General features: G+C 63.2%; 88 protein-coding genes and 2 pseudogenes. 37 read left to right on the top strand and 53 right to left on the bottom strand.

From position 1 onward, the window contains the following. Positions 1-200: 200 nt before the first annotated feature. The 3 genes from AX729_RS03130 to AX729_RS03120 all read right to left on the bottom strand — a co-directional run bounded on the left by AX729_RS03130 (position 201) and on the right by AX729_RS03120 (position 3,853). The gene (locus tag AX729_RS03130) at positions 201-1,958 is read right to left on the bottom strand and encodes an NAD+ synthase (RefSeq protein WP_061020430.1); all 1,758 of its coding nucleotides are present in this window, start codon (positions 1,956-1,958) and stop codon (positions 201-203) included. Positions 1,959-2,106: 148 nt separating this feature from the next. Continuing rightward, a complete protein-coding gene (locus AX729_RS03125; RefSeq protein WP_061020429.1) occupies positions 2,107-2,460 on the bottom strand; it encodes a diacylglycerol kinase in 354 nt (117 codons plus the stop codon). A 4-nt stretch (positions 2,461-2,464) separates the two neighbouring features. Further along, on the bottom strand, positions 2,465-3,853 hold the full coding sequence (locus AX729_RS03120) for a class II 3-deoxy-7-phosphoheptulonate synthase (RefSeq protein WP_061020428.1): 1,389 nt from the start codon (positions 3,851-3,853) through the stop codon (positions 2,465-2,467). A 181-nt stretch (positions 3,854-4,034) separates the two neighbouring features. Between AX729_RS03120 and AX729_RS03115 the strand changes: the two genes are divergently transcribed. After that, a complete protein-coding gene (locus AX729_RS03115; protein WP_061020427.1) occupies positions 4,035-4,931 on the top strand; it encodes an alpha/beta hydrolase family protein in 897 nt (298 codons plus the stop codon). Positions 4,932-4,938: 7 nt separating this feature from the next. Here the strand turns inward: AX729_RS03115 and AX729_RS03110 are convergent, their stop codons facing one another. Both AX729_RS03110 and AX729_RS40340 read right to left on the bottom strand, forming a co-directional pair. After that, complete coding sequence (locus AX729_RS03110; RefSeq protein WP_061020449.1) at positions 4,939-5,202, bottom strand: hypothetical protein; 264 nt, start codon at positions 5,200-5,202, stop codon at positions 4,939-4,941. A gap of 152 nt (positions 5,203-5,354) precedes the next feature. Further along, positions 5,355-6,068: a LuxR C-terminal-related transcriptional regulator gene (locus tag AX729_RS40340; protein ID WP_245325044.1), complete on the bottom strand. Its 714-nt coding sequence runs from the start codon at positions 6,066-6,068 to the stop codon at positions 5,355-5,357. 444 nt (positions 6,069-6,512) lie between these two features. Here AX729_RS40340 and AX729_RS03100 point away from each other — a divergent pair, with 444 nt between their 5' ends. The 5 genes from AX729_RS03100 to AX729_RS03080 are packed head-to-tail and all read left to right on the top strand — an operon-like array spanning position 6,513 to position 10,956. Then, a complete protein-coding gene (locus tag AX729_RS03100; RefSeq protein WP_061020448.1) occupies positions 6,513-7,745 on the top strand; it encodes an acyl-CoA dehydrogenase family protein in 1,233 nt (410 codons plus the stop codon). A gap of 17 nt (positions 7,746-7,762) precedes the next feature. Then, positions 7,763-8,311 (top strand): NAD(P)H-dependent oxidoreductase, encoded by a 549-nt coding sequence (locus AX729_RS03095; RefSeq protein WP_245325037.1) that lies wholly within the window; start codon positions 7,763-7,765, stop codon positions 8,309-8,311. A 54-nt stretch (positions 8,312-8,365) separates the two neighbouring features. Beyond that, entirely contained in the window at positions 8,366-9,166 is an 801-nt protein-coding gene (locus tag AX729_RS03090) for an alpha/beta fold hydrolase (protein ID WP_061020424.1), read from the top strand. Between the two features lie 20 nt (positions 9,167-9,186). Next, positions 9,187-9,630, top strand: a complete 444-nt coding sequence (locus AX729_RS03085; RefSeq protein ID WP_061020423.1) for a cupin domain-containing protein — start codon at positions 9,187-9,189, stop codon at positions 9,628-9,630. Between the two features lie 48 nt (positions 9,631-9,678). Further along, complete coding sequence (locus AX729_RS03080; RefSeq protein WP_245325035.1) at positions 9,679-10,956, top strand: MFS transporter; 1,278 nt, start codon at positions 9,679-9,681, stop codon at positions 10,954-10,956. Between the two features lie 90 nt (positions 10,957-11,046). Here the strand turns inward: AX729_RS03080 and AX729_RS03075 are convergent, their stop codons facing one another. Genes AX729_RS03075 through AX729_RS03060 form a run of 4 tightly spaced genes read right to left on the bottom strand, consistent with a single transcriptional unit; the run spans position 11,047 to position 13,116 of the window. Continuing rightward, positions 11,047-11,628: a TIGR00645 family protein gene (locus AX729_RS03075; protein WP_061020422.1), complete on the bottom strand. Its 582-nt coding sequence runs from the start codon at positions 11,626-11,628 to the stop codon at positions 11,047-11,049. A gap of 32 nt (positions 11,629-11,660) precedes the next feature. Next, positions 11,661-12,299 carry a TerC family protein gene (locus AX729_RS03070; RefSeq protein WP_061020421.1) on the bottom strand — a complete coding sequence of 213 codons (639 nt, stop codon included), beginning with the start codon at positions 12,297-12,299 and terminating at the stop codon, positions 11,661-11,663. Beyond that, entirely contained in the window at positions 12,296-12,655 is a 360-nt protein-coding gene (locus tag AX729_RS03065) for a hypothetical protein (RefSeq protein WP_061020420.1), read from the bottom strand. Before AX729_RS03065 ends, AX729_RS03070 begins: the two co-directional genes overlap by 4 nt. A gap of 2 nt (positions 12,656-12,657) precedes the next feature. Beyond that, entirely contained in the window at positions 12,658-13,116 is a 459-nt protein-coding gene (locus AX729_RS03060) for a tellurite resistance TerB family protein (RefSeq protein ID WP_061020419.1), read from the bottom strand. A gap of 364 nt (positions 13,117-13,480) precedes the next feature. On the opposite strand from AX729_RS03060, the gene AX729_RS03055 reads away from it, so the two are divergent. From AX729_RS03055 to AX729_RS03030, 7 genes and pseudogenes are all read left to right on the top strand, one after another. After that, positions 13,481-14,308, top strand: a complete 828-nt coding sequence (locus AX729_RS03055) for a class II glutamine amidotransferase (protein WP_061020418.1) — start codon at positions 13,481-13,483, stop codon at positions 14,306-14,308. A gap of 19 nt (positions 14,309-14,327) precedes the next feature. Further along, the gene (locus tag AX729_RS03050; RefSeq protein ID WP_061020417.1) at positions 14,328-15,557 is read left to right on the top strand and encodes a carboxylate-amine ligase; all 1,230 of its coding nucleotides are present in this window, start codon (positions 14,328-14,330) and stop codon (positions 15,555-15,557) included. 26 nt (positions 15,558-15,583) lie between these two features. Next, entirely contained in the window at positions 15,584-15,805 is a 222-nt protein-coding gene (locus tag AX729_RS03045) for a hypothetical protein (RefSeq protein WP_245325032.1), read from the top strand. Positions 15,806-16,151: 346 nt separating this feature from the next. Continuing rightward, the gene (locus AX729_RS03040; RefSeq protein WP_061020445.1) at positions 16,152-17,291 is read left to right on the top strand and encodes a hypothetical protein; all 1,140 of its coding nucleotides are present in this window, start codon (positions 16,152-16,154) and stop codon (positions 17,289-17,291) included. Positions 17,292-17,655: 364 nt separating this feature from the next. Then, positions 17,656-17,766, top strand: a pseudogene (locus AX729_RS38390) (alcohol dehydrogenase catalytic domain-containing protein); the annotation flags it as partial. Positions 17,767-17,919: 153 nt separating this feature from the next. Then, entirely contained in the window at positions 17,920-18,927 is a 1,008-nt protein-coding gene (locus tag AX729_RS03035) for an alpha/beta fold hydrolase (protein ID WP_061020416.1), read from the top strand. Between the two features lie 229 nt (positions 18,928-19,156). Further along, on the top strand, positions 19,157-19,420 hold the full coding sequence (locus AX729_RS03030; protein ID WP_061020444.1) for a hypothetical protein: 264 nt from the start codon (positions 19,157-19,159) through the stop codon (positions 19,418-19,420). A gap of 11 nt (positions 19,421-19,431) precedes the next feature. Here AX729_RS03030 and gor read toward each other — a convergent pair whose 3' ends face one another. Genes gor through rpiA form a run of 3 tightly spaced genes read right to left on the bottom strand, consistent with a single transcriptional unit; the run spans position 19,432 to position 22,130 of the window. Next, positions 19,432-20,820, bottom strand: a complete 1,389-nt coding sequence (gene gor, locus AX729_RS03025; protein ID WP_061020415.1) for a glutathione-disulfide reductase — start codon at positions 20,818-20,820, stop codon at positions 19,432-19,434. 45 nt (positions 20,821-20,865) lie between these two features. Beyond that, entirely contained in the window at positions 20,866-21,414 is a 549-nt protein-coding gene (locus AX729_RS03020; protein WP_061020414.1) for a DUF2059 domain-containing protein, read from the bottom strand. Continuing rightward, the gene (gene rpiA, locus AX729_RS03015; RefSeq protein ID WP_061020413.1) at positions 21,411-22,130 is read right to left on the bottom strand and encodes a ribose-5-phosphate isomerase RpiA; all 720 of its coding nucleotides are present in this window, start codon (positions 22,128-22,130) and stop codon (positions 21,411-21,413) included. Before rpiA ends, AX729_RS03020 begins: the two co-directional genes overlap by 4 nt. A 156-nt stretch (positions 22,131-22,286) precedes the next feature. On the opposite strand from rpiA, the gene AX729_RS03010 reads away from it, so the two are divergent. From AX729_RS03010 to AX729_RS02995, 4 genes are all read left to right on the top strand, one after another. Continuing rightward, entirely contained in the window at positions 22,287-22,979 is a 693-nt protein-coding gene (locus tag AX729_RS03010) for an HAD family hydrolase (RefSeq protein WP_061020412.1), read from the top strand. A 385-nt stretch (positions 22,980-23,364) separates the two neighbouring features. Continuing rightward, entirely contained in the window at positions 23,365-24,399 is a 1,035-nt protein-coding gene (gene moaA, locus AX729_RS03005; RefSeq protein WP_061020411.1) for a GTP 3',8-cyclase MoaA, read from the top strand. A gap of 170 nt (positions 24,400-24,569) precedes the next feature. Then, positions 24,570-25,151: a TRAP transporter small permease subunit gene (locus AX729_RS03000; protein ID WP_061020410.1), complete on the top strand. Its 582-nt coding sequence runs from the start codon at positions 24,570-24,572 to the stop codon at positions 25,149-25,151. A gap of 27 nt (positions 25,152-25,178) precedes the next feature. Next, on the top strand, positions 25,179-26,834 hold the full coding sequence (locus AX729_RS02995; protein WP_061020409.1) for a TRAP transporter large permease: 1,656 nt from the start codon (positions 25,179-25,181) through the stop codon (positions 26,832-26,834). A 222-nt stretch (positions 26,835-27,056) separates the two neighbouring features. On the opposite strand, the gene AX729_RS02990 is transcribed toward AX729_RS02995, so the two are convergent. The 3 genes from AX729_RS02990 to AX729_RS02980 form a co-directional block, all read right to left on the bottom strand. Continuing rightward, positions 27,057-28,445, bottom strand: coding sequence for a sensor histidine kinase (locus AX729_RS02990; protein ID WP_061020408.1), 1,389 nt, complete (start codon positions 28,443-28,445; stop codon positions 27,057-27,059). A gap of 1 nt (position 28,446) precedes the next feature. Beyond that, positions 28,447-29,121, bottom strand: coding sequence for a response regulator transcription factor (locus tag AX729_RS02985; RefSeq protein ID WP_061020407.1), 675 nt, complete (start codon positions 29,119-29,121; stop codon positions 28,447-28,449). 242 nt (positions 29,122-29,363) lie between these two features. Further along, positions 29,364-29,738, bottom strand: coding sequence for a hypothetical protein (locus tag AX729_RS02980; protein ID WP_082770323.1), 375 nt, complete (start codon positions 29,736-29,738; stop codon positions 29,364-29,366). 266 nt (positions 29,739-30,004) lie between these two features. Here AX729_RS02980 and AX729_RS40985 point away from each other — a divergent pair, with 266 nt between their 5' ends. The 4 genes from AX729_RS40985 (at position 30,005) to AX729_RS02960 (ending at position 32,952) form a co-directional block, all read left to right on the top strand. Then, complete coding sequence (locus AX729_RS40985; protein WP_061020442.1) at positions 30,005-30,241, top strand: hypothetical protein; 237 nt, start codon at positions 30,005-30,007, stop codon at positions 30,239-30,241. A gap of 293 nt (positions 30,242-30,534) precedes the next feature. Next, the gene (locus tag AX729_RS02970) at positions 30,535-31,074 is read left to right on the top strand and encodes a TRAP transporter small permease subunit (protein WP_061020406.1); all 540 of its coding nucleotides are present in this window, start codon (positions 30,535-30,537) and stop codon (positions 31,072-31,074) included. Further along, the gene (locus AX729_RS02965; RefSeq protein ID WP_061020405.1) at positions 31,071-32,675 is read left to right on the top strand and encodes a TRAP transporter large permease; all 1,605 of its coding nucleotides are present in this window, start codon (positions 31,071-31,073) and stop codon (positions 32,673-32,675) included. The genes AX729_RS02970 and AX729_RS02965 overlap by 4 nt, the downstream gene beginning before the upstream one ends. Positions 32,676-32,742: 67 nt before the next feature. Next, the gene (locus AX729_RS02960; RefSeq protein WP_061020404.1) at positions 32,743-32,952 is read left to right on the top strand and encodes a hypothetical protein; all 210 of its coding nucleotides are present in this window, start codon (positions 32,743-32,745) and stop codon (positions 32,950-32,952) included. 71 nt (positions 32,953-33,023) lie between these two features. Here AX729_RS02960 and AX729_RS02955 read toward each other — a convergent pair whose 3' ends face one another. From AX729_RS02955 to AX729_RS02935, 5 genes are all read right to left on the bottom strand, one after another. After that, on the bottom strand, positions 33,024-33,374 hold the full coding sequence (locus AX729_RS02955) for a YunG family protein (protein WP_061020441.1): 351 nt from the start codon (positions 33,372-33,374) through the stop codon (positions 33,024-33,026). Between the two features lie 264 nt (positions 33,375-33,638). Beyond that, positions 33,639-34,727: a TRAP transporter substrate-binding protein gene (locus AX729_RS02950; RefSeq protein WP_061020403.1), complete on the bottom strand. Its 1,089-nt coding sequence runs from the start codon at positions 34,725-34,727 to the stop codon at positions 33,639-33,641. Positions 34,728-34,889: 162 nt separating this feature from the next. Beyond that, positions 34,890-35,978: a TRAP transporter substrate-binding protein gene (locus AX729_RS02945; protein WP_061020402.1), complete on the bottom strand. Its 1,089-nt coding sequence runs from the start codon at positions 35,976-35,978 to the stop codon at positions 34,890-34,892. 206 nt (positions 35,979-36,184) lie between these two features. After that, positions 36,185-37,321: an Mrp/NBP35 family ATP-binding protein gene (locus AX729_RS02940; protein WP_061020401.1), complete on the bottom strand. Its 1,137-nt coding sequence runs from the start codon at positions 37,319-37,321 to the stop codon at positions 36,185-36,187. A gap of 129 nt (positions 37,322-37,450) precedes the next feature. After that, entirely contained in the window at positions 37,451-37,888 is a 438-nt protein-coding gene (locus tag AX729_RS02935) for a VOC family protein (RefSeq protein ID WP_061020400.1), read from the bottom strand. Positions 37,889-38,074: 186 nt separating this feature from the next. Between AX729_RS02935 and AX729_RS02930 the strand changes: the two genes are divergently transcribed. The 6 genes from AX729_RS02930 (at position 38,075) to AX729_RS02905 (ending at position 43,988) form a co-directional block, all read left to right on the top strand. Further along, a complete protein-coding gene (locus tag AX729_RS02930; RefSeq protein WP_061020399.1) occupies positions 38,075-38,947 on the top strand; it encodes an NAD(P)-dependent oxidoreductase in 873 nt (290 codons plus the stop codon). A gap of 229 nt (positions 38,948-39,176) precedes the next feature. After that, positions 39,177-40,577 (top strand): sodium:proton antiporter, encoded by a 1,401-nt coding sequence (locus AX729_RS02925; protein ID WP_061020440.1) that lies wholly within the window; start codon positions 39,177-39,179, stop codon positions 40,575-40,577. A gap of 161 nt (positions 40,578-40,738) precedes the next feature. Then, positions 40,739-42,334 (top strand): sensor histidine kinase, encoded by a 1,596-nt coding sequence (locus tag AX729_RS02920; protein WP_061020398.1) that lies wholly within the window; start codon positions 40,739-40,741, stop codon positions 42,332-42,334. Positions 42,335-42,378: 44 nt separating this feature from the next. Continuing rightward, complete coding sequence (locus AX729_RS02915; protein ID WP_061020397.1) at positions 42,379-42,582, top strand: DUF1289 domain-containing protein; 204 nt, start codon at positions 42,379-42,381, stop codon at positions 42,580-42,582. Positions 42,583-42,610: 28 nt separating this feature from the next. Continuing rightward, complete coding sequence (locus tag AX729_RS02910; protein ID WP_061020396.1) at positions 42,611-43,165, top strand: TIGR02281 family clan AA aspartic protease; 555 nt, start codon at positions 42,611-42,613, stop codon at positions 43,163-43,165. Between the two features lie 154 nt (positions 43,166-43,319). Beyond that, the gene (locus AX729_RS02905) at positions 43,320-43,988 is read left to right on the top strand and encodes an outer membrane protein (RefSeq protein ID WP_061020439.1); all 669 of its coding nucleotides are present in this window, start codon (positions 43,320-43,322) and stop codon (positions 43,986-43,988) included. Between the two features lie 50 nt (positions 43,989-44,038). On the opposite strand, the gene dusA is transcribed toward AX729_RS02905, so the two are convergent. Next, complete coding sequence (dusA, locus tag AX729_RS02900; RefSeq protein ID WP_082770322.1) at positions 44,039-45,034, bottom strand: tRNA dihydrouridine(20/20a) synthase DusA; 996 nt, start codon at positions 45,032-45,034, stop codon at positions 44,039-44,041. 99 nt (positions 45,035-45,133) lie between these two features. Between dusA and AX729_RS38385 the strand changes: the two are divergent. After that, positions 45,134-45,719, top strand: a pseudogene (locus tag AX729_RS38385) (IS3 family transposase); the annotation flags it as partial. A gap of 283 nt (positions 45,720-46,002) precedes the next feature. Here the strand turns inward: AX729_RS38385 and AX729_RS02890 are convergent. After that, entirely contained in the window at positions 46,003-46,473 is a 471-nt protein-coding gene (locus tag AX729_RS02890) for a CBS domain-containing protein (RefSeq protein WP_061020394.1), read from the bottom strand. 40 nt (positions 46,474-46,513) lie between these two features. Then, positions 46,514-47,335, bottom strand: coding sequence for a universal stress protein (locus AX729_RS02885; RefSeq protein WP_061020393.1), 822 nt, complete (start codon positions 47,333-47,335; stop codon positions 46,514-46,516). Positions 47,336-47,639: 304 nt separating this feature from the next. On the opposite strand from AX729_RS02885, the gene AX729_RS02880 reads away from it, so the two are divergent. Next, positions 47,640-48,326 (top strand): CBS domain-containing protein, encoded by a 687-nt coding sequence (locus AX729_RS02880; protein ID WP_061020438.1) that lies wholly within the window; start codon positions 47,640-47,642, stop codon positions 48,324-48,326. 268 nt (positions 48,327-48,594) lie between these two features. Here AX729_RS02880 and AX729_RS02875 read toward each other — a convergent pair whose 3' ends face one another. After that, positions 48,595-50,067 (bottom strand): trypsin-like peptidase domain-containing protein, encoded by a 1,473-nt coding sequence (locus AX729_RS02875; RefSeq protein ID WP_197433520.1) that lies wholly within the window; start codon positions 50,065-50,067, stop codon positions 48,595-48,597. 200 nt (positions 50,068-50,267) lie between these two features. Between AX729_RS02875 and ppsA the strand changes: the two genes are divergently transcribed. Further along, entirely contained in the window at positions 50,268-52,697 is a 2,430-nt protein-coding gene (gene ppsA, locus AX729_RS02870) for a phosphoenolpyruvate synthase (protein ID WP_061020391.1), read from the top strand. 3 nt (positions 52,698-52,700) lie between these two features. Here ppsA and AX729_RS02865 read toward each other — a convergent pair whose 3' ends face one another. Then, complete coding sequence (locus AX729_RS02865; RefSeq protein ID WP_061020390.1) at positions 52,701-54,041, bottom strand: glycoside hydrolase 5 family protein; 1,341 nt, start codon at positions 54,039-54,041, stop codon at positions 52,701-52,703. Between the two features lie 142 nt (positions 54,042-54,183). Between AX729_RS02865 and AX729_RS02860 the strand changes: the two genes are divergently transcribed. The 3 genes from AX729_RS02860 to AX729_RS02850 are packed head-to-tail and all read left to right on the top strand — an operon-like array spanning position 54,184 to position 57,168. After that, on the top strand, positions 54,184-55,521 hold the full coding sequence (locus AX729_RS02860; protein WP_061020389.1) for a GH1 family beta-glucosidase: 1,338 nt from the start codon (positions 54,184-54,186) through the stop codon (positions 55,519-55,521). Beyond that, entirely contained in the window at positions 55,518-56,210 is a 693-nt protein-coding gene (locus AX729_RS02855; protein ID WP_063817210.1) for a glucokinase, read from the top strand. The genes AX729_RS02860 and AX729_RS02855 overlap by 4 nt, the downstream gene beginning before the upstream one ends. Beyond that, complete coding sequence (locus tag AX729_RS02850) at positions 56,203-57,168, top strand: 1-phosphofructokinase family hexose kinase (RefSeq protein ID WP_061020387.1); 966 nt, start codon at positions 56,203-56,205, stop codon at positions 57,166-57,168. The genes AX729_RS02855 and AX729_RS02850 overlap by 8 nt, the downstream gene beginning before the upstream one ends. A 479-nt stretch (positions 57,169-57,647) precedes the next feature. On the opposite strand, the gene AX729_RS02845 is transcribed toward AX729_RS02850, so the two are convergent. From AX729_RS02845 to AX729_RS02780, 14 genes are all read right to left on the bottom strand, one after another. Then, positions 57,648-58,505, bottom strand: coding sequence for an urease accessory protein UreD (locus AX729_RS02845; RefSeq protein WP_061020386.1), 858 nt, complete (start codon positions 58,503-58,505; stop codon positions 57,648-57,650). Then, entirely contained in the window at positions 58,502-59,152 is a 651-nt protein-coding gene (gene ureG, locus AX729_RS02840; protein WP_061020385.1) for an urease accessory protein UreG, read from the bottom strand. Before ureG ends, AX729_RS02845 begins: the two co-directional genes overlap by 4 nt. Then, positions 59,149-60,855 carry an urease subunit alpha gene (ureC, locus tag AX729_RS02835; protein WP_061020384.1) on the bottom strand — a complete coding sequence of 569 codons (1,707 nt, stop codon included), beginning with the start codon at positions 60,853-60,855 and terminating at the stop codon, positions 59,149-59,151. Before ureC ends, ureG begins: the two co-directional genes overlap by 4 nt. 2 nt (positions 60,856-60,857) lie before the next feature. Further along, complete coding sequence (gene ureB, locus AX729_RS02830) at positions 60,858-61,556, bottom strand: urease subunit beta (protein WP_082770320.1); 699 nt, start codon at positions 61,554-61,556, stop codon at positions 60,858-60,860. Between the two features lie 16 nt (positions 61,557-61,572). Further along, positions 61,573-62,238, bottom strand: a complete 666-nt coding sequence (locus AX729_RS02825) for an urease accessory protein UreF (RefSeq protein ID WP_245325029.1) — start codon at positions 62,236-62,238, stop codon at positions 61,573-61,575. 4 nt (positions 62,239-62,242) lie between these two features. Further along, positions 62,243-62,695, bottom strand: coding sequence for an urease accessory protein UreE (ureE, locus tag AX729_RS02820; protein WP_061020436.1), 453 nt, complete (start codon positions 62,693-62,695; stop codon positions 62,243-62,245). 33 nt (positions 62,696-62,728) lie between these two features. Continuing rightward, positions 62,729-63,031, bottom strand: a complete 303-nt coding sequence (locus AX729_RS02815) for a putative quinol monooxygenase (RefSeq protein ID WP_061020383.1) — start codon at positions 63,029-63,031, stop codon at positions 62,729-62,731. After that, positions 63,031-64,545 carry an amidase gene (locus AX729_RS02810; RefSeq protein WP_061020382.1) on the bottom strand — a complete coding sequence of 505 codons (1,515 nt, stop codon included), beginning with the start codon at positions 64,543-64,545 and terminating at the stop codon, positions 63,031-63,033. Before AX729_RS02810 ends, AX729_RS02815 begins: the two co-directional genes overlap by 1 nt. A gap of 84 nt (positions 64,546-64,629) precedes the next feature. Continuing rightward, the gene (locus AX729_RS02805; RefSeq protein WP_061020381.1) at positions 64,630-65,331 is read right to left on the bottom strand and encodes an ABC transporter ATP-binding protein; all 702 of its coding nucleotides are present in this window, start codon (positions 65,329-65,331) and stop codon (positions 64,630-64,632) included. After that, on the bottom strand, positions 65,328-66,056 hold the full coding sequence (locus tag AX729_RS02800; protein ID WP_061020380.1) for an ATP-binding cassette domain-containing protein: 729 nt from the start codon (positions 66,054-66,056) through the stop codon (positions 65,328-65,330). Before AX729_RS02800 ends, AX729_RS02805 begins: the two co-directional genes overlap by 4 nt. 2 nt (positions 66,057-66,058) lie before the next feature. Further along, positions 66,059-67,123: a branched-chain amino acid ABC transporter permease gene (locus AX729_RS02795; protein ID WP_061020379.1), complete on the bottom strand. Its 1,065-nt coding sequence runs from the start codon at positions 67,121-67,123 to the stop codon at positions 66,059-66,061. Then, complete coding sequence (locus tag AX729_RS02790) at positions 67,123-67,989, bottom strand: branched-chain amino acid ABC transporter permease (RefSeq protein ID WP_061020378.1); 867 nt, start codon at positions 67,987-67,989, stop codon at positions 67,123-67,125. The genes AX729_RS02795 and AX729_RS02790 overlap by 1 nt, the downstream gene beginning before the upstream one ends. Positions 67,990-68,053: 64 nt before the next feature. Further along, positions 68,054-69,292: an urea ABC transporter substrate-binding protein gene (locus tag AX729_RS02785; RefSeq protein WP_061020377.1), complete on the bottom strand. Its 1,239-nt coding sequence runs from the start codon at positions 69,290-69,292 to the stop codon at positions 68,054-68,056. A 65-nt stretch (positions 69,293-69,357) separates the two neighbouring features. Next, positions 69,358-70,407 (bottom strand): substrate-binding domain-containing protein, encoded by a 1,050-nt coding sequence (locus AX729_RS02780; RefSeq protein ID WP_061020376.1) that lies wholly within the window; start codon positions 70,405-70,407, stop codon positions 69,358-69,360. 247 nt (positions 70,408-70,654) lie between these two features. Here AX729_RS02780 and AX729_RS02775 point away from each other — a divergent pair, with 247 nt between their 5' ends. Beyond that, positions 70,655-71,110, top strand: a complete 456-nt coding sequence (locus tag AX729_RS02775; protein ID WP_061020375.1) for a MarR family winged helix-turn-helix transcriptional regulator — start codon at positions 70,655-70,657, stop codon at positions 71,108-71,110. 223 nt (positions 71,111-71,333) lie between these two features. Continuing rightward, entirely contained in the window at positions 71,334-72,233 is a 900-nt protein-coding gene (locus tag AX729_RS02770) for a LysR substrate-binding domain-containing protein (protein WP_018641158.1), read from the top strand. 1 nt (position 72,234) lies between these two features. On the opposite strand, the gene AX729_RS02765 is transcribed toward AX729_RS02770, so the two are convergent. The 11 genes from AX729_RS02765 to AX729_RS02715 all read right to left on the bottom strand — a co-directional run bounded on the left by AX729_RS02765 (position 72,235) and on the right by AX729_RS02715 (position 87,806). Continuing rightward, complete coding sequence (locus AX729_RS02765) at positions 72,235-73,725, bottom strand: amidase (RefSeq protein ID WP_061020434.1); 1,491 nt, start codon at positions 73,723-73,725, stop codon at positions 72,235-72,237. Positions 73,726-73,741: 16 nt separating this feature from the next. Then, the gene (locus AX729_RS02760) at positions 73,742-74,539 is read right to left on the bottom strand and encodes an FAD binding domain-containing protein (RefSeq protein ID WP_061020374.1); all 798 of its coding nucleotides are present in this window, start codon (positions 74,537-74,539) and stop codon (positions 73,742-73,744) included. 11 nt (positions 74,540-74,550) lie between these two features. After that, positions 74,551-76,938 carry a xanthine dehydrogenase family protein molybdopterin-binding subunit gene (locus tag AX729_RS02755; RefSeq protein WP_061020373.1) on the bottom strand — a complete coding sequence of 796 codons (2,388 nt, stop codon included), beginning with the start codon at positions 76,936-76,938 and terminating at the stop codon, positions 74,551-74,553. A gap of 2 nt (positions 76,939-76,940) precedes the next feature. Continuing rightward, positions 76,941-77,426 carry a (2Fe-2S)-binding protein gene (locus AX729_RS02750; RefSeq protein WP_061020433.1) on the bottom strand — a complete coding sequence of 162 codons (486 nt, stop codon included), beginning with the start codon at positions 77,424-77,426 and terminating at the stop codon, positions 76,941-76,943. A gap of 28 nt (positions 77,427-77,454) precedes the next feature. Beyond that, positions 77,455-78,561: an ABC transporter ATP-binding protein gene (locus tag AX729_RS02745; protein WP_061020372.1), complete on the bottom strand. Its 1,107-nt coding sequence runs from the start codon at positions 78,559-78,561 to the stop codon at positions 77,455-77,457. Between the two features lie 29 nt (positions 78,562-78,590). Then, positions 78,591-79,496 (bottom strand): ABC transporter permease, encoded by a 906-nt coding sequence (locus AX729_RS02740; RefSeq protein WP_061020371.1) that lies wholly within the window; start codon positions 79,494-79,496, stop codon positions 78,591-78,593. Beyond that, positions 79,493-80,371, bottom strand: a complete 879-nt coding sequence (locus AX729_RS02735; protein ID WP_061020370.1) for an ABC transporter permease — start codon at positions 80,369-80,371, stop codon at positions 79,493-79,495. The genes AX729_RS02740 and AX729_RS02735 overlap by 4 nt, the downstream gene beginning before the upstream one ends. Before the next feature lie 83 nt (positions 80,372-80,454). Beyond that, positions 80,455-81,804, bottom strand: coding sequence for an ABC transporter substrate-binding protein (locus AX729_RS02730; RefSeq protein WP_061020369.1), 1,350 nt, complete (start codon positions 81,802-81,804; stop codon positions 80,455-80,457). 1,548 nt (positions 81,805-83,352) lie between these two features. After that, on the bottom strand, positions 83,353-84,651 hold the full coding sequence (locus AX729_RS02725; protein ID WP_061020368.1) for a lysine N(6)-hydroxylase/L-ornithine N(5)-oxygenase family protein: 1,299 nt from the start codon (positions 84,649-84,651) through the stop codon (positions 83,353-83,355). A gap of 22 nt (positions 84,652-84,673) precedes the next feature. Beyond that, positions 84,674-85,636 (bottom strand): GNAT family N-acetyltransferase, encoded by a 963-nt coding sequence (locus tag AX729_RS02720; protein ID WP_502686894.1) that lies wholly within the window; start codon positions 85,634-85,636, stop codon positions 84,674-84,676. A gap of 277 nt (positions 85,637-85,913) precedes the next feature. Then, positions 85,914-87,806 (bottom strand): cyclic peptide export ABC transporter, encoded by a 1,893-nt coding sequence (locus AX729_RS02715; RefSeq protein ID WP_349643748.1) that lies wholly within the window; start codon positions 87,804-87,806, stop codon positions 85,914-85,916. Positions 87,807-87,912: 106 nt separating this feature from the next. On the opposite strand from AX729_RS02715, the gene AX729_RS02710 reads away from it, so the two are divergent. Then, complete coding sequence (locus AX729_RS02710) at positions 87,913-88,974, top strand: siderophore-interacting protein (protein WP_197433519.1); 1,062 nt, start codon at positions 87,913-87,915, stop codon at positions 88,972-88,974. Further along, positions 88,971-89,825 (top strand): ATP-binding cassette domain-containing protein, encoded by an 855-nt coding sequence (locus AX729_RS02705; protein WP_082770318.1) that lies wholly within the window; start codon positions 88,971-88,973, stop codon positions 89,823-89,825. The genes AX729_RS02710 and AX729_RS02705 overlap by 4 nt, the downstream gene beginning before the upstream one ends. Before the next feature lie 6 nt (positions 89,826-89,831). Here AX729_RS02705 and fhuB read toward each other — a convergent pair whose 3' ends face one another. The 3 genes from fhuB to AX729_RS02690 all read right to left on the bottom strand — a co-directional run. After that, complete coding sequence (gene fhuB / locus AX729_RS02700; RefSeq protein WP_061020365.1) at positions 89,832-91,838, bottom strand: Fe(3+)-hydroxamate ABC transporter permease FhuB; 2,007 nt, start codon at positions 91,836-91,838, stop codon at positions 89,832-89,834. Beyond that, positions 91,825-92,757, bottom strand: coding sequence for an ABC transporter substrate-binding protein (locus tag AX729_RS02695; RefSeq protein ID WP_063817209.1), 933 nt, complete (start codon positions 92,755-92,757; stop codon positions 91,825-91,827). Before AX729_RS02695 ends, fhuB begins: the two co-directional genes overlap by 14 nt. A gap of 83 nt (positions 92,758-92,840) precedes the next feature. Next, positions 92,841-93,320 (bottom strand): alpha/beta hydrolase fold domain-containing protein (locus tag AX729_RS02690; RefSeq protein ID WP_156456675.1); only part of this gene is annotated, 480 nt, incomplete at its 5' end.

The following is a 93,320-nucleotide window of genomic DNA, read 5'->3' as shown; positions in this document are numbered from 1 at the left end:
CCTTCTCCCCTTGTGGGAGAAGGTGGCGCGAAGCGCCGGATGAGGGGTTCTATCCGCGTGCACATGTGTACGCGGATAGAACCCCTCACCCGAATGCGCCCGTTGCAGCAGCGGTGCTGCCCTCTCCCACAAGGGGCGAGGGCACATCAATGTCCATCTCGTTCGCGGTTACGTAAGATGTAAGCCGCAAGCGTGAAGCATCACCCCTCGAACGCGTCGATCGACGCCTGGCTCCCGCGCGACACCAGTGTCTCGTCGGCCGCCGGCAACACCTCGCCCTTGTCGCGAAACCGGTTCGTGATCGGATAGCGGCGGTCGCGACCGAAGATCCTTCGCGTCACCTTCACGCCGGGCGCGGCCTGGCGGCGCTTGTATTCGGCGACGTTGAGCAGATGGTCGATGCGGGTGACCGTCTCGCGATCGAAGCCGGCGGCGATGATCTGATCCAGCGGCTGCTCGCGCTCGACAAGGCGCTCCAGGATGGCATCGAGCACGTCATAGGGCGGCAGCGAATCCTGGTCGGTCTGGTTCTCGCGCAGCTCCGCGGTCGGCGGGCGCGTGATGATGTCGGGCGGGATCACCTCCCCGGAGGGGCCAAGCGCGCCTTCCGGCTTCCAGCTATTGCGCAACGCCGCCAGGCGAAACACCTCAGTCTTGTAGATGTCCTTGATCGGATTGAAGCCGCCATTCATGTCGCCATAGAGCGTGGCATAACCGACCGACATTTCCGACTTGTTGCCTGTGGTCACCACCATCAACCCGGTCTTGTTGGAGATCGCCATCAACAGCGTGCCGCGGGTGCGGGCCTGAAGGTTTTCCTCGGTGATGTCAGGCGGCAGATTCTTGAAGATGCCGGACAGGATGGTCTCGAAGCCGTTCACAGCCTCGGCGATCGGCAAAACCTCGTAGCGAATGCCGAGATGGCCCGCGAGCTCGCCGGCATCCGCGATCGAATGTGGTGCGGTGTAGCGATAGGGCAGCATCACGCCATGCACCTGGTCGGCGCCGAGCGCGTCGACCGCGATCGCGGCGCACAGTGCGGAATCGATGCCGCCGGAGATGCCGAGCAGCACGCCGGGAAAGCCGTTCTTGACGACGTAGTCGCGCAGGCCCAGCACGCAGGCGGCGTAGTCGGCCTTGTCACCCTCGGGCAGTCCGGCGATCGGGCCCGTGCAGCGCCAGTCGTCGCCGTTGCGCGTGAAACGCAGCGTGACGATGCTCTCCTCGAAGGCGGGCAGTTGCGCCGCGAGCGAGAGATCGCCGTTGAGCGCGAAGGATGCACCGTCGAACACCAGTTCGTCCTGGCCGCAGACCTGGTTCAAATAGACCAGCGGCAGTCCGCTCTCGGTCACGCGCGCCACCGCGACGGACAGGCGCACGTCGCTCTTGTCGCGGGCGTAAGGCGAGCCGTTCGGCACGAGGATGATCTCGGCGCCGGTCTCCGCCAGCGTCTCGACCACGTTCTCATAGTCCTCGGACTCCTCCAGCCAGATGTCCTCGCAGATCGGCACCCCGATCCGCACACCGCGCACGGTGACGGGACCGGCGGCAGGGCCGCGCGAGAACAGCCGCTTCTCGTCGAACACGCCGTAATTCGGCAGGTTGCACTTGAAACGCAAGCTCGCGATGCGGCCGCCGTCGAGCAGCGCGCAGGCATTGTAGAGCCTGCCCTCCTCGACCCAGGGCGTGCCGACCAGCATCGCGGGCCCGCCGTCGGCGGTCTCGCGCGCGAGGCTTTCGATCGCGGCGCGGCAGGCGGCCTGGAACGCCGGCTTCTGCACCAGGTCTTCCGGTGGATAGCCGGCGATGAACAGCTCCGGAAACAGCACGAGGTCGGCACCGTCGGCGGCAGCACGCGCACGCGCGGCGCGCACCTTCGCCGCATTGCCCTCCACGTCGCCCATGGTCGGGTTGAGCTGGGCGAGCGTGACCGAGAATGTGTTGAGACGTTCGGTCATCGCGCTCTCTCCGGCACCTCTCCCGAAGGCAGAGGTCGAATTGCATCGCAGATGCAATTCGGGTGACGGGTTACGATCTCTCGTGGGATCTGAGCCCCTTCACCCGATTTACGCTCGACGATGCTGCGCATCGGATCTTCTCCGGGAGCTACATGAACCCCAATCGCTCGATGATGGCGATGATCCAGAACGCGCCGGTCATGAGGAGCGCGACGCCGACTGCTGCCGAGCCCATGTCCTTGACCCGGCCGATCTGCTTGTCGTGGTCCAGGGTCAGGCGGTCGGCGAGCTTCTCGATCGCGGTGTTGAGCAGCTCGACCACCAGCACGAACGCGACGGAACACACTAGCTCGACCGCGCGCATCGCGGTCGCGCCGATGAACCAGGCGAGCGGCACCGACAGCAGGAGCGCAAAGATCTCCTCGCGAACCGCCTGCTCCGACCGGAACGCAAAAGCCAGACCGTTCCGGGAATTGATCGTGGCCTTCCAGATCCGCAGCAAGGTTTCAGAGCCCCGCAGCGGCCGGAATTGGCTGAGCCTTGCCGGCGCGTTCCTGCTTGAGGAGTTCCGCGACCAGGAAAGCCATGTCGATGGATTGCTCGGCGTTGAGGCGGGGATCGCAGACCGTGTGGTAGCGGTCGTTGAGATCCTCATCCGTGATGGCGCGGGCGCCGCCGAGACATTCGGTGACGTTCTGGCCGGTCATCTCCAGATGCACGCCGCCGGCGTGGGTACCTTCGGCGGCATGGATCGCGAAGAACGACTTCACCTCGGACAGGATGCGGTCGAACGGCCGCGTCTTGTAGCCCGAGTTGGAGGTGATGGTGTTGCCGTGCATGGGATCGCAGGACCAGACCACCACCCTGCCCTCGCGCTTCACGGCGCGCACCATGTTCGGCAGATGCTCGCCGATCTTGTCCGAACCGAAGCGGCCGATCAGCGTCAGCCGGCCCGGCTCGTTGTCCGGGTTGAGCACGTCGATGAGCTTGAGCAGCTCGTCGGCCTTCAGAGACGGACCGCACTTCAGCCCGATCGGGTTCTTGATGCCGCGGAAATATTCGACATGGCCGTGATCGAGCTGACGGGTGCGATCGCCGATCCAGATCATGTGGCCGCTCGTCGCATACCAGTCGCCTGTCGTGGAATCGACCCGGGTCATGGCCTGCTCGTAGCCGAGCAGCAGGGCCTCGTGGCTGGTGTAGAAATCGGTCGCGCGCAGCTCCGGATGGCTTTCGAGATCGAGGCCGCAGGCGCGCATGAAGTTGAGCGCATCGGAGATGCGGTCGGCCAGCTCCTTGTAGCGGCGGGACTGCGGCGAATCCTTGAGGAAGCCGAGCATCCATTGATGCACGCTGCCGAGATTGGCGAAGCCGCCGGTGGCGAAGGCGCGCAGCAGGTTCAGCGTCGCGGCCGACTGGCGATAGGCCATCAGCTGGCGCTGCGGATCGGGTACGCGCGCTTCCCTGGTGAAGGCGATGTCGTTGACGATGTCGCCGCGATAGCTCGGCAGCTCGACCCCGTTCAGCTTCTCGGTCGGCGATGAGCGCGGCTTCGCGAACTGCCCGGCGATGCGGCCGACCTTCACCACCGGCACCGCGCCGGCATAGGTGAGCACCACCGCCATCTGGAGCAGCACGCGGAAGAAGTCGCGGATGTTGTTGGCCCCGTGCTCGGCGAAGCTCTCGGCGCAGTCGCCGCCCTGAAGCAGGAAAGCCTCGCCGGCCGCAACCCGCGCCAGCGCCTTCTTCAGATTGCGCGCCTCGCCGGCGAACACCAGCGGCGGAAACGTCGCAAGCTGCGCCTCGACGTCGGCCAACGCCTTGGCGTCGGGATAGTCGGGCACCTGTAGCACCGGCTTGCTGCGCCAGGACTCGGGCGTCCACCGCTCGGACATCGCAACCTCTCCGTGAAGCAAAAAGCACAACCCGATCTGTGGGTTGCGAGGGCCGCCTTATACACAGGCTGGCTCCCGACCGCCAGTTGTAAATCCATTTCGCACCGCAAACCCTTGCGGGAAAAGCCGGATTCGCATTTGTTTGGCGCCGGCAACGAAACTCACGGGACACCGACCGCCCATGGACGCGGCACTGGACGACGTTTTTATCGACGAGATCAGCTTTCCTGCGACCGACGGCTATGCGCTGGCCGGCACCCTGTTCCTGCCACGCGGCGCCAAGCGCCATGCCGTCCTGATCAATTCGGCGACCGCCGTGCCACGCAAGATCTATCGGGGCTTTGCCTCCTACCTCGCCCATCGCGGCTGCGCGGTGCTGACCTACGACTATCGCGGCATCGGCGGCTCCCGGCTGCCGGCGATGGTCGGCTACAACCGCCCGAAATCGCTGGTCGGCTTCAAGGCATCGATGTCCGACTGGGCCGAGCTCGACGTCACCGCCGCGGTCAGCTGGATGCGTGAGCGCTATAGCAGCCTGCCCCTCGCCTATGTCGGCCATTCCTTCGGCGGCCAGGCGCTCGGACTGATCGCGAACAACAGCGAGATCTCGCGCGCCGCGTTCGTGGCCTCGCAGGCGGCAACCTGGCGGCTGATGACCTCGCCGGAAAAATATCGCGTCTTCGCTTTCATGAACCTCGTTGGCGTACCGCTGACGCACGCGCTCGGTTATGCCCCGGGCTGGGCCGGCGTCGGGGAGGATTTGCCCAAGGGCGTCTTCCTGCAATGGGCCGAATGGGTCTCGAGCCCGCGCTATCTCTTCGATTCAAGACTGCCGGCGCTCGAGAACTTCGCCAGGTTCAAGGGCGAGCTGCGCGCGCTGTGCTTCTCCGACGATCCCTGGGCCACGCGCCCCGCGGTCGAGTTGCTCGCGAGCGGTTTCTCGGCCATCAAGCCGGAGGTGCTCACGGTCAAGCCGCCCGAGGTCGGCGCCAGGGCGATCGGCCATTTCGGCTTCTTCCGCCCCGATCACCGCGACACGCTGTGGCGCGGCGTGGCGGAGTGGATTCAGGGGGAATGAGGCTGCGTCACCGGATGATCGTCGTCAGAGACGAGTAGCGCCTGTTCGGCTTGGCTTCGCCCGGCGCAAACTGCGCGAAGGCGTCGCTGACGCGCACCGCCGGCGGCGTGTCACCGGCGAAGCGGAATTCCTTCGGCCGCGGCGCGTAGAAGCTGGCGCGGTAATATGCGTCGTCGAAGCGTGCCTCGCCGCCCCCGAACAATGCGTCGCAGGCGAGCAGGAGCGCGTAGACTCCCGCGACCGCAGCGACGATCTCCCTGAGAATTGACATGCTGATGCCCTGCCCTGTTGCAGGCAGGATGCAGATCAGTTCCAAAGCTCTGGTTTAAAGCGCAGTGCTTCTCGTCCGCACGGTTTGCCGCTGCTGGACGGATTGCAGACAATTTTAACGACCCCGGCGAACGCGCGCTGTGACCGGCGGCTTCACTGCCGGGCGCTGAGAAGGCAGGCTGCAAGTTCGGTCCGGTTGTGCACGCCGAAGCGCCGGCACAGATTCGCGACGTGCTCCTTCACGGTCTGGTCGGATATCCCCATTTCGCGGGCGATCTCCTTGTTGGTCTGGCCACGGCAAACCCGGATGGCGACATCCGCCGAGCGCGGCGGCAGCGATGCCGACAGCATCCCGGCCGTCTCGGGCTGACGGCCCGGGCTACGATCGGCTTGCAGCTCGCCCGCATTCATCATGTTGGTCAGCGCCAGCGAGCCGGCCCGGCATAGCATCTCCATGCGCAATCGTGCCCGCGGCGTATAGGGTGCGCCCGTCTCCGTCGTCGCAGTGAAGAGCACGCCGATGATCTTCCGGCCGCACCACAGCGGCCCACCCATATTGTAGGCGAAGCCCCATTCATGCAGCATCTCGAAGCTCGGGCTTTGCCGCCATTGCTGCGGGCCGATCACGGTTTCGCCGTCGACCGCGCAGCCGCGGGTCATGATGCAGTCGAGCACGGGGTCGTGCTTCCAGAAGCCGGCCTTGTAATTGTCGAGCAGACCATCGGCGACGTGGCGGCTATAGACCAGGGCGGGCTCGATCCCGTCGAGCAGGTAGAGACCGACGGTCGGCGATCCCGTAAGCTCGGTGATTGCTGAGCAACAGGCCGCGCCCAGTGCACGCACCGAACGGCTCTCGGCGATGGACATCAAACGATCCGCCAGCTGGCCCTCAGGCAGACGGTCAAACTGCTCCTGCTCGGCCCTCACCGCCACTCCTCGCGCGACGTGCGCCATTTCGTTTTGTTATAGGCTTAAAACTTCTTCTTCGCCTGTTCTCCGGTCAAGCGGAAAGAAGCGGCAGAACCGTGCTTCGCAGGCTCAGCTTTACGGCAGAGCAGCAACGGCGATCCCCCCATGATGGGGGATTGCCGGTCTGCCCGCTTCATCCCTAGCATTTGCCCATCGTGATCGCGTGACGACATCACGCGGTTCCGACGGGGTCACGTCACCATCGCGAGCTGCCTGCTCACCCGCGCGCCAACGGCCTTGGCGCGCGACGGCAGAGCTTTGCCGACGGACGCCGTTCCCGCGGTCCCGATCCTCCCCGCCGATCGCGCGGCGGAGCAACAGCTTGACGTGGAGATACCGACCATGAGCCTTTCCATGCAACGCGCCGCCAGGCCTTCCACGACGCCATCAGTGGCCGAGTTCCACGCGCGCCTCGACGCCGTGCTGCCACTGGTCGAGGCCCGCGCGGCCGAGGCCGAGGCGCAGGGCTATCTCACCGACGACGTCGTCGCCGCGCTTCGCAAGGCCGGCATCTACACGATGCTGTTTCCCCGCGAGGTCGGTGGCGCAGAGCTTCTGCCATACGACGCCATGACCGTGATCGAGCGCCTTGCCTATGCGCATGCATCCGCCGGATGGTGTGCGATCGGCAACAACATGGAAGGCACGACGCTCGCCATCTATGTCGAGGACGAGGGCATCAAGAAGGTCTTCGCAAAAGGCGCCGACATCACCATCGCCGGCAACGGAGTCCCGCGGGGCTTCGCCCGTCCGGTCGACGGCGGCTACATGATCCGCGGCAACTGGGCCTATGGCAGCGGCATCCAGCATGCCGAATGGGTCCATTCCGGCTGCTTCGTCACCGACGCATCCGGCAAGGACATGGTGTTCGGTCCCAACGGACAGCCCAAGATCGTCGTCACCCACCATCCGCGGGCGACCATCAAGCTGATGGGCAATTGGGACGTGCTCGGCCTGCGCGCCACCGGAAGCTTCGACTACACGCTCAGCGAGGGCGACGAGCTGTTCGTGCCGACACACATGACCTACGATTTCGACATCGGCGCGCCGCGTCGCGGCGGCGTGCAGGGCGCGCTGGGGCTCGCGGGCTATAGCGCCTGGTCGCACTCGAGCTGGGCGGTCGGGGTCGGCCGCCGCATGCTCGACGAACTCGTGAAGGTCATCGTCCCGCGCCAGGATCCCTTCGGCAAGTCGTGCGAGAGCGCCAGCTTCAAGTTCCAGTTCGCGCAGGCCGAGGCTCGTTTTCGCGCGGCACGTGCGCTGGTGCACGAAACCTGGAAGGAGGTCTCCGAGACCTGCGCCGCCGGCGAAAGTCCCTCGCTGGCGCAAATGACAATGATCAAGCTGTCGCTGCGCCACATCCACGACGTCCTGTCCGACGTCTCGACCTTCGCGCACCGTGCAGCCCGGGGCGCCTCGCTGCACAACACGCCGATGCAGCGCTTCTATCGCGACATCCACTCGGGCACCCAGCACATCCTGATGGCCGACCAGATCGTCGAGGAATGCGGTCGTGCGCTGCTCGGCCTTCCCGGGCCGGACGCGCAATGGACAGTGTTCGGGGTGACTGGCTGAGCGCGCAGGAGGTCGGCGTGAACGGATCCCGCATCGTTGGCTTCTGCGGCAACAGCTGGCGGCCGGCAAGATCGCGCGTGCTCGTTGAAGCCGTTGCGGCCGATCTCCTGGCACAACACGCGCTCAAGACCGACATCCTCGACCTCGTCGATGCCGGCCAGGGCATCGCCGCGTTTACCCGCAACGGGCTCGACGACCGCGCGCGCGACCTCGTCGAGGCGATCGAGCATGCCGATGGCCTGGTGATCGGTTGCCCGGTGTTCCAGGGCTCCTATCCCGGCCTGTTCAAGCACGTCTTCGACCTGATCAAGCCCGGCGTGCTGCGCAATCGCCCGGTGCTGCTGACAGCGGTCGGCGGCGGGTTGCGCCACTCGCTGGTGGTCGAGCATCAGCTCCGTCCGTTGTTCGGGTTCTTCGAGGCCTGCACGGTGTCGACCGCGATCTATGCGAGCAGCGACGAACTGGCGTCGGGCGTCCCACTGGCGCCAATGATTGCCGCTCGCCTCGCCAACGCCGTGGAACAATTCGCAGCGCTCGTCGGCGACCGCCGGGCCAACGCCGCATGACCCCTCTTGCGCTGCTGTGCCCAGACAGGCTGCCTTCAACCGGAGACGTCAATCATGCTTGAGACCGTCAAACCCTCGCCCGACCTCACCGGCTTTGCTCGCGCGGAATACGACATCAATGGCGTGCGCACCGTCGTTCACACCATCGGAAGCGGCCCCCCGCTGGTGTTCCTGCACGGTACCGGAACGTTCACCGGCTTTGAGATGGCACGCGACTGGGCGAAGCGGCACACCGTCATCATTCCCTATCAGGTCGGTTTCGGCGACTCCGGCGATGCGGTCTGGATCGATACGATCGAGGATCATGTCCTCCAGACCATGGACTTGCTCGACAAGCTGGGACTCGCGACGTTCGATCTTGCCGGATTTTCGCTCGGCGGGTGGCTCGCCGCCGAGTTCGCCATCCGCCAGCCGCATCGCGTCCGCAAGCTGGTGCTGGTCGCGCCCGCCGGCCTCGTGGTTGCGAGCGCGCCGGCCCCCGGCCTGTTCGAGATCGCGCCACAGGATTTGCCGGCCTATCTCGCGAACGATCCGTCGAACGCGCTCCGTTACTTTCCCAAGTCGCCGGATCCTTCATTCGATGCCCGCCTCGGGCGCGAAGTGACTGGCTTCGCCAAGCTGATCCGCGACGATCCACAAGGCAATCCGAAGCTCGCGCATTGGCTGCACCGGATCACAATGCCGACGCTGATCTTGTGGGGCGACTCCGATCGCCTGCGCCCAACGGCGCAAGCCGAAGCCTGGAAGGCGGGGCTGCCCGACGCGCGGGTGACGCTGGTGCCGACCACCGGACATCTGGTGTTCGAGGAAACGCCCTCCGCCGCGCACCACGTGACCGATTTTCTTGCCGAGTAGCTCAACAGAAGGACACCACCATGATCGAGATGCCGCCGGGCGTAACCCCTGCCAAGGACGGTTTTGGGAACATCGTCTGGAACATTCTGGGCCAGACCTACACGCTGAAGCAACACTCCGAGGCGTCGATGGCCTGGCACGCCGTGTTTCCCGACGGCACCTTCGTGCCGCCACACGTTCATCCGACCCAGGACGAATTCGTCTACGTGCTGAGCGGCCGCTACGATCTCTGGCTCGACGGCAAGGACCTGGTGGCGACCGCCGGGGACCTCGTGCGCATGCCCAAAGGCATTCCCCACGGCATCTTCAACAAGTCCGGCGAAACCGCGACCAGCCTGTTCTGGGTTGCGCCGACCCGATCGCTCAAGGAGCTGTTCGATCGCATCCACAACCTGCCCGATCCGCAGGAAGTCGTTCGGCGTGCCGCCGAGCACGAGGTCGATTTCCTGCCGCCCCCGGCCTGATGCTGGTTTCCCGCCGAAAGCCCAAAGCTCAAACCGCGAGGATCGATCATGACGACCAACTGGACCACCATTTCCGAGAGCGACCGCCGACGGATTGCGGGCTGGCAGAAGGGCATGCTGGCGCTCGCCATCTTCTGCGAGATATTCCTCGCGGCCGACTGGTACGCCTTCGCGGCCGTGCTGCCGTTCGTCTCCGAGAGCCTGAAACTCAATCCCGCCGAGGCCGGCCTGGCGCAGGGCATCTTCGCACTGACCTATGGCGTCGGCATGGTGGTGTGGTCGCCGGTGAGCCGCTCCATGACGGCGCGCAACATGCTGCTGATCGGCCTTGCCGGCACCGGTCTCGGGATGATGCTACAGGTGTTCGTCCAGACCTATACCCAGCTCGTGCTGCTGCGGCTCCTCATCGGCTTCTTCGACGCCGGCATTTTCATCGGCAACATGAAGCTGATCTTCGGCTGGTTTCCGCAGAGCCGGCGCGGCTCGGTGGTCGGAATCATCCTTGCGGCCTACAGCCTCGCCATCACACTGGATTTCGCACTCGGCATTCCCCTGACCATTGCGACCGGATGGCGGACCTTCTTCGCGGTACTGGCGGTCGGCACCCTGATCGTCGCCGCGATCGACGCCCTCGTCGTTCGCAACAGCCCGCGCGAGATCGGCATCGCCGACTTCACCTGGGGCAATGAGACGCCTCAGAAGCACCTGCCTCTCGGCGAAATCTTCCGCTCGAAATGGATCGCAGTCGGTGGTTTCGGCATCGTGGCCTGCACCTTCGCAATCGCCGGCACGGCCACCTGGGTGGTGCCCGCTTACATCGCCGTGCAGCACATGCCGCCGGAAGCCGGCGCCGTGATCGGCACCGTGATGGGGTTGTCGCAGGTCCTGTTCCTGGTGATCGGCGGCTACATGTCCGACCGGCTCGGCAAGCCCTTCATGATCAAGCTCACCGCGGGACTCGCCTTCTTGACCGCCTTGATGTTCCTCTGGAGCGTCGTCACGCCGATGCCGTTCGGGATGCTCGTGCTGTTCGCAGCCCTCAGCGGCGTCGCGCTGCTCGGCGGCGGCGCGATCTTCGCGCTGCTCAGCGAAAAATACTCCGACGCGCTCGCACCGGCTGCGATCGGCTATGCGGAGGTGTTCGGCATCTTGTCGGCTTTCGTGGCACCCTGGATGATGGGAGCCATCATCAACGCCTCTTCCGGCGCGTTCACCGGGGCTTTCGTCGCCTTCGCCGTGGTCGAGTTGATCATCGTCGGCCTCCTGCTGATCCTCGCCCGCGAAGACGTCAGGCAGGGTGCGGTCGTCGGCAGTCCAGCCGAATGAATAGCTTGGAGCGGACGGGACCGTCTCACGCGAGCTCCCGGGCAGAAACCAGAACGGACGCCGGGCACCTCCCGTCAGAGGGTCGCCCCCTTAGCCGTGACCGGCCTCGTTGCGATGGCCGCTCTCGCTGAGCCGGTCGACCCAGGCGATGCCGACCGCCGAGATGATGAAGGTCAGGTGGATCAGCACCTGCCACATCACGCCGGTCTCGGTGAAATTGCTCCGCGTGGTGCCGAGATTGCCGGCCTCGATGAAAGTCCGGAGCAGCGAGATCGAGGAAATGCCGATGATCGCCATCGCGAGCTTGATCTTGAGCACGCTGGCATTGACGTGACTGAGCCATTCCGGCTCGTCGGGATGGCCGGTCAGGTTCAGCCGGGACACGAAGGTCTCGTAGCCGCCGACGATCACCATGATCAGGAGGTTGGAGATCATGACGACGTCGATCAGCCCGAGCACGACCAGCATGATCTGCTGCTCGCTGGCGTCGAAGGAGTGCGCGACCAGATGCCAGAGCTCTTTGAGGAACAGCAACACATAGACGGCCTGCGCGACGATCAGGCCGATATAGAGCGGAAACTGCAGCCACCGCGAGCCGAAGATGAGCTGGGCGAACAAGCCGAGTCGCGGCGGCACGGCCTGCGCCGAAGGTGCTTTGGGTTCAGAAGTCATTGATCGCTCCGGATTTCAGACAGGAATGCCCCTCAGAGACCCGCGATCACAGGCGCGAGCTCGAGCGACCCCCGATAGATCATCTCGAAGGCGACGTAAATGATGATGGCGAGGCCGACATAGGCGACCCAGCGATGCTTCTGGAGCACGCGGCCGAGCAGATCGGCGGCGACGCCCATCAGCGCGACCGACAGCAAAAGGCCGAAGGCGAGTATGTAGGGATGCTCGCGGGCCGCGCCCGCAACCGCGAGCACGTTGTCGAGCGACATCGAGACGTCAGCGGCGACGATCTGCAGCGCCGCCTGGCCGAAGGTCTTTCGCTGTGCCGGCGCGGCCTCCGCGCCCCCGCCATGGCTGAAGGCGAGTTGCTCCGCATGCGTACTCTGTTCGCGCAGCTCGCGCCACATCTTCCAGCACACCCAGAGCAGCAGCACGCCGCCGGCAAGCAGCAGTCCGATGACCTGCAGGAGCTGGGTCGCCACGCCGGCAAACGCGATGCGCAGCACCGTGGCTGCGGCGATGCCGACGATGATGGCGCGGCGGCGCTGCTCCGGCGGCAGGCCCGCCGCGGCGAGGCCGATGACCACCGCGTTGTCGCCGGCGAGCACGAGGTCGATCAAGACGACTTGAAACAGCGCGGTCAGCGCCTCGGCGGTGATGAATTCAGTCATGTTTGATCATTCCCCGATGCCGAGGGCTCGAGCCAATGCGGCTTCTTTCGCTCGATCCAGTCGAGAACCTTCGCGCGCGAGGAGCGCAGCGCCGGCACGTCTTCGGCCAGCAATGCGAGGCCGAGCGGCAGCATCCAGACGCCGAGCAGCGGCAGGATCGAGAGCACGCCGCCGGCGACGAGCAGTGTGCCCGACGGGATTCTCACCCAGCGGCTGGACGGCTTGAGAAGATAGGTGACAGTTTCGCCCATACGCGGCGGCAGCCGATCGACGAGCTTGTCAAGGCGGGGGTCGCCGCCAGCCATCTGGCTGGTGGCGTCCTTGGTTTTCGGACGCTCGTCCAGGGTTACGCTCATTCTCATTCCTTGGTGGTGGCCTGAAGCTCGGCGCCCGGCCCGACCGGCTTGGCGCGAGGCAGCACCAGCGTCAGCAAGCGCAACAATTTAATCGCCTGATCTTCGTGAGGATCCAGGTGATCATCTGCTGCCGCAACGCGTTCCGAAAGCTCCACCAGATGCGACGCAAGCGGCAGATTGGAGATCGGCCGCAGCGTGTCGATCACGACGTTGGCAAAATCGGGCTCCTCGAGTCGTTCGGCGAGTTCATCGAACATGGCAAGGAGCCGTTCGTCCGAAATGTGCGGCGCCAGCTTGCGATCCCGAATGAAACTAATCACTTCGTCGCGCTCGATCGGCGAAACGCGCCGGTCGGCAACCGCAACGAGCGCGCCCACGATCACCAGCGCGGCCGCGGCCTGCTCGTTCCGGCCGGGCGGGTCAGTGATCTCGACCGGATCTGAGGTCTTGGCGTCAGGCATCGTAGCTCCCTTCGATAGCGAAATGCCGCACGGAGCTGCGATGGAGACAAATTGTCGGAGAGAACCAAGGGCCGACGATCAGCCGATCCATCGCATTCGCGCGGGACAGGTCATCCGACATCACGAGGTTGACCGACGTCGTCGGTGTCCTCGCCAGAGGGGCCCGGATTCTTGTTCCTGTCAGAAATAAAGGTGGAGCCGTTGGAATCAAGGCGAAACGCCTGCGACCAGCCGCCGCATCAGTTCCGTTGCAGTGCCTCGCACGCGCTGCACGGCGGCTGCGTGCTCTGTGTTCGGGCTGGGAACCATGAGGGAGCAAGAACGGTTGGTCGCTCTCGCAAGACGTATCCCCACGGGAACTCCCATGTGCCGCTGGATCGCATACCGGGGCGAAACGACGTCCTTTGAGCCCTATGTCACCGAACCCGAGCATTCGCTGGTGGCGCAGAGCATCCGCTCGCTCCAATCAACGGCGGGCTCGAATGGCGATGGCTTTGGCCTCGGCTGGTACGGTGAGCATCCGGAGCCCGGCCTCTATCGCGAGACACGTCCGGCCTGGTCGGACGAGAACTTGCGCTATCTCTGCCGTCATCTGCGCTCGCACCTGTTCTTCGCTCACGTACGTGCCGCCACCGGCACGGCCGTGACACGGCAGAACTGCCATCCGTTTGCCTGCGGACACTGGATGTTCATGCACAATGGATTCGTCGGAAGCTGGAATCGGCTACGGCGGAAGGTCGAGGCGCTGATTCCCGATGCCTATTATCCGTCGCGGCTGGGCACGACCGATTCGGAAGCCGTGTTCCTGGCGATGATGGGCGCCGGCCTCGACGAGGATCCCCTCGGGGCAACACGGCGCGTCCTGCATGACCTCTCCTGTTTCGTCAACGAGGGCCAGCGTCGCGAACGGCTGCGCTTCACCAGCGCGATCGCCAACGGCAAGGATCTGTACGCCTTCCGCGTTGCGGTGAACGACGCCGCCAACACGCTCTATTTCCGTGAGGATGGCGGCCAGGTCATCGTCGTATCCGAACCGTTCGACAAGGAATCGGACTGGGCCGAGGTGCCGCCCAATCACGTCTTGATTGCACGCGCATCTGAAAACGTAAAAGTTGTTCCATTCGACCCTGCAATTTCAGGTGAGAGAAACGTGGAACCCGCATCTCCCAAAAGGATTATCGCCCGCAGATAATGCCTTTGCCGGGTGCCCAATGAGACTTGCTTCAGACGTTTTGAAACTGCTGCGCCTGGATTCCTCTGATGACAAGCAGCACCTCGTCATCCGTTCCGCCGGCGGACGCGGCAAGGCTGCCGAATATTCCTTCGGCATCGAGGAGGAGTACTTCCTCGCCGACCGGCGGAGCTTCGAGGTCGCGATCGAAACGCCCAACGAACTGTTCGAGTCGGCGAACTGGTCGACCGGGGGCCAGGCCATGCGGGAAATGCTGCAATCCCAGCTCGAGGTCGCCACCAACGTCCACGTCGACGTCACCGACGCGCGCGAAGAGTTGCGCTTCCTGCGCCGCGAGGTCGCAGCCGTCGCCGCGCAATACGGCTTCGTGATCATGGCCTGCGGTACGCACCCTACGGCAGTCTGGCGCATGTCTCAGCCGAGCCCGAAGCCGCGCTACGAGGAGATGATCGAGGACCTGCGCAGCATCGGTCACCGCAACATGATGTGCGGCATGCATGTGCACGTCCAGCTGCCCGATCCTGAGAGGCGGATGGCCGTGATGCGGGCGATGCTGCCGTATCTGCCGCTGTTCATCGCGCTGTCGGCGTCCTCGCCGTTCTGGAATTCCCACAAGACCGGCCTGAAGGGCTACCGCCTCGCCGCCTATTCCGAGCTGCCGCGCACCGGCCTTCCCGAATTGTTCGAAAGCAGGCGGGACTACGATGAATATGTCGGCGCGCTGCAGCGCTCCGGCGTGATTCCCGATGAGAGCCACATCTGGTGGGCGATGCGCCCTGCGATGCGGCACCCGACCCTCGAGCTTCGCGCGCCCGACACCTGCACGTTCATCGACGACGCCGTCGCCATCGCCTCGCTCTATCGCTGCCTGACACGACACCTCTATCAGCGGCCTCATCTGTCGAAGGACGTCACCGCGGTCGAACGCGCGATTGCGGTGGAGAACAAGTGGCGGGCCCAGCGCTACGGCACCGATTGCATCTTTGCCTCCAAGGACGGGCCGGTCACGATCTCGGAGCTTCTCGCGCGGGTGATCGGCGATGTCGCGGAGGACGCCGCCGCGCTCAACTGCACCGCCGAGGTCGAGCACTGCCGGAAGATCGTGGAGCGCGGCAGCTCGGCGGAGTTCCAGCTTCGTGCCTATCGCGAGAACGGCGACGACATCACAGCCGTGTCACGATGGATCGCTACATCTACGATCTCGGAAACAAGCGCCACTGTCGAACGCAGCGCGTCTGCGCCGTCATAGTGCCCGCGCAAGCTTCGGCAACGAAAATGCCGTTCCTGAATTCGACGATCGTGGAGGAACGCATGAATCGCACCACATCCTGCACGGGCTGCGGCCATGCGCTCGTCCCGATGCTCTCGGCCAAAGGCCGTGCGGAGTTGAGCTGCATCTGGTGCGAAGGCTTCGACGCCCGGGCGTTGGACATGGCGAAGTGGGCGGACAGCCCGTTCGGCAAGCCTCAGCGGACCGTCCGCCGGTCGTTCGAATGAACGGCATTGGACGCTGAGCCGCCGGCATTTGCCTGTCGCCGCGACCTGCACGGCTGCATGAGCGTTGCAGGACATGCCGACAAATTAGACAAGACAGGCCGCTCCAACCGACTTGCGCGCCGGGCGGAAAAGCCAGGCAGGTCGGCGAACCCTGTCGTCTAACCTCAGGCGCAACCTCGATTTTTCTCGCGCCGCGTGCAGCCGGCGAGCTTGCGCGCCGCGCCGCAACCCGACTGGCCTGAAATTCGCAAGGCAGCATTCGGCCCAATCCCAGCTCCCTCGCGAAGAGAAGCGGCAAGTTGCGTGCGCCCACTCCGGGATGAACGGCCTCGGATCGGAGAATGACATGAATGTGCATGCTGCCTTGGATCTCAAACTCACCGGCCTCACCCATCCGAACGGCGCGCCGCTGCGCCTCAACGACCAGGATTTCGTGGCGATCGATCGCGACCGGGATGCGAAGTTCGAGGCGACGTACCGGCCACAGGCGCTCTACAACCGTGCCAACGAAGGCTTTCACGCCAACAACGAGACCTTCCTGCTGCACGAGGTCGCGACCAATCTGCCGATCTACCGGCCCGACACCGGCCCCACCGATTTCCATCTGCATCTGCCGCCGGGCGGCTTTCAGCTCGTGCTGGTCACCTCGGGCGCGTTCACATTCGACTATGATGGGCGCTTCTACAATGTCGGCCCCGGCGCGGTGATGCTGCAAAGCGCGATCGTCCATCGCCAGCTGCTCTACACCTGGTCGGGATTGTCGACCGAAGAGAACCTGAAGACGCCGCAGACCGTGGTGCCCGATCCGATCTCGATGGGCTATTCGGGCAAATTCCTCGAAGCCTTCATCACCGATCCGACGACGTTTCCCAACCCGACGATTGTCGGTCCCGACCAGATCAACGAGGCCGAGACGCCGCGTGTGGCCTGGAGCCACCCTCTGCATGACCGGCCGGCCGATGCCGGCTTCTGGCTCCAGGATCCCCTGGCGCTGGATGCGCTATTCAAGCCGCTCGCCGATGGTTCGGTCAAATCGGCGATGCCTGTGCATGTGCGCGATCTCGGCATCGAGATTCCGAGCGGCCATCTCGTCACCGGCCACATCATCGCAACCGACCCGCGCGGTCAGTCGCTGCTGCCGAAGAGCACATCGATCGCCGCGGACCCCGCCTGCTTCGCCAAGGGCGAGGTCGTGATCTATCGCGTCATTCGCGGCACGGCCGAGTTCCAGAACAAGGCCGGCGAGAGCTTTGAACTTGCGGCCGGCGACGTGGTGACGGCGGGCAAGAATTGCATCAGCCTTGCGGGTATCGGCGAAAACACCCAGGTCCTGCGGCTCGGGCTGCTCAAGGGCATGAACGAGCTGCGCAGCTGGACGCCGACCCAGCGTGACGAGATCGACGGCCTCGCCGGCCAGATCATCACGCACAAGGACGTGCGCCCCCTGCGCACCGAAGGCAAGCCGGTCGGATATCTTTACGGCTGAGCGCAATAGGACGGCCCGCCGAAGCGGGCTGTTGAGCTCTCATCTTCTAGCGCAACGAGCCGCCGTAGAGTTGCCGTTCCTTGGAACCTCGTCGGCACCATAAGGCTTGCTGACGGGGGCGAACGACTTCCACCCGGCCTTCGTCCGAATTGTTGGGGACGATGCTGATGTCCGTGTGCGGCACGCCGGCAGCTTCGAGCCGCTGAACCCCCATCAGGACGCTGGGACCCAAGCTCGCCTTGGCGTGCTTCGACTGCAGTCTCGACGACGTGTCCGCCCAGGAACTTCTCTCCCTCTCTTCTGTTGCCTCTGCACGACATGACCCGTGAATGTGCATGCCGTGCCCAAAAATGGAGATATGACCATGCGTGCACTCTGTTGGCACGGCAAAGGCGACGCTCGGGTAGACACGGTTCCGGATCCCAGAATCCAGCATCCGCGCGACGCGATCATCACAATCACCGCCTGCGCCATCTGACACATCCGGCCAGTCTCGAAGACGCGCCCGAGATGTACCAGAAGTTCCGCGACAAAGAAGCCAGCTTCATCAAGGTCGTGATGAGACCGGGACGTTGACCCGGCACCCCCTCTGCTCTCCAACAGCTGGCTCCAGTCAGCGAAAGTGCACATGCGCATACTGAAAAAACGCTCGCAATCGTTGGCGACCACGACTCTTCGTGCTCTCGCGGAATATCCCGTCGCCTCCGCCCTCGTTGCGACGGCCGGCTTGATGGCTGCCGCTGCGGTCGTCAATTGGCGCCTTGCCGACAAGGCGCAACGCGATAACCCGCCTCAAGGACGGTTCATCGACATCGACGGCGTGCGCCTGCACTATGTCGAGCGCGGATCCGGCCGTCCTCTGGTGCTGCTCCACGGCAATGGCAGCATGATCCAAGATTTCGAGTCGAGCGGTCTGATCGATCTCGCAGCCAAGGACTATCGCGTTATCGTGTTCGACCGTCCCGGCTTCGGCCACAGCTTGAGGCCCCGCAACGTGGTGTGGACGCCTGCGGCCCAGGCTGACCTCTTCAAGGATGCGCTTGCGCACCTCGGCGTCGCGAAGGCGATCGTGCTCGGACATTCCTGGGGAGCATCGGTTGCGATCGCCCTCGCAAGCAGGCACCCCGCAATGGTCGAGGCCTTGATACTGGCGTCGGGCTATTATTTCCCGACGGCCCGCACCGACGCGATGATGGCGGTGGCCGGACCGGCGATCCCAGGGGTTGGCGACATTCTCAGTCACACGATTTCGCCGATCCTCAGCCGCCTGATGTGGCCCGCGATGCTGCGGCAGCTGTTCGGGCCAAAGTCGGTCCCGCAGAAATTCGACGGCTTCCCCAAATCACTGGCCGTGCGTCCATCGCAGCTGCGTGCCGGCGCCGCCGAGGCGGCACTGATGGTCCCTTCGGCAATGCTGTCTGCGAAAACCTACGGCGAGCTTGCCATGCCAGTCACCATCCTCGCGGGCGAGGATGATCGCCTCATCGACATCGACGAGCAATCCGGCCGGCTGCATGACGAGATCAAGCACAGCAAGATGCGCCGCGTCCCGAATGCGGGTCACATGATACAGCAATCGGATACGGCCGATCTGATGGCTGCAGTTGACGAGGCCGCGGCGCAAACGCTGCATTGACTCGCCAAGTGCCTCCCGAAAGGTTCGATATGATCGCGAAAATCAAAGAGCGCATTTGCTCGGCCTGCAACGGCACGGGCTTTCCCCCTTCGGTGCAATCGACATTTCCGGGCCGGAAGATCTACCCAACCAAATGCCCGACCTGCCTTGGGAAGGGAAAGATTTCAGAGACCAGCCAAAACGACCTCAGTGCTCTGGTCTCTCAATCGCGACAGACCCCGGAGCATACTTGTCCATTTTGCAGCTGAACCCGGCCATCCCAGTCGTGACGCCCAAGGGCGACGGCTATGCCCACGTCCTCATCGACTATGGAGCAGAGTTCAACCTGCTCTGGGTCGTCTTTCTCGACGATTCCGGTGAGTGCTGGACTTACGACAACTCGCAGATCCGAGCGCAGAAGAACGTCACGATGGGACGAACGTTCGTCTCGATGCACAAGCCATCTTTGGCGCCAAGTGCCGAACCTGCCGCGCGATCAGAGATAGTCCGCTGAGTGTGCAGGCGCTACTCCGCCGCCTGCCGCACATGGCGCGCGGTCGGCGTGCGCATGGTGACGAGCTCTTCGGCCGCGGTCGGATGCAGCGCGATGGTCCCGTCGAAATCGGCCTTGGTCGCCTTCATCTTCACGGCGATCGCGACGGCTTGCGTGATCTCGGCAGCGGCATCGCCGACGATGTGGCAGCCGAGCACGCGGTCGGTCGCGCCGTCGACGACGAGCTTCATCAGGACGCGGGTATCGCGGCCCGACATCGTCGCCTTGATGGGACGGAACGTCGTCTTGTAGATGTCGACGTGGCTGAACTGCGCGCGGGCCTCGGTTTCCGTCAGGCCGACCGTGCCGACCTCCGGCTGCGAGAACACGGCGGTTGGGATATTGGCGTGATCGACCCTGACCTCGCGCTTGCCGAACACGGTGTCGGCGAAGGCATGGCCTTCGCGGATCGCGACCGGCGTCAGGTTGAAGCGGTGGGTGACGTCGCCGATCGCATAGATGCTGTCGACCGAGCTCTTCGAGAAATGATCGACCGCGATACCGCCATTGTTCGGATTGATGGCGACGCCGGCGTTCTCGAGGCCGAGATTGGCGACGTTGGGGTGGCGGCCGATCGCGAACATCACCTGATCCGAGGCGAGGCTCGAGCCGTTCGACAGATGCGTGGTGAATTCGTCGCGGTGGCGATCGACCTTGGTCACCGTGCAGCCGGTGAGGATCGTAATCCCCTGCTTCTCCATCTCGGCGCGAACATGGGCCCGAACATCCTCGTCGAAACCGCGGAGAATGTTGTCGCCGCGATAGATCACCGTGACGTCGGAGCCGAAGCCGGCGAAGATGCCGGCGAATTCAAGCGCGATATAGCCGCCGCCCTGGATCACGATCCGCTTCGGCAGCTTCGCAAGGTGGAAGGCCTCGTTGGAGGAGATCACGTGCTCGATGCCGGGAATCGCCGCGCCATGGTTGGGTGCGCCGCCGGTGGCGATCAGGATGTATTTCGCGGTGATCTTCTTGTCGTTCTCGAGCAAGCGGACGGTGTGCTTGTCCTCGATCACCGCGCGGCTCTTGACGATCTGCGCGCCCGATTTCTCGACATTGGCGGTGTAGGCCGCCTCCAACCGCGCGATCTCCTTGTCCTTGTTGGCGATCAGCGTCGCCCAGTCGAAGCTGGCCGGCGGAACGGTCCAGCCGAAACCCGCGGCATCCTCGAGCTCGTGACGAAAATGCGAGCCGATCACGAACAGTTTCTTCGGCACGCAGCCGCGGATCACGCAGGTGCCGCCCATGCGGTACTCTTCCGCGATCATCACGCGGGCGCCGTAGCCGGCCGCGATGCGGGCGGCACGCACGCCGCCCGAGCCGCCGCCGATGACGAAGAGGTCGACGTCGAATTCAGCCATTGTCCACTCCGACCTCTTCAGGAACGACCTTTCAGATAGGTACGCTCAGATTTCCTTGCCACGCTTGCGCATCTCGGCACGGAAGGCACCCATCACGGTGTCGGCGAAATTCTGCGCCCAGGAGTTCATGAACGCCATGCTGAGCCCGATGGCGCGCGGCTCGGCCTCGATCAGCTTCTTGCCGAGCGGCGACTTGTAGAAGGTGACGAGATCCTTCAGCTCCTGCTCGGTGAACTCGCTGGCATAGATCTGGGCCATGCCCTCGCCGATCTCGTTCTGGCGGCCGTTGAGCTGCTGGGCCACGATCGGGGCGACCTCGTTGAGATCCTTCTGGTAGTTGAGGTTCTGCTGGATCAGCGCGATCTTGGTCTTCTCGACGACGCCGGGCACGGCGCCGGCATACATCGCCGTGGCGTTCTTGATCTGCAGGATCTCCCTGGCCGCCGCGACCGCGGCCGGCGAGGCCTTCGGCTGCGCCGGTGAGGCGGCGGCTTTTGGCGCCGGCGTCGCCTGCTGCGCCATGGCCGGGAGAGCCGAGAGGATCAATCCCACGGTCAGGGTCGCGGCCGGCACAAACTTCAACACGTTCTTCATTCCTGGTCTCCTTTCGGCTTGCGCCGTTCAATCACGCGAATTCCTTCGCCGCCCGCCAAAACGGCCGAGCTGGCCAAGCCGATGAACAATCCATGCTCGACCACCCCGGGGATGGCGCTCAACGCCTTGGCGAGACCGGGGGGATCAACAATACGACCGAGCTGGGCATCGACGATCCAGTGGCCGCCATCGGTGACGAAAACGTGGCCGTCCTTGGCCTTGCGGACCGCCATTTGCCCGGAAACGCCGCATTCGGCAAATGCCTTTTCGATCGCCCGCCGCGTCGCCCCGAGGCCAAACGGGATGACCTCGACCGGCAGCGGAAACCGGCCGAGCGTCGGCACCCATTTGGTGTCGTCCGCAATCACGATCATGCGATCCGAGGCGGCTGCCACGATCTTCTCGCGCAGCAGCGCGCCGCCGCCGCCCTTGATCAGGTTGAGCTCGGGATCGATCTCGTCGGCGCCGTCCACGGTGATGTCGAGGTGGTCGATCTCGTCCAGCGTGGTCAGCGGCACCCCGCAGCGCTCCGCATCGAGGCGCGTCGCCTCGGACGTCGGCACGCCGACCACCTTGAGCCCGGCGGCGACGCGTTCGCCGAGCAGCTCGACGAAATGCTTGGCGGTCGAGCCGGTGCCGAGCCCGAGCTGCATGCCGTCGCGCACCTCCTCGAGGGCGCGCGCCGCAGCCTGCCGCTTCAACTGGTCCATGTTCACGTGTGCGCCCGCCCCTGAATCCGGAGTGTGAGCCGCCGGTCGCGGCCGCTTTCGGCGGCCTATGTAGCCTCGTTTTTCCCGCGGGAACAGGCCTATAAGGTGATCTTATGGGCCCGCCCCTTGCGCGCATACGACCGGGCCGGTAGCGCTTGGACCATGACCTCCCCTCACACCATCGTTTTCGATCTCGACGGCACGCTCGTGGATACGGCGCCCGATCTGATCACCGCCCTGAACTACGTGCTCGACCGCGAAGGGCTGCCGCCCGTGCCGATGGCCTCGGCCCGCAACATGATCGGCGCCGGCGCCCGCAAGCTGATCGAGCGGGGGCTGGAGGCCGAGGGCCGCACCGTCACCCCCAAAGACATGGACCGGATGACCGCGGATTTCATCGCCTATTACGCCGACCATATCGCGGTCGAATCGCGCCCGTTCGAGGGGCTGGAGGCCGCGCTCGACCACTTTGACGCGCAAGGCCATCGCCTCGCGGTCTGCACCAACAAGCTGGAATGGCTGTCGAAGCGGCTGCTGGACCAGCTCGACCTCAGCGGCCGCTTCGCGGCGATATGCGGCGCGGACACCTTTGGCGTCCAGAAGCCCGATCCGACCATTTACCGCGAGACGGTGGCCCGGGCCGGCGGGGATGTGAAGGCCAGCATCATGGTCGGCGACGCCGGAACCGACGTGGGCGTCGCGCGCCGCGCCGGCGTACCAGTCATCGGGGTCAGCTTCGGCTACACCGACGTGCCGATCGCCGAATTGAAGCCGGACCGGCTGATCCATCACATGCGCGACCTGCCGGCGGCCGCGATCAGCCTGATGACGCGCTCATCCCGCCCAAACACCTGAGAAAGCAAGGTTATTTCTCATAACCTTGCGTCAGCCATCTGCTATCGCCGAAAACGACACGGCTTAGGTCGACCCGGGATGTGGCGGTTCGCCGCAGAAGATGTGGATGGTTCACGCGTCGGGCCATCGCGATTCGCGTTAGGGGGCGTGAGCCTGGGGGGCCGCTCCTCGGTCTTCACGCCGGCCGAAGCACAGGCCGACGGCGCGCGCCGCAGCGAGGGCCGAAGCTGGTCCCGCGGCGGGTTCGCCGTTCCCCGATCCGAATGCTGGCAAGCGTTGTTCCAAGTATACCATCCGATTGTGCTAGCCGCGTCCGATGCTTAGATTGCCTGAACTGCACCGCTGAAGCGAACATGCGCCGGCGCCGTAAGTGAAGGCATTTGCTATGAACGGACTTTCTGCGAGCCCCCGCGCCGCGCTGTCGAGCGCGATGACCGATCCGTTCGGGCGAACCATCAGCTATCTGCGTGTCTCGGTCACCGACCGCTGCGACCTGCGCTGCTTCTACTGCATGTCGGAAGACATGACCTTCCTGCCCAAGGCCGACCTGCTGACGCTGGAGGAACTTGACCGGCTCTGCACCGCCTTCATCGCCAAGGGCGTGAAGAAGCTGCGCCTCACCGGCGGCGAGCCGCTGGTCCGCCGCAACGTGATGACGCTGGTGCGCTCGCTGTCGCGGCATCTGTCGAGCGGCGCTTTGAACGAGCTGACGCTGACCACCAACGGCACCCAGCTTGCGAAGCACGCGCGGGAGCTCGCCGATTGCGGCGTTCGCCGCATCAACGTCTCCCTCGATACGCTTGATCCCCGGAAATTTCGCGAGATCACCCGCTGGGGCGAGATCGACAAGGTGCTGGAAGGCATCGAGGCCGCCCGCGCCGCAGGCCTCGCCGTCAAGATCAACGCCGTCGCGCTGAAGAACCTCAACGAGGACGAGCTCCCCGACCTGATGCGCTGGGCGCACGGCAAAGGCATGGGCCTCACGCTGATCGAAGTCATGCCGATGGGCGAGATCGGATCGGGCCGGATCGACCAATACCTGCCGCTGTCGCTGGTGCGGGCCCGCCTGGCCCAGCAATTCACGCTGACGGACTTGGCCGAGACGACCGGCGGGCCGGCGCGTTACGTCAGCGTCGCCGAGACCGGCGGCAAGCTCGGCTTCATCACGCCGATGACCCATAATTTCTGCGAATCCTGTAACCGGGTCCGCATCACCTGCACCGGCACGCTGCACACCTGCCTCGGCCACGAGGACGCCTCCGATCTGCGTAAACCTCTGCGTGCATCGACCGACGACATGCTGCTTGCGGATGCGATCGACCGCGCCATCGGGCTGAAGCCCAAGGGGCATGATTTCATCATCGACCGCCGCCATGACCGTCCGAGCGTCAGCAGGCATATGAGTGTCACCGGCGGCTGACACCGTCGGGATGCGGCCTTATTCCCCTTAACTATCAACAAACTTCCAATTGACTGGCGGCACGCCCGCTGGTTTGGTGCCTGCTGCCTCAAGCCGTTGCGGCGAGACAAGCCGCGCGCCGCGTCGGCGTAATCAAGACGGTTGGGGTGAAATCGGGGGAGGACCTATCGTTGCAAGCGCTCCTGAAGCTGAGCCAAGGGATTGACGCGTTCACACGCTGGACGGGCAAACGCCTCGCGTGGCTGATCGTGCTCGCCGTCATCATCTCGGCGGTCAATGCGATCATTCGAAAATCCTTCGATACGTCCTCCAATTCATGGCTCGAGCTGCAATGGGTGCTGTTCAGCATCGTCTTCCTGCTGTGCTCGCCCTGGACGCTGCTGGACAACGAGCACATCCGCATCGACATCGTGAGCAACGCGCTGCCGAAGAAGGCTCGCAACGTGATCGAGCTCATAGGCCACGTATTCTTCCTCTTTCCGATTTGCATCGTCATGATCATTACGGGGGTGCCGTTCTTCCTGCGCTCCTTCCAAGTCAACGAGCAATCCGGCAACGCCGGCGGCCTGCCGCAATGGCCCGCCAAAGCCCTGATCATGATCGCATTCGCTTTCCTGCTCGTTCAAGGCGTCTCCGAGCTGATCAAGCGGATTGCGGTAATGCGCGGATTGATGCCGGACCCGCATGAATCCCAGGTGTCGGCTCTGGAGGCGGAAGTCGAGCATCTCGTCGAAGCGATCGAGAAGAAGTAGCCGTTGGCGACGGTGTAGGGGGAATCCATGACCGCATTCATCATCGCCAATATGGCGCCCATCATGTTCGTGTCGCTGGTCGTCATGCTGCTGCTCGGGTATCCCGCAGCATTCTCGCTCGGCGCCGTCGGCCTGTTCTACGCCGTGATCGGCGTCCAGCTCGGTCAGTTCCACCCCGACTTCCTCCAGGCCCTCCCCGAGCGCGTCTACGGCGTGATGAACAACGACACGCTGCTCGCCATCCCGTTCTTCACTTTCATGGGACTGGTGCTGGAGCGGTCGGGCATGGCCGAGGATCTGCTCGACACCATCGGCCAATTGTTCGGCACCATCCGCGGCGGCCTCGCCTATGCGGTGATCTTCGTCGGCGCGCTGCTCGCCGCGACGACGGGCGTGGTGGCCGCTTCCGTGATCTCGATGGGCCTTATCTCGCTGCCGATCATGCTGCGCTATGGCTATGACCGCCGCGTGGCATCGGGCGTCATCGCCGCGTCCGGCACGCTCGCGCAGATCATTCCGCCCTCGCTCGTTCTGATCGTGATGGCCGACCAGCTCGGCAAGTCCGTCGGCGACATGTACGAGGGCGCCTTCGTCCCCGGCCTCGTGCTCGCGGGCCTCTACGCCCTCTACGCCTTCCTCGTCAGCATGATCTTCCCGGCGGCCGCGCCGGGCCTGCCGAAGGACGCCATCGGTTTCCGGGAAGACAATGGCGACCGCGGCCTGGTCTCGCTTGGCATGCTGTTCCTCGCGAGCTGCGTGTTCGGATGGTTCATGATGCGCAGTTCGAGCACGCATGGCGCCGATTACGTCGTGCTCAGCATGTTCTACGGCATCGTCTTCGCGTTCGCCGTCGCCGTGGTGAATTGGCTGGTGGACAAGCTGACCGGCTTCCGCTTCCTCTCGAAAATGGCGCAGCAGACCACCTTCGTCATGGTGCCGCCGCTGTTCCTGATCTTCCTGGTGCTGGGCACCATCTTCATCGGTATCGCAACCCCGACCGAAGGCGGCGCGATGGGCGCGGCCGGCGCCCTCATCCTGGGCGCAGTGAAGCGCAGGCTGAGCTGGGACCTCATCCGGCAAGCCACGGAATCGACCGCCAAGCTGTCGGCTTTCGTCGTGTTCATCCTGGTCGGCGCCCGCATCTTCTCGCTCACCTTCTATGGCGTCAACGGGCACGTCTGGGTCGAGCACCTGCTCACCTCCCTGCCCGGCGGCCAGATCGGCTTCCTGATCTTCGTCAACGCGCTCGTTTTCGTACTGGCCTTCTTCCTCGACTTCTTCGAGCTGGCCTTCATCGTGATTCCGCTGCTCGGACCGGCCGCCGAGAAACTCGGCATCGACCTGATCTGGTTCGGCGTCATTCTCGGCGTCAACATGCAAACCTCGTTCATGCATCCCCCGTTCGGCTTTGCCCTCTTCTATCTCCGCTCGGTCGCGCCGAAGGAGCGGTACACCGACCGCCTCACCGGCAAGAGGATGGAGCCGGTCACCACGGGCCAGATCTATTGGGGCGCAGTCCCATTCGTGATCATCCAGCTCATCATGGTCGGTCTGGTCATCGCCTTCCCCGCGATGGTGATGCACTACAAGGGCGTACAGTCGAACATCGATCCCAACACGATCAAGATCGAGGTGCCGCAGATCGAGCTGCCGCCGCTCGATTTGGGACCACCGCAGAAGTAGGCGGCTCTGATCCAACGCAGTAGCCCTCCCCTTTCGGGCAGGGCTATCGCATTCGGGCGTGTTCTCTCGCGGCCATCCTTCGAGACGCCCGCCTCTGGTGGGCCCACAGGATGAGGAGCGAGTGCGCGGCAGCAGTCTCACCGGGCACCAATGCCACTTAGCCTCATCCTGAGGAGACCGCGGAGCGGTCGTCTCGAAGGACGAGGCGTGCGCTCCGGCGGTTCAAATACCACGTGCCATTGCCTGCCCTCCAGGAGACGGTGAAGCGCCAGCGCCCCCCGCCAACCTGAACCGCAGCGTGAACTCCGCGCCGCCGCCGGGAAGATTTTCCACAGCGACTGTCGCCGCATGATCGTCCGCCACCGCGCGCACGATCGAGAGCCCCAGGCCCGCGCCGTCGCTGCGCTGGCGGTCACGGCGCCAGAAGCGCTGGAAGATCAGCTCGCGCTCGGCTTCCGGGACGCCCGGGCCGCAATCGCGTACCCGCACCGAACCGTCATCGCGCACATCCACATCGATGCTGGTGTGCTCCGCGGTGAACTTGATGGCGTTTTCGGCGAGGTTGAAGATCGCGCGCTGGAGCATCTCCGAATTGCCGTGGATCAGCACTGGCGCGTCGCTGCCCTTCAACGCGATGTCCTTGTTCTGCGCGATCGCGAACGGTGCGATCGAGCCGACCACCTCGGCGCAGACAGCGCGCAAATCCGCGGTCTCGCCGGGATCGAGCACCAGCGTGTCGAGCTCGGCGATCTCCAGCAACTGGGCGACGATCCGACTCATGGCTTCGATGTCCGCCTGCAGCGCCTGCCGAGTCGCGCTGTCGCCCAGCGTCTCGATCCGCGTGCGCAGGATCGTCAGCGGGGTGCGCAATTGATGCGCGGCGTCCGCCGTGAACTGCCGCTGCACCCGGAAGCCGTCCTCGAGGCGGTCGAGCGCCTGGTTTACGGCGGTGACCAGCGGCATGATCTCGCGCGGGATATTCTTCGTCGGCAGACGGATGTCGGTACGCGCCGGGCCGATATTGCTGGCCTCCTCGGAGGCTTTCCACAGCGGCGCGACCGCGCGGCGGAAGATGATGATGTCGGTTGCAAGCAGGACCAGCAGGATCGGGATGGTGATCCACCCCACCCGCCGGAAGAAGTTGGAGATGATGTCGTCGATGATCACGTCGCGGTGCGCGAGATCCTCGGCGACCTGGACGCGGACCATCTTGCCGTCGATGATCCGGGTGACGCCCGCACCAGCAATCGTTTCGGGCGGTCGAAGCGCCGCGGCGCCGCTCCGTCGGTGCGAGGAGAACAGCAACCGGCCCTCGCCATCGCGAATGTCGTATTGATAGCGGCCGTAAGCGTCCGAATAGAGCCCGCGCAGGCTGTCGGGCAGGTTGAACGTCAGCGACCCGTCCGGCTGGGCGACGATGCGCTCCGCCAGCACCTCGGCCTGGGCGCGCATGCCATCACGGTGCAACTGGTCGATCTCGGAATTGAGCAGCCAGAACAGCACCAGCGGCAGGAGGATCGCGACCATCGCGACCGCCACGATGTGCAGGAAGACGATCCGCCAGATCAGCGATTTGAACGTGAGCGATCTGGCATGGCCACCGAGAGCCACGCTATTTTTCCTCGGTCATGAGATAGCCGACCCCGCGGATGGTGTGGATCACCACCTTGGCGCCGTGCTCGGCGAGTTGCTTGCGCAGCCGCGAGACGTAGACCTCCACCGCGTTGGAGGCGACCTCGCCTTCAAGCCCGAAGATGTGGTCCTCGACATTCTTTTTCGGCACCACCCGCCCCTGCCTGCGCAGCAGGATCTCCAGCACGGAGGTCTCGCGCGCCGAGATGATCCGCGGCTGATCGTCGACGAAAATCTGGCGGCTCTCGGTGTCGTAGACGAGATTGGCGAGATTGAGCGAGCGGCCGAGCAACTGGCCCGGCCGGCGCAGGATCGCCTCCAGCCGCGCCACTAGTTCCTCCATCGCGAACGGCTTTGCGAGATAATCGTCGGCACCGCTGCGCAGGCCGGTGACGCGGTCCTGCAAGCCGCCGCGGGCGGTCAGCACCAGCACCGGCAGCGGCTCCATGTCGAGGCGCAGCTCGCGCAGCACCGACAAGCCGTCGCCATCGGGCAGGCCGAGGTCGAGGATCATCGCAGCATAGCTGACGCTGCTCACCGCCTCGCGCGCCTCGGCGGCGCTGCCGACGATGTCGCTCTGATAGCCGGCTGCCGCCAGCCCACCGGCCACGAGCCGCGACAGCTCGACATTGTCCTCGACGATCAGAAGACGCATCGCATATCCGTCGAAATTCCGGTGTCACGGTACGGCCCGCGCCGCACTCCGCTCTCTTCCACCATTCGTCCGGCTTCGGCCAGCAAAAAGACAGGTCTTGCCCGCCTTTCGCACGCCGTCAGCCTCCTGTAGGCATTGCATAGCGGCCCTGCCGTTATCTGCGCAATGCGCTCAGGTCACGCGCCCGCCGTTTCGCCGCCGTCATTGACGCAAATGCGCATGAGTCCAGCGGATTGCCGCCGCTAGGCCCGGTCACCGGGACACCACCGCGCGATCAGGAACGCGCTGGCCGCCGCGCCGGCGAGCAGGCACGCCACCACGAGAATGCTGATGGGAAATGACATCAGACCACGCTCTTGAGCGCTGATCGCGGCGCTGCCAAATGTCAGGTAGCCGCCGGTCACGACAAAGCTCGATACGGCCTTTAGGACAGCGCACCGCGTCACCGGCCTGTAATTGAGGAATTTCAGGAGCAACGGCCCGCATGTGAACCCAAGCGCAAGGACCCAACCAGAGATCAGCGTCGGGACGTGAAAGAGATCGGTCAAACTGGAAGACAAGGCGACACCTGGGGCTTCCGGAGTTTGACGTCCTCGACCGAATTGCGGTTCAAACATCTCGCGACGCCGCCAACGACGCGACAAAGTCGGCTGCTCACCCGTTCGATCTGGGACTGCGCTTCTCGAATGCCGCTCTGAGTTCGGCCAGCTGGTCGCGGGTTGTTCCTCGCTCCACGTCGGCCCGAAATGCGGTCATAAGGCCTTACCGATTTCGTCCCAAAATGGATATATTTGCCTCACCGTGGTATGGCCACGCCCGGCCATCTGCCACTTCGAAGGACTGCGTCATCGAGATCTTTACCAGGGACGGAAGGACGAATTGGATGAGCAGACCTGTAAAGACGGAAAGCGAACTCATCGCCATGGCAAGGGCAGAATTGAAGGTTCATGCCGACTGTCCCGATGGAATGACAATTTCGATCCTCCGCGATGGCAGGTCGTGGGAGTTTCGAGCCAGTGCAGACCGGGCCACGTCAGATCGGCCTGGCTACCCCGAATGCGTTGCCATGCTCGTCCAGATTGGTGATCACCTGAGCAAGCAGTACGACGTCGAGAGTTAGACGGCGGCCTCAGACGACGTGTTCGGTCGCCACATGAGACCCGCCGCGAACCTGCTTTAGAATCGCTGCGGCAAATCGACCATTTTCCTGTTGACCAGGAACCCGCTGACGGTAAAGGTGCCCGTGCTTCACGCGCGGCCGAGATGTACGCATGTCTCGCGAAAACCGACAACAAGAACGAGCGGAAGCATCAGGAGGGTGAACCAGCTCCGGCATAGCAATGGAAGGCTGCCGATGCAGCGCCATTGTCTTGCGCGTTGGGGGGCACCAGGCGAGCGGGGGACAAGGCATCGATGCGCCCATTGTTGGCGATAAGTACGGCGATCGACTGGCTGAACGAAAAGGTCGGCAACGTCTGCAACGTTCTGGTTCTCGCGGCCTGTCTGGTCAGCGCCGCAAATGCGATGATCCGATACGCCTTTAGCTACAGCTCCAACAGCTGGCTCGAGACCCAGTGGTACATGTTCGCCGTGGTCGTGATGTTCGGCGCGTCCTACACTTTCAAACGCAATGAGCATGTACGAGTCGAAATCCTCTACCTCATGCTTTCCGAACGCGGCCAGCTATGGCTGGACCTGATCGGGACACTGATTTTCCTCATCCCGGCGTGCCTTCTCCTCAGCTACCTGTCCTGGGGGATGTTCTACAACTCGTTCATCATCGGCGAAATGTCTAACAATGCCGGCGGCCTGCTCCGGTGGCCGGTCAAGTTTGTCCTGACGGCGGGATTCTTCATGGTGGCTCTGCAAGGCGTCTCGGAGGTCATCAAGCGCGCGGCCGCCTTGCGCGGTGAGGTCACCATCGATGCGAAATACGAGCGGCCGACCCAATGATCACGCTTGAGATGATGCCGCCGCTGATGTTCGGCGGCCTGGTCCTGGCGATGCTGATCGGCTTCCCAGTCGCCTTCACGCTGGCCGCTCTCGGCCTTTCCTTCGGATTTCTCGCCATCCACGAGGGATTTTTCGGGTTCAGCTTCCTGCAGGCAATACCGGAGCGCATCTACGGCAGCGTTCTGGCCAACGAGCTGCTGCTTGCAATCCCGTTCTTCACGTTCATGGGCGCGATCCTCGAGCGATGCGGCCTCGCGGAAGATATGCTGGATTCCATGGGGCAGTTGTTCGGCCCCGTTCGCGGCGGCCTCGGCTATTCCGTGATCATCGTGGGCTTCATCCTGGGTGCCATTACCGGCACCGTGGCTGCACAGGTGATCGCGATGGCGATGATCTCGATGCCGGTCATGATCCGCTACGGCTACAACATGCGCTACATTACCGGTGTGCTTGCAGCCTCGGGCACCATTACCCAGCTGGTGCCTCCTTCGCTGGTTCTGATCGTGCTCGCGGACCAGCTCGGGAAGTCGGTTGGCGATATGTATCTGGGCGCCTGGGGCCCATCGATCCTCCAGATCGCTTTGTTCGCGGGTTACACATTCGCTTTGAGCGTGATCAAGCCGGATCATGTCCCGGCCGTGCCCAAGGAAGCAAGGACGCTCAAGGGCTGGGCCCTCTGGCGCAAATGCCTCCTGGGCATCATCCCGTCAGCCGTTCTGATCTTCGTGGTGCTCGGCACGATGATGCTCGGGCTCGCCACCCCGACCGAGGCGGGCGCCATGGGCGCAGTCGGCGCGATCGTCCTTGCCGTCATCCATCACAAGGATTTCAGCTCGGCTGGTCACAAGGTGTTGCTCGTCGGCGTCGCCGCCGCCGGCGTCGGCACCATCATCGGCATCTACTTCACGCCGAATCTGCCTTTCAAGATCGCCTTCGCGGTTGCTTATCTCGCAGTCGCCTGGGTCTGCATCGAGGCGATCAGAATTCCGGACCTGCGCACCTTGGTCAAGCAGGGCTATGAGACGACCATGCGCATCACCTGCATGGTGACGTTCATCCTGATCGGATCGACTTGCTTCTCGATCGTCTTCCTCGGTTGCAACGGCGGTGTCTGGCTGGAGCACATGCTGACATCGCTGCCGGGCGGGGTATGGGGCTTTCTGATTTTCATCAATCTGTTCATCTTCTTCATCGCCTTCTTCCTCGACTTCTTCGAGATCGCCTTCATCATCATTCCGATGATCGCGCCTGTCGCGCTGAAGCTGCTCACCCCTGTCGTCGGCGCGGACGCTGCCTTGATCTGGTTCGGTGTCATGCTCTGCGTCAACATGCAGACCTCCTTCCTGCATCCGCCCTTCGGCTTCGCCTTGTTCTATCTGCGGGGTGTGGCGCCGAAGGAGGTCAAGAGCTCGGACATTTATTGGGGCGCGATGCCATGGATCGGCCTGCAGGTGATCATGGTTGCGGTCGTCATCGCATTTCCGGTGACGGTCACCGGGTTACTGGACGCTCCTGCCAAGGTGGATCTGGACAAGATCAAGATCGAAATCCCGAACATCGAGCTGCCGCCCCCACTCGATTTCGGCCAGCCGAAGAACTGACCCGCGGAACCTACGCCTTTGCACGCGGTTAAATCGAAGGCTCAGGATCAGCGCCTGGAGGAGCCCGATGCCGTATTTCCCATCCGACCAAGACCAAGACCTGCGCATTTACAAGGTGCTTGCCGACGTCTTTTGCGCGATCTTGCTCGCCAGCTTTTCGATCGTCTTTTTCGGCTGGCTTGGCGGCATTGTCGCCTTCGTCATCCTCGAAGCCGGCCTGCTCGGACTCGATTGGCTCATGCCCAGCGCGAAAGACGCAGCAGGCGTCGTTCGCTGACGGCTTTTCCAATTTGCGGAATCCGGCCGGTAGCGGACCTATCGAAACAAAGGGCAAGCTCGGCGCTGCGGCTAGCTTGGTCCGGTCCAGTACTCCTGAAACGCCGCTCTGAACTCAACCAGTTGGTCGTTCGTCGCCCCTGACCGTGCGTCGGCCCTATTTGTAAGTATATCCAGGTAAGCGATCGGCTGAACGAACTGGCACGCCGTGAAGTCGTATCGCTTGCCTCCGATCCGGTTGTAGAAATGATCGCCGGCCGGAAGCAGCGTCTTCAGCAAGTCACCACCGAAGAGTTCGTGAACGAGCAGCGACGTGACGTTGCATTGCCCTGCCGCCGGATTGTTGGCCGTCCATTGGCTGCTCGTCGACAACGACCATGCCTTGCGCAGCGCGTCTTGGATTTGATCGGGATCGAAGCTCAATGCACTTCTCGAGTCGGGCATACACGACAAAATTCGGATTATTCGATTGTAAGTTTCCACCGCTGTTTTGCCCGACGGAGCAAGGGATTTCGGTCTTTCCCGCAGGCCTGTGCGCCGCGCCGTCAAGTCATTGAAAACGCTATCCTCTGCTACTGTGCATGGGGTTGTTTTCGAAGTTTTTGTTCTGGGAGCCCTCGGGAGCGCTGCAACGACAACGCCCCGAAGCCTTCGCTCCGGGGCGCTGCATGCGACAGTTGGCGCTGATCAGCTCTGCGAACGGCGCGCCATGAAGATGTCGTAGCCGACCTCGGCGACCTGGAACCAGGAGTAGCCGTCGCTCGTGAACTTGGCGAGCGAGTCGTGCACCTTCTTGAAGTTGGGGTTGGTCGCAGCGACTTCGGCGTGCAGCTCCTTGGCGGCCTTGTGGCAGGCATCCATGATCGACGGCGAGAAGGCGTGCAGCTTGGTGCCGCCCGCGAGCAGCTTCTTCATCGCCAGCGGATTGGCGTTGTCGTAGCGCGCCATCATGTAGTTGTTGGCGTAGTGGCCGGCCTGCTCCAGCACGCTCTGGTAATGTTTCGGCAGCGCGTTCCACTTGTCGAGGTTGACGAAGGCCATCAGCATCGGTCCGCCTTCCCACCAGCCGGGGTAATAATAGTGCGGCGCGATCTTGTAGAAGCCGAGCTTCTCGTCGTCATAGGGGCCGACCCATTCGGCGGCGTCGATGGTGCCCTTCTCCAGCGCCGGATAGATGTCGCCGCCGGCGAGCTGCTGCGGCACGACACCGAGCTTCTGGAGCACGCGGCCGGCAAAGCCGCCGATGCGAAATTTCATGCCCTTGAGATCCTCGGGCGTGTTGACCTCTTTCCTGAACCAGCCGCCCATCTGGCAGCCCGTGTTGCCCGCGAGCAGCGAGACGACGTTGTAGCTCTTGTAGAACTCGTTGAGCACGTCGCGCCCGCCGCCGAGCATGTACCAGGCCTGGTTGAGCCGCATGTTGGGACCGAACGGCACGGCCGAGCCGAAGGTGAAAGTCGGGTCCTTGCCGAAATAATAGTAGGACGCGGTGTGGCCGATCTCGCAGGTGCCGTTCTGCACCGCGTCGAGCACCTGGAGGCCCGGCACGATCTCGCCGGCGGCGAAGATCTGGATCTGGAATTTGTTGTCGGTCGCCTCCGCGACCATCTTGCACATCATCTCGGCGCCGCCAAACAGCGTGTCGAGCGATTTCGGCCAGCTCGTCGGCATGCGCCATTTGATTTCCGGCATCGACTGCGCGATCGCGGGAGCCGCGAGCGTTGCGGCGCCGGCCGCGCCAAGTCCCGTGACCTTGATGAAGTCTCTTCTCTTCATGATTTCCTACCCTGGTGGATCTGATTGTGGGCCTTCTTGCCGAGGCTTGCGGACAGCATGGAACATCGCCGCGCCGAATGCCATCCCGATCGCGCTGCGGCAAAGAAAAAGCCCGGCCTCCTGGGGAGGCCGGGCTTCCGGTATTAAGACTTAAGCCGTCGATCAGCCGCGGGTGCGCGAGCGGATCATGAAGCTGTCGTAGGTGTATTCGGCGACCTGCCACCACAGATATTCGTCGGAGCGGTAGGCCTGCATCGCGTCAATTACCTTCTTGAAGTCGGCGTTCTTGGCCGAGATCTCCGCCCACAATTCGTTGGTCGACTTGAGGCAGGCTTCCAGCACCTCGTTGGTGAAGGGACGAAGCTGGGTGCCGCCGGCGACGAGGCGCTTCAGCGCCGCCGGGTTCTGCATGTCGTAGCGCGCGGCCATCCAGGTATTGGCATGGGTGGTCGCGTTGGCGAGGATGGCCTGGTAGTTCTTCGGCAGCGCATTGAACTTTTCCAGGTTGGCGAAGGCATGGACGGTCGGACCGCCTTCCCAGAAGCCCGGATAATAGTAGTACTTGGCGACCTTGGCGAAGCCGAGCTTCTCGTCATCGTAGGGGCCGACCCACTCGGCCGCGTCGATGGTGCCCTTCTCCAGCGCCGGATAGATGTCGCCGCCGGCGAGCTGCTGCGGCACCACACCGACCTTCTGAAGCACCTGGCCGGCGATGCCGCCGATGCGCATCTTCAGGCCCGAGAGGTCGGCAACGGTCTTGATCTCCTTGCGGAACCAGCCGCCCATCTGCGTGCCGGTATTGCCGCAGGGGAAGCCGATCACGTTCGACTTCTTGAAGAACTCGTTGGCAAGCTCGTTGCCGCCGCCCTGAAAGAGCCAGGAATTCTGCTGGCGCGCATTGAGGCCGAACGGCACCGAGGCGAAGATCGCAAAGGTCGGATCCTTTCCGACGTAATAATAGGAGACGGTGTGGCACATTTCGACCGTCCCGCTCGAGGTCGCATCGAGCGCCTGGAGACCGGGGACGATTTCGCCGCCCGCGAACACCTGGATCTGGAATTTGTTGTCGGTCATCTCGGCGACGTACTTCGCAACCTGCTCGGCGCCACCATAGATGGTGTCGAGCGACTTCGGGAAGCTCGAAGTCAGGCGCCACTTCACCTCGGGCGAGGACTGCGCGATCGCCGGCGACGCCACTGCGGTCGCCGCCGCGCCTGCTGCCGACACTTTCAGAAAATCACGACGCTTCATCTTCAGGTCTCTCCTTGCTGGGGCGTTTCCCCTTGACTTCTCTTATGCCGCCGCTCGTTCCGGCGACGCGTCGATGCCGCGTCGAACCGAAGGGGCTTGACTGCCGTGGGCCTTTACCACGGACCGCGCGGTTACGGAACGCGACAATGGCATGACCGGGCTCTACGAAAGTCGCATGTCCCCGGGGGGCCCCGCGGCAGGCCGGTTCAGGCGGCCGCAATCACGCCCTTCAGCTGGTCACGAACCTTGCCTGCAATGGCGCGGTAGATCGCCGCATGAGGGCCGTCCGGCTCGCTGTCGACCACGGGATTGCCGGCGTCCGAAGTGGCACGAATCGCCATATGCAGGGGGATCTCGCCGAGGAACGGCACCTGGAGCTTCTCGGCCTCGTGCCGGGCCCCGCCATGACCGAAAATGTCCGACCGCGTGCCGCAATGCGGGCATTGGAAGTAGCTCATATTCTCGACGATGCCGAGCACGGGCACGTTGACCTTCTTGAACATCGCAAGCCCCCGCCGCGCGTCGATCAGGGACAGGTCCTGCGGGGTCGAGACGATCACAGCGCCCTTGAGCGGTACGTTCTGCGCCAGCGTGAGCTGGGCATCGCCGGTGCCCGGGGGCATGTCGACCACCAGCACGTCGAGCTGGCCCCATTCGACGTCGCGCAGCATCTGCGTCACCGCCGACATCACCATGGGACCGCGCCAGATCATCGCCGTCTCTTCCTCGACCAGGAAGCCGATCGACATGATGGCGAGGCCGAAACGCCGGAGCGGAATCATCTTGCGCTCGCCGTTCAACTCCGGCTTGTCGCGCAGACCCGTCAGGCGCGGCACCGAGGGGCCGTAGATGTCGGCATCGAGCAGCCCGACCTTGAGGCCAAGGTCGCGCAGGCCGAGCGCCAGATTGAGCGACGTGGTTGACTTGCCGACGCCGCCCTTGCCCGAGGCGACCGCGATCACGGCGGCAACGCCGGGGATTTCCGACTGCCGCGCCATGGGCGACCCGCCGCCCTGAGGCGGCTTGTGGGCATGGGCCGGCTGCACGCCGGGCGCGCCGCGGCTCGGCTGCGGGGGTGGCGGCGGCGCCGAGCCCGGCTTGCGCTCGGCGGTCAGCGCCACCATCACGGTGGTGACGCCGGGAATGGCGCGCACGGCGGCCTCCGCTTCGGCCCGGACGGCTTCCCAGGCCCGCGCCTCGGCGGCATCGACGTTGATCGAGAAGAACACCTTGCCGTCGGAGGCGTTGATCGCGCTCAGCACGTTGGCATTGGTGAGCGCGACCCCGCGCGGCGACTTGATCCGGCCGAGGCTGTCGAGAACCTGTTGCTGCGTCACGCTCAAAGCGCATCTCCTGAACGGAGCATGATCCGGACCCGGAGAGCCGCGCCAGCGCAAAGTGTGGAGCGTTGTTCCGACAAGATCATGCTCAAGCCTTTAGGATGCCCCATTAGAGCGGAAACGCCCAAAAGGCTACTGCCTGCCGACGTCATCGGCCCTTTCGGCGGGTGCCGCCCCCTGCTCCCTGGCGGCCTCGTAGTTCAGCTCGATCATGACGCCGTTCGGGTCGTGGACGAAGATCTGCCAGAGGTCGCCGCCGGGCACCTGACGGGAGTCGAATTTCATCCCCTTTGACGCCAGCCGCTGTTTCATGCCCTCAAAGCCGCGACTGACGAAGGCGACGTGGTGGACAACGCCGGAATCCGGCTTTTGTGGCTCGGCGGTCGCAGAAATATCGACGAGATGCACCACGGGCTTGCCCTCGCTGTACATCCAGGCGCCCGGGAAGGCGAAATTCGGCCGGGCGCCTTTTTCCAGGCCCAGCACTTCCTCGTAGAAGCGGACGGTCTCGGCCAGATTCCGGGTCCGGATATTGAAATGATCGAGGACACCAACGCTCACGCCGCCCATGCTTTCGCTCCCTTGTTTTGAAGTCCTTGGAGCCCGGCATCCTAGCACAGGAGGCGGGGCCAAACGAAGCCGTTGCCCTCTGGCCTCAAGGGTTTATGGTGCGCCTCCGATCCGCCCTCACCGCGGAACCAGGCGTCCCTCGCTTGGCAAGAACCGTAAAACCCAAACTACGGACAAGGTACCACAATGGCTAAAGTCGCTTTCCTCGGCCTCGGCGTGATGGGCTTCCCCATGGCGGGACACCTCGTCAAAAAAGGGGGCCATGAGGTCACCGTCTACAACCGCACCGCGGCCAAGGCGAAGGAATGGGCGGACAAATTCGGCGGCAAGACCGCGGCGACCCCGAAGGCCGCCGCCGAGGGCCAGGATTTCGTGATGTGCTGCGTCGGCAACGACAACGATCTGCGCGCGGTCACGATCGGCCCCGACGGCGCGTTTGCCGGCATGAAGAAGGGAGCGACCTTCGTCGACCATACGACTGCCTCCGCCGAGGTCGCGCGTGAGCTGGACGCAGCCGCCACCAAGGCCGGCTTCAAATTCGTCGACGCCCCGGTCTCCGGCGGCCAGGCCGGCGCCGAGAACGGCGTGCTGACGGTGATGTGCGGCGGTGCGCAGGACGCGTATTCGGGCGCCGAGCCGATCATTACAGGCGCCTATGCGCGGATGTGCAAACTGCTCGGGCCCGCTGGCTCCGGCCAGCTGACGAAGATGGTCAACCAGATCTGCATCGCCGGTCTGGTGCAGGGTCTCTCAGAGGGTATCCATTTCGCCAAAAAGAGCGGCCTCGACGTCGCCGCGGTGATCGAGACCATCTCAAAAGGGGCCGCGCAATCCTGGCAGATGGAAAATCGCTACAAGACCATGAACGAGGACAAGTACGATTTCGGCTTCGCGGTCGAATGGATGCGCAAGGACCTCTCGATCTCGCTGGCCGAGGCCCGCCGCAACGGCGCCAGCCTGCCCGTCACCGCGCTGGTCGACCAGTTCTACGCCGAAGTCGAGAAGATGGGCGGCAAGCGCTGGGACACCTCCAGCCTGCTCGCGCGCCTGCAACGCTGAGGCGCCGTTGCGGCCTCGTCCGGGGCCATGCAGCATGGTAATTCGTCGCGACTTCGGCCGCGACGAAGTTCAAAGCGCGATAACCGAACAAGCATAAATTTCTGGGGGAGCCTTGCTTAGCGTGATCGCCGCCATCCTCGTCGTTGCCTGCGTCGGCCTCGCGCCGGAGCTCCGTCCCGGAATCGCCGGGTTCGCCGCGGGTGGTGCCTGTAGGCGTGGATCCCGCCTCATTGCTCGCCTGCTCCCTATCGCGCTCCTGATCCTTGTTGCATCACCCTCGCAGGCGCTCGCCGCATCGATCGACGGGGCCAGCATTCGCCCGCAATGGGCGCTCCCCTTCGCCGGCATGCTGCTGTCGATCGCGATATTTCCGCTCGCAGCGCCTCACTTCTGGGAGCACCACCAGGGCAAGATTGCCGCGACGTGGGCGGCCCTGATCGTGCTGCCGCTCGCGATCTGGTATGGCCCGCTTCCGACCATCCAAACGCTCGTGCATACAGCGCTGCTCGAATACATCCCGTTCATTCTGCTGCTCCTTGCGCTGTTCACCGTGGCCGGCGGAATCGTGGTGCGCGGCAATCTTCACGGCTCCCCGGTTTTGAATACGCTACTGCTCGCGCTGGGCACCCTGATCGCCAGCATCATCGGCACGACCGGTGCGTCGATGGTCATGATCCGGCCGGTGATCCGTGCAAATGACGACCGGCGACACAACGCGCACGTCGTCATCTTCTTCATCTTTCTGGTGTCCAACATCGGCGGTTCGCTCTCCCCCTTGGGAGATCCGCCGCTGTTTCTGGGCTTCCTGCGCGGCGTGGATTTCTTCTGGACGACCACGCACCTGTTCGCCCAGACCACGTTCGCAGCGTGGATTCTGCTCGCCCTGTTCTTTTGCATCGATACCTATTTTTATCGCAAAGAGGGCCGCGTCAGGCCCGACCCAACTCCGGACAATCCCTTGCGGATCAGCGGCGGCCTCAATTTCGTTCTGATGGGAGTCATCATCGCCGCGATCCTCTTGAGCGCCAAGCTCGACCTTGGCGGATTTGAGATCCTCGGCACGCACCTCCAGCTGCAGAATCTTCTGCGTGATGCCGTGATGATCGGCGTCGTGTTCACATCTCTTGCCGTCACGTCGAAGGAGGACCACGACGCGAACGGCTTCTCCTGGGGCCCCATGATCGAAGTGGCAAAGCTGTTCGCCGCCATCTTCATCACCATCATTCCCGTGCTTGCGATTCTCAACGCCGGCCGATCCGGCGCGTTTGCCTCGGTCGTGAACATGGTCACCAATGCCGATGGCACGCCGAACAATGCCGCCTATTTCTGGCTGGCCGGCCTGCTCTCGTCCTTCCTCGACAATGCGCCGACCTATCTGGTCTTCTTCGAGCTTGCCGGAGGCGATGCCAAGCATCTGATGACGAATGGCGCCATGACCCTTGCCGCGATCTCCGCAGGTGCGGTGTTCATGGGCGCCAACTCGTATATCGGCAACGCGCCCAACTTCATGGTCTACGCGATCGCGCGAGCGGGTGGCGTCGCAATGCCGGGTTTCTTCGGGTACATGGCCTGGACCTCCGTGCTGCTGCTGCCCGTCTTCGCGTTGGTCACGGTCATCTTCTTCAGGTGACGGGACGCGGGTTCCCGCGGGAGCAAGCCCGAACTGGCGTGTGAATTAACGCCCGGTTAACGTAATTCTTTAGCTCCTTAAGTCAGCTCTTAAGGATTTCTTGCCAGAGATAGACAATGCAGAAGGCCCGCGTCCGCCGTGGGCAGGAATCGTGTTGCTTGATGAGTAACCCCGCTGAAAAGCCCGAGGTTGTGCAGCTTCCGGCCGAGCCGGTGAGCGCGCCATCGGCGAGCAGCCGAAGGGCTGCGGCGCAGCGGGTGCGCGAGGCGCGCGACAAGTTAACCTCGACCAGCGGAACCCGGCCGGCGTTCGACGCCGAGATGTTGCGTCAATATGCCCAGACGCGGTTGTCGGCTTCCTATGTCGTGATGCTGCTGGTGGTCGCGACCGGCATATTGTTCGGACTGTGGATGCAGCCGATCCCCGCCGCGGCCTGGACTGTGGGCATGCTCTGCATCCATGCGGCGATGATCCGCAGTTGCCGGCGGTTCCTGACCGAACCCGCCTCTCCAGCCGCGACGCGGGCGTGGCGAACGCGGTTCGTCGTGCTCGACCTGCTCTACGGCCTGTGCTGGATGGCCATCCTGATCCACCCCGTGCTCGACATGGTCACGGAAACGCTGATGATGTTCCTGATGCTGCTGGTGATCGCAGTGTCGAGCATGCTGGCCGCCAATTTGCCGATCGCGGCCCTTGCCGCCACAGCTCCGGTCGCCGTCGCGATGGCACTGAGCTTCGTGATGACCGGCTCGCTCGACAATTACATCCTGGCGGCGCTCGCGCTCGCGGCCGAAGGCTATTTCGTGCTGCTGGCACACCGCCTGCACTCCTCGACGTTTGCAACGCTTGAAGCGCGCGCGGAGAAGGACGCCCTGATCGGCGAACTCGAACAGGCCAAGGCCATTTCGGACGAAGCGCGCCACCGCGCCGAAGCCGCCAACGTCGCCAAGTCACGGTTCCTCGCGCAGATGAGCCACGAGCTGCGCACGCCGCTGAACGCGATCCTCGGTTTCTCCGAGGTGATGAAGAGCGAGATTTTCGGCGCACACGCGGTGCCGGTCTACAAGGAATATTCAGCGGACATCCATAATTCCGGCGTGCACCTGCTCAACCTCATCAACGAGATTCTCGATTTGTCGCGGATCGAGGCCGGCCGCTACGAGCTCAACGAGGAAGCGGTGTCGCTGGTCGGCATCGTCGCCGACTGCCACCATCTGATGAAGCTGCGTGCCTCGAGCCGCGGCATCACGATCCACGAAGTGTTCGAGCAGGCGATGCCGCGGCTCTGGGCCGACGAGCGCGCGATCCGCCAGGTCGTGCTCAACCTGCTCTCCAACTCGATCAAGTTCACGCCGCAGGGCGGCGAGATCTGGCTCAAGGCGGGATGGACCGCCTCGGGCGGACAATACCTCTCGGTGAAGGATTCCGGGTCCGGCATCCCGGAGGACGAGATCCCGGTCGTGCTCGCCTCGTTCGGCCAGGGCTCCAACTCGATCAAATCGGCTGAACAGGGCGCCGGCCTCGGCCTGCCGATCGCCAAGAATCTGATCGACCTGCATGGCGGCACGTTCACGCTGAAATCGAAGCTGCGCATCGGCACCGAGGTGATCGTCACCTTCCCGCCGGAGCGCGTGATGAGCGCGCTGGCGCCGCTGTCGGATGATTCCCCGCCGCTTCAGCCGGAGAGTTCACTCGTTCCCGAGGAGAAGCGCCGGCCGCGCCAAAGGCCAATCATGAGCGCAGGCACGGGCTCTTAACGAGATGCTTGCAGAATTGTCCGACGATCCCTCACTATGTCCAAATGAGCAAAGAAACGCCGTGCGTCGCCGTTTGCATGATCGACCCCAGGACCAAGCTATGCTTCGGTTGCGGCCGCACACTGCCCGAGATCGCGCGCTGGCATGCCATGGAGAGCGCGGACCGGCTCACGATCATGGCTCTCTTGCCGGCGCGCATGACGGAAGCTGGACTGACGCCGATCGCAGGATCGCCGGAACGGACCTGACCAGCCAGAGCGCATCCGAGGGTGCGCGATGATACGCGTTCTGCTCGTTCTCATCACGCTTGCCGGCACGGCAGGGGCCGTCGTCGCCTATGGCGACTCCGATCGGATCGCCCGCGCCGGCCATAAGGTCTCGCACATCTTCCGCGGACAGACCGCCTCCCCCGCGCCGGCCGTCCAGATCCCGCGCGGCCAGGGCGGCGAATTCACGCTGCGTGCGAAGATCAACGGCGTCACCGCACCGATGGTGATCGACACCGGCGCGACGTCGGTGGTGCTGACCTGGGAGACGGCGAAAGCAATCGGGCTGCCGCTCGAGATGCTTGAATACGATGTCGACCTCGAGACCGCGGGCGGCCATACCAAGGCGGCGCGGCTCACGCTTGCTCGTCTCGCCGTCGGCCATCTCGTCGAGAAATCGGTGCCGGCGCTCGTCGTGCAACGCGGTCAATTGAAGACCAATCTGCTCGGCATGAGTTTCCTCGACCGCCTCGAGAGCTGGGGCGTGCGTGCGGACACGCTGATGCTCACCGGCTATCCGGAACTGCGGAACAGCAATCGTCGCTCGCGGACGGCAATCGACTAAAATCCTAGCCCCCGGACAACGTCGTGAATGCCCAGAGGTGTGGCATTTGTGCTATTTACAAACCGTCCAGTCGGTTTATAAAAGCATCATTCCCGGATCGGGGTTGAATGCGAGCTGCTTCCTGGCGGAGGCAGCCAAGTGGGAGACTGAAATCATGACTGCCAGAACTGTCATCCGCCTCGCGATGCGTGCCTTGCCCGTTGCCGCGGTGTTCGCCGCGGGCAGCGCCTGTGCTGCGGACTTGTCGCCGCGCCATGCGGCGCCCTCTTCTGCCTACACGGCACCGCAGCCGGTATATTCGTGGACCGGCCTTTATGCGGGCTTCAACGCTGGCTATGCCGAGAGCGGCGACGACGCCTTCAACAACCTCGTCGGCGTGAGCGGCGGCAAGGTCAAGGGCGCCTTCGGCGGCCTTCAGGTCGGCTACAACTACCAGCTTTCGCCAATGTTCGTGGTCGGCATCGAGAACGACTTCGAAGCCGGCGACATTAAGAACCACGATGCCCTCAACAGCGCCGCCGTCAGCATCCCCTGGTACATGACCGGCCGCGCCCGCGCCGGCATCGCAACGATGGACTCGCGGCTGTTGTTCTTCGGGACCGCGGGTCTTGCCGCGGGCGAATTGAAGGACGGCCCGATCAGCAAGATGAAGATGGGCTGGACAGCGGGCGGCGGCGTCGAGTGGGCGTTCCTGCCAAAATGGTCGGCCAAGGCCGAGTATCTCTACACCGAGTTCAAGCGCGACGACCTGCCGGACTGGAACGCAGCGAAATTCCACTCTTTCCGCGTCGGCGTGAACTATCACTTCGACTTGTTCCGCTGAGACGGATCGATGAAGCGCCGGATGTTGCGATCCGGCTCTTCACGAGAATGCTAAGCAGCCGCTTCTGCGGGCGAGCGGGCACCGACACGCGCGATCGCGTCGCGCAGCACGTCGAGACCGGCGCCCGGCTTTACGCCCTGCTCGGCCAGATGGCGACGGAAGGCCCGCGCGCCGGGCACGGCATGGAATGCACCGACGAAATGCCGCGTAATCGCATGCAGCCGCGTGCCGTTCGCGAGTTGCTGCTCGATATAGGGCATCATCGCCTCAAGCGCATCCTGCATGGTCGAATGCGGTGCCTCTTCGCCGAAGATCTCCCGATCCACGGAGAGAAGCCGCCACGGCTCCTGATAGGCGGCGCGGCCGAGCATCACGCCGTCGACATGGGCGAGATGTGCTCTCGCCTCTTCGACGCCGGGAATGCCGCCGTTGATGATGACAGGCACATCAGGCATTGCGCGCTTGAGCCGATAGACACGCTCATAATCGAGCGGGGGGATGTCGCGGTTCTCCTTTGGAGACAACCCATTGAGCCAGGCTTTTCGGGCATGCACGATCAGCGCGTCGCAGCCGGAGGCAACCACCGCGCGCGCAAGCGTATCGAGCGCCGTCTCCGGATCCTGATCGTCGATGCCGATACGGCACTTCACGGTGACGGGAACGGCGACGGCGCGCTTCATCGCATCGATACACCTTGCCACCAGGTCCGGCTCCGCCATCAGGCAGGCGCCGAACCGGCCATCCTTCACGCGATCGGAGGGGCAACCAACGTTTAGGTTGATCTCGTCATATCCGTGGTCCTCACCAATCCGCGCTGCCAGCGCGAGGTCGCGAGGATCTGATCCGCCAAGTTGAAGCGCCACGGGATGCTCGACCGCATCGAACCCAAGCAACCGTTTCCGGTCGCCATGTATCACGGCGCCAGTCGTCAGCATCTCCGTATAGAGCAGCGCCCGCCGGGTCAGGTGACGATGGAACACCCGACAGTGCCGGTCCGTCCAGTCCATCATCGGGGCCACGGAAAAGCGATAGTCTTTATATTCCAACGAGTTATCCTATCCTTACAATGGACTAGAGCAGGAACAAGTGCACACGTGTGCTCTCCAAACCAGTCAAAATTGCACACGTGTGTACCGCATTTGGCCACGATCGGCGACAAGGCCGCGCCGTGCCCGCTCGATCACGTCAACCGCCAGTTCAAAGGCGACGAGGCCGAACGTCCTCTGGCTCTCCGACTTCACCTATGTCGCGACCTGGGCCGGCTTCGTCCACGTCGCCATTGTCATCGACGCCTATGCCGGCACGATCGTGGGCTGGCGGGCCTCGCGCACGGCGCATGCGAGCTGCGTGCTCGATGCACTGGAGCAGGCGCTGCATGGTCGACGGCCGGTCCATCGCGGCGCGCTCGTGCACCACAGCGACAGGGGCAGCCGATACGTTTCGATCAAATACACCGAGCGTCTGGCTGAAGCTGGCATCGAACCTTCCGTCGGAAGCGTCGGCGATTCCTACGACAATGCTCTCGCCGAAGCCATCAACGGTCTCTAAAAGGCCGAAGTGATCCATCGGCGCGGGCCATGGCGCAGCTTCGAGGCCGTCGAGTTCGCGACCCTGGAATGGGTGGACTGGTTCGACAACCGGCGGCTCCTGGAGCCCATCGGCAACATCCCACCAGCCGAAGCCGAGCAACGCTACCACGCCATGCTGGAGCAACCAGCTATGACGGCATAACTTAAACCAAATGGCCTCCGGCAAACCCGGGGCGGTTCAGTTTACGAGCACACGGCCTAGACGGCGGGCGCCGCGACGCGGCTTGGTTGACACTCTCCATCGCACCGAGGCGAGCGGCCACAGGGTTCATTCACCGTTAGTTTCCGGCCTGCTCAGGAATGCTTGTTTTGGCTAAATCAGGATCCCGGCGATGGGAGATAGTGGTTCCGCCACAAGCTCGTCGGCCCGCTCGTCGCATTCTACGCTTTGTCCGACGCTTTGCATTGCCAAAATCGGCTCGGCTTTACTGCCGCAATTCTTGCGTCGAACGCTTCAGTCGCTGCTCTAGCGCTACGAGAAGCTGAGTACGGCCGATGATTCCGGCAAGCTTCTTACCGCGGAGGACCAGCACCTGCGATATCTGGTAAATATCCATCTGTTTGACGACCTCCTCGATCTTGGCGTTGTCATCGACCCATACGGGATGGCGGCTCATGACGGCATCGACTCGAAGCCCACTCGTTCGCTCGCGAGCGAACTGCCCCTCGTCTTTCCCAAGCAGCCATTCAAGCCAAAATCCCTCTGGATACTCCACTTCCAACTCGCGTCGGTGAAGGAAATCGCCTTCAGAAATGATCCCGACCAGCGATCCGGCGTCGTCCACCACCGGCAGACCGCGCTGATTGGTCTCGAGCAGGAGGTGGATCGCGTCGAGCAGCGGAGCGCTTTGTCTCACTGTCGCAAACGAGGTTCGCATGATATCTGCCGCTCTCATTTTGGTGCTGCTCCCTCGCACACGATCCGGCTTTGCCGCCCTAGTGAGACATAAGGAGGCAGATCTTCGCCTCCTGCAGGAGGCTGTACGTCATCCCGCCAAAAATCCACTCCCCCAGCCTGCTGTGTCCATAACCTCCGGTAACGATGAGGTCGGCACGAACGTCTTCGGCAAAGCGAATGAGATAGCGGGCATCGGGATCTGCCGTATGTACACGGATCTCGTGCTCGCAACTCGCACCGTGTTTCTTGAGATAACTGGCGACATCCCGCACCCGACGGTGCGCCGCATCCTGCTCATCCGACGTGCAGATCTCGACTATCGTGACTTTTGACGCGCGTGTCAGGAACGGCATCGCGTCGCGAACGGCGCGGCGCGCCTCGCGCGTATCCTTCCATCCGATCACGACCTGGTCCCCGGATAATCCCGTCACGCTCGCAGGAACCGATAGCGTCGGACGCCCCATCCTGAGCATGGCTTCTGCCGGGTCAAAGAAATGAGAGGGATTGGCCCCAAGTGAACTCCGCTTGACGACAACGAGATCCGCCGCCCTGGCTTGCTCAACCACGAAGTCGGTCGGATCATTGATCGACCAGCGCCATTCAACTTTCTCGCCCGGCGAACGCACCACTCTCCTGAACCAACTCTCCTTTTCCGCAAGCGCGGATCGTAAGCGTCTGAGGTCCTCCTCGGTGGTCTGTTCAATGATGACCCCTTCGGCCACAAACGGAGGCTGCACGGCTGCAGCGGACACACCCAAAATGGAAGCCTCGAACCTAGACGCGACACTGTCCGCAACAGCGACCTGTCCCGCCTCTTGTTGCGCGGTATCGACGTAAACCATGACGCTGGCGATCGACATGACATTTCTCCGGCAAGATGCGCATTTGTTCATTTATCGCTCGACGGACAACCAACCCAGTTGAGCGAGATCAAACCAAGAGACAGGGGAAACTTTGCTGACCTTGCCGGGGCGATCGGTTTGAATAGCGCCTTTCGTCCGTCACCCACGAATACGACTGCGCGATGCGGGATCCTGACCAGTTCTCCTCGGTGAATACGGCCAATTGCGATCGTCCCGTCCCGACCCGTTTGATCCGGATCAAGCCGGAGAGCCCACGATCCGGCAGGATTATCGAAATTGATGAAGCGACATGGAGCCTGTCATGCAAGCACGCGATGTCATGGTGTCCCCCGTGGTGACCGTTGGCCCGCACGCGTCCGTCCAGCAGGTCGCGAAGATCCTGCTGGAACGTCGGATCAGCGCGGTTCCGGTGGTCGATCCCGATAACAAGCTTCTTGGAATCGTGAGTGAAGGCGATCTCATTCATCGGGCGGAAAGCGGCACCGAGCGCCCCTACTCATGGTGGCTGCGCTTGTTGACCGGTGACGCCGAACAGGCAACGGACTACGTCAGATCGCATTCCGTCAAAGTGCAAGACATCATGACGCAAGACGTCGCGACCGCGTCGCCCGAGACACCCTTGAACGATATTGCGATGCTTCTCGAGAAGAGGCAGATCAAACGCGTCCCGATCGTCAACAGAGAAGGTCAGCTCGTCGGGATCGTCAGCCGATCCAATCTGCTTCAGGCCATCGCGAGCGCCAAGCCGAAGCTCGAGATTTCGCTTCCAGATGCGGCCATCAGGAAGAGGTTCTTCGACGAGCTCAAGAAGCAGCCTTGGGCTCATACGCTCAATGTGAATGCCACGGTCCAGGATGGTGTGGTCGATCTCTGGGGCTTCGCGCCGTCACTCGCCGAACGCACGGCTATTCGCGTGGCCGCCGAGGCAATCCCCGGCGTCCAAACCGTCAACGACCACCTGCTTGAAACCCCGACCTTTGTCTATTGATCGCACCGGGATATGACGACGAAGTATGCTACGGTCCTTCACCGTTCGCGTGCTCAAGGACGCGCACGGCGGCCAGGGGCAACCCTGCGAAGCTTGCCCGCGCATCATCGACACTGACGCACGCGATGCCGTTGAAGCCGCGGCGCTGTCGGCACGAAGGTTTTGCCAATTCCGGCCGACGAGATCACGCTCAAGCAATGTCCCTGCTCAGTTCATGGGGAGAGCTAGCGAGAGAGCCGTCATTCAATTCGGGATCAAGCCCGGTTGCTCAGATGATTGGGACGGCGACGAAATTCATTGCACCCGCACGTTTGATCCGGACCAGGATCGTGCGCCGGGATTGCGCACGGGCTTCGTTGACCATTCTATCGAGGTCAGCGCCGGCGACGATGGGCTGTCCTCCGATGCCGAGAATAATGTCGCCGACCTGAAGGCCGCCGCCGGCCGCGCCGCTGCCCGGCCTGATCTCGAGCACCACTACCCCGATTTCCCCGGCACCCGAGACAAGACGTGCCGGCGCGACTGTGAGCCCGAGTTCTACCCGTTCCCTCGGCTCCGCCTGCTTGTCCTTGCCGGTTGCTGGCGTGCGGGGGAGTTCGCCGACCATCACATCGATCGACATCTCCCGCGCATTCCTTAGGATCCGGAGATTGATGACGGTGCCCGGGCTGATCTGAGCCACCGTTCTGGCGAAGTCGCGCGGATTGTTCAGCTCGCGATCGTTGACGAAGGTGATCACGTCACCGACCTCCACGCCCTGCTTGGCTGCCGGTCCTTCGTCGAGTTGCGCAACGAGCGCACCCCGGGTGCTCTTCAGGTCCATCGCGTCGGCGATGCCGGGCGAAACCTCTTGAAGGTAGACGCCGACCCAACCTCGCGAGACGTAGCCTCTCTCTCGGAGCTGACGAACGACGAGCCTCACCGTCTCCGCCGGGACATCAAACGCCACTCCCACGGAGCCGCCCGAGGGCGAGTAGATAACGGTGTTGACCCCGATGACCTCGCCCCTCACGTTGAACGATGGCCCGCCGGAATTGCCCTTATTGACCGGAGCATCGATCTGGATGAATTCGTTGTAGGATTCTCCCCCGATATCACGTCCCCGGGCCGAGACGATCCCGGCGGTGACCGTGCCGCCGAGCCCGAACGGATCTCCGATCGCGAGCACCCAGTCGCCTATCCGCGGCTCCGCCGCAGCAAAGCGGACGTAAGGCAGGTCACCTAGGGCGGAGATCCTGATCAATGCGAGATCGGTGTGCGGGTCACTGCCGATGAGCTTGGCGGAATGGATATTTCCGTTATCCATCGTGACCTCGATGTCGACGCCCTTTGCCACGACGTGCTCGTTCGTGACGATATAACCGTCACCGGAGATCAGGAATCCCGCGCCAACCGTGACATCGGACCCCGGAGCCGGATCCGAGGGAATCTGTACGCCGAACTGCCGAAAGAACCGATCCAATAGCGATCCGGGCGGAGGCAGCTGCGCCCGCTCGCCGTCAACACTTCCCTGCTCGGTCTTCACCCGGATGCCGACGACGGCTGGCCTGACCCGTTCAATGACCTCTGCAAAGCCGACCGGAGCGTTGACACCGGCAGCATCGACCTCGGCCGCGACTGCGTGCGGCGTTCCATCCAGTGCAAGCGTCGCGCCCAACGTCGCGAGATACAGGCTTAACGCGATGATTCTGCCAGCGCAGGCGGCGTCAATAACTCGCGCACCACTGTTTCCGGGAATCACTCTCCTACCCCGTTTCCGCGCTAATGATAGTGAAGCTTGACCTGCTTTCACGCCGACATCTTGATCTGCCTCAACCAAGCTGGTTGCATCGGTTAAGCACCGGAAACAATCCGGCCCGCCTGGCAGAAGTTGCGGCGGCAACGGGCACGAAGCTTGACTTGCCTCAAGACCAGGAAATCATGGCGTGGTCTGCTATTGACATGTTCGGGTATATCAAACCTTTCCTTGAAATCGGATTGGACGACGTTGGTCTGGTGGGCGGCAAGACCGCTTCGCTCGGCGAACTCTATTCTGCGCTCGCGTCGCAAGGAGTTGCTGTGCCCAACGGCTTTGCGATCACGGCGGATGCCTATCGTGAAGCGTTGTCACGGGGCGGCACCGCAGATCAGCTTCACCGGCTCCTCGACGGGATCGACAAGAGCAAGATCAGGACGCTTGCCAGCAAAGCCGCGAAGGCTCGCGAAATCATATACAAGGCCATGGACACGCCCCTGCTACGCAAGCAGGTGGTGGAAGGGTATCGGCAACTCGAGCGTGAGGCCGGAAGCGGGATTGCCGTCGCCGTGCGAAGCTCCGCGACGGCCGAGGATCTGCCGACAGCGAGCTTTGCAGGACAGCACGAGAGCTTTCTCAACGTGCGCGGGGCCAAGGATCTGTTCGAGGCTTGCCGGCGTTGCTTTGCATCCATCTTCACCGATCGTGCGATCTCCTACCGGATCGACAACGGCTTCGATCATTTCAAGGTGGCACTCTCCGTCGCCGTGATGAGAATGGTGCGTTCCGATCTGGCGGCCAGCGGAGTCGTCTTCACGCTCGACACCGAATCCGGCTTTCGTGACGTGGTCTTCGTCACCGGCTGTTACGGTCTCGGGGAGACCATCGTGCAGGGCCAGGTCGATCCGGACGAATTTTACGTCCACAAGACGACGTTGAGCCAGGGTTTTCGCCGGGTGCTGCGGCGCCGGCTCGGAGCCAAGCAGATCCGCATGATCTACGGCAAGCGTGGCGGCGAGCATGCGACGCTCACCCGCAATGTGCCTGACGCCGAACGTCAGAGATTCTGCATTTCAGACCCGGAAGTGCTGAGCCTTGCCGAGATCGCGGTCCGGATCGAGGCCCATTATTCGAAACATGCCGGCGTTGCGATGCCGATGGACATCGAGTGGGCCAAGGACGGCGTCGACGGCAGGCTTTACATCATTCAGGCCCGGCCCGAGACCGTAGCCTCCCAGCGTTCGACGGACTTCTACGAGACCTACAATCTCAAGGGACACGGCCCGGTCATCGTCAGCGGTCGTGCGGTCGGAGAGAAGATCGCATCTGGGCGCACACGGCGCATTTCGACCGCACGCGATCTTGCAGCCTTCCGGCCGGGTGAGATCCTGGTAGCGCCGGCCACCAGCCCGGATTGGGAGCCGGTCATGAAGATCGCAGCCGGCATCATCACCGACAAGGGTGGCCGGACCTGCCATGCCGCGATCGTGGCGCGCGAGCTGGGCATCCCCGCCGTGGTGGGCGCCACGCACGCGACCGAAAAGATCAAGACCGGGACTGACGTCACGATCTGCTGCGCCGAAGGCGATATCGGCAGCGTCTATCAGGGAGTCGTTGCCTTCGACGTTACAAAAACGCCGGTGAACGACCTGCGACAGCCGCGTACGGCCATCATGGTCAATGTTGGAACTCCGGAAATAGCGTTCCGCACAGCGATGCAGCCGCAGGCGGGCGTCGGTCTCGCCCGCATGGAATTCATCATCAGTGAACATATCGGCGTCCACCCGATGGCGCTGCTCAAGCCGGACAAGATCACCAGCGCCAAGGCGCGGGCCGCGATCGCACGGCTGGTGAAGGACTTCAAGAGCCCGGCCGATTTCTTCGTTCAACGATTGGCGGAAGGCATCGGCACCATCGCCGCGGCATTCTATCCGAAGCCCGTGATCGTACGGCTGTCCGATTTCAAAACCAACGAGTATGCCAGCCTGCTCGGCGGCGAGGGCTTCGAGCCCCGGGAAGAGAACCCAATGCTGGGTTTCCGGGGTGCCTCTCGCTACAGCCATCCGGCCTACGCCGAGGGGTTCGCCTTGGAGTGTGCTGCGCTCCGACGGGTGCGGAAGGAGATGGGTCTCTCCAATCTGCGCGTCATGGTGCCGTTTTGCCGGACCGTCGCGGAAGCCCGGCGCGTGATCGCGACGATGGCGACCAATGGACTGAAGCGCGGCGAGGACGGCCTCGAAATCTATGTCATGTGCGAGATCCCCAACAACGTCATCCAGATCGATGCGTTTGCGGAGCTGTTCGATGGCTTCTCGATCGGCTCCAACGATCTCACCCAGCTCACGCTGGGGGTCGACCGGGATTCCGACATCGTGGCCTTCGATTTCGACGAGCGGGATCCGGGAATGCTGGAGATGTTCCGGCAGGCGATAGTCGGCGCCCAGCGCAACGGTCGCCATATCGGCATCTGCGGCGAGGCCCCCGCGAATTATCCGGAGATTGCGCGCTATTTGACGGGACTGGGCATCGATTCGATCAGCGTCAATCCCGCGAGCGTGTTTCGGACCATGGCCGTGGTGGCCGACGCCGAGGCCGATCTGCCGAAATCGGACGCGCGACGCCTTACCGCCCTGTAGCGATTAGATCACAGCCGGGACAGCCGCGGCGTGAATGCGCTCTGCCGCCGCGTTGACCCTGGTCATGGTCTTCGTCAGCTCTTCATAAACCTGGTCCTCGATGGTCACCGTGCCGAAATTCGAATCTTCACCGTCAAATCGCCCTTGCGCCGGCTCATCGGCATGCTCGAACCAGTGATATCCGACCACATTCGGCTTGCTGAGGGCAGCCGCAACGTAGCCCTCGAAAGCTCGGGCGCGCTCCGCTTGGGTCGCGACCCGGGGTCCCCCTCCCTTCGTGTTCGGCAAGCCTGCGTCGTCGCCTCGAAATGAGAATTCGGTGATCAAGCATGGCTTCCCGGCGACAGCATAGGCGTCAATGACCGGACCAGGGTCGAACTCGTAGCAATTGAAGGAGATCACATCGAGATGGCGGCCGGCAGCCGCGATGACGCCTGCCGGTGGCTGATAGCCGAACCGGGATCCGAGCACGAGATGATTGGGATCGGTCGCCTTGATTGCCGAGACACACAGTTCGAAATATTTGTCAGCCACGACGGCCACGAAGGCGTCGCAATCTGCCGAGAAGGCCTCGCGGGCGGGATCTGCCAGGTTAGCCTTGGTCTCGAGCGCGTCGTTCAAGACGCCAGGACGAAGCCTGACGAACGGTGCCGCGACATGTTCGATCCTGCCGAGCTCTTGCCAAGAGCGCGCCTGTGTGCGCCAGACCGCATTGAACCGAGCAAAATCTCGATAGCGCGCCTGCAGTCCTGAGATGGCGGCGCCCCTGCCGGGTCGACGAGACGGCAGGTTCAGGAACAGCGTCAGAAGCTCGTCGGTATTGCGCCAGTCAGGTGACCAGTAGAGTTCGTTGTCGATGAAGGTCCCGAGCAGGCCGGGATCATTGCGGCGATGCCTGCAACGTTGATCGGCGCTTGCGCGAATATGCGCCGAGAATTCGGGATCGAAGACGTCCGGGAAGACCTGATCGCGCCGGTGCAAGCGGAAAGATGCGCCTAGCTCCGCGATCGGCGTGGTTGCCAGCAATTGCGATCCCGAGCTGGCGACGAGTTCGTCTGACCAGCAACCGACCGTGTTGAAGGCCCAGCTTGCCAGCCGGTCAGACACAGCAGTACGCCAGATCTGCAGGCTACCATATTTGGCTCGGCAGGCCTCTGCGTAGGGCACGCGGTCGGTCCCCCCGATGCGTTCCTGATCGAAGCGGATCGTATTGACCCCCTTCGAGAGAAAGCGGCCCCCGTCCGGATCGACAAGCCAGAATACGCCATTGCGCTCGGCAACGCGAAAGTAGCCGCTCCCGCTGAGACCGCTATCGACGACCCCGCCCCATTTCGTTCTTTGCACTGCAGACCCCAGCAACGGTCTTAGGATGTCAATCCTTTGCACGGCCGAGCCGGGACTTGTTGAGATAGCTCAAGACCGCCCAGAACCCGCGTGATTACCAATGTCACGACAATCACTGTGGGCTGAACCAAGCAGGTCGTTCATGTCGACAACGAAACTGCCAAACACCACGAGCCTGCGCCCGGATTTCATCTGGGGCGTTTCCACCTCGAGCTTCCAGATCGAGGGAGCGACGCGGGAGGACGGCCGCGGACTGAGCATCTGGGACATCCACTGCCAAAGCGGTGCCATCAAGAATCGCGACACCGGCGATGTCGCGTGCGACCATTATCATCGCTATCGCGAAGATGTTGGCCTGATGAAGGCCCTGGGCGTGCAGGCTTACCGCTTCTCGGTGGCCTGGCCGCGCGTGCTGCCGCAAGGGTGGGGATCGGCCAACGAGGCCGGCCTCGCGTTTTACGATCGCCTGATCGACGAGCTCTTGGCGGCGGAAATCGAGCCATGGCTGTGCCTCTATCATTGGGACCTGCCCCAAGCTCTGGAGGAGCGGGGCGGCTGGCTCAACCCGGAGTCCACGGCATGGTTCGCCGACTACACGGCTCTGGCCGCCAAGCGCTTTGGCGACCGGGTCAAGCGTTTCGCGACATTCAACGAACCGTCGATCTTCACTCTCTTCGGCCGCTCGCTCGGCAAGCGGGATTGCGGAAGCGAGGACGAACTCCACCGCACGATCCACCACGTCAATCTCGCGCATGGGGCGGCCGTGGATGTGCTGCGCGCAAGCGTCGCCGGCGCCTCGATCGGATGCATCCACAATCGACAGCCCTGCCGGCCTGCCAGCGGAAACGAAGCCGATGCGGCCGCGGCGGCGCGCCTGGACGTTTATTGGAACGATGCGTTTCCTGACCCGCAATGCCGCGGCGCCTATCCGCCGTCGATGCGGACGGCGATCGAACCGCATATGAAGGCGGGTGACTTGGCGCGCATTTGCCGTCCGGTCGATTGGTTCGGACTGAACCACTATAGTCCGGTCTATGTGAAAGCGAACGCGGATTCGATGCTGGGTTACGACTTCGGCGATAAGCCTGCCGGCGCCCCCTTGACGCCGATCGATTGGCCGATCGATCCCGAGGCTTTCCGGCAAACCCTCGAGTCCGTCCACGCGCGTTATGGGCTGCCGATCTACGTCCTCGAAAACGGATACGGCAGCTTCGACGAGCCCGACCAGACGGGCGCGGTGAACGATAGTGGCCGAATTGAATTCCTGAAGGCCTATATCGAGGCGATGAACGCCGCCGCCTCCAGCGGTGTCGATGTGCGCGGCTATTTCATCTGGTCGCTGCTCGACAATTTCGAATGGGACTCGGGTTACAGTACCAGGTTCGGTCTGACGTATGTGGATTATGCCTCGCTGCGGCGGATACCGAAATCCTCATTCGGCTGGTACACCGAGCTGATCAAGGCGAGGCACTCGTCATGACAGCGACCTCATCGACGACGGCCACTCTACTCGCCGACATCGGGGGGACCAACGCTCGCTTCGCCCTCTTGGCGGGCGGCAGGCTCAGTCCCATCGCTCATATGGCCGTCGGCGATTTCGGCACCTTTCAGCAAGCTCTCGCGGCTTATCTCGACGCTACAGCGCAGGCCGGACCAATTCGGCATGCCGTCTTCGCCGCGTCCGGCCCGATTCAGAAGGGCCGCTGTGCTCTTACCAGCAATTCCTGGATCATCGATGCAGCAGAGCTGTGCAGCAATGACGGGGTCTCATCGGTACGTCTGATTAATGATTTCGAAGCGGTGGCGTGGGCCCTGCCCCGACTTCCGCCGAGCAGCCTGCTGCAGCTCGGCGGACGGGAACGTGTTGCGTGCGCACCGCTCGCTGCAGTGGGCCCCAGCCGGGCGGCCGTCGACATGTTTTCCGCGATGCTGGGATCAGTCGCCGGCAATCTCGCGCTCGCGGTCGGCGCAAAGGGCGGCATCTTCATTGCCGGAGGCATCTTGCGTCACATGCCGAAATTTCTCGTCGCGTCGCTATTTCGCGCGCGTTTCGAAGACAAGGGACGGCTCAAGGCATATCTCGCGCCGATACCTGCCTATCTCGCTCTCGACGACGACGTCGCATTCGTCGGCCTGCGCGCTCTGAGGGAGGCCGAAGGTCTTGGCTGAGACAGCGCCCATCCAGATCGTTACGCTGACCATCAACCCGGCTGTCGATATCTCGACATCGGTCAAGAAGATGCAGCCGTTCGTCAAAATGCGCTGCGCGGAGGCTCAGCGCGATCCCGGCGGAGGCGGTATCAACGTCGCCCGCGTTCTGAAGCGGCTCGGTACGGAAGCCACCGCCATCTATCCGGCCGGGGGCGCTACCGGGCAAACCCTGACGGCGCTGGTTGAGCGCGAGGCCGTGCGAAGCATCGTGATCCCGACATCGAACAATACCCGCGAGGACATCACAGTATTCGACGAGACCACCCGCGAGCAATTTCGCCTGGTCTTTCCGGGTGCATTCCTCAGCGAGTTCGAATGGCAGCAGTGCCTCGACGCAATCGCCCGCATTAGCTGTCAGGCGGCGTTTGTCATCGCAAGCGGCAGCCTTCCGCCGGGCGCGCCAGACGATTTCTATGGCAGGGTCGTACGGGCATCGAAGGGCACCGCCAGGGTCATCGTGGATACGACGGGCGCCGCGCTGAAGGCCGCACTGGAGGCGGGCATTTATCTTATCAAGCCCAACCTTCGGGAGTTTCAGGACCTTGCAGGGATCAGCAGCGCCGATGAGCCATCTCTCATCACAGCGGGGCGCCGTCTGTTCGATCGCTACCACGTCGAGATCATCGCGCTATCGATGGGCTCGCAGGGCGCGTTGCTCCTGACCCGCGACACGGCCTTGCGTGCGAATGGCCTGCCGATCGAGCCCGTCAGCGTGTCAGGCGCGGGTGACAGTTTCCTGGGGGCGATGCTGTCGAGCCTGATACATGGCGATGACCTGGAAAGAGCATTTCGATACGGCGTCGCCGGCGGCTCGGCCGCGCTGCTCAGCCCTGGCACGGGGCTTTGCCTCGCCGAGGACGTTCACCGCCTAGCCGCGAGCGTAAACGTCACAGAGATCGCCGGCTATCATGCCTAAAGCAGAATGGGCTTAGGTTGAATCGATTGCCGCGGCTCGTTCACCTCTCCCGCTTGCGGGAGAGGGAGCTCACTTCCGCTGCAGCTATTAAACCCGATCGCATCACGCTTTAGGGACGCGGGATATCGGCTTCCCGACGAACGGCAGTTGCTGCTACGTTTCTGGACATACGCGAGCGGCATTTGGCGGCGAAAACCCGGCTGCCTGGGCCTGGATGCTCACTGTCATGCTCGTCGCAACCGTCGTCCTGCAGTTTCTGACCAGGACTTCCTCGACTATTGGAATTGCAACTTCTTCAATGCCGTCGAACGCAACGCTATAGCGTGAGAATCTGCGAGATCTACCGGAGAGTTTTCGATGGACGGAGGTTGTTCCCCCATCTCAAGTAGCCCGCTCTGGGATCCGCTACCAAGCGATGGGCAGGTTCAATCCAGATGAGCCATCCTTTGTCCAGCACCACCTTGGACCGCCTCAGTTCGCTAGAAAGACGCCATGGAAGACAGGGTTCTCAGGGGGAAGTCAGTCAGCGAACTTGGCAACGCCTGGTGGTAGATCTCCCTTACGGCCTCGAAAGCTTGACGAATGTACCTCAGCTCCAGGGCGGCGAGACGTATACCGATCCCCGCCCGCGCCGGCGATGCGCTCGCTGCCCCATAGAGCCCGCGGATTCGCTCCAGAGCCGCTGTCAGCTTGCCATGCAGAACCGGCAGATCATGGCCAGGCGGGAGCACCATGAATGCCGATCCGAAGGCCGCGTAGCCACGAAAGAGGCTGCGGTCTGGACGGCATATACGGGTGCGCTCCACGAGCAGAGGCTCGCCGCCCGATCTCCTCAGGCAGAAGGTCGATTCCAACCGCCGGAAATAGCGGCCCTCGCCCGAGGCGTCGTGCATCGTGAACGCATCGAAGATCAATGCATAAGCGTCGGTCGCGCAGTCAAGTTCGACGGCCTGTGACAACGCCGAATCGGGAAACATGATGCGCGGCTCGGGCAGATATTCGAGACTGGCGCAGCTCGCGACATCAAGCTTCACCGTCTCGACCGCGCACGCCGTTGGGTCGGCGCGATGAACCGACGTCGCGCCCTGGTTGGTCAGGCAGACGGCCGTCCCGGGGCCAAGCATAAGCCGTTGTACGAGGTTGTCCTCTCCGTGAACCGCCCCGCTGGCCGTCTGCACAATCACGCTGAGGCAATCCGGCCGATCTGGATCGACATGAAAGCTGCGCGTGAGCACGAATGGCCAGGCGAACATCCGTCGGTCGATCACGGTACGGCCGGCACGACGAACGAAGCTGAGGTCGAGCCGCGCTGCGTCGCTCGCCGTTGCGCTATTCATGTCCTGAACAACACTTCGCGCTCGAGGAGATCGACGATCGATTCGATGCCCTCGCCGCGGCGACAATTGGTGAGCAGGACCGGACGATCCCCGCGGACGTTCAATGCGTCACGATGCATGCACTCCAAATCCACGCCAACGTAAGGCGCCAGATCGACCTTGTTGATGACGAGAAGGTCGGCGCGAACGACACCCGGACCGCGCTTGCGCGGAATATCGTCGCCTCCGGCCACGTCGATCACAAACATCCAAAAGTCCGTCAGATCGCGCGAGAACGTCGAGGCGAGGTTGTCGCCGCCACTTTCGAGGAGTATCAACTCGACTCCCGGGAAGCGGCGTTCGAGCTCATCCGCGGCTTCAATGTTGAGCGTGGGATCCTCGCGAATTACGGTGTGCGGACACGCGCCCGCCTCGACCGCAGACACCCGTGCCGGATCGATCAACCCGGAGCGCCTGATCCGCTCGGCGTCCTCGGCCGTGACGAGATCGTTGGTTATGACGGCGATATCGATGCCCCGCGCCGTTAGTGCTGGAATCAGGCACTCCACCAATGCAGTCTTGCCTGAACCGACAGGTCCTCCGATTCCAACCCGTGCGGCCGCGATCCGTGGCTGCGCCAATCCATGGCTGAGCGAGAGCCGGCTCATCGGAGCATGTACCGTCTTGCCAACGGCACCTTCGTCGCTGGCGGGCACATCAGAAGCTTTCCATCAGCCCGAACCTCGAACGTTTGCGGGTCGACCTCGACATGCGGCGTCGCGGTGTTGCGAACCATGTCTGCCTTCCGCAATTTGCGTACATTCTTGATCTGGACGGGGGCACGTTCAAGGCCGAGCTTGCGCGTCACATCGGCCTCCATGGCGAGCTTCGACATGAAGTTGACGCCCAGTCTTTGCGGTGCGGCACCGAGCGCCCCCCACATCCGTTTCTGGATCATCGGTTCCGACAGACCGAGGCTGCCGTTGCCGTCGCCCATGGCTGCCCAGACGACAAAACCGTTCTTGATCACCATGTAGGGCTTGATGCCGAAGGAAGCGCGCGGCCAGAGAACGAGGTCGGCCATCTTGCCGGGCTCGATCGAACCGACGAGGTTATCGATGCCCACCGCAATGGCGGGATTGATGGTCAGCTTGGCAATGTAGCGCTTGATGCGCTCATTGTCCGCACGTGCCGTCTTTTCCTCGGGCAGGCGGCCGATCCGGTCCTTCATCACGCTCGCGAGCTGCCAGCACTTCGCGACGTTCTCGGCGAGGCGTCCCATGCCTTGCGTATCGGTGCCGAAGATCGATATCGCCCCCATGTCGTGCAGAAAGTCTTCCGCCGCCATCGACTGGGCGCGCACCCGTGCCTCGCCGAACATCACGTCTTCGGGCGCATTGTAGTTGAGCTGATGACAGATCATCGTCATCGGCACGCCCTCTTCCATTCCGTAAGACGTGTACGGATTGGTCGGATTGGTCGAGGATGGAATAACGTTATCCCACGACACAACCTTGAGTAGGTCCGGGGCGTGACCGCCGCCAGCGCCCTCCACGTGGTACATATGGATGGTGCGGCCCTCGACGGCCGCCATCGTATCCTCGCAGAACCCGTATTCGTTGATCGAGTCGGTGTGGAGGTGAACTGCGAAATCATTGCGGTCTGCCGCAACGAGGCTTTGATCAATCACCGCGGGGGCGGCGCCGAAATCCTCGTGAATCTTCACGGACATGCCGCCGGCCGCAACCGCTTCTTCAATCGCCTCGGGGTTGGACCCCGCACGTCCGAACAAGGCGAAATTGAGCGGCGAAAATTCGATCGCCTGAAGGAAGCGCGCGAAGGTCGAAGCGGCCCCGCTGCCGACGTCAAAAACCGGCCCTGAACCGTTTCCGACCAGCGTGGTCGTCCCGCCGGAGAGTGCATGGTCGGATTGCTCGGGCGAGATCAGGTGCGCGTGCGATTCAATGGCACCGGCGGTGACGATGAAAGGACCGCCAGCAATCGGAGCCGTCGTATGGCCCACCACCATGTCGGGATGCACATCGGGCATCACGTCGGGATTGCCCGCCTTGCCGATGCCGACGATGCGCCCGTCGCGGATGCCGATGTCGGCCTTCACGATGCCGGCGACTGCGTCGACGATGGTGGCGTTCTTGATGACAACGTCGAGAGCCTTGTGCGAGGCAGTCCTGTAGGCGTTGACGCCTTCGCCATCGCGCAGGTTCTTTCCCGCACCAACCAGCAATTCGTGCCCGTAGGTGGTGTAGTCGTGCTCGATCTCGGCGAGCAGGCTGGTGTCGGCCAGTCGCACGAGGTCGCCCTTGGTCGGTCCGTAGAGCTCACCGTAGGCCTTGCGTGACAATATCGCCATGGTCAGGCTCCCAGATAGCCGCGGGCGCGAGCCTGCTTCAGCGCATCATCCCTCGCGGATGGCGCATCCAGCGAGCCGTTTACGAGGCCCGCCTGCCCATGCACAACGCGATCACCCGAAATCGGAACAAGCCGCACGGACTTGGTGACCCCCGGCTCGAAGCGGATACCGGCGCCCGCGGGACGGTCGACCTTCATGCCCCAGGCTGCCGCGCGATCGAAGAGCAAGGCGCGATTGACCTCGAAGAAATGGGTGTGGCTGCGGACCTGAACGTCACGGTCGCCGGTATTCGTGACATCGATCGTGATCGCGGCAAGGCCTGCGAAGCTCTCGATGTCTCCACCACCGGCGATGATCTCACCGGGCACGATATCGTCTGCGATGGATGTGTCACTGGGACCGACCGGTTCGAAAAGCGCCATCACCTTGGTTCCTTCAGCGAACATGCATTCGATATAGAGCATCGGAATCATCTGCCCGACGCCGGGCTCGACATCGTCCGACGTCAACAATCGGCCTGCCATGTCGCGGATCTCCGCATAAGGCATGTTACGGCGCGCCGCGGTCATGACCTCGTCCGTAATGTAGGCGACCGCCTCGGGATGGCTCAGCCGGATCCCAAGCGACCGATTGCGGCGTGCCATTTGTGCGGCATTGAAGATGACGAGGCGATCCATCTCGGTCGGTGAAAGATTCATCATGGGAAAGCACCCTCTCTCATGTCGTGAACATGCGGACATGTCGCAGCGGTCCGCGCGAAACCGCGATGTCGATGAACGGCGTGAAGCTCGCTGGCAATGCATCGGGAGGCGGCGTTTCCTCGAGCAAGCCCGCCAGCAACATGCGTGCGGCGTCCTGGCTGCGCTGCGCCTCGATGTGGCCGACAATCCCGAGCCGGGCGGCGGCGCTGACGAGGCCGGTCACGAGTGTCCAGCCCGAGACCAGTTCTGCTGCCTCCAGGCTGAGCCCCGCGTCCCGGCCGACGATGGCCTGCACAATGGCCAGATGGCCGAGCCTGGTGTCCGACGACACCAGGCTGCGGTAAGCGGCCGATAGCGGTCCGTCGAGCTTTGACCATACCCCGAGCAGCGCCCTGCCCGCCCGCCGCGATCCTTCCCGCATTTCGGCCGAAGGTGTTGCCGCCTCAGCCAGGCGATCCACGCGCGCGATGGCCGCACAATCGTCTGCCTGAAAGGCCTGGCGCAGCAGAATACGGTCCATGCTTGCCCAGCGTCGCTCGAGCTGGTCCGCAATAATCCGGTCGAGCTCGCTGCGATTGACAAGCATGCCGTCCGCAGCAAGTCCTTCCAGCCCCCAGGAGAATGCAAAGCCGCCAGCCGGATAGGCACTGTCCCCGAGCTGCAACAAAGCCAGCGTCTGCAATCTGTCAAACAGCATCGCTCTCCACGATCTCGCCCGCCTCGAGCAGCGGCCTGATCCGTGCCCGGTAAGTGTCGAGCGGCCCGTCCAGCAGGACAACAAGGAGATCGCCCTCGAAACGAACCCGCCAATGCAGGTTGCCGGCATTCCAGCCGAGCTTCAGCGCGGCAGCTTGGTTGACTGGCTTCAATCGCCAGCATTCTTGCTCGCCGAAGCGGACGATGATGGCGCGATCATGTGCGAGAAATAGCAGCGCCCCGTCGACCAGATCCTCGTCCCGGTCCAGGCTGACGGCGCAATCGGTTCCGCGATCGGTCGTCAAGCGAAAGCGCTTGCGGCCGACGTCGGACGGCGGCACGAACAGGAGCTCGATCCCGCCATGATGCTCGACGTGGTGGAGACGGCCTGCATAGGCCGCGTCGTCGGATCGTCCGATGATGCCGTGAAGCCGTAACGTCACGATACCCTCCCGCAAATGACCAATGGAACCGGCTCACCGCATTGTTGCCGACACCTCCTTCGAGGTCACCAAGGTGACCTCGCCATCCAGGATGGACTTGGCAATTCCGAAGAAGGTCGCGACGACCGCCGAACTGTTGTGGCGATCCATCGCGGCCTTGTCGGCAAATCGCTCGTACGTCGTGAACACACACGGATCTTCCTCGCTCTGCGAGATGAAAAATCCGATCGTGTCCGGCTCGTTGGCCGCGACATTTTCGGCGACGGCCACCAACGCGTCGCGCATCGTCACCTCGTGGCCGGACTTTGCCTTGATGACGGCGGTGATGGTGATCATCAGAATTTCTTCCAATCACCGTCGGCTTCGAACGCGCTGGCCGCCTGATAGATGGTCGCCTCGTCATAGTCCTTGGCGATCAGCATCAGGCCGACCGGAAGGCCGTCCGACAGGCCGCAGGGAATGGTCATCGCGGGATGGCCGGTTACGTCGAACGGACTGGTCGTGGCCGTCATTTCAAAGGCACGCTCGACGATCTCGGCAAGCGGCGCGTCCTTGGCCGGGATCGGCGTGGCGACACAGGGCAAGGTGGGCATCAGCAGCAGATCGTAGGAGCCGAATACCGCATCATAGGCCGCCTTGGCGGCGATCGCGATGTTGCGTGATTTGGCATAGTAACGACCGCGATAATGGCTGACGCCCCACTGCCCGACCAGCATGGTGAGCTTGAGCGTTTCCGACAGGTCGTCGGCACGCGCACGCCAACCGGAATGGGCGTCGAGCAGGCCCACGTCATAGAGACCCTTCCAGTTGAAGCCCATGCCGTTGCCGATCATCATCTGGACCAGGAATCCTTCCAGCGTGATCGGGTTCCAGGCCGCGAGTGCATGAAGATGTTCGGGAATCGACACTTCCGACACGCTGGCGCCGAGCTTGGCGAACCGCTCTGCGCCGGCCTTCACCTTGGACGCGACGCCTTCCTGCATGTTCGCAACGGCAAATCCTTCCTTGAGGATTCCGATCTTCATGCCCTTGACGCCCTTGCGGAGCATCTCGGTGTAGCTCGTGACCTTCGGCGCATATTGGCGTGGATCGAGTCCGTCGGGGCCGGCCAGCACCTCCAGCAACAGCGCGTTGTCGGCGACGTTGGCCGTCATCGGGCCGGTGTGGTCGATGGTCGATTCGATCGGCATCACGCCCGTATACGGCACGAGCCCGTGCGTCGGCTTCATGCCGTAGATGCCGCAATAGGATGCCGGGATACGGATCGAGCCGCCTTGATCGCCGCCGATCGACATGTCGACCTCGCCGGCTGCGACCAGCGCGGCGCTTCCCGACGAGGAGCCGCCGGCCGAATAGCCCATCTTGAGCGGATTGTGAACCGGCGCGGGATTGGAGGTGTGGCTGCCGCCCGACAGGCAGAAATGCTCGCACACGGCCTTGCCGACAATGGTGCCGCCGGCATCGAGAATGCGGGTCACGATCGTTGCGTCGGCGGCGGGAATGAAGCCCTCGAGCGTGGTCGAGCCGTTCATCATGGGGACGCCGGCCAAGGCGACGTTGTCCTTCAGCACGATGGTGCGACCCGCGAGCTTGCCGGTGGCTGCGCCCTTGACCTCGGTCTTGATCGCCCACGCGCCGTATTTGTTGTCTTTCGGCATCGGCTTGGAGCCGGGCGTGCGCGGATATTTGACGGGTGGCAGCGGGTTCGGCAGCTCGTCGATGACGTCGTACGCGTCGAACATCCCGCCCATCAGCGCAAGATAGCTTCCGGCTTCTTCGACCGTCATGTTCATGTGCAGGCTCGCGGCGAGCTCGGCGACATCTTCGGCAGTCGGGCGTTTGATAGACATAAGTCATCCTTTCTTGTGAGAACAAGCCGGCAGCAAGAGAACCAGCGATCGTAACGACCGGCGCAGCCGCGCCGGAAACTGAACCTAGGTTGGATGCATGGCGCCGTCCCGAACCAGAAGGCTTTCCCGGTCGAGCTCGCCGGTGATGCGCCCCTTCTGGATATTGAGGATCCGGTCCGACAGTGAGGTGATGAACTCGAGGTTCTGCTCGACAACGATCAGCGACATGTTCCACCGCTTCTTCAGCGCGAGCAGCGTCTCGACGATCTCTTCGATGATCGATGGCTGGATACCCTCGGTGGGCTCGTCCAGCAGGATCAGCCGGGGCTTCGTGCAGAGACAGCGCGCCAATGCCAGCAATTGCTGCTCACCGCCCGACAGGGCCCCACCACGCCGGTCGAGCAGTCGCACCAGGCGCGGAAAGTCCTGAAGCACCGCGTCGATGACCGATCGATCCTCCTTCGGCGCCGCCGCCAGGCCCATTCGCAGGTTCTCGAGGACGCTCAGGTCAGGAAATATCTCTCGTCCTTGCGGCACCAGCCCGATCCCGAGCCTGGACCGTTCGTGCGGCTTGAGATGGGTGATCGGCTTGCCGGAGAGCGTGACGGTGCCACCCGTCGTCGGCAAATGCCCCATCAGCGCACGCAGCGTCGTGGTCTTGCCCATCCCGTTGTGGCCGAGAATGCCGAGATACTCGCCATCCTGAACCGTCATGTCGAGACCAAACAGGATTGGAATGCGGCCGTAGCCGGATCGCAAATCCCGCACCTCGAGAAGGGTGCTCATGCCGCCACCTTCTTGCCGAGATAGACGTCGCGCACGCGCTGATCTGCCAGGACCTTGTCCACGGTGTCTTCGACCAGCACCCGCCCCTGATGAAAGACCGTCACCTTCTTCGCGATCTGCTTGATGAACTCCATGTCGTGCTCGACAACGATGATGGCCCGGGTCTGGTTGATCTCGCGGATGATGGCGGCAGTGTGCAGGGTCTCCTCGTCGGTCATCCCGGCGGCGGGCTCGTCGAGCAGGATCAACTCCGGCTCGGCCGCAAGCACCATGCCGATCTCGACCCACTGCCGTTGGCCGTGTGACAGCGTCGCCACGATGCGGTCGGCATGATCCGACAACCGGATCATCTGCAAGACCGCATCGACCGCGGGCCCCTGGGCGCGCGGTGTCGCTTTCCGCCGAACAGCGAGCCAGATGTTCTCTCGCACCGACAGACCGTTGAAGACGTTCGGCACCTGGGTCTTGATGCCGATTCCCATGCGAGCGATCTCGTGCGACAGCTTGCCGGCGATCGGCTGGCCTCGAAACGCAATCGCACCCGAGGTCGGCACGAGCTGTCCAGTCAGCGTCTTGAAGAAAGTGCTCTTGCCGGCGCCATTGGGCCCGATCAGGCAGCGCAGCTCCATCTCTTCCAAAGTGAAGGTGATGTCGTCATTGGCGACCACGCCGCCAAAACGCATCGTGAGGTGCTCGGCCTTGAGCAGGGGTACGAGGTCCGCCATCGTCATTCGGCTCCGGCCATGTGGGACGCGGCCACCGGCGGCGGCAACTGCTCGTCTGCGAGTTGCGCCTTCGGTTTCGGTGCGGGCCCGAGCCGCATCAGCAGGTCGCGCGCCGTCGGCACCAGTCCCTTGGGAAGCAGCAGCACGAAGACGACCAGTACGGCGCCGAGCACGAGGTTGGAATTCAGAGCCTGCTGCGAGCCGATATAGGCAACGATGTATTCGATGAGCACGCAGCCAACGATTGGACCCAGCAACGTGCCAAGCCCGCCCACCGTGATCCAGATGATGATCTCCGCCGACAGTGACAGGCTGAAGATGGTCGGCCCGACGAACGCGCCCCAGTTGACGTAGAGCGCACCGGCAAGCCCCGCGATCGCGCCGCTCAGAATGAAAGTGAGCAGCTTGACCTTGCGCGGATCGTAACCGAGCAGCGAGGCACGAACCTCGTTCTCACGCACCGCCACGATGACGCGTCCAGCCGGCAGAGACAGCAGCAGACGCAGCAGCAGGAATATCCCGAGCAACGTCCCGCCCGTCACCCACCAGGATTGTTCGGGCGACAGGATTTGGTCCGGATAGAATGGAACGTTGAAGGTCGGCACCGCCGGCATGCCATTGAAGCCGCCGAGCAATGCCTTGCCAATCCTGTACTCGTCGCCCGAAGTCGAGTTGACGCAGTTGAACAGGATCAGAGTCACGGTGAGCGTGATCACGCCGAGATAGACGTCGGAGATACGCCCGAAGAAGATGAAGTAGCCGAGGATCGCGGCGAACAACGCGGGAACGATAATGGCAAGCAGGATCGACGGCGTCGAATCCTGGAAATTGATCGCTGATATCGCGTAGGCATAGCCGCCGAGGCCAAAGAACGCCGTCTGTCCGAACGACAGGATACCGCCAAAGCCCCAGATGAAAGCAAGGCTGAGCGCCAGCACCGCCATCGCCGCGAACAACGTCAACTGCATCATTGCGAACAGCTCGATGACGCTCGGGATCAGCACGATCGCGATGATCGCGACGAGCACGGCAACCGCCTGAGCCACAAGGCGAAAGCGGATGGTCATTACAGATTCCCCTTGAAGAAGCGGCCGGAAATTCCCTGCGGCAGCAGGCGGATCAGCACGATTGCGGCCGTGAACACCAGGACCTCGCCATAGACCGGCGTGGTGAAGAAGGCGCCGACCTGATTGACAGCACCGAACAGGCTCGCCGCCGACATCGTCCCCGACAGAATGGCGGCGCCTCCCCCGACGACTGTCATGAAGGCCTTGGCGACATAGGCGCCGCCCATGCCGGGCGTGATGCCCGAAACCGGGGCCAGCAGGCCTCCGGCGAGCCCTGTGATGGCCGCTCCGACCGCGAACGTGCTCATGTAGACCCGCGCCGGATTGACGCCCAGCGTGGCCGCCATCGCCGGGTTCTGCATGGTCGCGCGGGCGATCAGGCCGAAGCGAGTGTAGCTCATCACGCCGTAGACCACGGCCATCATCACGACCGCCATTCCGGCCAGGAACAGCGTGTAATAGCTCGACTGATACGAACCGATGGAGAAGCCGCCGAGAGGAGTCGGCACGCCCTGCTGAGTGTTGCCGTAGATCGTAGTGACGATCCCGATGATGAGAAGGCTGAGCCCCCAGGTCGCGAGCATCGAATCGACGAGGCGACCGTAGAGAAAGCGAATGAGACACCGCTCGATGACGAGACCGACGAGACCGACGAAGAGCGGAGCAACGACCAGCATCGCGATCCAGATATTGACGCCCGCATTGGCCGATATGACGGTCGCATAGGCGCCGAGCATGATGAACTCGCCATGGGCGAGGTTGATGATCTTCATCATGCCGAAGATGATCGCCAATCCGAGGCACAACAGGAACAGCGACGATATCCCGTTCAGGACGTCGAGCGCGACGATGAGGTAGATCGCCATTGTTGGATTCTTCCGGTCCCTCGAAGAAGTCACGGGCCCCGCCGGTGGCGAGGCCCGGCAAACGTTAGAGATTGATGATGTACTGCTTGGTGTCGTTCGGGTTCTTGACGAGATCGCAGACGCTCGCCGTGTCGGCCGGCTTGACGTCGGAGTAACTCTCGAGCACCGACCATTTGCGATCCTTCACCTCGGCGAGGAACGCATTTCGGGTGGTATGATGGGTCGGCTTGTCCAGGGTGACCTTGCCGCTCGGGCCATCGAAAGCGATCCCGTCCTCCAGCGCGGCAATCACCTTCATGCGATCGATGCTGGCGGCTTTCTTCACGCCAGCGGCCCAAAGCATGACGCCCTCATAGGTGCAGGCAGCCAGCTCGCTGACATAGGGCGAGTCCGGATGGGCCTTCTTGATCTTCTCGACGAAGCTTTTCGAGGCCGGCGTGGTGAGCTCCTCGAAGTAGCCGTAGGCGCCGAGAATGGAATCGCTTTCGGCTGCATCGAGTGTGGTCGGCTCGTTGACGAGACCGAAAGTGGTCGACGCGATCGGAATCTTGCCTTTCATGCCGGCCGAGGTCCATTGCCGATAGAAGGCCGTATGATTTCCGCCGACCAGCGCCGACAGGATGAGGTCGGGCTTCGCCGCCTGGATCTTCGAGATGGTCGTGCCGAAATTGGTGACGTCGAGCGGGAAGAAGTCGGTCGACAGCACCTCACCGCCATTGTCCTTGACGTACTTCGTCATCCACTTCGCGGTGATCTGACCGTAATTGTAGTCGGCGGCAATGATGTAGGCCTTCTTGCCCGCCTTCTTCATCGCGCTCGGGACCAGCTTTTCCACGGTCTGAGCAGGCGTTGTGCCGGTGCAGAAGGTGTTGCGATCACAGACGCCCCCTTCGTAGAGAACATTGTAGAAATACAGCACCTTGAAACGGTCGAAGGTCGGACGTACCGCCTCGCGCGAGGCCGAAGTGATGCCGCCATGGACGACATCGACCTTGTCTTTCACAGCAAGCTGCTGCGCGAATTGCGAATACATCTGAATGTTCGACTGGGTGTCGTAGTGGATGACCTTCAACGGGCGTCCCAACAACCCGCCGCCGGCATTGATCTCGTCCACGGCGAGTTGAAGCGCATAGACCATCGGCGTGCCGGACGCGGCGATTGGACCGGACTGGTCATGGAGGCTGCCGACGACGATCGGGTTTTCGGCACCGAGCGCGCCGGAGCGAAAGACCGCAGGCGCCGCAATCAAAGTCGTCGTTGCGATGGCTGAGTGGTGAAGGAAGCGGCGGCGCGAGAAAGTCATAAACGTCCCCATCAGTTCTTGAGATGGAAAATATTAAGAATACAATAATTGAAAAAGCAAGTGATTTATCGCCGCGCAAAGATCGAGAAATCGTATCCATCGAGCTGCGCCAGATAGATGGGATGACGGCCGCCGACCACGGACTGGGCCTGATCGCCTCGCGCCGTGCGCCGCTGGAACGTCCTTCCGTAGAGACGCGTCAACTTGCGGGCGTCGAGACTGGCGGCCTCCTCGATCAAGGCCGCGAGCGAGTAGATGCCTTCGTAGCAGGACTGACCGAAGGCATTCACGGGAGGCGGACTATCGCCAAACGCCGTATGATAGCGCTCGAGAAACGCGCCATTGTTGCGTGAGCGGATCGAGCCATAGTAGCTCGAAGCGGCGTAGAGATTCTCGGTCTCATTTACATTGAGGCCGTATGCCACGGTCTCGTCGATCGCCGAGGAAAACCGCAGCGCGCGCGAACTCAACCCCGCCGCACAGAAGGCGCGATTGAATGCGATGCAATCGAAGCCCAGGAAATACGGGAGAACGACGTCCGAACGCGTTGCCTTGATCCCCTCCAGTATCTCGTCGAAGTCGTGCTGGCCGACCGGCAGATAGTACTCACCCGTCACCGTACCGCCGAAGCGTGCAATCAACGTGCGCGCGATCTGAAGCGACGAGCGAGGCCATATGTAGTCGTTGCCGCAAAGGAAATAGCGGCGGGCACGCTTCGATTCCGAAAGCCATTGAACCGCTGGAGCAAGAAGCTCTTCAGCCGTCTCACCGGTCGCCATGACGTTCAACGTCGATGAGCTGCCCTCGAATTGCGGGGTGTATATGAACGGGACGCGACCGCGGGCCGCGCGCGCCACGAAGTCCCGCGCGAAGCTCGGCAACATCCCGACGATACCGTCGACACAATCGATTTCGATTGCATCGCGCGCGGCTTGGCCCGCGCTCGGGCCGGTTTCTCCGGCGTTCACGACGTGCAATTCGACGTGACGTCGCAAAATTCCGGACATTCCGTTGATCTCGTCCACGGCCAGGCGCCCGCACGCCTCAGCCGACGGGGCCCAAAGCCCCGCAGCGCCGTTCTGCGGTATGAGCAGACATATCCGGACGCTACGCAACGGTGGTGTCTCCGCACTTGCCGTGCGCAGGACACTCACGAATCGTGCCAACGGCGATCCTGTGCCGCTACTGCCCCTTTGACCACGAAAACACTTCGATCCTGGAGGGAACTGCCTTTTTTCGGGGCGCGAGCCGATGCAACAGCCCCTTCCCTAGGCACCCGCCCACAATCCTGCTTTTCGCTTGCCCCTCGTTACATTCCAAGGCAAATATTGAATTGTCAAATAATTCCGCTGAGGGTGCAACGTGGACCTCCCCGAACTCATCCGAGGTGTGAATCGCCGGCTTGAGCAGATGCTGGAAGCGGAGCTCAAGCCACGAAGCATATCCATTCACCAGTACCGCGTGCTTGAGGCGCTGACCGAACAAAACGGGCTGCCGATGGGCGATCTGGCCACCCGCCTCTTGATCGACGGTCCTACGCTCACAAAGATCATCGACAGAATGGTCGAGTCGACACAGGTCTATCGCGCTCCCGATCCACATGACCGGCGCAGGGTCCTGATTTTCCTCTCGCAGCGTGGGGCAGAGCAATTCAGGGACATCGGACCAGTTATCAATTCCATTCAACAGAAACTCTTGAACAGGCTGGGCGCTTCAGATGCCACAGTTCTGACGAGCCTGCTCTCCGAGCTGCTTAGTGATCGTGCCGCTGCACATTCGTCCCCTGTTCGCGGACGAGAAACACTCATCCACGATTGATGGCCTTCACCCGCGGGCTACTTCGTAGCCCCGGAGTGCAGTCCGATCCCCCTAACTCCAGCCTTTAACATTGTGATCGAAGGCCACCATTGTGTCAGCGGCGATTGCGATGGCAGCGACGCCATTTCTCCTCGCGCCGGCGAACACCGACAAGACCCTCATCGACAAGCTCGCGAGAAGGTAGCACGGAACTTGCATAAATTCTGGGCGACATGGACGCCGCATGAACCTTATCAGCCTCGACATCCGCATGCTCCGGTCGCTGATCTCGGTGGTCGAGACCGGCAGCATCACCGAGACCGCGCGCCGGCTGGGCCGCACCCAGCCGGCGATTACCCTGCAATTGCAGCGGCTGGAGGAACTGACCGGCAAGCAGTTGTTCGAGCATGGCGGCCGCCGGCTGACGTTGACCGACGACGGCACCACTGTCCTCACCTACGCCAAATCCATCCTGAGATTGCATGACGAGCTGATCTCGCAGTTGGCGTCACAGGAAATCGAGGGTCAGGTCGTGCTCGGCACGCCCGACCTCTACGCCGCCTTCATGCTGCCGCAGATCCTCAGCGTGTTCCGAAAATCCTTCCCCCGCGTCCAGGTCGAGCTCAACTGCGCGCTTTCGACGCCACTGGTTGGCCTCGTCAAACGCGGCGATGTCGACATCGCGCTCGTCACGCGCATGAACGATTTCACCGGCGGCCAGGTGGTGCGGCGCGAACAACTGGTCTGGATGACCGGCGAGCAGTCCGCCGCACACCAGGAACGCCCCATTCCGCTGGCGCTGCTCCCGCCCGGCAACATCTACCGCGACTACGCCATTGACACGCTGGAACGCGCAAACCTGCGCTGGCGCATCGCCTGTGTCAGCGAAAGCGTCGGCGGCCTCCAGGCCGCGGCCTTCGCGGGCATGGCCGTTACCGTGCTCGGGCGTAGCGCGCTGGTGCCGGCGATGCGCGAGATCGGGCCGAACGAAGGCCTTCCACCGCTGCCGAAGATCGAGCTGCTGCTCTACAAATCCAGCGGAGCCACCTCGAAGGCGGCGACCGCGCTGCACGACTATCTCGCGCACTATCTTCGCCTCGACGAAGAGCTCAGCGGCCGCGGCGCGCCGATCGAGCTGTCCTAGCTCACACCTTCGCCCGCGCGGGCCCCTGATGGTCCAGGGCCAACTGCGGCCAGAACCTCGCCCAGGGTTGCGCCGCCTCGAACGCCGCGGCGATGCGGAAGATGGTGGGCTCATCGAGCCAGGGCGCGACGATCTGCAGGCCGATAGGCATCCCATCGCGATCGAAGCCGCAAGGGAGCGTTGCCGCCGGGAGCCCGGCGAGATTGATCGGCCACGTAAAGGGCGACCAGCCGAGATGAGGATCGACCTTGCTGCCGTCGATGTTGTCGACGCCGATCTGGCCGGCTTCGAACGCGGTTACTGCGACCGTCGGCGTCACCAAGGCATCGACGCGCTCGAACAGCTTGACGAAGGCGGAGCGTGCCTGCCCGCGGCGATAGCCGGCTTCGATATAGTCCGTGCCGCTATAGTGTCGACCGGCGCTGACGAGGTCGCGGTAGGCGGCCTCCGAGCCTGCGAGATCGAACGGCGTCTTGGTAGCGACCGCCGCGGCTTGTTCGATGAAGGCGATCGGCTTCAGAGTGTGCTCGAGAATGTCGGGATCGAGGCCTGGGCCGTCCATCGCGACTTGCGCGCCGCAGGATTCGAGAACGGCGAGCGCCTTGCCGAATGCCGCCCGCACGTCGGAGCTGACCGCAGCATAGCCGAGATCGGCGCTGGCGCCGATGCGGATGCCGTTCAATGGCGCGGCGCCGGCATCGAAGTGACGCGCAGACACCGGCAGGCTTGCCGGATCGCGCAGATCGTAGCCGGCGATGACTTCCAGCGTGAGCGCGGCATCAGCCACCGTGCGCGTGATCGGCCCGGTATGCGCGAGCGACGCCCAGGACGGCGGCGAAAAGCCGGGCGAACGCGGCACGAGCCCGAAGGTCGGCTTGAGCCCGAATACGCCGCAGAATGACGAAGGCACGCGGATCGATCCGACGCCATCGGTACCGATCGCGATCGGCCCGCAGCCGGCAGCCACACCCGCTGCCGCGCCGCCGCTCGACCCGCCACTGGTGCGACCGGGGTTCCAGGGATTGCGAGTCGTGCCGGTGACGGGGCTGTCGGCGGTCAGCTTGTAGCCGGACTCGCAGGTCGTGGTCTTGCAGGTGATGATCGCGCCGGCTGCCTTCAGCGCCGACACCACGGCAGCATCGGCCTCCGGCACGAAGCTCTTGTTCATCGGCGAGCCGCCATAGGCCGGCACCCCCGCGACGAAGACGAGATCCTTGATGGTCACAGGCACGCCGGCCAGCGCGCCCTTCATCTCGCCCGCCTGCATGTCCCGAGTGAGCCGGTCGGCGTCCGCCCGCGCCTGGTCGTACATCGGCGTCACTACCGCATTGCAGGCTTCGTTCGTCGCCTGAAGAGCCGCAATGGTATCGTCGACGACGTCGCGCGGGGTGAACGCCTTGCGCCGGTAGCCGGCCATGATCTCGGTTGCAGAGAGCACGCCAAGGCCAGTCGGCGCCGGCGGATAGGCCGTACGGCCGGAACCATCAGTCATCATCGATCCCAAAACTTCAGCTCAAGGCCGCATCGACGGCGCGCTTCGCCATGACCGTGACCAGATGGGCACGGTAATCGGCTTCGGCGTGGATGTCGGAGGTCAGACCGTCCGTATCGATCTTGATCGCGGCGATGGCCGAGGGATCGAAATTGGTCGACAGGGCTGCCTCCATCGGCGGCACACGAAAAACGCCTGAACCTGCGCCGGTCACGGCGACACGGACACCATCGGCAAATTTGGCGACGAACACGCCGACCAACGCATAGCGCGAGGCCGGCGCCTTGAACTTCGCATAACCGGCCTTGACCGGCACGGGAAAACGGATCGCCGTGATGATCTCACCGGGATCAAGCGCGGTCTCGAAAAGGCCGAGAAAGAACTTGTCTGCCTCGATCTCGCGCGTGCTGGTGATGATGGTCGCGCCCAGACCGAGCACACCGGCCGGATAATCGGCCGCCGGATCGTTGTTCGCGACCGAGCCGCCGATCGTGCCACGGCTGCGCACGGCCGGATCGCCAATCATGGAGGCGAGCGCCGCGAGCCCGGGGATCCTGGCCTGCACCACCTTCGATGCCGCAACAACCGCATGCGGCGTCATCGCGCCGATGGTGACGGCCGCTCCGTCGTCGGTGATGCCGCTGAGGCTCCCGAGCCTGGAAAGGTCGATCAGCGCGGGCGGATTGGCCAGCCGCTGCTTGAGCGTCGGGATCAGCGTCATGCCGCCCGCGACCAGCTTGCTGTCCACGATCGCGGTCAGCAGTTTGACCGCCTCGGGGATCTGGTCCGGCTGATGATAGGCAAACGGTTTCATTGTTGTCCTCCCTATTCCGCGGCGACCGGAAGCGACGCGTTTTGCAGCAGGCGCCAGATGCGGTTCGGCGTCGCAGGCATGTCGACATGCGTCACGCCAAGATGCGAGAGCGCGTCGACCACCGCGTTGATGACCGCGGCAGGCGAACCGATGGTCCCGACTTCGCCGCAGCCCTTCACGCCCATCGGCGTATGCGTGCAGAGCGTGGAGTGGGTCGCGACCTTCATCATGGGCAGATGATCGGCGCGCGGCATGCAGTAATCCATCAGCGAGCCCGACAGGAGCTGGCCCGATCCTTCGTCATAGACCGCATTCTCGAACAGCGCCTGGCCGACGCCCTGCACGATGCCGCCGTGCAACTGCCCCTCGACGATCATCGGATTGATCACCGTGCCGACGTCGTCGACCGCAGTGTAGTTGACCAGCGTTACCGTGCCCGTCTCCGGATCGACCTCGACCTCGGCGATGTGGCAGCCGCCGGGATAGGTGAAGTTGACCGGATCGTAATAGGCCTGCTCCTCGAGCCCCGGTTCCAGCACTTCGAGCGGATAATTGTGCGGCACATAGGCCGCGCCCGCGATCTCCTCGAAGGTCTTGACGCGGTCGGTGCCTGCCACCGAGAACTTTCCGGCCTCGAACTGGATGTCGACCTCGGCCGCCTCGAGCAGATGCGCCGCGATCTTCTTGCCCTTGACGATGACCTTGTCGGTCGCCTTGGACAGCGCGGCGCCGCCGACCACCAGCGAGCGCGAGCCGTAGGTGCCCATGCCGAACTGCACGCGGTCGGTATCGCCGAACACAATGTCGACGTTATCGAAGGGAACGCCGAGCTTCTCAGAGACGATCTGCGCGAAGGTCGTCTCGTGCCCCTGGCCGTGATTATGGGTGCCGATCATGACCGTCACCTGCCCGGTGGGGTGCACGCGCACCGTGGCGCTCTCGTAGAGGCCACCGCGCGCGCCGAGCCGTCCGGCGAAACGCGACGGCGCAAGGCCGCAGGCCTCGACATAGGTCGAATAGCCCAGCCCGCGGAATTTGCCCCTGCTTGCAGAGGCAGCCTTGCGGATGCCGAAATTCTTGACGTCGGCCGCGACCAGCGCGCCGTCGAGACAGCCCATCGGATCGCCGGAATCGTACTGCACCAGCACCGGCGTCTGATAGGGATAGGACTCCTTCGGGATCATGTTGCGCCGGCGGATCTCGACGCGGTCGATCCCCATCTCGCTCGCGGCGACGTCGACGATGCGCTCCAGCACGAAGGTCGCCTCGGGACGCCCCGCGCCGCGATAGGCGTCCACAGGGACCGTGTTGGTGAACACCACCTTCACGTTGCAGTAAATCGCGGGCGTCGTATAGACACCGCCCAGCAACGGGCCATACAGGTTGGTCGGAATGTTCGGTCCGAAGGTCGAGAGATAACCGCCCATATTGGCGAGCGTGTTGACGCGGAAGGCGAGGAATTTTCCGGTCTCATCGAGCGCGAGCTCGGCCTCCGTGACATGATCGCGGCCATGGCGGTCGGAGACGTAACCCTCCGAGCGGCTCGCGACCCATTTCACCGGCCGCTTCACGCGCTTGGCAGCCCAGGTGATCACGGCCTCCTCGCCATAGTGGAACTGCTTCACGCCGAAGCCGCCGCCGACATCGGGCGCAACCACACGCAGCTTGTGCTGCGGGATGTTCAGTACCAGCGCGCCCATCAGGAACCGCACGACGTGCGGGAACTGGCTGGTGGTCCACAACGTGTAGCGATCGGTGCCCGGCTCGTATTCGGCGATCGCCGCACGCGGCTCCATGGGGTTGCCGATCAGGCGGTTGTTGACCAGGCTGAGCCTGGCGACATGTACAGCCTTCTTGAACGCGGTCTCGACCGCCGCCTTGTCGCCGAGCTCCCAGTCGCAGCAGATGTTGTCCGGCACGTCGTCGAACAATTGCGGCGCGCCGGGCCTGACGGCTTCGAGCACGCCGACTACTGACGGCAGCACCTCGTAGTCGATCTTCAAGAGTTCGGCAGCAGCGTTCGCCTGCTCCGGCGTCTCGGCAATGACGAAGGCGACCATGTCGCCGACGAAGCGCACCTTGCCCTGCGCCAGCATCGGGAACGGCGGCTCCTTCATCGGCACGCCCTTCGCGTCCGAAATGCCCCAGCCACAGGGCAGCGATCCCAAGCCGTCCGCCTTGACGTCGTCGCCGGTCAGCACGGCGATGACGCCCGGTGCCGCCAGCGCCGCGCTCCTGTCGACGCCACGCAACACCGCGTGTCCGTGCGGCGAGCGCACGAACACACCGGCCGCCATGCCAGGGCGCTTGATGTCCGAGACGTAGTTGCCGCGGCCGGTGAGGAAGCGCTGATCCTCCTTGCGCTTCGGTGCGGCGCCGATACCGATCACGTTGCCCATGATCACTCTCCCTTGGCGGCGTTCATGGCGGCAGCGCCGGCCATCACGGAAACCACGATGTTCTGGTAGCCGGTGCAGCGGCAAATGTTGCCTTCGAGACCGTGGCGGACATCGGCCTCGGTCAGATCCGGCTTCTCGGTTGCGAGCGCGACTGCGGTCATCAGCATGCCCGGCGTGCAGAAGCCACATTGCAGGCCATGATGCTCGCGGAATGCCTCTTGCATCGGATGCATCCGGTTCGAGCCGGGTGCTCCTTCCAGACCTTCGATGGTCAGCAGCGTGGCGCCGTCGAGTGCCGGCGCCAGCAGCGTGCAGCTCTTCACCGGCAGGCCGTTGAGATGCACCACACAGGCGCCGCACTGGCTGGTATCGCAGCCGATATGGGTACCCGTCAGGTTGAGCTGCTCGCGCAGGAGCTCGGCGACCAGCGTTGCCGGCTCGGCGTCGACCGTGGTCGGCCGACCGTTGAGTGTGAAGGATATCTGCACGATCAAACTCCCTGTGCGCAACGGATCTCTAGGCGAGTGGACGGGCGCTGCCGGTGGCCCATGTGGCCATCACGACGTCGCCGACGGTGAAGGGATCCGCGAAAAAGGTCTTTTCCGGAACGTAGGCCACGAACTCGTCGTCCGGCACGGTGTCGAGCATGACCTTGACGAAATAGCCCTGGTATTCGATGGCGAGCACGCGGCTGGGCAACGATGTGACGCAGCCGGACGGCAGCTCCCTGCCCGGCCTGACAAGCGCGACATCATCGCGGCGCACGGCGATATCGATCTTGTCACCGACGCTGACGGTCGGCCGGGCCGGAAGCGGCACCTCGATGCCGGACGGCGCAGCCTGCGCGAGAGTGAAGCTCGAACCGTTGACCCTCTCGACCCGGCCCGACAGCACGTTTTGCCCACCCATGAACTCGGCCACGTAGCGGTCGTGCGGATGGGCATAGACCTCGCGTGCCGGCCCCGCCTGCTTGATCCTGCCCTGCTCCATCACGACGACGAGGTCGGCCAGCGCGATCGCCTCGAGCTGGGTGTGGGTGACGTGAATGAACGTGATGCCGAGGTCCTGCTGCATCCGCCGCAGTTCCTGGCGCATCTGCACGCGGAGCTGCTCGTCGAGCGCGGACAGCGGCTCGTCGAGCAGCAGCACGCGCGGCTCGGTGATCGCGGCCCGCGCCAGTGCCACACGCTGCTGCTGGCCGCCGGAAAGCTGGGCCGGCAAGCGGTCGGCGAACTGCGTCAGTCTGACCTTCTCGATCATGGCATCCGCCGCGCGCAGTCGATCGGACTTGGACTGGCCGCGCACGCGAAGTGCAAAGGCGATATTCTCCCGCACGGTGAGATGCGGGAACAGCGCGTAGGACTGGAACATCATCGCGGTGCGGCGCTGCACCGGCGCCAGCCCCACGACGTTCTGTCCCCCGATCACGATCTCGCCCGCCGTCGGATCTTCATGGCCTGCGATCATTCGCAGGATCGTGGTCTTGCCGCAACCGGACGGGCCGATGAAGCAGCAATAGGCGCCGTCTGCGATCTTCAGGTTGACGCCGTCGACCACATTGGTCACGCCGTCAAAGCTCTTGCAGACACCCGCCAGTTCGATATCGCCGCGATCGCTCTTCATTCCAGGCTCAACCCTTGCTCAATCCCCGCTCAACCCTCGGCCCGGCTGCCGCGCTTCTTCTGGATCAGCACGATGGTGCCGAGGCTCGCGCCGATGACCATGAACGAGACGATGGTGGTCACGGTGCCCAGCGCATAGAGCGAGGGCGAGGTGACGTTCAGCGTCATGCTCCAGATTTCCAGCGGCAGCGTGTTCAGCGAGCCGGCCGTCTGCAGGCTGCGCGCGAATTCGTCATAGGACAGCGTGAAGCCGAACAGCGCCACCGCGACGAGGCCCGGCGCCAGCACCGGGATCATCACCAGCCGGATCGTCTGCCAGCGGCTGGCGCCGAGATCGTAGGCCGCTTCCTCCCAGACATGGTTGAAGCGCGACATCACCGCAAACATCACGAGCACGCCGAACGGCAGCGTCCAGGACAGCTGCGCGCCGAGTGCGGAAGTATACCAGCTCGCGTTCAGTCCGAGCGCCTGAAACAGGAGGCCCGTGCCGAGGCCGAGCACGAGGCCCGGCGCGACGAGGCTGCCGATCATCACGTAGAAGACGAAAGTGTCGCCGCGGAAGCGCTTGCGGAAGCCGAGCCCGGCCAGGAACGACACCACCACCGTGATGACGGTGACGATCACCGCTAGCTTGATCGAGCGGTCGAACGAGCCCTTGACGTCGCCGGTGCGCACCTGCGTGAAGAGATCGGCGAACCAATGCAGCGACCGTCCCTTCATCGGAAAGACGAGGCCGCCACGGATGTCCTGGAACGACAGGATGTAGATGCAGAACATCGGGCCGTAGAGCGCGATCACGTAGAATGCGAACAGCGTCGCCAGCACGTAGAACGTCCAGGGCCGGCCGCCCTTGCTCGGCGCGATCGCGCCGGTGGTCGCGGGCGCCACCGCCTTCGACAGCTTGGACTTGGGCATGTCGGCGAGAACCGCGCTCATCGCGTGATCTCCTGCCGGATATCGACAGTGCGCAGGATCAGCGAGACGATCGCGACCAGCACGAGGGTCAACAGCACGGCACTGGCCGCCGCAGTCGGATATTGCAGTACGCCGACATCCTCATAGAACGCGCTGACCACCGATGCCGAGCCGCCGCCCGACATCACCTTCACCACGAAGAAGTCGCCCATCACGATCGAGACCACGAAGATGGTGCCGAGCGCGATGCCGCTTCTGGACATCGGCACCACGATCAGGCGCATGATGTCGAAGCGGCTGGCGCCGGCGTCGATCGCGGCCTCAATCAGCTTCTTGTCGATCCGCGCCATGGAGTTGAAGATAGGCACGATCATGAAGATCGTGAGCTGATGGACATAGGCGATCACGACGGCGAGGTCGGAGAACAGCAGCACCTCCAAGGGCTGCCGGATCACGCCGAGCGCGAGCAACGCCTGGTTGATCAGGCCTTCCTTGCCGAGCAGTGGTATCCAGGAAATCATCCGGATGATGTTCGAGGTCCAGAACGGCACGGTGCACAACAGGAACAGGCCGATTGCCAGCAACTGGTTACGGACGTGAAATACCAGGAAATAGGCAACGAAGAAGCCGATGATGAGCGTGAAGCTCCATGTCAGCACCGTGAACTTGATCGTCGCCAGATACAGCTTCAGAGTCAGCGCCGAGTGCAGCACCTCGACATAGCTCGCCAGCGTGAAGCCCGGCGTCAAGCCGCCGAAGCCGTCGGTGGCGAAGAAGCTCGCCGCCAGCACCACCAGGATCGGCGCCACGAAGAACGGCACGAGCACCAGGACGAGCGGCGTGACATAGAGCCAGCCGGCGAGATTTGCGCGTGGCGGAGTTTGACTGGACTGCATAGCGGCAAACGCCTCGAAGTCGGTCTTCTCGCACCGGCGCGTGGCGGCGCCGGTGCATCGCTCTCGGTCAGGGAAAGCAGGTTTCAGGCCACCTTGAAGTCGTTCCAGCGTTTGTTCATGTAGGCGGCCTCGTCCATCAGCGTGTTCCAGCACGAGATGTTCTTGACGCGGTCCAGGAACGAGCCGCCGTCACGCTTGGTACCGGCCTTCTCCATCGGCACGCCGTAGGGATCGTTGACCACCTCCGGTGCCGGTTGTCCCTCGTACCAGAACGCCCATTCGGCCGGGGTGAGGAATTTCTTGGCCGTCGAGGGCACCGGGCTGTAATAGCCGTAGCGCGCGACGAAGCCGCCCTGCCAGCCCGAGAGATACCAGTTGAGATATTCGTAGGCCGCATCGAGCTTCTTGCCGGAGAGGTGCTTCATCAGGCCCATGCCGTTGCACCATCCGCGATAGCCTTCCTTGCCGTTCTTGACATTGACCGGCGCGTAGACACAGGGGATCTCCTTCACGCGCACTGCGGCGACCGCCGGCGACCACATCGACTGGATCACCACCTCGCCCGCCGCCATCAGCTGCACCGATTGGTCGAAGGTCGTCCAGGTCGCGCGGAACTGGCCCTGCTTCTTCAGCTCGATCAGCTTGTTGCAGGTGAAGTCGATCTCCTCCTTCGTCATGTTGCCCTTGTTGCCGTACTTGATCAGCCCCGCGCTTTCGAAGCAGAGTGCGGCATCCATGATGCCGATCGCGGGAACGTCGAGGATCGCGGCCTTGCCCTTGAATTTTGGATCGATCAGGTCTTTCCACTCGGTCACTTCGTGGCCGACGAGATCGGGGCGGTAACCGATGGAGTCGGCGTTGTAGACCTGCGGCAGGAACGTCGCCCATTCGGTGACGCCGTCGTTCAGCTCGGTCGCATCAGGCTTCGCAATGTACATGGCTTCGTAAGGCGAGATGCCCTGGCGCGGGATCTTGTGGCCGTCGATCTCGCCCTTGGTGAAGATCGGCAGAATGTTGTCGAACTCCTTGACCTTCTTGACCTGGATGCCCTGGATCACGCCGCGTTTGGCGGCGAGCTTGGCCTGCCAGCCCTCGAGGTCAGCGATATCAACCGTATTAGGCTGGCTTATGAAGCGGTTGATGGCGGCGGAGGTGTCGAGGTTCTGCATCGTCACCTTGAACCCGAGATCCTTGGCGGCCTGATCGCCGATCGCCTTCACCACAGAATAGGACACGCCGACGTGGCGCAGCTCGATGTCCTTGATCTCCTGTGCCCAGATGGTCGGGAAGCCGCGGATAGCGTCCGAGCCTGCGGCTGCGCCTGCAACGGCGGCCGCGCCCTTCAACAGCGTGCGCCGGCTCAGCTTTCTTGTTTCCTCCGGCTTCGCTCCGGCCTGGTTGGCACCAACATTCCCCTTATCCCTGTCAAGCATGGCAACCCTCGTTGGTTACGATGAGCGGCCGCAACGATCTTCAGTGATCCCTGCGGATGTAATCAGTTGCGCTTGAGGCTATTGACGGGTTCCGGCGAAGTAAAATTGGAAGTAAATATTCGCGACATAAGCGCGACTAATGGCTCGGCTCTCTGCATTTCATCCCGGCACGCAGCCCAGGAAGGCGGCAGACAGGCATGCCGGGCGCGGTGAATGTAAATTCTCTCAAGCTTTATCTGCGGATTTCGCCCTGCCCCATCGCAACGACAGCGCAATTTACGCCGGCGCTTACTCCTACTCTCAGCAGCCAAATCACGGAACGGAATTTTGCAAACGATATCGTACGCGTCGTAGCGTGGAGCGCGACCACCCCGAAGTCCGAGAGTTGCCGTCCGCGAAGGTTTGACCTCGCACGTTGAGACGTAGATCGCTCGTTTGGCGCTCGCCTGCCCCGAAGTCTTTGGTCGGACAGCTCCGCAAGCTTCAGTCAAACCTCGGCAATCAAGCAAGATGCGACAAAACACCAGCAGCCGCCTCATCGGTCGCGGCTCGTGCACTCAGCATCGAAGTTCCAGAGCTAGATCGCCAGGAACGTCTCTACGGGGCTATTTCGCGCGATCGCTCTTGTACCGAGGCGATTGCCGACAACGAGGGACAACGACGACTGCTCTTCCGGACAAAAGGGCGCCGGAACGCAAACCGGCAGATGACGCTATCGAGACTCTCGTTGACGTCACGGACGCGATGCCCGTGAAAAGCCATCCAATTCTCGATCCGGCGTACGCCCGAACGTCCAAGACCCGGCTGCGCCAGAAGCTCGGCCCTGGTATGGAGCGACGCAATCTCGAGCAGGTAGTACATGCGCGTCAACGGCTCTCTGCCAACCAGTGCCGCAAGCGGACTGTGAACCAGTATGCCCGCAATTCGCTCTGGCAAATGGCTGGGGCCTTGTTTGAGAACGAAAGCTTTCCTCACGTCAGTCCACCCGAACCTGCAAACATTCCAAAGATCGTTCTAAGAACACCTCTAGCAGAGCCGCTCCACGTTGTCCCAGGGATGCACGCCTCGGTTGATTTCAATTAGACAAGTTCTAGATCGGGCGAGTTCCAGATCGATATCGGAACACGCAGATTGTATCGATCGGACGCCGCGGATGAACGGAGATGAAGCGACTCAAGGCGGAATGCAGATCATTCGCGGGTGCGTTATCAATTTAGCTTGCGAGCGAAACCGTCGTTTGGTCTATCGCAGACAAATCTGACATCTCGTCCAATCAATTGTAGCTGCGATGCTTGTCGGCTTCATGCATTGGGGATTCGGCCGCGCTGCAGGAATCCGCAGGAGATACTCTTGTGGCGGGCCGAGAAACGCTGCGGTTCCGTCTCGGCCTTCGCTACTGGACATTGCAGGAAGCGATCCTCGAGGCGGTGGGCGGCGGCCTTGCGGTTTCACGGCACACATTGATCGTCGATGCGGCTTCTCTCCAGCCGCGCTCGCCGTGCCGGATGCACTCGGTCCGGCCCAGCGATGGCGCATCACCGCCGTCCGCTAGGCGATGAGTTCCCGGCGGGAAATTGTCGAGAGCAGTGACTCCGCGATCTCCTGGGAGCGGACGGCAAGAACCGAGAGCAGCGTATCGGACAAGCCGTGAGACGATTCCGAATAGCCCTGGAGATGGATCTCCGGCCGGAACGCCGGGCTTGTGACGAGCCTGTAGCTGCGATCGAGCACACCATCGCAAATGTAGCGACGGATCGGCTCGAGAAACCCGTGCGGGGTTTCCCTGTCGTACCCAGTTGCAAGGATCACGACGTCATAGTTCGAGCGACGGCTCTCGCCACGGAATTTGTCGACCAGGCCGATCTCGATGCCGTCCGGTCCCGGAACGACGGTCGTAACCTCGCTTCGTGGACGCAATACGACCGCTTCGTCGCCACCGACGCGCTGTTGGTAAAGCAGGCGGTAGAGCTGGTCCAGCAGGTCGGAATCGACCACGGCATAGTTCGTATTCCGGAAGTTGCGGACGATTGCGTCCCGCCGCTCGGCAGGCTGGCCGTAGACAAAGTCGGTATAGTCGGGGTTGAATATCTCGTTGACGAAGGGGCTGCTGTCGGACGGCTTGAGGGCATGCCCGCGGAAGATCAGATCGATCTTCGCCTCGGGACATCTGCCATGGAGGTCGACCGTCACCTCGGTCGCGCTCTGTCCGCCGCCGACGATTGCCACGCGCACCGCCCGGCCGCGCGGAACGACGCGGTCGATCAGGTCGAGATAGCGGCTGGAATGCAGCAGCCTGCTGTCGTCAGCGGCCTTGGCAAATACCTGCGGGACATAGGGCTGCCCTCCCACCGCGACCACGAGATTCCGCGCAAGACGCACGGTCTCTCCGCCGGTGAGCGAGCGTGAATGCACCCGCAACGAGGTCACCGTCTGCCCCGCCGTCACCGGCTCGATGGCAACGATGGTCTCGCCATAAGCGGCCTGCGATTTGAAATGGCTGGCTACCCACTGCAGGTAATCATTGAACTCGATCCGGCTTGGATGGAAGGTCCGGCAGTTGATGAAATCCAGCAAGCGGCCGCGCTTGTGCAGATAGTTCACGAAAGTGAAGGGACTGGTCGGATCGCGCAGGGAGACCAGATCCTTGAGAAACGATATCTGCATGTCGCTGCCTGGGAGCAGCATGCCGCCGTGCCAAGTGAAGTGCGGCTGCTTCTCCACGAACAAGGGCGCGCATTTCAGGCGCGATCGCTTCGCGCACTCGTCCAATGCGATGGCAAGCGCGAGGTTGGAGGGCCCGAATCCGACGCCAATGACGTCGTGCTCGATCGCAAGTTGATGAGACATGAAGCCGCGCTCCGCTCGCGCCCTAGGACGAGACCGCTGGACCGGACGTTGCCGGAAGCCAGAGCCGATCGCCGAAGAAGCGTTCGCGCAACAGCATCACCAGGGTCGCGCGCTTGTGGGGGAAGTCGAAATTCTTGATCTTGGCAAATCCCGAGCGTTCGAGATTGCGAAGCTGCTGGGAATGCGCTGCCGCCGGCTCCCCCACGATCCGCTGCGTACGGCAATCGTCGAGGAACATGTAGTGCATCAGCGAGGGCAGCCACGCGCTGATGTAGCGACGGCCACGAAAGGCGTCCTCGCCCACGACCACGTGCCATCCCCGGTCGTAGTCTCCGGCATCGTAAAAAGGCGCGATGCGATTTTCCTTGGCCCAATAGAGCTCGAAATAGCCGAACGGCTCATCACCGAAGCAGCCTATCAACGGCAGCATATGAGGATCAGCCAGGATGCCGGCCAGATATCGTCGATGCTTGTCGAGATCGCCCGCCTCGTTCCAGAACGCATCGACGCGGGGGTCATTCATCCAGCGATGCAACAAGTGCAGATCATTCTCGAGATCGGCCACGCGAAACGAGATGACCTGCGACAGCCAGGGGATGAACCGGCCATATACTTTTCCTGCCGGCTTTGCGGCGCGCCGCGGATGCCGCCGTCCGTCCGTCATGACGTGGAGTTGCGGAAATGGTGGTCGTGCGGGGTTCACCAGCCAATTGTCCCGTCGCTGCATGACCAGTTCGGGAAGCACCACCATCAGCCCCTCAGACATGATGGCAAGGCCAGTATCCGCCAGTTCCCGTGCGAGCGTCGCGCCATCGGCGATATCCAGAACGAACCGATCAGCGCCCGGCCGCCAAGCGAACAGCGCTTCGGCGGACGCCGATACGGCCCGTGCCGCCAGATGACTGTCCTCCGACGCCTTCAGGAGTTCGACGTGATCGACTTGCTCCCGAAGACGCAGTTCCAACGCCGTTACGTCGTCGGCCACGACGCGAAGGCGATCGCCCTCCTGGAAAACGGTCAGAGCGGAACATGGGCCGACCGGAAACGCACGAGGTCCGGTCCCGGAATCCGAAGCCTTGTTCATCCGGCCCTCGCATCTCGATCATCGTTGACGCGTGGTGTAAATCACTCGCCTACAGGCTGACAAGAAATGCGCGCACACGCAGATTAGATTCTCTACAAATCTGACAACCTGTCACAAGGAGGATCGTTCGTTGTCGTTCGCATGCCACCAAAAGCACCGGCCACTCGCGACAATACGTCTAAAGCGGCGCGTCGGTCGAAACCGTTGAAGCACCCGCGATGTTATCGCCCCTCGCCTCGCTGGCGACGATCTTGCCTTCGCGCAGCCGCACCAGATAATCCGCAACCCCGAAGTAGCGATCATCGTGTGAGATCACGATGATGGTTTTTCCGAGACGCTTCAGATCTGGCAGCAACTCCGTGTAGAAGATGTGCCGGAAGGCCGGATCCTGATCCGCCGCCCACTCGTCGAACACGAGGACAGGTCTTTCCTCGAGCCAGGCATTCATCAGGGCCAATCGCTTGCGCTGTCCCGTCGACAGATCCGTCGTCGTAAACACGCCATTCTCAACCGAGACCTTGTGCGCAACCTCCAAACGCTGAAGATAGCGCTCCGCAGCATCCGGAACCGCGCCAGCTCCACGTAAGAGATCCTCGAACAGGTAGTAGTCGGAGAAAATGGTTGTGAAGAGCTGCCGGTAATCGTCTCGCGTCTCAGTCAGGACGGGCGCGCCATCGCGAAGCACCGCGCCGCCGTGCGGCGCATACAGACCCAGCAGCAGCTTGATGAGGGTCGTCTTTCCGCTTCCGTTCTGCCCCACGATGAAAACGATGTCGCCCTGACGAACGAGCAGATCAACCGGCCCAAGGACAAAGGGAGCACTGCCCGGCACGGCGCGGAACGTATAGGTCACGCCGCGAAGCTCGATGGATTCGATCGTCGTCTTGCCCGGCCCAGTGGGTTCAGCGGCCAGCAGATGGTGCTCGGGGGTCGAGAACTGCTGCGAGAGTTCCGCGATGCGGCTCATCGCGACCTGGGCACGGCCAAGTGCCGGCAGGATACCGATGACCTGATCAATGGGTCCGCGCATGTAGAGCAGCACCAACACGAACCCGCTGGATACCGCGGCCGGGCTGTCGGGCCACAGGAAGGGACGCAGGGTCAGCGCCACGCCGATCACGACAAAAAACAGCATCGTACCGAAGGCCCGCGCCGTGACGAACAGATTGATCGACTTGATCTGCACCGAGCTGATGCGGTCGACGGTTTGCTGGAGTTGCTCGACATAGACGCGCCGACGGCGGACGCGGTTCAGACGCAACTCCTTGGCACCTTCGGCGATCGCACGATATTGCTTGTGCAGCCGATCCTCGCACTCGCGCGCCACATTGAAGCCGTGAACCCCTCGCGTCCTCGCGTAGCCATGCGCCAGCGACCCCAGGATGATGACGGCCCCCGTGATCAGGAACAGTGGCCACGACAACACCGCCAGGTAAACCATGCACCCGAGCGCGATCACGAGCGACACGAAGAAGGATGAAAAGAAGAAGGCAAAATCGCTGATAGTATCGACGTCCTGCGTGAGGACCGGAATCAAACGATGCGTCCGGTAGATTTCCAGCTGATCGATCGGCGCAGCCAGGATCCTGGCGGCCAGCGACTTGCGAAGCTCGGCGATGATCCGCTGTCCGACGTAGTTGGCGCTGATATCGGCGCCGATGGACCCGATCAGGATCAGGAGGCACAGGCCGGCGAATGCGAGAAGCAGCGTGACGACATCGGCCTGCGTGGCGTAGAGCCCTTGATTGACGACCGCAAGCAACGCTGCGACGCTGGCGCCACCAACCAGCCCCAAACCGATGCCGCCGAGCACGAGCGGCCAATAGGGCCGCAGGAGATGCAGGATCTGCGCCGTCAAACCGTTTGGTGAATTCATGACGAGAGCCGCGCTGGATGAGACCTGAAGCGAAACCTTATAGGCAGTCGCCATCAGAATATGCCGTGCCGATGTGATGCGAATACACGATGGCAGCGCCGCACTTCCAGCGCTTATTTTCTCTGCTCTTTCGATGGATTCTAATTTGGGATCGGCAATGCCTTTAATATGATGCGGGTAGTATCGCTTTTGCATCGCAGCCGGCGAGCGAGCAGGATTTTGATCCAGCCGTGCCGGGTCGCGAGATCCGAACATCGAAGCGGACGCAGGCCAGCATCGGGCGGGCCCGATGGAGAATGATTTGGACCCGCTTATCTCCGAAACTCGCATCGTGCTTCCCGATTCCGCCGGCCTTGCTGCGCGGATGGTCGATCATCTCGCCGAGCACGACATCACCTTCGAGGACCGGGACGGCCTCATGGTGGCGAAACTGCCGTTCGGCACCAGTTCCCTTACGGTCGAGGCCGAAGCGCTCAAGATCCGCGTCGAGGCCGACGACAAGGGCAATCTGGAAATGCTGCGCTCGGTCGTTGCCTCGCATGTGATCGAGTTCGCTGGCGACACCACCCCCACCATCGTTTGGACCGGTCATGAATCCAACGGCGGCACGCTGGCAAATTTCCGCGAGGTGCGGCTGAAGGCCGCGATCACCCTGACTCCGCACATGCGGCGGCTAACCTTCACCGGCGACGATATCGCCCGTTTTGTGAATGACGACGACCTTCACGTGCGGCTGTACTTCCCGCCCAGAGGCCTCGCCAAGCCCGAATGGCCGTGGCCCGCCCCGGACGGTCGGATCCTGTGGCCGGAGCCCGACCGCAGGCCCATCACCCGCTACTACACGATCCGCCGCATCGACCTCGAGAGCCGCGAGATCGATATCGACTTCGTGGTCCATGACCACGCCGGACCGGGTTCGGCGTTCGCCGTCAACGCAAAGGCCGGCGCCATTTGCGGCATGGCCGGCCCGCTGGGCCGAGGCATTCGTCCAGCACGCTGGCTGCTGCTGGCAGGCGACGAAACAGCCCTGCCCGCCATCGCGCGAATCCTCGAGACCTTGCCGACGGCGGCATTGGGTGAAGTCTTCATCGAAGTCGCCGATCGGCGCGAGGAAGTTCCGCTGGTCGCGCCGGAAGGCGTGGCGGTCCGCTGGCTGCATCGCGACGGCCATCCGGCGGGAACGACACAGCTCCTGGTCGACGCGGTCAAGGCTGTGCGATGGCCCGACCATCGGGAGGTCTTCGCCTGGGTCGCATGTGAGGCGCAGGCGCTGAAGGCCTTGCGAGATCATTTGCGCGACGATCGAAAGCTCGCGCGGGACCAGCATCTGGCTGTCGCATATTGGAGCCTGCGCCAACCATGACATTCCAACAGGTGCAGACGGGCGAAAGAACGCTCGCCTTGCCGACCGACATCGCTCAGGCCTCACCCGACGCACCCGGCTCCTTGTTCGAGCTCGATCAGGTTGGCTTCGCGGTGGCCGGGCGCGCGTTGCTCGAACCGCTCACCCTGTCCCTTCCCGCGCGCAGCGTCGTCGGGCTGATCGGGCATAACGGCTCAGGAAAATCGACCCTGTTGAAATTGTTGGCACGCCAGCAGCCAAGCTCGTCGGGAACCATTCGTTTCGAGGGCCGCGCGCTGCGCACCTGGAGCGATCGGGACTACGCCCGCAAGGTCGCCTATTTGCCGCAGCAGACGCCGCCCGCCGCGGGCATGCTGGTCAAGGAGCTGGTCGCACTCGGCCGTTATCCCTGGCACGGCGCGCTCGGCCGATTCGGCGATATCGACCGCGACAAGGTCGCAAACGCGATGGCGTTGACCCATATCGAGCCGTTCGCGGACCGGCTGGTCGATACGTTGTCCGGCGGCGAGCGCCAGCGGGTCTGGATCGCCATGTTAGTCGCGCAGGATGCCGAGTGCCTGCTGCTCGACGAGCCGACCTCGGCGCTGGACATCGCCCATCAGATCGAGGTGCTGTCGCTGGTCAAGCAACTCGCACGCGAGCGCAATCTCGGGGTGGTCGTCGTACTCCACGACGTCAACATGGCCGCCCGCTTCTGCGACGAGATCATCGCACTTCATTCCGGAAAGCTGATTGCCCGCGGCACGCCGGACAAGATCATGACGCCGGCCGAGCTCGAGAGCATCTACGGCATCCCGATGGGCGTGATGCCGTCGCCGGATCACGGCCATCTCATCAGCTTCGCGCGGTGAGTGCCGTCAGCCGCGCTGCGGCCTCAGCAGCCAGATCAGATAGGGCCCGGCAAGCATCATGGCGAAAATGCCCGCGGGCATCTGGAACGGAAATATCACCATGCGTCCGGCCCAGTCCGCGGTGACCATCAGGATCGCCCCGATCAACGCCGCCAGCGCCGCCTGATGCAGAGCGCGCTGCGCGCCCATCATCCGCGCCATATGCGGCGCGATGAAGCCGACCAGGCTCAGAAGTCCCACCATCAGCGTCGCCGTTGCCGTAAGTAGCGCCGTCAGCAACATGATGATGATGCGGCTCCTCGCCAGCGAGATGCCGATCGAACGCGAGGTCGCAGGTCCCAGCGGCAGGATGTCGAGCCAGCGCGACAGCATCGGCACCATGATCAGCAGAACGAGCGCCGCGACGGCGAGGATGGCCGCCTCGGCCGGACCGATCTGGTAGAGCGATCCCGTGAGCAGCGACAAGAGCGTGCCGATGCGCGGATCACCGGTCGCCAGCGCCATGGCGATGATCGCACCGAATGCCGCGCTCATGGCGACACCGGCCAGCAACACGCGCTCCGGACTGAACTCGGACCGCCGACTGAACAGCAGCACCAGCGCCAGCACGATGAAGGCCCCGATCCCGGCCGCCCCTATCTGCGCAAGCCGCGTGTGGGCGGGAAAGAGATAGAGCAGAACGATGACACCCATCGCGGCGCCATAGCTGATGCCCATGACCTCCGGCGCCGCCATCGGGTTTCCGGTCATCCGTTGCAGCAGCGTGCCGGCAACCGCAAGCGTCGCGCCTGCTGCCAGCGCCGACACCACGCGCGGCCAGCGCCACGGCCAGAACTCCTGCATGCCGGACAGACCACTCCATCGCCAGCCGTCGGAGCCGACCCCGAGGCCGAGTGCGATCCAGACGGCGAGCAGCAGCAAGGCGAGAGCGAACAGGATCACGCGCCAGGGGTGATCAAGGCGCGGCGGAGCGGATGGCGTGAGGTTCCCCATCGGCATGGCCGCACGCAGCCGCGGCAGCAACAGGAGCAGCATCGGCGCGCCGATCAGAGCCGTCACCGCGCCGGCCGGCATCTCGCGATAGCCGGGCGGGATCAACAGCACGAGTTGATCCGTCAACCACAGCAGCAGTGCGCCGCAAAGAGGCGCCCAGATCAGTCGGTCGCGAAAGCGGCGCGCGCCTGCCAGCGTGACGATGGCCGGGGCTGACAAGCCGACAAACCCCATGACTCCGACTACGCTGACGACCGACGCACTGAGGGCGATGGCGATAACGAGTGCGAAGACGCGGGCTCGCGTCAATCCAAGGCCCAGATTGCGCGCGGTCTCGTCGTCGAAGCCGAGCAAGGTCAGAGGGCGAACCATCACGGCGATCAGGACGATCGAAATCAGGAGACGCGGCGCCAGGAACGTAACGTTGTTCCAGTCCTGCTGATTGAGGAACCCGGCGCCCCAGATGAACAACCCGATCAGATATTCGTGGTTGATCAACACCAGCGCCTGGGTGGTCACGGCGCAATAGTAGCTGACGATCAACCCGGCCAGTACAAGGATGACCGGCGACAGCGCACGTTTCCAGGTCAGACCGAACACGCACAGGAACGCAGCGAATCCGCCGATCAGAGCAATCCACTCCCGGCCGAAGGCCAGCAGTGACGGCGCCCACAGGGTCGTCACAGCCAGCGCAAGATAGGCGCCGTTCAAGACACCGAGAGTGCTCGGCTCCGCAAGCGGATTGCGAAGCACCTGCTGACAGACGGTGCCGGCAAGGCCGAGGGCGGCGCCGGCCAATAGCGCCACCGCGATGCGCGGAAATACGGTGTAGTGCACCAGCATCTGCTGGGGATCAGTGACCTCGGGCCGCCACAGCACGGGCAACCATGCGCTGGCGGGCAGATAACCGGACAGATTGCGCCAGGTCAGCGCGGCCGCAGCCGCCACCAATAGCCCGATCAGCATCGCCGGATGCAGGTCGAAGCCGGACCGGGCCGGCAGCGCATCAGCCTTGCTCATGGCTTTCCCGCGGCAGACGTTCGGCAAGAAGACGGGCAAAACGCTCGGCCGCCGGCACGCCGCCATAGAAGAACTGATTGTCCAGGACCGTCAGCCGGTGCGACCGAAGCGACGGCAGGGTCCGAAGCATCGGGCTCGCCTTCAGCAAGGCCTCGACGTCGGAGACGCGCGAGGTCATCAGCACCAGCCGCGCGTCCGGAACCGCGGCAAGCACTTCGAGCCCCACACTGGTATAGCCCCATGGGCCGCTCTGCCCGGTCCAGGCGTTCTTCAATTCGAACTGATCGAGCACCTCCTGATAGAGGCTGTTCGGACCGAACACGAGCGCGCGGTTGCGCGCGATCTCGCTGACGAGATAGAGTGGCTTGAGACCACGATCTCGGAGCCGCTCACGGTAGCCGGCCATGGCGACATCGAAGCGCGCGAAATAGGCTTCGCAGGCTCCTTGCACCCCGAGACGCATCGCAAGCTCCAGCGTCGAACGGCGTGCCGTGTCGAGAGGATGCCCGCCGGGCCGGAAGATCGTGAACATCTCGACCGGCGCGATCAGCTTGAGCCGCGGGATCGCGGCCGCGATGCTGGGATCGATGATGATAATGTCAGGCGCGAAACTCTGCAGCAGCTCGAGATTGGGCTCCGACCGCAGGCCGATCTCCTGCACGCCGGGCGGGATAGCCGGCTCGACGACAAGCCGACCATAGCGCTCGATCTCCGGAATCACCAACGGCACGACGCCGAGCGCCAGTATCGTCTGGGCACAGGCCCAGCCCAACGCAGCAATTCGGGGGCCGGATGGCGATCCACCGGTCTGGGCAAATGCCATCGGCCCTGCGCCGGAGAGCGCGGCAGCGCCGATTGCCGCACCCGCGCCGAGAAGCGCGCGACGGGACAGCCTGTGGTCTGGGACAAACGTGCTCATGGAATGCAGTTCAGGAGCCCTTGCAGAGAGGCCGGGGGACAACGACGATCATGACATACCGTTGTTCGCGCCGCGTTTCCATATCAAGCCGCGCTATCGCCACCAGCACGAAATGCGCTCGCCAGCGCCTGCCCGATCGCCGCTCGCGCCTTCAAGGCATCGGCCACGACATTCCCCATGCGCAGGAACTCATGGATCATGCCGGGATAGACGCGCAGGTCGACGGCAACGCCGGCCGCGCTGAGCCGTGCAGCATAGTCGCGCCCTTCATCCACCAGGGGATCGCACTCGGCGAGGACGATGAACGCGGGAGCCAGGCCCGACAAATCCTTCGCGGCGAGCGGCGCGAAACGCCAATCGTCGCGATCTGACTCATCGCGGAGATATTGCCGGAAGAACCAATCGACGGTGCTGCGCTCCAGGAGATGGCCGGAACCATATCGCTCATAGGACGCGGAGGTCTGCCGCGAGCTGAGGCCGGGATAGGCGAGAACCTGAAGCACCGGTTGCGGAAGACTTCCGTTTGCCTTCGCCTCGATCGCAATTGCGGCGGCAAGCGTCCC

It is taken from the genome of Bradyrhizobium sp. CCH5-F6 (genome assembly GCF_001556045.1).
Lineage (GTDB): Bacteria > Pseudomonadota > Alphaproteobacteria > Rhizobiales > Xanthobacteraceae > Bradyrhizobium.
The sequence above is the reverse complement of the archived record's forward strand: the minus strand, read 5'-3'. Positions and strand labels throughout refer to the sequence as shown.

Bases quoted from the DNA above. Each gene is read 5' to 3' on its own strand.
- AX729_RS02920 (WP_061020398.1), top strand. From the start codon at position 40,739: ATGAGTAACCCCGCTGAAAAGCCCGAGGTTGTGCAGCTTCCGGCCGAG.
- AX729_RS02795 (WP_061020379.1), bottom strand. From the start codon at position 67,123: ATGACCATCCGCTTTCGCCTTGTGGCTCAGGCGGTTGCCGTGCTCGTC.
- AX729_RS03100 (WP_061020448.1), top strand. From the start codon at position 6,513: ATGAGCCTTTCCATGCAACGCGCCGCCAGGCCTTCCACGACGCCATCA.
- AX729_RS02855 (WP_063817210.1), top strand. From the start codon at position 55,518: ATGACAGCGACCTCATCGACGACGGCCACTCTACTCGCCGACATCGGG.
- AX729_RS03130 (WP_061020430.1), bottom strand. From the start codon at position 1,958: ATGACCGAACGTCTCAACACATTCTCGGTCACGCTCGCCCAGCTCAAC.
- AX729_RS02885 (WP_061020393.1), bottom strand. From the start codon at position 47,335: ATGTCGATCGCCAGCGTCATGGTTTACGTCGATACCGCGCAACAAGAG.
- AX729_RS02910 (WP_061020396.1), top strand. From the start codon at position 42,611: ATGATACGCGTTCTGCTCGTTCTCATCACGCTTGCCGGCACGGCAGGG.
- AX729_RS02695 (WP_063817209.1), bottom strand. From the start codon at position 92,757: ATGAGCACGTTTGTCCCAGACCACAGGCTGTCCCGTCGCGCGCTTCTC.
- AX729_RS02755 (WP_061020373.1), bottom strand. From the start codon at position 76,938: ATGGGCAACGTGATCGGTATCGGCGCCGCACCGAAGCGCAAGGAGGAT.
- AX729_RS02950 (WP_061020403.1), bottom strand. From the start codon at position 34,727: ATGAAGAGAAGAGACTTCATCAAGGTCACGGGACTTGGCGCGGCCGGC.
- AX729_RS02860 (WP_061020389.1), top strand. From the start codon at position 54,184: ATGTCGACAACGAAACTGCCAAACACCACGAGCCTGCGCCCGGATTTC.
- AX729_RS02845 (WP_061020386.1), bottom strand. From the start codon at position 58,505: ATGAATAGCGCAACGGCGAGCGACGCAGCGCGGCTCGACCTCAGCTTC.
- AX729_RS03110 (WP_061020449.1), bottom strand. From the start codon at position 5,202: ATGTCAATTCTCAGGGAGATCGTCGCTGCGGTCGCGGGAGTCTACGCG.
- AX729_RS02890 (WP_061020394.1), bottom strand. From the start codon at position 46,473: ATGAGAGCGGCAGATATCATGCGAACCTCGTTTGCGACAGTGAGACAA.
- AX729_RS02810 (WP_061020382.1), bottom strand. From the start codon at position 64,545: ATGTCTATCAAACGCCCGACTGCCGAAGATGTCGCCGAGCTCGCCGCG.
- AX729_RS02770 (WP_018641158.1), top strand. From the start codon at position 71,334: ATGAACCTTATCAGCCTCGACATCCGCATGCTCCGGTCGCTGATCTCG.
- AX729_RS02995 (WP_061020409.1), top strand. From the start codon at position 25,179: ATGACCGCATTCATCATCGCCAATATGGCGCCCATCATGTTCGTGTCG.
- AX729_RS02935 (WP_061020400.1), bottom strand. From the start codon at position 37,888: ATGGGCGGCGTGAGCGTTGGTGTCCTCGATCATTTCAATATCCGGACC.
- AX729_RS02880 (WP_061020438.1), top strand. From the start codon at position 47,640: ATGCAAGCACGCGATGTCATGGTGTCCCCCGTGGTGACCGTTGGCCCG.
- AX729_RS40340 (WP_245325044.1), bottom strand. From the start codon at position 6,068: ATGTCCATCGCCGAGAGCCGTTCGGTGCGTGCACTGGGCGCGGCCTGT.
- ureG (WP_061020385.1), bottom strand. From the start codon at position 59,152: ATGAGCCGGCTCTCGCTCAGCCATGGATTGGCGCAGCCACGGATCGCG.
- AX729_RS03020 (WP_061020414.1), bottom strand. From the start codon at position 21,414: ATGAAGAACGTGTTGAAGTTTGTGCCGGCCGCGACCCTGACCGTGGGA.
- AX729_RS03010 (WP_061020412.1), top strand. From the start codon at position 22,287: ATGACCTCCCCTCACACCATCGTTTTCGATCTCGACGGCACGCTCGTG.
- AX729_RS02740 (WP_061020371.1), bottom strand. From the start codon at position 79,496: ATGAGCGCGGTTCTCGCCGACATGCCCAAGTCCAAGCTGTCGAAGGCG.
- AX729_RS02980 (WP_082770323.1), bottom strand. From the start codon at position 29,738: ATGTTTGAACCGCAATTCGGTCGAGGACGTCAAACTCCGGAAGCCCCA.
- AX729_RS03045 (WP_245325032.1), top strand. From the start codon at position 15,584: ATGCCGTTCCTGAATTCGACGATCGTGGAGGAACGCATGAATCGCACC.
- AX729_RS02760 (WP_061020374.1), bottom strand. From the start codon at position 74,539: ATGAAACCGTTTGCCTATCATCAGCCGGACCAGATCCCCGAGGCGGTC.
- AX729_RS03080 (WP_245325035.1), top strand. From the start codon at position 9,679: ATGACGACCAACTGGACCACCATTTCCGAGAGCGACCGCCGACGGATT.
- AX729_RS03065 (WP_061020420.1), bottom strand. From the start codon at position 12,655: ATGAGCGTAACCCTGGACGAGCGTCCGAAAACCAAGGACGCCACCAGC.
- AX729_RS02785 (WP_061020377.1), bottom strand. From the start codon at position 69,292: ATGACTTTCTCGCGCCGCCGCTTCCTTCACCACTCAGCCATCGCAACG.
- AX729_RS03070 (WP_061020421.1), bottom strand. From the start codon at position 12,299: ATGACTGAATTCATCACCGCCGAGGCGCTGACCGCGCTGTTTCAAGTC.
- ureC (WP_061020384.1), bottom strand. From the start codon at position 60,855: ATGGCGATATTGTCACGCAAGGCCTACGGTGAGCTCTACGGACCGACC.
- AX729_RS02800 (WP_061020380.1), bottom strand. From the start codon at position 66,056: ATGGCGGACCTCGTACCCCTGCTCAAGGCCGAGCACCTCACGATGCGT.
- AX729_RS03115 (WP_061020427.1), top strand. From the start codon at position 4,035: ATGGACGCGGCACTGGACGACGTTTTTATCGACGAGATCAGCTTTCCT.
- AX729_RS03035 (WP_061020416.1), top strand. From the start codon at position 17,920: ATGCGCATACTGAAAAAACGCTCGCAATCGTTGGCGACCACGACTCTT.
- AX729_RS02965 (WP_061020405.1), top strand. From the start codon at position 31,071: ATGATCACGCTTGAGATGATGCCGCCGCTGATGTTCGGCGGCCTGGTC.
- ppsA (WP_061020391.1), top strand. From the start codon at position 50,268: ATGTTCGGGTATATCAAACCTTTCCTTGAAATCGGATTGGACGACGTT.
- AX729_RS03120 (WP_061020428.1), bottom strand. From the start codon at position 3,853: ATGTCCGAGCGGTGGACGCCCGAGTCCTGGCGCAGCAAGCCGGTGCTA.
- AX729_RS02905 (WP_061020439.1), top strand. From the start codon at position 43,320: ATGACTGCCAGAACTGTCATCCGCCTCGCGATGCGTGCCTTGCCCGTT.
- gor (WP_061020415.1), bottom strand. From the start codon at position 20,820: ATGGCTGAATTCGACGTCGACCTCTTCGTCATCGGCGGCGGCTCGGGC.
- AX729_RS03040 (WP_061020445.1), top strand. From the start codon at position 16,152: ATGAATGTGCATGCTGCCTTGGATCTCAAACTCACCGGCCTCACCCAT.
- AX729_RS03055 (WP_061020418.1), top strand. From the start codon at position 13,481: ATGTGCCGCTGGATCGCATACCGGGGCGAAACGACGTCCTTTGAGCCC.
- AX729_RS02945 (WP_061020402.1), bottom strand. From the start codon at position 35,978: ATGAAGCGTCGTGATTTTCTGAAAGTGTCGGCAGCAGGCGCGGCGGCG.
- AX729_RS02930 (WP_061020399.1), top strand. From the start codon at position 38,075: ATGGCTAAAGTCGCTTTCCTCGGCCTCGGCGTGATGGGCTTCCCCATG.
- AX729_RS02730 (WP_061020369.1), bottom strand. From the start codon at position 81,804: ATGCTTGACAGGGATAAGGGGAATGTTGGTGCCAACCAGGCCGGAGCG.
- AX729_RS02765 (WP_061020434.1), bottom strand. From the start codon at position 73,725: ATGACTGATGGTTCCGGCCGTACGGCCTATCCGCCGGCGCCGACTGGC.
- AX729_RS03085 (WP_061020423.1), top strand. From the start codon at position 9,187: ATGATCGAGATGCCGCCGGGCGTAACCCCTGCCAAGGACGGTTTTGGG.
- AX729_RS02805 (WP_061020381.1), bottom strand. From the start codon at position 65,331: ATGAGCACCCTTCTCGAGGTGCGGGATTTGCGATCCGGCTACGGCCGC.
- AX729_RS03060 (WP_061020419.1), bottom strand. From the start codon at position 13,116: ATGCCTGACGCCAAGACCTCAGATCCGGTCGAGATCACTGACCCGCCC.
- AX729_RS03090 (WP_061020424.1), top strand. From the start codon at position 8,366: ATGCTTGAGACCGTCAAACCCTCGCCCGACCTCACCGGCTTTGCTCGC.
- AX729_RS02705 (WP_082770318.1), top strand. From the start codon at position 88,971: ATGACATTCCAACAGGTGCAGACGGGCGAAAGAACGCTCGCCTTGCCG.
- AX729_RS02960 (WP_061020404.1), top strand. From the start codon at position 32,743: ATGCCGTATTTCCCATCCGACCAAGACCAAGACCTGCGCATTTACAAG.
- AX729_RS02725 (WP_061020368.1), bottom strand. From the start codon at position 84,651: ATGTCTCATCAACTTGCGATCGAGCACGACGTCATTGGCGTCGGATTC.
- moaA (WP_061020411.1), top strand. From the start codon at position 23,365: ATGAACGGACTTTCTGCGAGCCCCCGCGCCGCGCTGTCGAGCGCGATG.
- fhuB (WP_061020365.1), bottom strand. From the start codon at position 91,838: ATGAGCAAGGCTGATGCGCTGCCGGCCCGGTCCGGCTTCGACCTGCAT.
- AX729_RS02915 (WP_061020397.1), top strand. From the start codon at position 42,379: ATGAGCAAAGAAACGCCGTGCGTCGCCGTTTGCATGATCGACCCCAGG.
- AX729_RS03050 (WP_061020417.1), top strand. From the start codon at position 14,328: ATGAGACTTGCTTCAGACGTTTTGAAACTGCTGCGCCTGGATTCCTCT.
- AX729_RS02745 (WP_061020372.1), bottom strand. From the start codon at position 78,561: ATGAAGAGCGATCGCGGCGATATCGAACTGGCGGGTGTCTGCAAGAGC.
- AX729_RS02970 (WP_061020406.1), top strand. From the start codon at position 30,535: ATGCGCCCATTGTTGGCGATAAGTACGGCGATCGACTGGCTGAACGAA.
- AX729_RS02985 (WP_061020407.1), bottom strand. From the start codon at position 29,121: ATGCGTCTTCTGATCGTCGAGGACAATGTCGAGCTGTCGCGGCTCGTG.
- AX729_RS40985 (WP_061020442.1), top strand. From the start codon at position 30,005: ATGAGCAGACCTGTAAAGACGGAAAGCGAACTCATCGCCATGGCAAGG.
- AX729_RS02715 (WP_349643748.1), bottom strand. From the start codon at position 87,806: ATGCAAAAGCGATACTACCCGCATCATATTAAAGGCATTGCCGATCCC.
- AX729_RS02815 (WP_061020383.1), bottom strand. From the start codon at position 63,031: ATGATCACCATCACCGCCGTCATCAAGGCAAAGTCCGGCCACGAGGTG.
- AX729_RS02790 (WP_061020378.1), bottom strand. From the start codon at position 67,989: ATGGCGATCTACCTCATCGTCGCGCTCGACGTCCTGAACGGGATATCG.
- AX729_RS03075 (WP_061020422.1), bottom strand. From the start codon at position 11,628: ATGACTTCTGAACCCAAAGCACCTTCGGCGCAGGCCGTGCCGCCGCGA.
- ureB (WP_082770320.1), bottom strand. From the start codon at position 61,556: ATGATGAATCTTTCACCGACCGAGATGGATCGCCTCGTCATCTTCAAT.
- AX729_RS02735 (WP_061020370.1), bottom strand. From the start codon at position 80,371: ATGCAGTCCAGTCAAACTCCGCCACGCGCAAATCTCGCCGGCTGGCTC.